Genomic DNA, 113,617 nt, shown 5'->3' on the forward strand with positions numbered 1-113,617 from the left:
GGCGACCGCTGGAGCGGTAACGTCGGCCTGCGCTACGTCAACATCAAGCAGGACATCGATACCTACGCCACCGCCACCGGCTCGACCGTGCCGGACGTGAAGAGCCTGTTCGGTGCGTGGACCCGCGAAGCCTTCGAGAACAAGCACAACCGCGTGCTGCCGAGCGCGAACTTCAAGTACGACCTGCGCGACGACCTGGTGCTGCGCCTCGCCGCCTCGCAGACCCAGACCCTGCCCGACTACTCCGCACTGGGTGCGTCTTCGTACGGCTCGGATCTGAACCGAAAGGGCGGCGGCGGCAATCCGAAACTGAAGCCGGTGATCTCGACCAACTTCGACGCCAACCTGGAGTGGTACTTCATGCCGCGCGGCATGCTGTCGGTCGGTGCCTACTCGATGCGCCTGAAGGACTACGTGGCCTTCAGCACCGAGAAGCAGATGCTGTTCAGCGAGCTGACCAACCAGCTCGAGGAGTACGACATCTCGCGTCCGAAGAACGCCGACGGCAAGGTGCGCGGTATCGAAGTGGCCTACGAGCAGCCGATCGGCGAGTACTTCGGCGTCAACGCCAACTACACCTACGCTGATGGCAGCACCGACCACACCTGGGCCGATGGCAGCGACAACCTGCTGGGTACTTCGAAGAACACCTACAACGTCGGTGCATACTTCGAGAACGATACCTTCGGTGCACGCGTCAGCTACACCCGCCGTTCGTCGTTCCTGATCGGCCTGTCCGGCGCCAACCCGTACTACCAGGATGACTTCGGCACCCTGTCGGCGTCGCTGAGCTACAAGGCCACCGACTGGCTGAGCATCAGCTTCGATGCGCTCAACCTCAACAACCCGACCTACAAGTACTACCAGACCGCGGCCATCCCGACCTCGTTCTACAGCAACGGTCGCCAGTACTACCTCAACTTCCGCTTCAAGTACTGATCCAGCGGCGGCAACATCGCCGAGTCGTGCACGCACGCCGGGCCTGGGTCATTCCGGGCCCGGCGTTTTTCATGTATAGCGTTCATCGCACCGTTCCAAGGAGTCGTACCGATGGTCAAGCCTTCCCGCGCCCGGATGCGCAGCGCAGTGCTGCTGGGCGGCCTGCTCGCCCTGTTGCCGGCACTGCCGGCACTTGCCGCCGACCCCACACCCGCCACTGAAGCACCCGGCCCCCTGCTGCGCGCCGACAGCCTGATGCTGATTCCCGCCCCGGCCACCGTGCAGCGCGGCCAGGGCAGCGGCATCACCGTCCGCGCCGACACCGTGCTGCAGGCCGAAGGCGAAGCCGCGCAGCGCGTCGCCAGCCAGTTCGCCGATCTGCTGGCCCGCAGCGGTGGTCCGCGCCTTGCACCAGCCAGGGGCAAGGCGGCAGGCACGTCGGGCAGCATCCGCTTCCAGATCGTGCCCACCTTCCGCGACAGCGGCGAAAGCTACACGCTGGAAAGCACCGCAGAAGGCGTGCTGGTGCAGGCCGGCAACGAGACCGGCCTGTTCTACGGCGCGACCACCCTCGCCCAGCTCGCCACCGGCGGCAGCAACGGGGTGCTGCCGGCGGTGCAGATCCAGGACGCGCCGCGCTTCAGCTGGCGCGGTTTCATGCTCGATTCCGCACGTCACTTCCAGAGCCTGGACGAGATCAAGCGCGTGCTCGATGCGATGGCCGCGCACAAGCTCAACACCTTCCACTGGCACCTGACCGACGACCAGGGCTGGCGCATGGAGATCAAGCGCTACCCGAAGCTGACTGAAGTGGGCAGCTGCCGCCTGCCGGCCGGCGACGGTGGCATCGATCCGGTCACTGGCAAGGAGCATCCGTATTGCGGCTTCTACACGCAGGATCAGATCCGCGAAGTGATTGCCTATGCGGCGAAGCTGCATATCCAGGTGATTCCGGAAATCGATGTGCCGGGCCACGCGACTGCCGCGATTGCTGCGTATCCGGAGCTGGGCACCATCGATACGCCGTTGAAGCCGATCAGCGAATGGGGCGTGTTCCCCAACCTGTTCAACGTGGAAGACAGCACCGTCACCTTCCTCGAGAACGTGCTGGAAGAAGTGATCGACCTGTTCCCGGCCAAGTACGTGCACGTCGGTGGCGACGAGGCGGTGAAGGACCAGTGGGAAGCGTCGAAGCAGGTGCAGCAGCGCATGCGTGCGCTGGGCATCAAGAATGAGATGGCCATGCAGAGCCACATCATCAAGCGCCTGGAGACCTTCCTGGAGGAACACGACCGGCGCCTGATCGGCTGGGACGAGATCCTCGAAGGCGGGCTGCCGCCCCAGGCCACGGTGATGTCGTGGCAGGGCACCGAAGGTGGCCTCGCTGCGGCCAGTGCCGGGCATGACGTGATCATGTCGCCGGTCGGCTACCTGTACCTGGATTACCTGCAGACTGCCTCGCCGAACGAACCGCCGGGCCGTCCGACCCAGGTCAATCTCGGCAAGCTCTACAACTTCGAGCCGGTGCCGGCCGAACTGGCCGCCGACAAGCGCGGGCACATTCTCGGCCTGCAGGCCAACATGTTCACCGAGCACACACGCAGCTATGCGCGCCTGCAGCACAACCTGTTCCCGCGCCTGGCCGCTGTGGCCGAGACCGGTTGGAGCACGCCGGAACATCGCGACTTCCGCGATTTCCTCGCACGCCTGCCGGCGCAGCTGCAGCGCTACCGTGCCTGGGGCCTGTCCTATGCGCAGACCCCGTTCGAAGTAGGCGTGGACTACACCGACAATCGCGCGGACAACACGGTGACGGTGTCGCTGGCCAATCCGCTGGGCTATGAAGTGCGCTACAGCACCGATGGCCAGCCGGTGACCGCGCAGTCACCGCTGTACCAGCAGCCGCTGACCGGAAAACTGCCAACCACCGTGCAGGCTGCCGCGTTCTACCAGGGCCAGATGCTGGCGGCGAAACCGACCATTGCCACCTTCACCGCACAGTCGCTGCTCAGCCGCCGCAGCGATGAGCTGCTCAGCTGCGTGGGCAAGAAGGGCCTGGTGCTGCGCCTGGAAGACGATGGCCCACGCGAAGGCAACCGTGCGGTGTTCAACGTGGACATCTTCCAGCCGTGCTGGCGCTGGCCGCAGGCGCAGCTGGACGGCATCGGCAGCGTGGAAGTGCGTGCAGGTCGCATCCCGTATTACTTCCAACTGGCCCACGACGAACCCAAGCGCCGTTTCGAAAAGGCCAAGCGTGCCCACGGCGAGATGCAGGTGCGTCGCGGCGACTGCAGCGGCAAGGTGCTGGCTGAGGTACCGCTGCCAGCCAAGCCCGGTGCCGATGGCTTCGTGACACTGCGTGCAGCGCTGCCGAAGGGTACTCAGGGCACCGGTGACCTGTGCATCAACTTCACTGGCGACACGCGCCCGGCGATGTGGGTGCTGGATGAGGTGAGCCTGGGGAAATGACGGCAGGCCTGTCCGGGTGGGTGCCGGCCTTGGCCGGCACCTCGGGCAGATCATCCACGCATGGCGTGGATCTACGGGTAGGTGCCAACCTGGGTTGGCACGCCTTTACCCGCGCCAGCGCAGCAGCAGGTCGCGCAGCGGGGTCAGTGCGGTGGCCATGCCGGCGAGCACACCGACCGTGTTGGCGATGGCATCCATCGGGTCGGCCATGCGGTTGCTGGTCAGCGCACCCTGGGCAAATTCGATGCCGATGCCCATCAACACCAGGCCCACGCCCACCCACAGCAGCGGGCGGCCCCGACGGAACAGCTGCACCGCGCTGCCGGCCAGGATGAAGTAGGCGAGGAAGTGCTCGCCCTTGTCGCTGTTTTCCGGCAACGGAATCGGCGGCGGTGGAATCAGGCAGACCACGATCACCAACAGCACCGCCAGCGCCCACAGCACGCCCCACAGCCGCGGCCGCTGCAGCGGCTTGATCACCGGCAACGCGTGGTTCACAGGCGCCAGCTCAGGTCACCCAGCTCGAACGCCGGCTCGAAATCGACGCCGCGCTGCAGGCCGATGGCCTGGAAGCGTTCGCCCATTTCGGTCGGCAGGGTCAACTTCTTCACCTGGTCGCGCAGCTGGATGCGCCCCACTTCATCGGTGCGTTCCTCGGCCAGCAGCAGCACCTGGTCCAGGCCGTTGCCAAGCAGGAAACTGGCCTGGCTGCAGTAACCGGCCAGCTCGAAACCGCCGTGCATGCCGGCCTCGGCCATCGCCGTGAAATCCACCGACGCCGTGATGTCCTGCAGGCCCGGCCAGCGATGCACGTCGTTGTGCACGTGGTGGCGGTAGAACGCACGCACGGTGCCATCGTCGCGGTCGTGCTGGTAGAACTCGCCGCGGTTGTAACCGTAGTCGACGAACAGCATCGCGCCACGCTGCAGGCCACCGGCGACCGCCTGCAGCCAGTACGGCAGCTGCGGCAGCACTTCGGAGCGGTAGCCCTCAGCGAAGGGCTTTTCCAGGTAGCGCTCGATGTGGCGTACCGCGCCATTGAGCAGGATGTCGGCCGGCTGCGCGCCGCGGATGAAGTTGCCTTCGGCATCCAGCTCGACGGTTTCCTCGTAGACCTCGCCATCCCGGATCAGGAAGCGCGGCGTCGGCAATGCGTCGATCACCTCATTGGCAAACACCACGCCCTCCCAGTCCTCCTCGAACGGCCGATCGACCCAGTCCACGCGCGCCGCCAGCGCGGCCGGCAGGTTCTGCTGCAGGCGCTGCTGCTGGCGCTCGCGCAGGTCGGCGCTGGGTTCAAGGATGGCGTACCGCGAGGGCAGTGCGTCCAGCTCGGCCAAGCGCAGCAGCACCGCCTCGGCGAAGGCGCCGGTACCACCGCCGAGCTCCAGCATGCGCGCCTGCGTACCCAGCTGGGCGAACACCGGCGCCAGCGCATTGGCCACGCTGCCCGCGAACAGGCTGCCGAGCTCGGGCGCGGTGGTGAAGTCGCCACTGCCGCCGAATTTGCTGGCGCCGGCGCTGTAATAGCCCCAGCCGGGGGTGTACAGGCACAGCTCCATGAAGCGGGAGAACGGCATCGCCCCGCCCTGCGCAAGGATTTCGGCGCGCAGGGCGGCCGCCAGCTGGTCGCTGTGGGCCAGGGCATCGGCTTCGGGCAGGGGGAAGGTGGGCTGCATGGCGTCTTCGAATGCGGTGACAATGGTGCACAGGATAGCCGAGCCTTGGAGGACCCTCGATGAGCGACACCCACCCCGTGGTCCTGATCACCGGCAGCGCGCGCCGGATCGGTGCGGCCATCGCCCGCCAGTTCCACGCCTGTGGCTGGTCGGTGGTGCTGCATGCCAACACCTCCAGCGCCGAGCTGCAGCAGGCCGCGTTCGATTTCGACAACGTGCGCCCGGGCAGCGTGCTGGCCCTGCAGGCCGACCTGCGCGACGCCGACGCCCTGGCCGACCTGGTGGAACAGGCGGTCACCCACTTCGGGCGACTGGATGCACTGGTCAACAACGCCTCCAACTTCTTTCCCACCCCGCTCGGCCAGGTCACCGCCGAGGCAATGGACGAGCTGTATGCGGTCAACGCGCGCGCGCCACTGCTGCTGTCACAGGCGGCGGCGCCCTACCTGCGCCGCCAGCAGGGCTGCATCGTCAACCTGACCGACCTGCACGGCACCGACCCGATGCGCGACCACATCGCCTACACCATGGCCAAGGCCGCGCTGGAGATGGCCACCCGCTCGCTGGCGCTGGAGCTGGCGCCGAAAGTGCGGGTCAATGCGGTAGCGCCGGGGGCGATCCTATGGCCGGAACAGGGCAAGGACGATTTCGCCCGCGAAGCGCTGCTGGCACGCACGCCGCTGGCACGGATCGGCACGGTCGAGGAGATCGCCGAGGCGGTCTACTGGCTGGTGGCCGAAGCCAGCTTCGTCACCGGCCACACCCTGCGCGTGGATGGTGGGCGAACGGTCAGTTGAGGTAGTGCCGGCCGCTGGCCGGCAACCTCCGTCATCCGAGGTCCACCACCTCGAACGCCTCGCCAAACTGTCTGTGCGCACGCCACAGCGTGGCCAGGTCCAACCCGCTGACCGGGTCGATGAAGCCCGGCGCGATGTCGGCCAGCGGCTTCAGCACGAAGGCATGCTTCAGCTCCGGGCGCGGAATGCGCAGGTGGCCGGGACCTTCCACCACCAGGTCGCCGTAGAACACTACGTCGATGTCCAGGGTCCGATCGGAGAAGCGCGGCCCGCTGCGGTCGCGCCCGTGCGCGTCTTCCAGCGCATGCAGCCACTCGTCCAGTTCCTGCAGCGGCAGGTCGGTTTCGATCGCCACCGCATTGTTGAGGAAGGCCGGGCCATCGAAGCCGACCGCGGCGGTACGGTAGGCGGGCGACACCTGCAGCGCGCCGAAGCGCTCGCGCAGGGCCGCCACCGCGGCGTGGAGGTAGCGACGGGGCTGGACGTTGCTGCCCAGGCTCAGGAGCACGGTGGTCATGCGGTTCAGGTGACGGCACTTGGGGGGCGTGGACATGCCGTCGTCACGGCGGCCTGCCTACAATCCGGGACGCACATGATAGGGCACCGACATGACCTATTGCGTTGGAATCGAGGTGGACGAGGGCCTGGTCTTCGCCGCCGACACCCGGACCAATGCCTCGCTGGACGATGTGCGCGTGCACCGCAAGCTGCACGTGTTCGAGTACCCCGGCCAGGCAGCCTACGTGCTGATGGCGGCTGGCAACCTGGCCACCACCCAGCTGCTGGTGTCGCGCCTGGGGCGCGATGCCGGCGAACGGCGCACGCCCAACCTGCGCGACATGGCCCATCTGTTCGAAGCCGCCGAGTACGTCGGCCAGCTGCTGGTGGACAGCCAGGTGCACAGCAGCCACAGCGAACACGGCCATGACGGGGTCAACACCCAGGCCACGCTGATCTTCGGCGGCCAGATCGCCGGCGAGCGTCCCGGGCTGTACATGATCTACCCGCTCGGCAACGCCATCGCTGCTTCGCCGGAAACGCCCTACCTGCAGATCGGTGAGTCCAAGTACGGCAAACCTATACTCGATCGCATCCTCAGTCCGGCCACACACCTGGAGGATGCCGCGCGCACGGCGATCGTCTCGCTGGACTCCACCATCCGTTCCAACCTGTCGGTGGGCCTGCCGATCGATCTGGCGCTGCTGCGCGACGGCGAGCTGCGCATCGGCCAGCAGCTGCGGCTGGGCGCGGATTCCGCGTTGTATGCCGATATTCACCAGAACTGGTCGCGGCGGCTGGAACAGGCGGTGGACGCGCTGCCGCGGTTCCCCTGGGAAACCCTGGACCGGTAGTGCCGGCCGCTGGCCGGCAACCGCAGTGATCCCACCGCACGGGGATACCGGCCAGCGGCCGGCACTACCGGGGCATCAACCCAGTGCTTCGGCCACGGCGCGGAAGACCTGCTGCATCTGCAGCGGCTGGAACAGGCGGTGGACGCCCTGCCATGCTTCCCCTGGAAAACTGCCGAGCGGTAGTGCCGGCCGCTGGCCGGCAACCGCAGTGATCCCACCGCACGGCGATGCCGGCCAGCGGCCGGCACTACCGCGGCATCAGCCCAGCGCTTCGGCCACCGCGCGGAAGACCTGCTGCATCTGCAGCGGCTTGTGCAGCACATGCACCTCCACACCGGCCGGGAACGCGTCCGCCGCGACTGGCACCGACGGGTCCTCCAGCACCAGCGCCGGACCGCGGTAGCCAAGCGTGGCCATCTCGCCCAGCAGCTGGCTGGCCGGCAGCAGTTTGGAGCCGGCATCGGCAATCACCAGCGCCGGCATCGCCTCCTGCTGCATCCAGCGCAACGCCGCCGGGCCATCGGAGGCCAGCTGCAACTGGTAACCCTGGCTGGACAGCGCGTTGCCGAGCAGCGACAGGCGCGTGGCTTCGCCGTCAACCACCAGGATCGACTGGCCACTGCCCAGCGCCACCAGCTGCTCGATCGGCTCGCTGCCATCGATGGCCTCATGCATCGGCAGCCGCAGTTCGAAGCAGGTGCCCTGCCCCGGCTGGCTGTTGACGTGGATGCTGCCACCGGCGCCTTCAACGATGCGCTTGCAGGAAATCAGCCCCAGGCCGGTGCCATCGGCCTTGGTGGTGAAGAACGGATTGAACAGGTGTGACAGCGTGTCCGCATCCATGCCGATGCCTTCATCGGCCACGCAGATCTGCATCCAGTCCACGCCATCGCGCTGGCCGGCATGGCTGGCAGTCAGGCTCAGGCGACCGCCGTTGGGCATCGCCTGGATCGCGTTGAGCGCCAGGTTCAGCATCACCTGCTGCAGTTCGGTGTAGTTGGCGTCGACCACCAGACCTTCGTCCTGCACCTGCAACTCCAGGCGCACCGCATCGGGCACGTTGCTGCGCAACAGCAGCGCCACCGCATCGAACAGGCCATCGATCTCGATGCGCTCGCTGGGCTTGCGCGAGCCGCGCACGAACGACAGCATCGACTCGGCCATCTCGTGGCCACGGCGGCCGCACTCGGCGATGACATCGGCCAGATGGTGCAGCTGCGGATCCTCGGTGCGCGCCTTCAGCAGGTCCGGCATGATCAGCAGCGGCTGCAGGATGTTGCGCAGGTCGTGGCTGAGGCCGGCGGCAAGCAGCGACAGGCTTTCCAGGCGCTGCGCGCGCATCAGTTCGGTTTCCACCCGTGCGCGCTCTATGGCGCTACGTGCATCGCGGATCGCACGCGCCACCGCCGACGGCAGGCGCGCCGGCAGGTGCTTGATGATGTAATCGTTGGCGCCCTTCTGCAGCGCCGCCACTGCATTCTCCTCACCCATGGTGCCGGAGACGAAGATGAAGGGCACTTCCGGTGATGTCTCGCGCACGATGCGCAGCGCGTCATCACCGGAGAACCCCGGCATGCTCAGGTCGGACAGCACGATGTCCGGCTGGAACGCGACCAGTGCCTGGCGCAGTTCGCCCTCGCTCTCGACACGTTCGAAGCGGGCTTCCAGGCCCGCGTCGAGCATCTGTTCGGACATCAGCTCGGCATCTTCCGGTGAGTCCTCCACCAGCAGGATGCGCAGCGCCCCAAGGGCGGGACCGGTCAGGGGCATGGGCTCACTCGAGTTCCGGTGCCTGGTTGATCAACGCCCAGAACTTGCCCAGGGTCTGCACCGCGCCGAAGAACTGGTCCACGTCCACCGGCTTGACCACATAGGCGTTCACGCCCATGTCCCAGCTGCGGGCCAGGTCGCTTTCCTCGCGCGAGGACGACAGGATCACCACCGGCAGGCGCTTGAGCTCTTCGTGCTCGCGGATCTGCCGCAGCACCTCCAGGCCATCCATGCGCGGCATCTTGATGTCCAGCAGCAGCACCGCCGGCAGGCCTTCCTCGCGGTTGGCGAAGGCACCACGGCGCAACAGGTAGTCCATCACTTCCACGCCATCCTCGACGTGCACGATGGGGTTGGCCAGACGCGCCTCTTCCAGGGCGTCGATCGCCATTTCGGCATCAGCCGGGCTGTCTTCGGCGAGAAGAATGGTGCGCAGAGTGGTCATGCAGAAGGCCCTTGTTTGTCCGCGTCGATCGCGGGAGGCAGGTAGAAGTGGAAGGTGGCGCCGACGTCCGGTTCGGCCTCGGCCCAGATACGGCCGCCATGGCGGGTCAGCACGCGGCGCACGCTGGCCAGGCCGATGCCGGTACCCGGGTAGTCGCTGGCCTTGTGCAGGCGCTGGAAGACACCAAACAGCTTGCCGGCGTAGGCCATGTCAAAGCCTGCACCATTGTCGCTGACCGTGAACTGATGACCGCCGTCAGGCTGCGGCTGGTAGTCCACGCGGATCTTCGCTGGTTCGCGGTTGCCCGAGTACTTCACCGCGTTGCCGAGCAGGTTCAGCCAGACCTGGCGGATCATGTTCTCATCGCCCACCACGATCGGCAGCGGCGCGATGCTCCACTCCACGTGGTGCGCATGGCCGCTGTTCTCGGCCTCGGCCTGCAGGTTGGAATCGAGCATGGCGCGGGTATCGGCCACCAGCGACTGCATGTCCACCGCCTGCTGGCGCATTGCCGCGCGGCCCAGCCGCGAGTAGACCAGCAGGTCGTCGATCAGTGCCGCCATGCGCCGCGCCGAACTGGAGATCACCTCCAGGTAATGGCGGCTCTTGTCATCGGCGGCGTCGCCCAGATGGCGCGACAGCTTGTCGGAGAAACCGGCCACGTGGCGCAGTGGTGCACGCAGGTCGTGCGACACCGAGTAGCTGAAGGCTTCCAGTTCCCTGTTGACCTCGGACACCTGCGCAACCTTGCCTTCCAGCTGGCGGTTCAGTTCCTCCACCCGCAGCTGCACGGCACGCTGCACGGTGACGTCGCTGACCGTGAGCAACACCACTTCGTCGTCGGTGTCCGGCAGCGGCATGCGCCGCGCGTTGAGCAGCATGTAGCGCACCATGCCATCGGCGGCGCGCTGTTCATGCTCGAAGTCCCACAGTTCGCGGCCGCGCAACAGCACATCGGACAGTCGCTGGCGCATCACGGGGTCTTTCCATGCACCGTCGCCGACAGTGTCCAGCAACAGGCCATCGGCGCGTTCATCCTGCAGCCCGTACAGCTCGGCGAAGGCAGGGTTGTGCAGCTGCACACGCAGGTCGCGGTCGAGCAGCACGATCGGCTCACGCACGGTCTGCAGCACCGAGGCTGCACGCGCGGCCGAACGCAGCGACTGCCGTTCGGCATGCAGGCGGCGACCGATCTGCCGCTGCAGCAGCCACAGCACCAGGCCAAGCAGCGCCAGCTGGATCACCAGCGAACTCCACGACACCAGCTCGGTCTGCTTGCGCTGGCGTGCGGCCTGCTCGGCGCGCTGTGTCAGCAGCTTCTGCTCGCTCGCCTGCAGTTCCTCCACCAGGCCACGGATCGGATAGCGCGTGCTCAGGTCCTGCACCAGCTCGCGCTGATCACTGTTGGGTTCGGACTTCGCCAGTTCGCGGGCAAGCGCCATGCGCCCTTCCAGCATCGACTCGATACGGCCGATGCGGATCAGCTGCTCAGGATTGTCGCGGGTCATCCGGCCCAGTTCAGCCAGGCGGCCGGGAAGGTCATTGGCTTTGGCCATGCGCTCGCGCAGGCCAGGCGCATCCACACCCTTGGACAGGGTCAGCGCAGCCGATTCGACATCGCGTACATCGGCCTGCAGCTGCTGCAGGGCCACACCCACGGCCTGGGTATGATTGACCCAGGCCATCGCATCTTCGCTGTCCTGCTGCAGTTGGCGCAGGGTCAACCACGGCACCACGATGATCGCGGCAGCAGCCAGCGCCAAGGCCGGCAACCGCCAACGGTCCCAGATGTCATCACTGAAAACCAGCGCCATAGTTCCTCGTCAGCACAGCCGCGGAGCGTAGGCCGATACCGGCCCGGCTGCGGCGGAACGGGCAATATAGCGCAGGCGGTCACAACTCTGGAGTTTCCCGCCTGGTTGGCTGAACGGGTTGCGGAAACCCACGGTAGAGCCGAGACGTGCTCGGCTGCAACCCAAAGGGCAGTCGAGCAAGCTCGACTCTACCCAGGCAGCGGGCGCCCCATGCGGGGCGCCCTCCGGGGTCAGCGCTTGGCAGCAGCGCTGACCTTCAATGCAGCGGCATCGACGCGGGTCACGCCCTTGATGCCCTTGGCGGTGGTGACCGCCTTGTCCTTCTCGGCCTGGGTGGCCACGGCACCACTCAGGCTGACCACGCCGTTCACGGTTTCCACCTTGATTTCAGTGCCCGGAACGTTGCTGCTGGCCAGCAGATCGGCCTTCACCTTGGTGGTGATCCAGGTATCGGTCACCGGCTCGTTGGAGTCATGGCGATCAGCATGGGTTGCCGGATGGGTGCTGGTCGGCGGGCTCTTCGCGGCCGGGTCCTTGGCGAATGCAGCCGAGGAGGACAGCGCCAGGCCCAGGGTCAGGGCGGAAGCAATCAGCGTGCGGGTGGTATTGCTCATCGTGTCGTACTCCTTCGGGATGTGCTGCCAGTCTGGACAAGCCGCCGTAGAGCAGGCGTGGCGTTGCGGTCATGCCGCTGTGAATCGAGGCGATTCCAACGGCAACGGTTCAGTTTTGGCCTGTACGCAGGTGTCGTTTACCCTGCCCTTCCCCATTGCCGGAGCCGTCTCATGCGCCCCGACCTGCAACTGGCCCTGATCGGCTACGGCCTCGCCGGCCGCGTCTTCCACGCGCCGCTGATCCAGCACACGCCCGGGCTGGTGCTGCACAGCATCGTCAGTTCGCAGCGCGACACGTTGCTGCGCGCGTTCAGCGACGTGCACGTGCGCGCCACGCCGCAGGAGGTGTTCGACGACCCGGCGGTGGACGCGGTGGTGATCGCCACTCCGAACGCACAACACGCACCGCTGGCGATCGCGGCGTTGGCCGCGGGCAAGCATGTGCTGGTCGACAAGCCGTTCGCGCTGGATGTCGCTGAAGCCGAAGCGGTGCTGGCTGCGGCACGTGATGCCGGACGCATCGCGACCGTGTTCCAGAACCGGCGCTTCGATGCCGACTTCCTCACCCTGCAGGCGCTGCTGGCCGAAGGCGCGCTCGGTGACGTGGCCGAGTGCCATGCGCACTTCGACCGCTACCGGCCGCAGGTGCGCGACCGCTGGCGCGAGCAGGACGGACCGGGCAGCGGCCTGTGGTACGACCTCGGACCGCACCTGCTGGACCAGATGCTGGTGCTGTTCGGCTGGCCCGAGGCCATCGATGCCGATCTGGCCGTGCAACGCGAAGGTGGCAGCGGCATCGATTACTTCCACGCGGTACTGCACTACCCGAGGCATCGCGCGATCGTGCATGCCGGTTCGCTGGTGGCGGCCCCCACGCCGCACTTCAGTGTGCATGGCAGTCGTGGCAGCTGGATCAAGCATGGGCTGGACGTGCAGGAGGCACAGCTGCGGCGCAGTGTTGCGCCAGGAGCGCCAGGCTGGGGCATCGACCCACGGCACGGCGAGCTGGTGCGCTGCGATACTGAGGACAATGTGCAGCGCAGTACCGTGGACAACCTGCCGGGCGACTACCGGCGGCTGTATTCGCAGTTCTCGGCGGCGATGCACGGCGATGGCGAGCCGACGGTCAGCCCGGTGCAGGCACTGCAGCTGATGCGGTTGCTGCAGGCCGGCATGGACAGCGCGCGCGAAGGGCGGCGGGTTCAGTTGGGGTGACCGGCAGGGCTGCGCCCTGCACCTGCCGAATCAACGGCAACGTCAACGTCAACGTCAAAGGCAAGCTATCCGTGTGATGGCGGGGTGGGTCCGGTTGCGGGGGACGCCGTAAATACGTCCCTGTAGGCTCGGTCGCGCCATCCATGGCGCTCACGCCCCCGCAACCGGACCCACCCCGCCTTCGACAGATTCCCGCGCCCGACGGTAGGTGTCGACCTTGGTCGACACATCCACGCCATGCGTGGATGACGTGGAAACGATCGGAGAACGCTTTTGTAGAGTCGAGCCATGCTCGACTGGCTGCAAGGGGTCAGAGCCCTTTCCTGCGGAAAGGGCTCCGACCCCACCGCGGTGCTTACGATTTCTTGATGGCGTGGCCGCCGAACTCGTTGCGCATCGCCGACAGCAGGCGGTCGGTGAACGAATTCGATTCGCGCGAGCGCAGGCGTTCCAGCAGCGACAGGGTGATCACCGGTGCCGGCACATCGAGCGCGATCGCTTCGGCCACGGTCCAGCGGCCTTCGCCGGAATCCTCCACGTACGGGGCGATGCCATCCAGCGACGGATTGCGCTTGAGGGCTTCAGTGCTCAGGTCCAGCAGCCACGAACGCACCACGCTGCCGTGGCGCCAGACTTCGGCGACCTGGGCCAGGTCCAGCTCCATTTCCTGCTTGCGCTCCATCAGCGCGAAGCCTTCGGCGTAGGCCTGCATCATTCCGTACTCGATGCCGTTGTGGACCATCTTGGTGAAGTGGCCAGCGCCGGACGGGCCGACACGACCCCAGCCACGATCTTCGGCCGGTGCCAGCGTGCGCAGCAGCGGTGCGATCTGCTCCACCACCGACGCTTCGCCACCGACCATCAGGCTGTAGCCCTCCTGCAGGCCCCACACGCCACCACTGGTGCCGCAGTCGACGTAGCCCAGATCGTCTTCGGCCAGTGCCTTGGCGCGACGGATCGAGTCCTGGTAGTTGGAGTTGCCGCCATCGATGACGATGTCACCCTCGGCCAGGTGCGGGGTCAACTGGCCCAGGGTCTGGTCGACGGTTTCGCCGGCCGGCACCATCAGCCACACCACGCGCGGTACCGGCAGCGCGGCAACCGCGGCGGCCAGCGAATCAACCACTTCCAGGCCGGCCTCGGCAGCGCGCTGGCGGGCACCCTCGCCCGGGTCGTAGCCGACCACGCGGTGGCCGCCGCGATGCAGGCGCTGGGCCATGTTGGCGCCCATGCGGCCGAGGCCGATCATTGCAATATCCATTGTTTCACCTTCAGTTGGGGTCTAGGGTCAGGCTGCCTGGCCTGCCGGTAGCCGCGCAGTGGCGCAGCTGCGCCTCGCGCCAACGCCGGTAGAGCGTGGTATGCAGATTGTGCACCGCCAGGTCGATCGAAAACGGCGTTCGCGGGTTGCGATCGAGCAGGCGGGCGATGTGGTAGCCGATGGGACGTATACCGCGTGGATGCACATAGATCACGAACTGCTGGTAGAACGGATCGTCCAGCAGCTGGTCCATGCGTGCCAGCGTGTCGTGGTAGCGCGGTTCCAGCCGTGCACGAAGGTTGGGATCACGCTCGAACAACAGGCGCTCGAAGTAGCGCTGGCCGATGCGCGGGATGTCCTGCGCGAGTTTCCAGAGTTCGGCATTGCGCTGGTCGTACCAGGCCAGTCCGCCATGCGCAGCCAGTGCCTGCGCGGCGCCCTTGCCCACCTCGACCACGACGAAGTTCTCGGCCTGGTTGCTCAGATCGTCCAGCGTGCTCTTGTCTTGAACGTGTTCGATGAAACCGGGCACGCCGACGAAGGCCTGCCGTCCCATCGCCGAGGTGCGCACCGCCTTGCCATCGGCGAAGAAATCGCCCGCGTGGGCTCCGAGCAGGATGCTGTCGGTATCGTGCAGGGCGAGGAAAGTGCCGATCGACAGTTCATCCGCTGCGAACTCCGTATCGAACGCGGCATCACCATAAAGCTCTCGTTGCGTGGCCAGCTGCGCGACCTGGCGGCCGACCCCGCATTCGGCACGCACGACACCGCTGTAGAACGCCTCCAGTGCATGACTGTTACCCGCGCTCGGCACGAAGCCACGACCGAAACTGCGTGTGCGCTGCCAGCCTTGCGCGCGTGGGCCCTGCAGGCCGAAGCCGATCCAGCCCAGCTGCGGGCCGGAGAAGCGGAAGGTGGGGTTGTCCTGCAGTGCCGAAGCCGCACGTTGCGTGGCCGCGCCCAGTTCGAAGGCATAGGCGCAGACCGTGGCTGGCTCGTCCAGCAACTGTTGCAGCAACGCCTGGCGTGCTGCAGCGGACATTCCGGCCGGCCACCCCACGCGCAGATCGCCTGCCGCCTGTGCTTCAGCCAGCGAGGCACGTGTACACACCGGGCCGCCGTGCACCTGTGGTGCACCGGCCGTGACCTCGTCAAAGCGCCATCCCAGCCGCTGCAGCAGGCCCTGCGTGCAGTCCGGCGTTGCGGACGCAATGCCCAGCGCGGGCATCAGCAGGAGTGCCACACCCATCAACCTGCCGCGCACGATCACCCTTGATCCGTGCTGCGGGCCGGTGCGGGCTCGGACGATGCAGGCTCGGGCGGTGCGAGCGCAGGCGGTGCGGGTTTGCCAGCATCCGCCGGCAGGTACTGTTGCAGGCGCTGGAAGAAGCGCTGATAGAACCCGGCATCGGTGACGGTGCTGCTGGCCACTTTCACCAGCGAATCGTCATTGCTGCCGAACGGCAGCGACACCGAGCCCAATGCACCCACGCCCACGCTGGCCGACGTCGGGCTCTTCTTCAGCGCATAGCGGTCCTGCACCGCGCTGACGAATACCAGCGTCTGGCTGCCACGCGGGGCACACGAGATGCGCAGCACCAGCTGCTCGTGATCATCCTCGCGTGGCTGGAAGTTCTTGTTGCCTTCCACCTGCGCTTCGTCGGAGCGGGCGATGGCGTAGCCCTGGCTGAGCAGGGTGCGCCGCGCGGCCTCGCAGGCGTCACCGGGGCGGCCATCGACGGTACGCGAGAAGGTGTCGCCGGAATCAAAGGATTCGCGCAGCAACGTACTGTCGGCGGCGCGGCCACCACAGGCCGACAGGATCAGGGCGCTGGCGAGCGCCACGGCAGCACTGGAAAGACGGGAGGCCCGCATGGGTACTCCTGCGAGGACGGTACCGCCAAGGGTAGCCCTGCGGCCGTGTGCGGCAGGTTGAAACCGGCGTGACCGAGCCCCCCCGTTGCTGCCGGTTCATGCACAGAAAAGGGGACGGAGGGGATTAAGTCGTTTGTGGCACTTCGCTCGCCGGGCATGGCCCGGCGCTACCGTGAACGAGGTCCCCAGACAGAAAGGGGCCGGCAATACCGGCCCCTCGGGTATCACATGCCGTCGCCGGCTCAGTCCGCCCAGCGGCCAGCGCCGGTCGACTGCGGCAGCACCTGCGCCGACAGCGGGCGGTCATTGGCCAGCAGGTTCACCGCATCGGCCAGGATCGAGGCCGACTCGCGCAGCAGCGGGTCCGGACGCTTCTCGGCAGCCTTCTCGCGGGCGGCATCCTTGACGATGTCGCGCTCGTTGCCAGTCAGGCCGTCGTCGTTGCTGTCATCGGCCAGCGGGTCCAAGGCCAGGCCCAGCTCCTTGCGCATCGCCTGGCGCTCCTTGCGCTGGGTGTCCTGGCGCTCACGCTCGGCGCGGCGGGTGGCCTCGTTGAGCGAGATGTACTTCTTCGCGGCCTCGGTGCGGAACTGCTGCACGTCCTCGTTCCACCACTGGAATTCCTTGTCGGCGGCGATGCGCGCGTCATGGCGGGTTTCCAGCTTCGGCAGCAGCGGCGCGAAGTTGCCGTACTGGGTGTGCGGCACGGCAGCGATGCGGGTCCACGGCAGCGCGTTGTCGTAGGTGCTCTCGCCGAACTCGGTGGCATCGACGCTGGCCGGGAAGGCCAGGTCCGGCACCACACCCTTGTGCTGGGTGCTGCTGCCGCTGATGCGGAAGAACTGGGCGATGGTCAGCTTCACCTGGCCGAAGCGCTGGGTCTCGCCACTCGGCCAACGGTCCAGGTCGACGATGTTCTGCACGGTGCCCTTGCCGAAGCTGGTCTCACCGATCACCAGGCCACGGCCGTAATCCTGGATGGCACCGGCAAAGATTTCCGAAGCCGAGGCCGAACCGCGGTTGATCAGCACTGCCAGCGGGCCGTCCCATGCCACGCCCTGGTTGCGGTCGCTGTTGACGGTGACGCGGCCACCGGACTCGCGCACCTGCACCACCGGGCCCTGCTCGATGAACAGACCGGTCAGTTCAATGGCTTCATCCAGCGAACCACCACCGTTGTTGCGCAGGTCCAGCACCACGCCGTCCAGCTTGTCGTTCTTGAAGCCGGCCAGCAGCTTGGCCACGTCGCGGGTGGCCGAGGCGTAGTCGGCCGCGTTGCGGCGACGGCCTTCGAAGTCCTGGTAGAAGGTCGGCAGCTTGATCACGCCGACCTTGCGCGCCGGCTCGCCATTGGCGGCCGGAATGGTCATGGTCTCGCCCTTGGCGGCCTGTTCGGCCAGGCGCACCTTCTGGCGGGTCAGCACCAGGGTGTGGTGCTTGCCGTCGGCGCCCTCAGCAGCCGGGATGAACTCCAGCTTGACCTGGGTATCCTTGGCGCCGCGGATCTTGGCCACGACGTCGTCGATGCGCCAGCCGATCACGTCCTCGACCAGGCCGGACTTGCCCTGGCCGACGCCGACGATACGGTCACCCGGCTTCAGCGTGCCATCCACTGCGGCCGGGCCGCCGGCGATGATCTCGCGGATCACCACCACGTCGTCCTGGCGCTGCAGCTGCGCACCAATGCCTTCCAGCGACAGCGACATCGCCTGGTTGAAGTTCTCGGCGGTGCGCGGCGTGAAGTAATCCGTGTGCGGGTCAACGGCGCTGGTGTACGAGTTCATGAAGAACTGGAAGACGTCTTCGCCCTTCAGTTCATTGACCGACTTCTCCAGCGTCGCGTAGCGCTTGTCCAGCGTCTTGCGGATGTCGTCCGGCTTCTTGCCGGCCAGCTTCAGGCGCAACCAGTCGTTCTTGACCGACTTGCGCCACAGCTCATCCAGTTCAGCGCTGCTGGCCGCCCACGGCACCTTCTTGCGGTCGTATTCGAAACGCTCGTCGGTGGTGAAGTCCGGCTCCTGCTTGAGCAGCTTGCGCGCATAGGCCACGCGTTCGCCGACGCGCTGCTTGTAGACCGCGAACACCTGGAACGCCGGCTCCAGCTCGCCGCCACGGATGGCCGAGGAAATGTTGGCTTCGAACGGCGCGAAGCGCGCCACGTCGGCCTGGGTGAAGTACTGCTTGCCGCCGTCCAGCGTCTCCAGGTAGCGCTTGAACACGTCCTTGGAGGTGGCCTCGTCCAGCGCACGCGGGCGGTACGCGTAGCGGCTGTCGGACAGCAGGCCGTACACCAGCTTGGAGGTGGTCACCTGATCGGCGGTTGCCGCAGCGGGCAATGCCGGCGAATCGGCCTTGGCCGCCAGCGCCAGCGGCGCGACCAGCGCCAGGGCCATCAGGAATGCGGGGGCTTTGAATTTCATTGACGTGCTCGAAGGCGCCTTGCCAAGGGGGAGACTGCGGGGTGTTAAGACACCACGACAGTGCCGAAAGTTGCCGGGTTTGTCACCCGGCCGCGCTCGGTGGAAAACCAGCCTAGCCGGGCCGGTGTAGCAAATTGTGAATGGCTGAAGAGCGGCGCACCCAGCGGCGCCGTCTGTCCGGTTGCAGAGGGCATGGGGTTGCAAGCCCCCTGAGTCAGGGGGCGGCCGCGAAGCGGCGGGGGTGTGGGTGGTGGTAAGCCGGGGCCCACGGTGTGCGCAGCGTGGGAAGCGGTAGCGCGCATCGCGCAACCGCTTACCGGACGCCGGCGCCCTTGGCCTGCACGTCGGCGTGGTACGACGAGCGCACCATCGGGCCGGAGGCCACGTGGCTGAAGCCCAGCTCGTAGCCGTAGTCTTCCAGCGCCTTGTAGTCCTCGGGGGTCCAGTACTTCAGCACCGGGTGGTGATGCGCGGTCGGCTGCAGGTACTGGCCGATGGTGATCATGTCCACGTCGTGCGCGCGCAGGTCACGCATGGTGGCCTTGATCTGTTCGAACTCTTCGCCCAGGCCCAGCATGATGCCGCTCTTGGTCGGCACGTCCGGGTGCTGCGCCTTGAAGTTCTTCAGCAGGTTCAGCGACCACTGGTAGTCCGCACCCGGGCGCACGTTGCGGTACAGGTCCGGCACGGTTTCGATGTTGTGGTTGAACACGTCCGGCGGGTTCTGCGCCAGGATCTCCAGCGCGCGCTCCATGCGGCCCTTGCCGCGGAAGTCCGGGGTCAGCACTTCGATGCGGGTGCCCGGCGACTTCTCACGGATGGCGCTGATGCAGTCGACGAAGTGCTGGGCACCGCCGTCGCGCAGGTCATCTCGGTCGACGCTGGTCACCACCACGTACTTCAGCCCCATGTCGGCCACGGTCTGGCCGAGGCTGGCCGGTTCGTTGGCATCCGGCGGCTTCGGGCGGCCGTGGGCAACGTCGCAGAACGAGCAGCGGCGGGTGCAGACCTCGCCGAGGATCATGAACGTTGCCGTGCCGTGGCCGAAGCACTCGTGGATGTTCGGGCAGCTGGCTTCCTCGCACACCGTCACCAGGCGGTTCTCGCGCAGCTTGGCCTTCAGGTTCTGCACGGCATTGCCCGAAGGAATGCGCACGCGGATCCAGGACGGCTTGCGCAGCACCGGCGCATCGGCGAACTGCACCGGCGAGCGGTTGATCTTGTCACCGCCCAGCTGCTTGACCCCGGCCTGCAACGGCGCGGCGGACGGAGAATCACCCTGCACGATCTGCAGGGGAATGGAACGGGCGGTGGTTTCAGTCATGGCAGTTCCGGGGGGCGGTCAGGCGGCCGCAGAAAGATCGGGCAGTTCCGGCGTGTGCTGCAGCAGCAGGCCGAACTGGCGGGCCAGGTGGTCCAGCAGCACCGGCTTGACGGCCTCCATCCCGGAGGGCCCGCCCAAGTCTACTACCGAGGTCACCTGCAACCCCTGATAGCCACAGGGGTTGATGCGGTGGAAAGGTTCCAGGTCCATGGCCACGTTGAAGGCCAGGCCATGGAAGGTACAGCCGCGGCGCACGCGGATGCCGAGCGCGGCGATCTTGGCGCCACCGACGTAGACGCCCGGGGCGCCCTCGCGGCGTTCGGCGCCGATGTTCCACTCGGCCAGGGTATCGATGAGGGCCTGCTCGATGCGGCACACGTAGTCGCGCACGCCGATGCCCAGCCGCGGCAGGCGCAGCAATGGATAGACCACGATCTGGCCGGGGCCGTGATAGGTCACCTGGCCGCCACGGTCCACGTGCAGCACGGGGATATCGCCCGGCGCCAGCACGTGCTCGTCCTTGCCGGCCTGGCCCAGGGTGAACACCGGGTCGTGCTCCACCACCCACAGCTCGTCGGCATCGGCGTCGCTGCGCTGGTCGGTGAAGCGCTGCATGGCGCGCCACACCGGTTCATAGGCCTGGCGGCCGAGGTCGCGGACCAGCGCCGGGCGCGGCGCGCGGTCTTCCGGGGCGGCTTCGGCCGGGCAGCTGTCGGCTACAGCGTCCACTTCACTTCCGGGTGGTCGCGCAGTGCCTGGTGCGCCAGGTCGTACTGTTCGCGGCTCTCGGCCTTGAACACGATGCGCACGGACACGTACTTGCCGTTGGAGGAATGCTTCCAGCTGATGCGTTCATTCACCACATCGATGCCGGCAGCCAGCAGCAGGCGGGGAAGCTCATGTTCCAGGCCGCGGTTGGCCGGGCCCATGGCACTGAGCTCGAACTGGCCGGGGAACTGGAAGCCGTGGTCGGGGTTGTCGGACTTGATTTCCATGCCCCCATTATCGGGCCGCAGGCCAACAAACCCAAGAGTATTCATCAACGTCAAACAGTGCACCGGTGAGTCGCTGCGTTGCAGCTGAACGGCCGTTCAGCATTGGCCGTTGCCCCTTGGGGCGCCGCAGGACAGTGCAGGATTGTCTTCACGAGACAATGTCGTTTTCGGAACAGACAAGTGATTCGAACGCGCTCGTTCCATCACGCCCGCACGAGTACCGTGTCGCGGCATATAACGACAGACAGAAAAAACCTCCACATGAGCCCCCCTTCCCAACGCCGCCTTGCAGCCCTCGGGCTGTCCGGCCTGCTGGCTGCTGCCCTCCCCCTCGCCGCCCAGGCGGCCGAACAATGTGGCCCGGACGCGATGCGCGACCACCCTCCGCAGGTCAATTTCCGCGTTGACAACGACCTGTTCGGCGGCCGCCACCAGGACCAGGGCTATACCAATGGTGCACTGTTGACCCTGGTGTCGCCCAATCTGGTCGATTACACCGACGACCCCTGCCTGCCACGCATGGCCCGCTGGGTGAACCAGTACCTGGAAGGGCTGCATCCGGGCAAGTTCGAACAGCAGAACATGATCTTCAGCATCGGCCAGGGCATCTTCACCCCGACCGATTTCAGCCGCAGGGACCTGATTGAGGACGACCGCCCTTACGCCGGCGTACTGATCGCAAACTTCGGTTTCAATGCGCGCAGCGGCGACCGCCTGCAGACCACCCAGCTGACGCTGGGCGTGGTTGGCCCGTGGGCACAGGGCAAGCAGGTGCAGAATGCCGTGCACGAAGTGCTGGGCGACGAGAAATTCAAGGGCTGGGACAACCAGCTGCACAACGAGCCGCTGTTCATGCTGACCCATGAGCGCATGCGCCGCTGGCCGGGCGATGCCAGCGTCAATGCCGACGGCTGGGGTTGGGACGCGATCAGCCACTACGGCGGATCGATCGGCAACCTGGAAACCAAGGCCAATCTCGGCGGTGAAGTGCGCTTTGGCTGGAAGCTGCCGGACGACTTCGGCAGCACGCCGTTGCGCCCGGCCGGTGAGAACACTGCGCCGACCCGCGGCGGCCGTCCCAATGGCTGGTCCTGGCACCTGTTCGCGACCTCGGACGCCGCCTGGGTGATCCGTGACATCACGCTGGATGGCAACACGTTCCGCAACAGCCACAGTGTGGACAAGCGCCATGTGGTGGCCTACGGCGGCTATGGCGTGGCGGTGATGTACGGACGCTGGAAGTTCGCCGCGGCGCGTTACCACAGCACGCGCGAGTTCAACGGCCAGCGCGAAGCGCCGGTGTTCGGCAGCTTCACCATCAGCCGGTCGCTGTAGGTAGGTGCCGACCGTTGGTCGGCACACCGGGGCCGGCATATCCGGATGGGTTCATGAGGAGCCGGCCAGCGGCCGGCACTACCCACATCCGGCAGGATTCATGCGCAAGCGGCATCCCGAAACAGAAAAGGCCGGCATTTGCCGGCCTTTTCCTTCACCACGCCGGGGCGTGGATCATTCCGTTTCCCACCACATCCAGAAGCTGTCCCACAGGCGCTTGAAGAAGCCGGCCTGTTCGACGGCAGCCACCGCCACCAGCGGCGCTTCGGCCACCAGCTTGCCATCCAGCATCACCTTCACGGTGCCGATCTGCTGGCCGGCGGTGAACGGTGCTTCCAGGGTCTTGGGCACGTCAATGCTCGGCTTCAGGTCGTTGTAGCGGCCGCGCGGCACGCTCACCAGCATCGGCTGGGCCACGCCCAGCTGCACCTTGTCGGTGGTGCCCTTCCAGACCTTGTGCTCGGCCACGGCCTTGCCCGGCTCGTACAGGCGGTGGGTCTCGAAGAAGCGGAAACCCCAGTTCAGCAGGGCCAGGCTGTCATCGGCACGCTGCTTTTCCGACTGGCCGCCCAGCACCACGGCGATCAGGCGCTGGTCGCCGCGCTGGGCCGAGCTCATCAGGCAGTAACCGGCTTCGGAAGTGTGGCCGGTCTTGATGCCGTCCACGCTGCCATCGCGCCACAGCAGCAGGTTGCGGTTCGGCTGCTTGATGTTGCCGACCTGGAATTCCTTGATCTTGTTGTACGCGTAGGTTTCCGGGTAATCGCGCACCATCGCACGGCCCAGCAGCGCCAGGTCGTAGGCGGTGCTGTGGTGGCCCTGCGCAGTCAGGCCATGGGCGTTGACGAAGTGCGAATTCTTCATGCCGATCTTGGCGGCATAGCTGTTCATCAGCGACGCAAAGGCTTCCTCGCTGCCAGCCACATGCTCGGCCAGGGCAATCGCGGCGTCGTTGCCGGACTGGATCGCCATGCCCTTTTCCATGTCTTCCAGGCGCGCGGTCTGGTTGACCGGGAAGCCGCTGTAGCTGCCATCGGTACCCGCGCCACCTTCGCGCCAGGCGCGCTCGCTCATCATCACCTGGTCATCCGCACGGACCTTGCCGTTCTTGACCTCGGCGGCGATCACGTAGGACGTCATCACCTTGGTGATGCTGGCCGGAGCCAGCTGTTCGTTGATGTTTTCACCGGCCAGCACCTGGCCGGTGGCGTAATCCATCAGCACCCAGGCCTTGGACACGCTCGGCGCCGGCGCCGGCGGAGTGGCGACGGTGGCCGGGGCGGCAGCGGCGGCGGCAGGCGCCGGCGTGGCCGGAGTCGGCAGCGGCGTCTGGGCGGAAGCCAGGCCCACCACCAGGGTGGCGGCCAGGGCGGTGGCGGCGGAACGGAAATTCATTGGACAGCAGGCTCCAGGGGACGGCCGGGAATGGAGGGTGGAACGTAGCGGCCATTGTAAGGCCGGGGCAGCATGGGCCGGCAGCACCGGCCCGGGTGGATCAATCCTTGACGATCTGCGGCGAACCCAGCCCCAGACCGGCGATGCGGCCGACAAGTTCCGCGGCACTGGCATGGTCGCTGGCGGGAACGCGCAGGCGGAACAGGGTACGGCCACCGGCGGCGATGTCACTGATGGTGGCACCGACGATGCCGGCGGCGTTGAGCTGGCCCATCGCGCGGTTGGCGTTGTCACGGTTGGAGAAGCTGGCAACCTGCACCATGACTGCGCCCACCACCTGCTGCGACAGGCTGGGGGTAGCGGCGGCGGTGCGGACCGGTGCCTGCGCAGCGGCGCGCGGCGTGGTGCTGGCAACGACCGCCGGAGCTGGCGCGTATGCGGTGCTGCGCACCGGCGGAGCACTCGGCGGCAGGCTGCTGACCGCCACATCCGGCACGGTGCTGGCCACGCCCTGGGTGGTGGCCGGCTGGCCACGCGCCGGCATGCCATCGGCCGGCAGCCCCTTGACCAGGCGATCGATGTCGCTGTCGGCGGCAGCACGCGCGGTCGGTGCCGGGCGCGCACTGGCTACAGCGCTGGCGGCGGCCGCTTCCGCAGCACGACGTTCGCGGCGCGACGGCTTCTGCGCCAGCAGGTTGCCCTCACCCGGCTGCAGCGCGCGCACTTCCACGTTGCCGGTGCCGCGCTGGGTGATGCCCAGGCGCACAGCGGCGGCATAGCTGAGATCGACCACGCGGCCATCATGGAACGGACCGCGATCGTTGACGCGCACGATCACCGACTCACCGTTGTCGAGGTTGGTCACGCGGGCGAAGCTGGGCAGCGGCAGCGTCTTGTGCGCAGCGGTGAACTGGTACATGTCGTAGACCTCACGGTTGGAGGTCAGGCGGCCATGGAACTTGGCACCGTAGTACGACGCAGTGCCACGCTCGACATAATTGCGGGTGTCGTCGAGCACTTTGTACGACTTGCCCAGCACCACGTACGGCGTCTTGTTGCCGATCGCCGAGCGTTCTTCCGCGGTCACTTCCGGCTCAGGGATGCAGGCCACGTTGGGAATGTAGTCCGGCGTGCTGTCACGCACGCCCGGCTTGTACAGGCCACCGGCGGTGTAGTTGCCGCGGGTGCTCAGGTCTTCCTTGGCCGCCGCGTAGGGCGATCCTTCCGGGCAGTGTGCCGGGCGCGAGCCGCGCCCCTGCACCAGGGTGCCGCCGGACTTGCCACCATGGCCGGCCGTGGCCGGCTTCTTCGGCGCGCTGCTGCAGGCAGCCAGCGCGAGGACGATCAAGCCTGGGACCAGCCATCTGATGTTCATGCCGGGGGCAGCTCCTGTCCGGCAATGGCCTGGGACAACTGGAACACGGCCATCGCGTACATCTTCGAGAGGTTGTAGCGGGTGATCGCGTAGTAGTTCTGGAAGCCCAGCCAGTACTGCTTGCCGGTGCTGCCTTCAAGCGTGATCGGCGTGGCGGTGGCGCCCGGCTGCACCGCAGCGCTGGGCTGGTAGCCACGCTTCGCCAGGTCGGCCAGCGACCAGGTCGGCATCCATTCGGTCGGATTGAACTCCTCGCGTCCCGGCGCCAGCGTGGCCGGCACGGCCACCTGCCCGCCACGCACCCAGCCGCCCTTCTTCACGAAGTAGTTGGCGATGGACGAGAACACGTCGTCGTAGCTGGTGAACAGGTCGCGACGGCCGTCGCCATTACCGTCCACCGCGTAATCGAGGTAGCTGGACGGCATGAACTGGCCCATGCCCATCGCGCCGGCATAGCTGCCCTTGAGCGTGGTGATGTCCAGGTTCTCTTCGCGGCCCAGCTCGAACAACTTGGCCAGCTCATCGCGGAAGAACAGCTCGCGGCGCACTTCGCGTTCCAGCTTGGCCGGGTCGCCGCTGCGCGGGTAGTAGAACGCCAGCGTGTACAGCGCATCGAGCACGCGATGGCTGCCGGCATTCTTCCCGTAGCTGGTTTCCACGCCGATGATCGCCACGATCACTTCGGCCGGCACACCGGTGCGCTGCTGGACGCGATCCAGTTCGGCGCGATGCTGGGCCAGGAACGCGCGGCCGCCATCGATGCGCGCCTTGCTGATGAACATCGGCCGGTACTCGTTCCACGGCTTGACCCGTTCGGCCGGGCGCGACATCGCGGCGATGATCGGCTGGCGCACCTGCGCCTGGTCGAGCACGCTGCTGATCTGCTCCGGCTTCAGGCCATAGCGCTTGGCGGTATCGGCAATGAAGCGGGCCCGTGCGACCTCGAACGGCACCGGGGTGAGATCGACCGGCGGCGCGGTGGCAGCAGCGGCTTCGGGCGCGGCCTCGGCCGGGCCATGGGCCTTGGCGGCGGGCTGGCGCGGCGTACTGCTGGCCTGGGGCGAAGACGGTGGGGACTTCGGCTGGGTCGCGCAGGCGACCAGGCCGAGGGTGAGCATGCAGGCCAGAGTGCGTCGAATCATCGTCGCAGGTTAGCAGGTCATGGATGAATTAAAACCCCTAACACCATGAATCACAACGATTTGCCTGCGAGCAGCGGGAAATGTGAAGACGTCGTGATCACACTTCCCCATTCAGATAGAGGTTGCCGGTTGCGTCCCCATCCCCGCAGACGCAACCGGCGACCGGATCCGGTCGGTACCCGCGCGGCTGCCGCTCCCCAGTGGCAGTGCTCCGCGCTCCCTGTACCCGTTGGATCAGTACTGCTTCCCGCCCGACGCCCCCTCGCGCTGCAACGATTGACGGCGCGCCGTGCCGAACGGGCCGCCATTGTGCAGGCCGATTACGACAAGTCCATTGATCAGGATCAACGCGCTGTAAAAGTGTGAACCAGCTAACGCTTTTTCCGGACTTTGATCAGTGGACGTGCTGCCGTGCATCGTTGTGAGAACGCTTCCACAACGGGCGTTGCGCAGAGTCAGGAAGTTTCCAGCCAACGGCGCAGCCCCTCGTGGGTGGGGTGTGTTGCGGAAAGCAGAAGCCGCCGCTGGGCCGGTCGGGTTGGGTACGCGGGGGACGCCGTGAATCCGTCCCTGGAGGCTTGGCAGCCGCATCCATGCGGCTGACACCCCCGCATACCCAACCCGACCGCCCTCTGACAGATTTCGGTGGTCTGCCACCCACGGAGAAGAAAGAGAAGATCACAAGCGGGTCGCGCGCTGCGCTTGCTCGAGAGCCGAGCATGGCTATGCCGGTCGTCCGGCCGTCGCCGTGGGCGACGTTGGCAGCGGCTCCTGCCGCTGCCTTCGGCTCTACACAAAGCAAGGAAGCGACCCGCCAGGCCGCTTTTGCTTTTGATCTTCTTTTTCTTCTCCGTGGGTGGACGCGCACGGAACCTGTCCGTGGCCGGGTAGATGGGCTGCGCAGGGGCGTGAGCCGCATGGATGCGGCGACCGAGCTTACATGGACGTACTTGCAGCGTCCCCTGCGCAGCCCATCTACCCGGCCCCACCCATGAACTGCTTTGCGCGACCACCCACGAGGGGCTGCGCCGTTGGCTGGAAACCCTATCCCCCGTGCACCGGCCGGTGCCCGCGTACCGCCATCACCAACCCGATACCGGCCAGCAACGAGACCGCCGATGTCCCGCCATAGCTGATCAACGGCATCGGAATGCCCACCACCGGCAACAGGCCGGAAATCATTCCACCGTTCACCAATACGTAGACGAAGAACGCCAGCCCCAGGCTGCCGGCCAGCAACCGCGCATGGGTGTCGCGCGCGTGCACTGCGATCCACAGGCAACGCCCGACCACGAACAGGTACAGCGCGAACAGCGTCGCCACACCGATCCAGCCGAATTCCTCGGCCAGCACCGAAAACGCGAAGTCGGTGGTGTACTCGGGCAGGAAATCCAGCGTGGCCTGGGTGCCCTGCCCCCAGCCACGTCCCTGCCAACCACCGGAACCGATCGCGATGCGCGACTGCAGGATGTTCCAGCCGGTGCCGAGCGGGTCTGCTGCCGGGTCGAGGAAGGTCAGTACACGATCCTTCTGGTACTGCCGCAACAGGCCGAACCACGCCAGTGGTGCGGCCACCGCCAGCCCTGCCGCCCCCGTCGCCACCCAGCCCCAGTGCAGGCCGGCCAGCAACAACGCAAACACGCCGCTGGCGGTGACCAGCGTGGCGGTGCCGAGGTTGGGCTGCATCAGGATCAGCACGGCGGGAACGCCGATCAGCACTGCGGCCGTCAGTACCGTGCGTGGTGACGGTGGCAGCGGTTGCCGGTGCAGGTACCAGGCCATCATCAACGGCAGGCTGAGCTTGAGCAGCTCGGAGGGCTGCAGGTAGAAGACGCCGAGGTTGAGCCAGCGCTGCCCGTACTTGCCGGTGCCGATCACATACACCGCCATCAGCGGCAGCATCGACAGCGCGTACAGCGCCGGTGTCCACGCGCGCAGGCGCAGCAGCGAAACACGCGACAGCAGCCACATCGCCAGCAGGCCACCGGCGAAGCGCGCCGCCTGCCCGGTGACCGGACCGGAAACGCTGTGCAGCACCGCCAGCCCCGCGCCCATCAGGATCAACAACGCGACCAGCAACGGCAGGTCGATCGTGCGCACCGCCTCACGGCAGCCGCCAAGCATTCGTTTCCAGTCCACGCTGGCCACGGTAGCAACGCGCGCTTGCGTGAAGCTGTCAGGGTGCTTCTGCGTTTGTAGAGTCGAGCCGTGCTCGACTGCCTTTCATGCAGCAGAAGCAGTCGAGCACGGCTCGACTCTACAGAACAGCGAGAAGCAATCGAGCATACGGAAACGCGGTGAAAGGCGCGGCCGTTGTTACCCGTAGCCGCCGTGCACTGGATTGTGGCTACGCACGGCCATCACCAATCCGAAGCCGGCCAGCAGCGAGACCGCCGAGGTACCGCCATAGCTGATCAGCGGCATCGGCACGCCCACCACCGGCAGCAGGCCGGAGATCATCCCGCCGTTCACCAGCACGTAGACGAAGAACGCCAGGCCGGTGGCGCCGGCCAGCAGGCGCGAATAGGAATCGCGCGACTGGCTGGCGATCCACAGGCAGCGCCCGATCACCACCAGGTACAGCGCCAGCACGGTGGCCACGCCGATCCAGCCGAACTCCTCGCTCAGCACCGAGAACGCGAAGTCGGTGGTCTGCTCGGGAATGAAGTTCAGGTGCGACTGCGAGCCCTCGCCCCAGCCCTTGCCATCGAAGCCGCCGGAACCGATCGCGATCTTCGACTGGATGATGTTCCAGCCAGCACCCAGCGCATCCATCTCCGGGTCCAGGAACATCATGATGCGGTCCTTCTGGTACGGCCGCAGCAGCCAGAACCAGGCCACCGGCGCGACCGCAGCCACGCCACCCACGCCCAGCCCGACCCACCACCACGGCAGGCCTGCCAACAGCAGCACGAACACGCCGCTGGCGGCGATCAGCACACCGGTACCGAAGTCCGGCTGCAGCATCACCAGGCCGGTCGGTACGCCGATGATGACCAGGGACACGAGCACGGTATTGAAGCGCGGTGGCAACGGCATCTTGTGCAGGTACCAGGCCACCATCATCGGCAGGCTGACCTTGAGCAGCTCGGCCGGCTGCAGGTAGAAGAATTTCAGGTCCAGCCACTGCCGGCCGTATTTGCCGGTGCCCAGCACGAACACCGCCAGCAACGGGATCATCGAGATCGCGTAGATCATCGGTGTGGCCGAGCGGATGCGCAGGATCGGTACCCGTGAGATGCCCCACAGCGCGGCCATGCCCACTGCAAAGCGCGCGCCCTGGGCCATCACCAGGCCGTCGCCACCGGCACTCTTCAAGGTGGCCAGGCCGATCACCATCAGCGCGCCCAGGGCCAGGCACAGTACCCAGTCCAGCGTGCTGAAGAAGCGGCGCAGCATGTCGCCGGCCCAACGCAGGAACACTCTCATCGTGCGGGCTCCGCGGTGGTCGGGCGTGGCGTGGTCGGCAGCGCCGCGGCGGCCGGCGTCCCCGGCTGCGGTGCGGGTGCCGGTTCCGGCGCAGGCACGCCAATGAGCACGGGGTGTTCCCCCAGTTGTGCCGCAGCAAGGTCACCGGCCTGGCGCGCGCCCACATCTTCGTTGTCGAATGCGGTTGCACCGATGGCGGTGGTGCCGCGCTCGCTGTCCAGCGGCTGCATGCCTTCGGGCATCTTGCCCAGCAGGTAGGCGTCGAACACCTTGCGTGCGATCGGCGCGGCCGCCGCACCGCCGTAACCACCACCTTCCACCGCGATCGCCAGCGCGATCACCGGCTGGTCGACCGGCGCGAAACCGACGAACAGCGCGCGGTGGCGCAGGTGCATCGGCAGGCTCTTCGGATTCACTGCAGCGGTGCCCTTGCGGCTGACGACCTGCGCGGTACCGGTCTTGCCTGCCATCGTGTACGGCGCGCCGGCCGCCATTCGAGCAGCGCTGCCGCCAGGCAGCATGGTGGCCATCATGCCTTCGCGCACCGCCTGCAGGTTGTTCGGGTTCGGGCTGACCGGTTTGCTCTCGCCCGGGTCGGTCGCCATCCAGTCATGGTCGAACCCCGCACGCTGCTGGATCACCAGATGGGGCGTGCGCAGCTGCCCGTTGGCCAGCCCACTGACGCCCCGCGCCAGCTGCAGCGGAGTGACCTTCCAGTCACCCTGGCCGATGCTGATGTTGACTGTATCGCCCGGATACCAGGCTTCCTTGCGGCTCTTCCGCTTGTAGGCCGGCGACGGCAGGATGCCGCCGATCTCGCCGGTCAGGTCGATGCCGGTCGGCTGGCCGAAGCCGTAGTACTCCATGTAATGGTCGAAGCGCTCGATGCCCAGATCCAGCGCCAGCTTGTAGTAATACGTGTTGACCGATTGCGCGATCGACTTGCGCAGGTCGGTCCAGCCGTGGCCGCCGCGGTGCGAGTCACCCCAGCCACGCGAGGTGCCGGGCAGGTAGAACATGCCGGTGGACAGCACCTTGTCTTCCGGGCGGCGCACGCCCGAATCGAGGCCAGCCAGGCCGATCAGCGGCTTCAGCGTGGAACCGGGCGCGACGCCACCCAGCACCAGGCGATTGAACTGCGGCCGCGACGGGTTGTCGTTCAGCGCCTTGAAGTCGGCATGGGAAATACCGTTGACGAACAGGTTGGGGTCGTAGGACGGCAGGCTGACCATCGCCAGCACTTCGCCGGTGCGCGGGTCCATCGCCACCGCCGACCCTTCCTGGTCGCCGAAGGCGGCCACCATGGCGCGCTGCAGGTCGGCGTCGATCGACAGCCGCAGGTCGGCGCCGGACTGCGCGGCGACGCGGCCGATGGTGCGGATCGCACGGCCCTGCACGTTGGTCTCCACCTGCTCGTAGCCGACCTTGCCGCGCAGCTGCTGCTCGTAATAACGCTCCAGGCCGGACTTGCCGATGTGGGTCAGCGCGGCATTGCCCTCGCCGAGGATTTCCAGGTCCTTGTCATCGACGCGGCCGACGTAACCGATGATGTGCGCGAACAGATCGCCATAGGGATAGCGACGGGTCAGGTAGGGTTCCAGCTCGACGCCGGGGAAGCGCCAGCGGTCGACGGCAAAGCGCGCCATCTCCTCGTCGCTCATGCGCAGCTTCAACGTGACCGGCAGGAACTTGCGGCGCGCCTTGCGCGACTTGTTGAACGCTTCCAGTTCTTCCGGGCTGATGCTGATGATCTTCGCCAGCCCTTCCAGGGTGGCGTCCATGTCCTTGACCTTGTCCGGGGTCACGTCCAGGCGGAAGGCCGGCACGTTCTCGGCCAGCAGGCGGCCGTTGCGGTCGTAGATCATGCCGCGCCCGGGCACCACCGGCCGCGGCTTGATGCGGTTGGCTTCCGAGCGCGTGGCGTAGACGTCGTGGTCCAGCACCTGCAGCTTGAAGTACCAGCCGCCCAGGCCCAGCAGGCAGACCAGCACCCCCAGGAAGCCCAGCGCCGCGCGGCGGCGGAACTGTTCGGCTTCGGCGTGCGGATTCTTGACCTGGCGGCGCGGGATCATGGCTCAGCGCCCGCGCTTGCCGAAGCGCACCGCGTCCAGCAGCACGAATACCAGCGGCCACAGGCCCATGCCCAGCAGCGGCGCCCACCAGTACGACCACGGCAGGGTCGGCTCATCCACCACGATGTGGACCAGCGCGCTGACGATGCGGTCGTTGAACAGCAGGCCGCCGATGGCCAGCATCTGCTGGGACATCGGGAAGAAGCGGATGCGGGCGCGGAAGCGCTGCAGGATGAAGGCCAGCATCACCAGCCGCAGCGACTGTTCGCCGAGTACACCGCCGTACAGCAGATCGGCGATCACGCCACTGGCGAAAGCGACGCCCAGGCCGACACGCTCAGGCGCTTCAATCACCCAATAGGCCAGCACCAGCGCCAGCCAGTATGGGCGCAGCGGCTGCAGCAGCGCCGGCAACGGCAGCAGGCCCAGCAGCAGCGCCACCACCAGGCTGGCCGGCAGCACCCACGGGTTGTCGCGCAGGCGGCTCATCGCTGGGCCTCCGGCGTGGTCGGTTGCCGGCCAGCGGCCGGCACTACCGTCGCCGACCCAGCATCGGGTGGAGAGCCCCCCTCTTGTTGAGGGGGGCGCGCCGAAGGCGCGGGGGTAAGGTGGGATGCCCCCCCGGCAGCCTGGTTTGCCGAAGGCAAACTTGGCTGAAGCAATTCGCTGGCCGCAGGCAAGCGAATTGCTGCACCCGGGCGCAGCAGCAGCACGTCGCGGCCGCGGTCCAGCTGCGCCGCCGGCTTCAGTTCGCCGACCAGGAAGGCGTGCGTGTCGTCCGGGCGCAGGCCGGTGATGGTGCCGACCGGGAAGCCGGCCGGGAAGCGGCCACCGAGGCCGGAGGTGACGATCTCATCGCCCACCTCCACGCCGGCGCTGAGCGGGATGTCGCGCAGTTCCAGCTTGTCGCCGCGGCCGTAGACGATCAGGCGAACGCCGTTGCGGGCCACCGTCACCGGCACGGCATGGTCGGGGTCGGTCAGCAGCAGCACGGTGGAGGTACCGCCAGTGACGCTGATCACCTGGCCCATCAGACCGCCGGCATCGATCACCGCCTGGCCGACGTGCACGCCTTCGCGGCTGCCGGCGTCGAGCACCAGGCGCTGCTTCACCGGATCCAGGTCGATGTCCAGGATCGGCGCCAGCTGCACGTCCAGGCCACTGCGCTCGGCCACGTTCAGCAGTTCACGCAGCTGGGCGTTGTCCAACGCGGCGGTCTGCAGGCGGGTCAGGCGGGCGTTGGCCAGCAGCAGCTGGTTGCGCAGTTCACGGTTCTCGTTGACCAGCTGGCCGTGGCTGGCCGCCGAGTCCTTGACCTGGTTGCCGAGCTTGCCCGGCAGTCCCGCCAGTGCCCATACCGGCTGCACCAGGCTGTTGGCCTGCCCGCGCAGCTGCGCAAGCCAGCCGGCCTGGTCGTCAAGCACGATCAGGGTGATGGCCAGTGCGAGATAAGCCAGCAGACGCAGCGGGCTGGCGGCATCACCGGATCGGGAAGCAACGGGAGGTCCGGCGTAGGGCGGCACGGCAACGATTCAACTGGCAGAAGGCGGAAGGGAAACACGCGGACGCCCCGCCGGTGCCGGCCTACCCTCATGGTGGGCCGCACCCCGGAGGGGCGCTGCGGGCGCAGGCAGCCGGGACGGCTTATTCCGGCGCAAAGAACTCGTTGCCGTGCATGTCGACCAGCTCCAGCGCACGGCCACCGCCGCGGGCCACGCAGGTCAGCGGATCGTCCGCCACCTGCACGTGCAGGCCGGTTTCCTCGGAAATCAGGCGGTCCAGGTCACGCAGCAGGGCGCCACCACCGGTCAGCACGATGCCGCGCTCGGCGACGTCGGCGCACAGTTCCGGCGGGGTCTGCTCCAGCGCCAGCTTGACCGCGCTGACGATGCCCGACAGCGGCTCGTGCAGGGCCTCAAGCACCTCGTTGGAGCTGATCTTGATCATCTTCGGCACGCCCTCGGCGAGGTTGCGGCCGGAGATTTCCATCTCGATCACTTCCGCCTGCGGGTAGGCGCAGCCCAGCTCGACCTTGATGCGCTCGGCGGTGGCTTCACCGATCAGCATGCCGTGGTTGCGGCGCACGTAGTTGGTGATCGACTCGTCGAAGCGGTCGCCGCCGATGCGGACCGAGGCCGAATAGACGATGCCGTTGAGCGAGATCACCGCCACCTCGGTGGTGCCGCCGCCGATATCGATGACCATCGAGCCACGGGCTTCGGTGACCGGCATGCCGGCGCCGATCGCGGCGGCCATCGGCTCTTCGATCAGGAACACGTCACGGGCACCGGCTTCCTCGGCCGATTCCTTGATCGCGCGGCGCTCGACCTGGGTCGAGCCGGCCGGCACGCAGACCAGCACGCGCGGGCTCGGGCGCAGCACGCGCGACTTGTGCACCTTCTTGATGAAGTGCTTGAGCATCGCCTCGGTGTAGGTGAAATCGGCGATGACGCCGTCCTTCATCGGGCGGATGGTGGTGATGTGGCCCGGGGTACGGCCAAGCATCTGCTTGGCTTCGGCGCCTACGGCTGCCACCGAGCGGGTGCCACCAATGGCACGGTCCTGGCGCACGGCCACGACCGACGGCTCGTTCAGCACGATCCCCTGCCCGCGCACGTAGATGAGGGTGTTGGCCGTGCCCAGGTCGATGGACAGGTCGTTGGAGAACATGCCACGGAGTTTCTTGAACATCTGAGGAAGGAGTCCTGAGGGGTGTCGTGCCCGCCGCGGGATGGCGAAAAAATGGGCAGAAATCGAGGCCGACAAGCCTAGCAACCCGCCTGCCGCCGAGCAAGGAAAAAACTAGCTGAACCCGCGTCTTCACAGGCTTTCGGCCTGATCGGGTCTCACCCGGTTCTGGCCCTGAGCGGCACCAGCGGGTAACCTTTGCGCCGTCGGGCGCCCAAGGGCGCCGTTTGCTTGCCCGCCGAACCGGGCCGGCCCACCCCAAAATTCACCGCATAGGCTTACATCGATGTCCGCTCTGATCTGTGGTTCTCTTGCCTTCGACACCATCATGGTGTTCCCGGACCAGTTCAAGAATCACATCCTGCCGGACAAGGTGCACATCCTGAACGTGTCCTTCCTGGTGCCGCGCATGCGCCGCGAGTTCGGCGGCTGCGCCGGCAACATCGCCTACAACCTGCACCTGCTGGGCGGCCAGCCGATCCCGATGGGGACCGTGGGTTCGGACTTCGGCCCGTACCGCGAATACTTCGACGGCCTGGGCATCGACCTGTCGCGCGTGCGCGTGATCGATGAGCTGTTCACCCCGCAGGCGTTCATCACCACCGACCACGACAACAACCAGATCACCGCCTTCCACCCGGGCGCGATGATGCGCTCCTACGAAAACCACGTGCGTGGCGTGCCGGGCGTGACCCTGGGCCTGGTCGGCCCGGACGGCCGCGAAGGCATGATCCAGAACGCGCAGGAATTCCACGAAGACGGCATTCCGTTCATCTTCGACCCGGGCCAGGCCATGCCGCTGTTCAACGGCCCGGAGCTGCGCGCGTTCATCGAGCAGGCCGACTACGTGGTAGTCAACGACTACGAGTCGAACCTGCTGCAGGAACGCACCGGCTGGGACGAGAAGGAGATCGTCAGCCGGGTCAAGGCCTACATCACCACCCGCGGCCCGAAGGGCGCGGTCATCCACACCCCGGAAAAGAGCTACGACATCCCGCCGGCGCACGAGCGCCGCGTGGTCGACCCGACCGGCTGTGGCGACGCCTTCCGCGCCGGCCTGATCTACGGCATCCAGAAGGGCTACGACTGGCTGACCATCGGCCGCATGGGCAACCTGATGGGCGCGCTGAAGGTGGAGCACCCGGGCACCCAGAACCAGCGTTTCACCTTCGATGAGTTCAACGAGCAGTTCAAGCAGCAGTTCGGTTACGCGCTGGGCGCGTAAACCGAACTGCCCGCGCATCTGCTCGGTAGGTGTCGACCTTGGTCGACACGCTTTGCTCTGGTAGGTGTCGACCCTGGTCGACACTGCCGGCCAGCGGCCGGCACTACCCTCTCCGCTGCCAGGCCGCCAACAGGTCGCGGCAATCGGCGAAATGCCAGTCGGCACTGCCCGGCCACGGGTTCTCCGGCAGATTAACCAGCACGGTATGGGCGCCCGCGGCGCGCCCGCACTCCAGGTCATAGGCGTGGTCTCCGACCATCACCGCCTCCGCAGCCCCGATTCCCCAGCGTCGAAGATGCTGCTGCAGGCCATCCGGCGACGGCTTGGGCACCGCTTCATCGCGGCCGATGATGTCGGCATCGTCGAACAGTTCCCCGACCCCGATCGCGTCCAGGGTCAGCTTCGCCAGCGCATGATCGTTGCGGGTCAGGATGCCCAGCCGGCAGCCCGCCGCCGCCAGCGCGCGCAGCAGCTTCACCGCGCCCGCGCCGGCAGCGCGTCCTCGGCCAGCGTGCGCTCGTGATCCAGCAGCCACTCACGCTTGGCCTGCGCCGGTGCATCCGGCAGCGCTGCGATATGGTCGAGGATGTCTTCCTCCGCGGCGATCTGCAGCGCGCGGCGGATCGCGGCGAAGTCATGCACGGCTACCGTCAGCGTGCCGTCCATGTCGAACACCCAGTGCCGGATCGCGGACAACGCGTGCACTGCGCTGCCCGCCGCAACCATCACTGCCACCACTGCGGCATGCGGCTGGCGTCGACACCACCGGTTTCGAACACGGCGGTACGCGTGCCGCCGGCCTTGACCGGGAACTCGATGCTGATCGACTTGCCCTTGCGCGCCAGCTTCCACAGCGCCTTCTGGTCGGTGATGAACAGCGCGATGGCTTCATCGGTCTTCGGGCGCCAGGCCGCCATGGAAATCGGCTTGCCGTCGTCCACGGTCACCTTCACCGTGCACTGCGGGCAACGGAAATCGCCGGCCTGCAGCACCAGGTAGGCATGCCGCTTCCACTCCGGATGATCGCGGAACACCAGCTGCACCGGCTTGGCACCGCTGCCATCCACGTCCACCCGTTCCTTGCTGTAGATCTGCGCCGAGACCTGGTTGCCCTTGTTGCCCACCGGGATCTGGTTGTACTGCCACAGCGCCTGCATGCGGCGCAGGTCGCGCGCGGCATCACCCTTGGCCTTGACCTCGTCGAAGCCGGCGGCGATGCGCTCGGCGGCGGCGGTGTCCTTGTACTGGTCCAGCAGCGAGGCGCCATGCAGGCGCGCACGCTCCCAGTCCTGTGCGGCCACGGCCATGTCGTACTGCTTGGCCACGTCTTCGGCCTTGGCTTCCTTCTGCGCCTGGGCGGCGGCAGCGGCGGCTTCCTGCGCCTTGCGCTCTTCCTCGGGGTTGCTGCAGGCAGCCAGGGCCAGCGTACAGGCGGTGAGCAGGATCAGTCGTTTCATGGCGGAGGTCCTTCGTGTTTTCGCATATCTGTAGAGTCGAGCTTGCTCGACTGCTGTTGAAGAGCCAGTCGAGCAAGCTCGACTCTACAAAAAAAGCGCCGGGGGATACCCGGCGCGTTCTCTTACTTGGCTTCGGCCTTGGCCAGCATGTCCTGGACCGAGGCGGTGGTGATCGGGTGGTAGCCCGGCTTGGCCTTTTCGAAGGCCTGCTTGGCCAGCTCCAGACCCTTCGGGGTCTTCACCAGTTCGGCGTAGATCGGCAGGATCAGCTTGCGACGGCCGACGCGCTCGATGAACGCAGCGGCCCCTTCGTTGGCCTGCTCATAACCGCTGCGGATCGCCAGCGGGTACCAGCGCATGGCGATCTCGCCATTCGGGGTACCGGTGAAGTGGAACGCCTTGTCCAGCGTGGCCAGCTTGTCCAGCGGCTGGGTCGCGCCCAGGCCGTCGATGAAGCGCACCCATTCCTGCGTGCTCCAGTCGGCGATGACCTGGCTGCTCGGCACGGTGCCGGCGCTGGCAAAGGCGATGCGCGCGGTATCGACGCTGCTGAAGTTGCGCGACTGCGCCTTGGCCGCGAACGCCGGGATGCCCGGCTCGTCCAGCCACGCCGTCAGTTCGGCCTCGGTCACGGCCGACGGATTCTTCGGCAGCAGGTTCTTCTTCATGTACGCGACGAACTGGTCGGTGTTCGCGCTCTGGAAGGCGTGGTCATCGAACCAGCCACGCAGGAACGGATCGAAGGTTTCCCGGCCGAAGCGCTGCTCCAGGAATTCCAGGAACCACGAACCCTTGACGTAGGCGACCTGGCTGAGGGCTTCGTCGGGGTCACGCTCGTTCAGCGGCGGCAGCGCCAGCGCCTGGTCGGCCGGGCTCATGTCCTTCACTTCGGCCAGCAGGTCGGTCTGGTCGATCTGCTTCTCCATCTCGGCCATTTCCTTGCCGTACAGAGCTTCGGTGATGCGGCCCTGGACGTAGGTGGTGAAGCCTTCATTGAGCCAGATGTCCTTCCAGCTGGCGTTGGTCACCAGGTTGCCCGACCAGCTGTGCGCCAGTTCGTGGGCGACCAGCGAGACCAGCGACTTGTCACCGACGATCACGGTCGGGGTGGCGAAGGTCAGGCGCGGGTTCTCCATGCCGCCGAACGGGAACGACGGCGGCAGCACCAGCATGTCGTAGCGGCCCCAGCGGTATTCGCCGTACAGCTTCTCGGCGGCACCGATCATCTTCTCGGTGTCTTCGAATTCCTTGGCGGCCTTGTTGACCATGGTCGGCTCCGCCCAGACGCCGGAGCGGCCGGAGATCGGCTCGAACACCAGGTCGCCGGCCGCGATGGCCAGCAGGTAGGACGGAATCGGCTGCGGCATCTTGAAGGTGTAGTCACCGTCACGCGCGGCCTTCGGATCGTTGTCGGCGCTCATCAGCACCATCACGTCCGGGCGCGAGACCACGTGCGCGCTGTAGGTGAAACGCACGCTCGGGGTGTCCTGCAGCGGCACCCACGAACGGGCGTGGATGGCCTGCGACTGGCTGAACATGAAGGGCAGCTTCTTGCCCTCGGTCATCGACGGTGCCAGCCACTGCAGGCCCGAGGCGGTCGGTGCGGTGTGGTAGGTCACTTCCACCTTGGCCGGCTGTTCCGGGGCTTCGATGGTCAGCTTGCTGCCGAACACCTTGTCAGCGGCGGCCAGCTCGAACTTCAACGGGCTGCGCGCGCCATCGGCAGCGACGGCCTCGACCTTGGACACGGTCAGCTCGCGGGTGTCGAGCACCAGCTGCTTGGCATCCTTCTGCTTCCATTCCAGGGTGTAGGTGGCGGTGCCGCCGATCTGCTTCTGGTCGAAATCCAGCTTCAGATCCAGCGCGATGTCCTTGATGACGACCTTGTCCGGCTCGGCGTACGAGCTTTCGTCGTGGCTGCGGTTCTCGGCGTTCACGGGGGCGGCGGGGGCCTTTTCGGCAGTCGGGACGGCGGCGGGCGCGGCCGCCTCCTGGGAGCAGCCGGCGGCCAGGGCCACGGCCAGCGGAAGGAGCATCAGCGGATTACGCATGAATCGGGACCGTTACGGGGATCAGACCCCCAATGGTAACTCCCTCCGGCCCCGCAGGCGTTGCGCGGTGCGGGGTAATGGCGGCCGGGGCCGATCCTGCACCTCCGGCGCATGCCAACCAAGGTTGGCTTCTACAGGTAGGTGCCAACCTTGGTTGGCACGGATCTTTCATCGCTCGCGGCCTGCGCTGTGCCAACCAAGGTTGGCACCTACCAGAGCAGATACCGGGGTTTCCCCGTCCAGCGCTTACAGCTTGTAGCCGGAGTGAATCGAGACGATGCCGCCGGTCAGGTTCTTGTAGTGGCAGCGCTCGAAGCCGGCCTGCCCCATCATCGCCTTCAGCTCATCCTGCGGCGGGTGCTTGCGGATGCTCTCGGCCAGGTACTGGTAGCTGTCCGAATCGTTGGCGAACAGCTTGCCCAGCTTGGGCAGGATCTTGAACGAGTGGAAGTCGTAGATCGGCTTGAACCAGTCGGCGGTGACTTCGGAGAACTCCAGCACGCGGGCCTGGCCGCCCACCTTCAGCACGCGGTACATCTCGCGCAGGCCAGCGTCCTTGTCGGTCACGTTGCGCAGGCCGAAGGCGATGGTGACCAGGTCGAAGCTGTTGTCCGGGAACGGCAGGGCTTCGGCATTGCACTGCACGTAGTCCAGGCCGAGCACCAGGCCGCGGTTGGTCAGGCGGTCACGGCCGACCGACAACATGCCGGCGTTGATGTCGCCCAGCACCACCGAGCCCTCGGCGCCAACGCGCTCCTTCAGCAGCGCGGCGATATCGCCGGTGCCGCCGGCCAGGTCGAGCACACGGTCGCCCGGCTTCACCTGCGCGGTCGCCACGTAGTAGCGCTTCCACGCCCGGTGCACGCCCAGGCTCATCAGGTCGTTCATCAGGTCGTAGTTGCGCGCGACCGAGGTGAACACCTGGCCGACCAGCTTCTGCTTGTCCTTGGCGGCGACGTCGCGGAACCCGAAATGGGTGGTACCGGCTTTGTAGGGGGATTCGCTCATGGCCCCGATTATCGCACCGCCGGGGGCCAGCGGCACCCCCTGCCCGTATCATGGCGGGCCACGACTTACCGGAGCCCCGCATGATCACCACGCCCGACTACCAGGCCCTGCTGCAGACCGCCATCGCCGAAGCCCGCCAGGGCCTGGCCGAGGGCGGCGTGCCGATCGGCGCGGCGCTGTACCACAACGACGGCCGCCTGCTCGGCTGCGGCCACAACCGCCGCGTGCAGGAAGGCGACCCGTCGGTGCACGGCGAAACCGATGCGTTCCGCAAGGCCGGCCGCCAGCGCCGCTACCAGGACACCATCATGGTCACCACGCTGGCGCCTTGCTGGTACTGCTCGGGCCTGGTGCGCCAGTTCAACATCGGCACCGTGGTGGTGGGCGAATCGCGCACATTCCAGGGCGGCATCGACTGGTTGCGCGAAAACGGCGTCAACGTGATCGACCTCGACAACCAGGAATGCGTCGATCTGCTCGGCGGCTTCATTGCGCAGCATCCCGAGATCTGGAACGAAGACATCGGTGAATGAGCACCACGCAGTGTGCTGTTGAACCCGCTTAATGAACGCTTCAGTGCCGGCACGCCCTAGTGCCGGCAGCGTTTGCGGCGCCAGCCGTGAACCCGTGCACAGTCAGCCGTGCCCCGTGCACACGCTGCGGTAACACCCCGCCCCAGCGTCGCGCCTAGGGTGGGGCTACCGGGACCTTCCTTCCCCGGCGGAGCCAGCCATGTGCGCGCACGCCGTACGCCCCACGCCCGACCCGATCCTTGACGCCATCCGCAAGCGCCTGCAGCAGCAGTTCGCGCTGCATCAGCGTGGCGCCCGGTTCTGGACCGCTTACCAGGGCCTGCAGCTGGAACTGGTGCGCGGCCATCCGCTCGAACACGAACGCCTCTGCAATGCCATGGCCGACATGGCCGAAGAGATGGGCGCGGTCGAGCATGCGCAACTGATAGGCAATCGCAACGCCGGCTGCACATCTCCCTGACGCGGTATCCACCGGGGTCCGGGCCACACTGCGATGAACCCCCACTCCCATCCACTTCAACCGATTGGATCGACATGCACGCCGAAGTCCCCACCATTCCCCCGGTCATCAATGTTGACGCTGAGCTTGACCACTGGCGCCGCCAGCATGCCGACGGTGCATTGGCGCACAACTCGTTCGGCTCGTACGTACCGTGGATCAAGTTCGCCTGTGATTCGCTGATCACCCAGCCGCGCGCCAGCAATGCGCAGCGCGACGAGATGTTCCAGACCCAGTACGCCCTGCAGATCATGCCGCGCCTGAGCGAAGCCCAGGCCCGCGAATTCGTCGACCGTTGCTGGCAGCACGTCTACCAGACCAGCCCGGTGCGCCTGCAGGACGCCCCGCGCCTGCGCGCCTGAGCTGCCTCGCGACGGCTGCACGGCCCCTGCACGAGCTACTGCCGATCATCCTCGTCACCTGAGTGGGACGACGACGATGAAAGCACGCAACCTGTTCAATACGATCGCCAAGAAGGCCGCGGCCGCCACCGGCTCGCCGTGGACCTTCCTGGCCGCGGTAGCGATCGTGGTGATCTGGGGCATCAGTGGCCCGGTATTCGGTTTCAACGACACCTGGCAGCTGGTGATCAACACCGGTACCACCATCATCACCTTCCTGATGGTGTTCCTGATCCAGCACACGCAGAACGCAGATACCGCCGCGATGCAGATCAAGCTGGACGAGCTGATCCGCGCGACGGCCGAAGCCAACAACGAACTGTTGGATCTGGAAGAACTGGACGAGGAGCGGCTGGAAGAGATCCGGCGCGAGTACGAGCAGATGGCGCGCGAAGCCGGCGACGCGCTGGCGCGGGTGCGCGCCTGCCACGCAGCGCGGCGCGACGATGAAGCGGTGTAGCAGTTCCTGAAATGACAATGCCGGCCCGCGGCCGGCATTACCCTCGATCGCCAGGTAGGTGCCAACCTTGGTTGGCACAGGGCCAGCCGCCTGCGCTGACGCATCCGTGCCAACCAAGGTTGGCACCTACCAGAAGCACTGCTTACCCGCGCTCGTGCCAGCCGCCGCCCAGCACCTTGTACAGGGTGATGCGGTTGGCCTGCTGCGCCAGCTGCGCCTGCAGCTGGGTCTGCTGCGCGTTGTAGGCGGTACGGCGCGCATCAAGCAGGGTCACGAAGCTGTCCAGGCCAGCGTCGTAGCGTGCCTGCGACAGGCGGTTGGCCTGTTCGGCCGCTTCCACCAGGCGCTGCTGTGAACTCACCTGCTCATCCAGGCTGACGTTCAACGCCAGCGCATCGGCGGTTTCGCGGAAGCCCACCTGGATCGACTTCTCGTACTGCGCCAGCGCAATGTCACGGTCCGCATTGGCGATGGCCAGATTGGCGCGCAGCTTGCCCCCCTGGAAGATCGGCAGCGTGATCTTCGGCAGGAAGCTCCACACGCGGGTCCCGCTGTCGAACAGGTTGGACAATTCGCTCGAACCACTACCGATGCTGCCGGTCAGCGAGATGCTCGGGAAGAACGCCGCGCGTGCCGCACCGATGTTGGCGTTGGCCGCCAGCAGCTGGTGTTCGGCGGCCATGATGTCCGGGCGCTGCAGCAACACGTCGCTGGGCAGGCCGGCCGGCGGCGGTGCCAGTGCCAGCAGCTGCGGTTCGATGCTGTCCGGCAGCAGTGCCGGATCCAACTGGCCACCGGCCAGCAGCGCCAGCGCATTGCGGTCCTGGGCCAGCTGGCCACGCAGACGTGCAGCATCCGTACGTGCGGTTTCGACCAGGGTACGGGTCTGGGTCAGCTCCAGCGCCGAACTGCCACCACGTTCGTGGCGGGCCTCGGCCAGGCGCAGCGAATCCTCGTAGGTCTTCAGCGTGGCATCGGCGATCTTCAGCCGCTGCGCGTCGGCACCGTAGGTCAGCCATGCGGTAGCCGTCTCGGCCACCAGGCTCAACTGCGCGTTGCGGCGGTTGGCGGCCACCGCGAAGTACTGCTGCAGCGCCGCTTCACTGAGATTGCGCACGCGGCCGAACAGATCCAGCTCGAACTCGGCTACGCCAACACCGGCGGTGAACTGCTCGGTGACACCGGCGTCGGTACCACGGCGGTCCATCTGGCCGGTGACTGCCACGCCGGGCACACGGTCGGCGCGCTGTACGCGGTACTGGCCGCGCGCGCGTTCAACGTTGAGTACGGCCACGCGCAGGTCGCGGTTGTTCTGCAGCGACTGGTCGATCACCTGCTGCAGGCGCGCATCGGTGAAGAAGTCGCGCCAGCCGACGGCGGCGACGTCGGCTACCTCGCCCTGCGCGGCCTCGGCCGGCCACTGCGCCGGAATGGCCGGAGCAACGGCGGTGTTCTTCGGCACCAGGGTGGAGCAGCCGGCGAGCGCGAGCGCGGCGGCAATGGAAAGAAACAGGGATGCACTTTTCATGGGAATGACTTCCATCGGTACTGCCGGATGGCAGGAGGTAGTGCCGGCCGCTGGCCGGCAACCTCGTTGGATTCACATCACGCGGGCAGTAGGTGCCGGCCAGCGGCCGGCACTACCGTTTCAGGTCACGTCGTGGACTTGCGCTTGAACACGCGCTGCACCACCACGAAGAACAGCGGCACGAAGAACACGCCGAGCACGGTGCCGACGATCATGCCGCCGAGCACACCGGTGCCGATCGCCTGCTTGGCACCGGAGCCGGCACCGGTGGAGATTGCCAGCGGCACCACGCCCATGCCGAAGGCCAGCGAGGTCATCACGATCGGGCGCAAGCGGTCGCGCACGGCGTGCATGATCGACTCGATCAGGCTGGCCCCCTTCTCCAGGTTTTCCTTGGCGAACTCGACGATCAGGATCGCGTTCTTGCTGGTCAGGCCCACCGTGGTCAGCATCGCCACCTGGAAGTAGATGTCGCGCTCCAGGCCCTTGAAGGTGTTGGCCAGCACCGCGCCGAGGATACCCAGCGGGGCCGCCAGCAGCACCGCGGTCGGCACGCTCCAGCTTTCATACATCGCGGCCAGACACAGGAACACGATCATCAGCGACAGCGTGTACAGCAGCGGCGTCTGCGAGCCGGCCTGGCGTTCCTGGTAGGACATCGCCGTCCACTCGATGCCGAAGCCCGCCGGCAGCTGCTTGGCCAGCTGTTCGATCTCGGCCATGGCATCACCGGACGCGACACCCGGGGCCGGTTCGCCCTGGATTTCCATCGCCGACACACCGTTGTAGCGCTCAAGACGCGGCGAACCATAGTCCCAGTGCTTGGTGGCGAACGCGCTGAACGGCACCATCTCGCCCTTGTCGTTCTTCACGGACCACAGATCGAAGTCCTCCGGCACCATGCGGAACGGCTGGTCGGCCTGCACGAACACACGCTTGACGCGGCCACGATCGACGAAGTCGTCGATGTACGAGCTGCCCCATGCGGCGGCCAAGGTACCGTTGATCTGGTCGATCGACAGCCCCAGCGAGGTCGCCTTGGCTGCATCGATGTCGATGCGGAACTGCGGCGTGTCTTCCTGGCCGTTCGGGCGCACGTTGGCCAGCTTCTTGCTGCCGGCGGCGAGGCCCAGCAGCTGGTTGCGCGCGGCCACCAGTGCCTCGTGGCCCTGGCCGCTGTTGTCCTTCAGGAAGAAGGTGTAGCCCGACGCGGTACCCAGTTCCGGAATGGCCGGCGGCGGGAAGGCGAAGATGAAGGCATCCTTGATCTGGCCCAGTGCCGCCATCGCGCGACCGGTGATCGGCATCACGCCATTGTCGGCGTCACGCTCGCTCCAGTCCTTCAGCTTGACGAATGCCATGCCCGCGTTCTGGCCCATACCGGCGAAGCTGAAGCCCTGCACCGAGAACACCGAGTCCACCGCATCCTTCTCGTTCTGCAGGAAGTGGTTTTCCAGTGCCGCGATCGATTCCAGCGTACGTTCCTGGGTGGCACCGACCGGCGCCTGCACCAGCGCCATCAGCACGCCCTGGTCTTCATTGGGCAGGAACGAGCTGGGCAGGCGCACGAACAGCACGCCCATCAGCACGAACAGTGCCGCCACGATGCCCATGAAGCGCCACGGACGGTGGATGATGCCGCGCACACCGCGCTGGTAGCTTTCGCTGGTGCGGTCGAAGCCGCGGTTGAAACCATTGAAGAAACGACCGGACCAGCCCTTGTGTGCGACGTGGTGCTCACCCTTCTTCAGCGGCTTGAGCATCGTCGCGCACAGCGCCGGGGTCAGCACGATCGCGACCAGCACCGACAGCGCCATCGCCGAAACGATCGTGGCCGAGAACTGGCGGTAGATCACGCCGGTGGAGCCGCTCATGAAGGCCATCGGCACGAACACCGCCGACAGCACCAGGCCGATACCCACCAGCGCGCCGGTGATCTGGCCCATCGACTTGCGGGTGGCCTCAAGCGGCGACAGTCCTTCCTCGGACATGATGCGCTCGACGTTCTCCACCACCACGATGGCATCGTCCACCAGCAGGCCGATCGCCAGCACCATCGCGAACATGGTCAGCATGTTCACCGAGAAGCCCAGCATCGCCAGCACGCCGAAAGTACCCAGCAGCACCACCGGCACGGCGATGGTCGGGATCAGGGTGGCGCGGAAGTTCTGCAGGAACAGGTACATCACCACGAACACCAGCACGATCGCTTCGATCAGGGTCTGCACCACGCCCTTGATCGACACGCGCACGAACGGGGTGGTGTCGTACGGGATCTCGGCCTTCAGGCCGGCCGGGAAGAAGCTCTTCATGTCCTGCAGCGCGGCATCCACGCCGGCCGCGGTATCCAGCGCGTTGGCGCCGGTGGCCAGGGTGACCGCCAGGCCGCTGGCCGGCTGGCCGTTGTAGCGGGTGACGAAGTCGTAGGACTCTGCACCCAGTTCGACACGGGCGACATCGCCCAGGCGCAGCTCGGCACCGTCCTGCGCACCGCGCACGATGATGTTGCGGAACTGTTCCGGGGTCTGCAGGCGCGACTGCGCATTGATGGTGGCGTTGAGCTGCTGGCCCTTGATCGACGGCGCGCCGCCGAGCTGGCCGATGGCCACCTGGGCGTTCTGTGCCTTGACTGCTGCGGTCACTTCCGCAACCGACAGGCCATAGGTATGCAGCTTGTTCGGGTCCAGCCAGATACGCATGGCGTACTTGCCACCGAACACCTGGATGTTGCCCACGCCCGGCACGCGGCTCAGGCGATCGACGACATTGGAACCGACGTAGTCGGCGATGTCGTTGGCGTCCATGCTGCCGTTCTCGGACACGAACGCGATGACGTTCAGGAAGCCCGAGCTGGACTTGGCCACGTTGATGCCCTGCCGCTGCACTTCCTGCGGCAGCAGCGGCATGGCCAGCTGCAGCTTGTTCTGCACCTGCACCTGGGCGATGTCCGGGTTGGTGCCGCTCTCGAAGGTCAGGGTGATGGTGGCCTGGCCGTTGGACGAGCTGTTGGAGGAGAAATAGATCAGGCCATCAAGGCCCTTCATGTTCTGCTCGATGATCTGCGTCACCGAGTCCTCGACCACCTTGGCCGATGCACCCGGGTAGGTGGCGCTGATTTCCACCGCCGGCGGTGCGACGTTGGGGTACATCGAGACCGGCAGCTTGAACAGGGCCAGGCCGCCGGCGAGCATGATGATGATGGCGATCACCCACGCGAAGATGGGTCGATCGATGAAAAAGCGTGCCATGGGGTTCTCCGCTTACTTCGCGTCGCCGGCCGGGGAGGCAGGCTGGGCGGCCGCTGCCGGCTTGGCCGGAGCAGCGCCCTTCTCGGTGGCCTTGACCGGCATGCCGGGGCCGATCTTCTGCAGGCCTTCGACAATGACCTTGTCGCCGGCCTTCAGACCGTCCTCGACCAGCCACTTGTCGCCGACCGTGCGGCTGACCTTGACCGGGCGCACTTCGACCTTGTTGTCCTTGCCGACCACCATGGCGGTGGTGTCGCCCTTCGGATCGCGGGCGATGCCCTGCATCGGTACCAGCACCGCATCGCTGCGCACGCCGCCACCGATCACCGCGCGCACGTACGTGCCCGGCATCAGCAGGCCGTCCGGATTGTCCACCTTCACGCGCAGGCCGAAGCTGCCGGTGGCCGGGTCGACGCTGACTTCGGAGAACTCCAGCGTGCCCTTGTGCTCGAAGGTGCTGCCGTCTTCCATCAGGATGCTGACCGGCAGCGTCTGGTTGTCCTGCAGGCGGCCCGCGGCCAGCTCGCGGCGCAGCTGCAGCAGCTCGGCCGAGGACTGGGTCAGGTCGACATAGATCGGGTCCAGCTGCTGCACGGTGGCCAGCGCATTGGCCTGGCCGGCGCTGACCAGCGCACCCTGGGTGACGCTGGACTTGCCGATGCGGCCGCTGATCGGCGCGGTGATGCGGGCGTAGCCCAGAGTGACGTTGGCCGCATCCAGCGAGGCCTTGGCGGCGCCGACGTCGGCCTCGGCCTGCTTCTGCGCGGCCACCGCGTTTTCCAGGTCCTGCTGGCTGACCGCATCAACCTTGGCCAGCTCGGTGATGCGCTTGGCGCTCAGGCGCGCGGCGTTGGCGGTGGCCTCGGCACGCGCCAGCTGGGCACGGGCACTGTTGGCCTGTGCGCGGTAGCTGGCGTCCTCGATCTGGTACAGCGGCTCGCCGGCCTTGACCATGCCGCCCTCGGTGAACAGGCGCTTGGCGACGATGCCGTTGACCTGCGGACGCACTTCGGCGACCAGGAAGGCGTTGGTACGGCCCGGCAGCTCGCGGGTGAGGCCCACGGTCTCGGACTTCAGCGTGACCACGGTGACGTCACCCGGGCCCTGTTCGGGGGCCTGGGGTTGGCCGCCGCAGGCAGCCACGGTCGCGGCGATTGCCAGCGACAGTGCAAAGGGTCGGATTCGGCTCAGCAACATGACGGAAAGGCTCTTGAAGGAAAGGGTCTCAGCCAGCGCTGATACGGCGGACCCTCCACCAGCGAAGGTGAAGACCGTGCGAACAGCGCCCACCCGGGTGGAGTGGGAGCCGGACGGGCCTGCCACGCACACGACGGGAATGATGGGTGCGAAATATACATACATGCTTGTTTGTTTGTAAACCGGTACAATTCAGCCACGTTTCACCCGCACTCGTACCCACACCCATGGCCCGCAAGACCAAAGAGGACACCCAGGCAACCCGGGAAGGCATCCTTGACGCCGCCGAAGCCTGCTTCCATGAACACGGCGTGGCACGTACCACGCTGGAGATGATCGGTGCCCGCGCCGGCTATACCCGTGGCGCGGTGTACTGGCACTTCAAGAACAAGAGCGAGGTGCTGGCCGCGATCGTCGAACGGGTGCACCTGCCCTTCATGCAGGAACTGGAGCGCACCTCCACCGACCAGCGCGACACACCGGTGCACGACCTGCGCGCAGTGATGATCCACTCGTTCATCGAGCTGTCCGAGGACGAACGCCTGCGCAAGACCATGGAGATCATGCTGCGCAGCGACGCCTCGGCCGATACCAAGGTGCTGACCGAAATGCAGCAGGCCGGTTTCCGCGATGCGCTGGACCGGATGGAGCGCGCCCTGCGCCGGGCCCAGGACCTGGGCCAGCTGCGCGAAGGCGCGGACCCGAAGATCGCCGCGCGCATGCTGCACGCCACTGTGCTGGGCGTACTGCATGGCGCGATGGTCGAACCGGAACTGATGGACCTCAAGCGCGACGGCATGCTTGCGCTGGACATGACCCTGGCCGCCTACGTGAAAGAAGGGGTGTTCGTGCCCGGGACGGTGCCCGAGCCGCTGCCCGAAGCGTGAGTAGAGCTGCTGCCGCCACCGCGACACTCATCTGAGGACGGACCCATGATCCTGGACAACGTGGTGTGGGGCTTCATCGGCTGCGGCAGCGTCACCGAGAAGAAGAGCGGGCCGGCTCTGGCCAACACGCCGGGCTCACGGGTGGCGGCGGTCATGCGCCGCAATGCGGCGTTGGCCGAGGATTATGCGCGGCGCCATGCGATTCCCCGCTGGTACGCGGACGCCGATGCACTCATCGCCGACCCGGAAGTGAACGCGATCTATGTTGCGACGCCGCCCTCCACGCACATGCACTACGCATTGCAGGCGATTGCCGCGGGCAAGCCGGTCTACATCGAAAAGCCGATGGCCATGGACCACGGCGAGTGCCAGCGCATCATTGAAGCCAGCGCTCGCAGCGGCGTGCCGGTGTTCGTGGCCTACTACCGTCGCGCCCTGCCCCGCTTCGCGCAGGTGAAGCAGCTGCTGGACAGCGGCGCGATCGGCACGCCGCGCAGCGTGCGCGCCACCTTGCACCGGCCGCATTCGGCGAACGCTGCATCGCCGGACTTCTGGCGAACCAATCCGGCGATCGCCGGCGGCGGGCTGTTCGTCGATCTGGGCTCGCATACCCTGGACCTGCTGGACCATTTGCTGGGGCCGCTGAGCGATGTGCGTGGCCTGGCCAGCTCGTTGACCGGCGCCTACGTCGCCGAGGACAGCGTCTCGATGTGCTTCCGCACCGGCACGGGGGCGCACGGCATCGCGCAATGGAGCTTCTGCGCGTTCCGCCGCCAGGATGAAATCGAAATCACCGGCGATCGCGGACAGCTGCGCTTTGCCACCTTCGAGGATGTTCCAGTGGTTCTGGAGACCGAGGCCGGCGTGCAGGCGTTCGATATCCCGAACCCGCCGTCGATCCAGCAGCCGTTGATCGCCACTCTGGTGGATGAGCTGCGCGGCAACGGCCACTCGCCATCCAACGGCATCAGCGCCGCTCGCACCAGCGCGGTGATCGACCAGGTGCTGCAGGCCTACCGCACGCGGCACTCGCGCTGACCGCCAACGCAGAAGGCCGCCTTTCGGCGGCCTCATGCTTTGCAGCGTCGGGCATTACAGGATGTAGCGGCTCAGGTCCGGGTCCTGCACCAGCTCGCCCAAGTGTGCATCGACGTAGGCGCTGTCGATGGCGAGGGTTTCACCGTCGCGGTCCGGTGCCTCGTAGCTGAGCGAATCCAACAGGCGCTCCAGTACGGTGTGCAGGCGACGGGCACCGATGTTCTCCTGGCGCTCGTTCACCTGGAAGGCGATCTCGGCCAGACGATCAATAGCATCGGCAGTGAAGCTGACCTTGACGCCTTCGGTGGCCAGCAGCGCTTCGTACTGCTTGGTCAGCGCGGCCTTCGGCTCGGTCAGGATACGCACGAAATCACCCTTGCTCAGCGCACCCAGCTCCACGCGGATCGGGAAGCGGCCCTGCAGCTCCGGAATCAGATCGCTGGGCTTGGCCAGGTGGAACGCACCCGAAGCAATGAACAGGATGTGGTCGGTCTTGATCGTGCCGTACTTGGTGGACACGTTGGAGCCTTCCACCAGCGGCAGCAGGTCGCGCTGCACGCCTTCGCGCGAGACGTCGCCACCACCGACGTTGTCACCACGCTTGGCGACCTTGTCGATCTCGTCGATGAAGACGATGCCGTGCTGCTCGCAGGCCTCGATCGCGGCAGTGCGGATGTCGTCCTCGTTGACCAGCTTGCCGGCCTCTTCCTCGATCAGCAGCGGACGCGCGGCCTTGATGGTCAGCGTGCGCTTGTGCGCCTTGGCGCCGCCGCCGAGGTTGGCGAACATCGACTTCAGCTGCTGGCCCATTTCCTCCATGCCCGGCGGGGTCATGATGTCCATGCTGACGTTGGCAGCCAGGTCGAGCTCGATCTCGCGTTCGTCCAGCTCACCGTTGCGCAGCATCTTGCGGAACTTGATGCGGGTCTCGTTGTCCTGCGCCGACGGCTCGTTGCGGGCGACTTCCGGATCGAAACCGATGCCACCGCTGCGGCGCGGCAGCAGCGCATCGAGGATGCGGTCTTCGGCGCGTTCTTCGGCCTGGGTACGCACGCGCACCTTGGCCTGTTCGCGGTACAGCTTGACCGCGGTATCGGCCAGGTCGCGGATGATCTGCTCGACGTCCTTGCCGACGTAGCCGACTTCGGTGAAGCGGGTGGCTTCAACCTTGACGAACGGCGCGTTGGCCAGGGTGGCCAGTCGACGCGCGATCTCGGTCTTGCCGACGCCGGTCGGGCCGATCATCAGGATGTTCTTCGGCATCACTTCATTGCGCAGCTCGGGCACCAGCTGCATGCGGCGCCAGCGGTTGCGCAGGGCAATGGCCACGGCGCGCTTGGCGTCGTGCTGGCCCACGATATGCCGGTCCAGTTCCTGCACGATCTCGCGCGGGGTCATGGTGGCGGAGGAAACTTCGATCTTCGACATGGATGTGCTCACGGATTCATTGTCGGTAGTGCCGGCCACTGGCCGGCAACCAGGCACGCGTGCGGGGGATCATGAGGTTGCCGGCCAGCGGCCGGCACGCCCCTCACAGCTCCTCGACCACCACGTTGCGGTTGGTGTAGATGCAGATGTCGCCGGCAATGCCGATCGCTTCGCTGGCAATGGTGCGCGCATCCAGTTCGGTGTGCGCCATCAGTGCGCGCGCGGCCGACAGTGCATAGGAACCACCGGAACCGATGGCGATGATGCCGTCCTCCGGCTCGATCACATCACCGGTGCCGCTGATGATCAGCGAGGTTTCCTTGTCGGCCACTGCCAGCAGGGCCTCGAGCTTGCCGAGGCGGCGCTCGGTGCGCCAATCCTTGGCCAGTTCGACCGCAGCGCGCTGCAGCTGGCCGTGCTTTTCCAGCTTGGCCTCGAACAGCTCGAACAGGGTGAAGGCATCGGCGGCGGCACCGGCGAAGCCGGCCAGCACCTGGCCGTCACGGCCAAGGCGGCGCACCTTGCGCGCATTGCCCTTCATCACGGTGTGGCCCAGCGTGACCTGGCCGTCGCCGGCAATGGCCACGTGCTCGCCGCGACGGACGCAGACGATGGTGGTGGCGTGGAAAACGTTGGGATTCTGACTGGGGTCCATGCGGCCTCCGATAGCTGTTCCCGGGACATGGGGACAGCGCCGGGTGCGATCAAGCCTGTGCGGATGGCTGCCGTTCAGCGCTTGGCCGCGCCCCATCGACAGGAGGGCGCCTTTCTGACGAGCGCATCGCAATGCGCGCGGATCCCACCGCCCGAACGTGGAACACCTGCCGTTCAGCGTTTTGCCTGCGACGGCCGATCCGGATTCGGCTCGATGCCCCAGGCGAGGTACCAGTCTTCACCCTGCGTCTCGATCGGATGCTGGGTGCGGCCGGAGCCATTGCCGCAGGCCAGGGCGTCAGCCGCGCAGTAGCGGTCGCAGCCCCAACAGATGCGCTCGGGGTGTTTGGGATGCAACGGTATGGGCTTCGCCATGGTGGCGGTGTCCTCGTGGCCTGCGGCCACGATGCGCCGATAGCGCCCGCCCTGCCCTGATCCAGATCAAGGGCGGTCTATTCAGCCTTGTCGTCCTTGCTGCGACGCTTCGCACGTGGATGCGCGGCGTCGTAGACCTTGGCCAGGTGCTGGAAATCAAGGTGGGTGTAGATCTGGGTGGTTGCGATGTCGGCATGGCCAAGCAGTTCCTGCACACCGCGCAGGTCGCCGGACGATTCCAGGATATGGCTGGCAAAACTGTGCCGCAGCATGTGCGGATGCACGTGCTTGAACAGGCCCTGGCGCTGCGCCAGCTGGCGGATGCGGATCTGCACCGCACGCTGGCTGATCGGCCCGTTGCGACCGGGAAACACCGGCGAGGCCGGGCCGCCGCCACTTTCCGCACGCCACGCCTGCAGCGCTTCGCGTGCCGGCCGGCCGAACGGCACGCGGCGCTGGCGATTGCCCTTGCCCATCACGTTGACCAGGCCGCTGTCGAAATCCAGGTCGCGCCAGGTCAGCGCGCAGACTTCGCTCAGGCGCAGGCCAGAGGAATAGAACAGTTCCAGCAGCGCGCGGTCACGGCGGCCGAGCTCACCTTCCGGTTCCAGCTCGACCAGCTGCACGGCTTCGTCGGCGTCAAGCACCTGCGGCAACCGGCGCGGCGCACGCGGCGCCTTCAGCGTCGCCGCCGGACTGACCTCGATGCGCCCGTGCTTGAGCAGCCAGGCGTAGAAGCTGCGGCAGGCCGACAAGCGGCGCTGCAGGCTTTTGGGTGACAGGCCTCTGCGGTGCTCATCGGCAACGAACTGGCGCAGCGCCTCGGCATCGAGTGCGTCCACCGCAACACCGCGCGGCTCGGCCCAGACCGACAACGCGTCCAGGTCACGGCGGTAGGCATCGAGCGTATGCGCCGACATCCGCCGCTCTACCTGCAAATGCTGCAGGAAGGCCTGTACCGCGCTCATCGTCGTATCCTGCTCAGCCCGGGAAGCGCTTCAGGCCGGTGGCCAACGCATCGCCCATCATGCGCAGGAACAGCGTGCCCATGCCCGGGTAGAAGCGGTTCGGGTCGTGGCTGCCCACAGCAATCAGGCCCACGCCCGGCAACGGCAACAGCGCGGTGGTCTGCACTTCTTCGCTGCGCACGCCATACAGCACGGCGTTCTTTTCCGGCTGCAGGCGGCCGCAGATCGGCTCGCCGTCGTTCAGACAATCGCGGAACGGGCCCAGCTGCGCATCATCGGCAGCAATCACCTGCAGCCAGTCGGCCTGCTCCAGCCCGGCCACCGGCGCGTGCACCACCAATCGCACCAGGTCGCCGGCGAAATCTTCCTGCAGCGAGGCTGCCATCGCACGCAGGGTGTCGGCGGCGTTGTCCTGCTTCATCAGCGCCAGGGTCAGCTGATGCGTGCGCACTGCCAGGCGTTCATTGACCTGGGCGGTGGCACCCAGATCGGCCAACCGTCGTGCCAGCTCGCGGTTCTTCTCGCGCAGCACTTCCAGCTGGTAGCTGGCCAGCGACGCGGTCGGGCCGTCGTCGCGTGGCACCACCAGGGTCAGGGCCAGGTCCGGGAACTGCTTGAGGAAGCCGGGATGTCGCCGCAACCAGGCAGCGACTTCATGGGCCCCGAGCTTGTCGACGGTTTCGGTCATGCGATCCACTCCCCTTCGAAGACGAATGCAGTCGGGCCGGCCATCACCACCGGCTGGCCATCGCCCGGCCACTGGATGCGCAGGTCACCCCCGGGCAGGCTGATGCGCGCGTCGCGCTGCAGGCGGCCACGCTGCATCAGGGTCACCGCCGCGGCACAGGCACCACTGCCACAGGCCAGGGTTTCACCGACGCCGCGCTCGAACACGCGCAGGCGTGCATGCGCCGGGCTCATCACCTGGGCAAAACCCACATTCACCGAGCGCGGGAACGAGGCATGCTGCTGCAGCAGCGAACCGACGCGCTCGACGGGTGCTGCATCGATCAGGCCCACTTCGATCACCGCATGCGGATTGCCCATCGACACCGCGGCGAAGCGTACGCTCTCGCCCTGCAGCGGCAGCAGGTACTCCTCGCGTGCGTGGGCGAAGCCCACCAGCGGCACGTTGACCGGCTCAAACGCAGGCACGCCCATCGTCACCGCAAACTGCCCCTCGCCCAGTACCTTCACTTCGTGGCTGGCCAGCGGGCTGTCGATGACGAATGCATCGCCCTGCGCGCTGCCCTCGCGCACCAGCCAGGCCGCGATGCAGCGCGCGCCATTGCCGCACTGCTCGGAATTGGAACCGTCGGCATTCCAGATGCGGTACGAGGCCACCGAGCCTTCCGCACGTGGCGCCTCGATGGTCAGTATCTGATCGCAGCCGACGCCGGTGTGGCGGTCGGCCAGGCGCGCGGCCAGTTCAGGCGTGGGCGGCGCGCTGCCGTCACGCAGGTCGATCACTACGAAATCATTGCCCGCGCCATGCATCTTGCTGAAGCGCAGCGCCTTGGAACCGGCCTTACTCATTCCCGCCGCCCACCTTCTTCGCAGGCGCAGGCGCCGGTTGCGTGGTCGGTGCAGCCGGCTCCACGGTCGTGGCCGGGGTGCCGCTGCCTTCGGTCTGCGCCGGGGTCGCTTCGGTAGCGGGCTCGGCAACAGGTTCGACGGTTTCTTCCACCGGCACCGGCTTCTGCGGCAGTACCAGCGGGCCCTTGTTGCCGCAGGCGGCGAGGAACAGCAGCGAAGCCGCTGCCAGCGGAATCAGGATGGCGTTTCGATGGGGGATCTTCATGCCCCGAGTATAGCCATTGGCGGCTGAGCGGTTGGTGCAGGGAACCGGGGTGCCGGCCAGCGGCCGGCACTACCGCTCCGGTGGCGGCAGCGGCCGGGTCCACAGCCAGATCGCCACCACGGTCATGCTGCCGATCGAGAACCACTTCACCCAGGCGATCGGCACGCACCACAGCATGATGCCGGCGCACACTGCCATGGTGATCGTGGCCATCCACTTGCCGTAGCGGCTGACCGCCCCGTGTGCCTGCCAGTTGGCAATGGCCGGGCCGAAGCGCGGGTGCTGCAGCAGCCAGTTGTGCAGGCGCTCGGAACCACGCGAGGCAGCCCAGGCCGAGATCAGGATGAATACGGTGGTGGGAAGGCCCGGCACGAAGATGCCGACGATACCGGTGCCCAGGCTGACGTAGGCCAGCAGCCACCACGCCCAGCGGAAACGCACCACGCGCGGTGGCGTGGCAGCATCGCGGGATGCGGAGGGGTCGGGCTGGCTCATGGCCGCAAGGATACCGGTTCGGGATGCCAGGCAACGCCCGGCACCCCTGCACCATTACGGCTGGGCGATGCCCAGCTGCTGCAGCACGAACGCGTACGACTCGGACAGTTCACGGTAGCGCTGGAAGCGCCCCGACTTGCCGCCGTGGCCGGCTTCCATGTTGGTGCGGAACAGGATCGGGTAATGGCCGGTGTTGTCGTCACGCAGCTTGGCCACCCACTTGGCCGGCTCCCAGTACTGCACCTGCGAATCCCACAGACCGGTGCCCACGAACAGCGCCGGGTACGCCTGCTGCTTCACGTTGTCGTAGGGCGAGTAGGACAGCATGTAGTCGTAATACTGCTTCTGCTCGGGGTTGCCCCACTCGTCGTATTCGTTGGTGGTCAGCGGAATGGTCGGGTCGAGCATGGTGGTGACCACGTCGACAAACGGTACCTGCGCCACCATCACCCGGTAGTCCTGCGGCGCCTGGTTGGCCACGGCGCCCATCAGCAGGCCACCGGCGCTGCCGCCGGACGCGGCGACGCGATCCTTCGCCGCCCAGCCCTGTGCGACCAGGCCGCGGGTGACGTCGATGAAGTCGTTGAAGGTGTTCTGCTTGTGCAGCAGTTTGCCGTTCTCGTACCAGTCGCGGCCCATCTCCTGGCCGCCACGGATATGGGCGATGGCATACACCACGCCACGATCGAGCAGGCTCACCGCGGTCTGGTTGAAGTACGGATCCATCGACATGCCGTAGCTGCCATAGGCGTACTGGAACAGCGCGCCCTTGCCGTCCTTCTGGTAGCCCTTGCGGTAGACCAGCGACACCGGCACCTTCACGCCATCGCGTGCGGTGATCCAGACACGATCGGTTTCGTACTTCGACGCGTCATAGCCGATCACCGGCTGCACCTTCAGCTGGCGACGCTCGCCGGTGGCGGTGTTCAGCTCGAACACGGTGGTGGGGGTGGTCATCGAGGTGTAGACGTAGCGCAGCCACGGCGTATCGGCCTCGGTGTTGTCGCCCAAGCCCATCGAGTACGCCGGCTCATCGGCCTTCACGTAGTCGCTGCGGCCATCCTTGAACAGCAGGCGGATGCGTTCCAGGCCCTCGGAACGTTCGGCGATGGCGGTGTACGCATCGAACAGCTCGAAGCCTTCGATGAACACCGCATCGTCATGCGCGATCCAGTCCTTCCACTGTGCGCGCGAGGTCGCATCGGTCGGTGCGGTGACCAGCTTGAAGTTCTTCGCACCGTCGTTGGTGCGGATCACCCAGCGGCCGTCGTAGTGGTCAGCGTCGTACTCCACATCGCGCTGGCGCGGCGCCAGTACGGTGAACGTGGTCGGGTCGCTGGCCGGCGCATAGCGCTCTTCCGAGGACACAGTGCTGTGCACGCCGATGGTGATGAAGCGATCGTCGCGGGTGCGGCCGATGCCCATGTAGAAGCTGTCGTCCTTCTCTTCGTAGACGACGGTGTCGGCACTGGCCGGGGTGCCCAGCACGTGCTTCTTCACGCGTACGGTCAGCAGCGTTTCCGGATCGTTCTCGACATACAGCACGGTGCGGTTGTCGTCGGCCCAGACCAGGTCGCCGGAGCTGCCGGTGATCACATCGGGCAGCACCTTGCCGGTAGCCAGGTCCTTGAAGCGGATGGTGTACTGGCGGCGACCGACATCGTCATCGGCCCAGGCCAGCAGCTGGTTGTCCTGGCTGACTTCCATCGAGCCGACGCTGAAGTAGCCCTTGCCGGCGGCCATCGTGTTGACGTCCAGCAGGATTTCCTCGGCGGCATCCATGCCGCCCTTGCGGCGTGCGTGGATCGGGTAGTCCTGGCCGGTCTCGAAGCGGCTGTAGTACCAGTAGCCGCGCTCGCGCGCCGGCACACTGGAATCGTCCTGCTTGATGCGGCCGACGATGTCCTTGTACAGGGTGTCTTCCAGCGGCTTCAGCGGCGCCAGCAACTGGTCGGCGTAGGCATTCTCGGCCTGCAGGTAGGCCAGCATGTCCTTGTTCTCGCGCTTGTCGTCGCGCAGCCAGTAATAGTCGTCGTTGCGGGTCGCGCCGAACGGCGCCTTGACCACATGCGGATGCTTGGCGGCATCCGGCGGAACGGGCGGCGTGGCGGCGGTGGCAGTGGTGGTCATCAGGCTCGCAAGCAACAGGCAGAGGGTGGATTTCATGAGATAAGGCTCCTTGAGCCGCAATGCAATGGCGTCCTTGTGCTCGAGTCTGGGTTGCAGGAGGGTTGCGGGCAACCCTGCGGATCGTCATGGGTCGTGCTGGCCGCTGGCCGGCAACCTCGGGATAAACAGAGGCGGGGGGTTGCCGGCCAGCGGCCGGCACGACCAGGACGCGCGGCGTACCATGGGCACATGAGTACCCTGCCCCACACGCCGGGCTACAGCCGGCGCAGCCATGAAATCGCTCCGTTCCACGTGATGTCCCTGCTGGCCCGCGCGCAGGCGCTGGAACAGGCGGGCCACGATGTGATCCACCTGGAAATCGGCGAACCGGACTTCACCACGGCCGAACCGGTCGTGCGTGCCGGCCAGGCCGCATTGGCCGCCGGCCATACCCGCTACACCGCCGCACGTGGCCTGCCGGCCCTGCGCCAGGCGATCAGTGGCTTCTATCGCAGCCACTACGGGCTGGATATCGATCCCGAACGCATCCTGGTCACTCCCGGCGGCTCCGGTGCGCTGCTGCTGGCCAGCAGCCTGCTGGTCGATCCGGGCCGCCACTGGCTGCTGGCCGACCCCGGATATCCCTGCAACCGTCATTTCCTGCGCCTGGTGGAAGGCGGTGCGCAACTGGTGCCGGTCGGCCCGGACACCGCCTACCAGCTCACGCCGTCGCTGGTGGAACAGCACTGGAATGCCGACAGCGTCGGCGCACTGGTGGCCTCCCCCGCCAATCCGACCGGCACCGTGCTGTCCTCCGACGAACTGGCGGCACTGTCGCAGGTCCTGCACGCGCGTGGCGGCCATCTGGTGGTGGACGAGATCTACCACGGCCTGACCTACGGCCTGGATGCACCCAGCGTGCTGCAGGTGGACGACAGCGCGTTCGTGCTGAACAGCTTCTCCAAGTATTTCGGCATGACCGGCTGGCGGCTGGGTTGGCTGGTGGCGCCGCCGGCGGCGGTGCCGGACCTGGAGAAGCTGGCACAGAACCTGTACATCAGCGCGTCGAGCATCGCCCAGCATGCCGCACTCGCCTGCTTCAGCGAGGAATCGATGGCGATCTTCGAACAGCGCCGCGAGGCGTTCCGCCAGCGTCGCGACTATCTGCTGCCGGCGCTGCGCGAGCTGGGTTTCCGCATCGAAGTGGAACCGCAGGGTGCGTTCTACCTGTACGCCGACGTCAGCGCGTTCACCGATGACGCGCAGGCGTTCTGCGCGCACTTCCTGGAAACCGAACACGTGGCGTTCACCCCGGGCCTGGATTTCGGTTTCCATCGCGCCAATCAGCATGTGCGCCTGGCCTATACCCAGGAAGTGCCGCGGCTGCAGGAGGCGGTGGCGCGGATTGCACGCGGGTTGAAGAGCTGGGGCGCCTGATCGATCTGCGCGAACGGCATCCACGCATGGCGTGGATCTACTGACCCAGCGCACGATACGTAGGTAGATCCACGCCATGCGTGGATACGTGAACCCAACGAAAAACGCCGCCCTGGGGCGGCGTTTTCCGTTCTGCTTACTTGCCGCCCAACCGCTCCCACAGGAAGCTGTAGGCCAGTGCGGACATGTGTGCGGCCTGCGCGTTGTTGGCTGCGCCGCCGTGGCCACCTTCGATGTTCTCGTAGTAGGTCACGTCCTTGCCGGCGTCGATCATCTTCGCCGCCATCTTGCGGGCATGGCCCGGGTGCACGCGGTCATCGCGGGTGGAGGTAGTGAACAGCACCGGCGGGTAGTTCTTCTTCTCGTTGAACAGATGGTACGGCGAGAAGGTCTTGATGAACTCCCAGTCGCTGGTGTCCGGGTTGCCGTATTCGGCCATCCACGAGGCACCGGCCAACAGGTGGCTGTAGCGCTTCATGTCCAGCAGCGGCACCTGCACCACCACTGCACCGAACAGTTCCGGGTACTGGGTCAGCATGTTGCCGGTCAGCAGGCCACCGTTGCTGCCACCCTGCACGCCCAGGTGCTTGGCGCTGGTGATCTTGCGCTTGACCAGATCGCGCGCCACCGCAGCCATGTCTTCATAGGCCTTGTGACGGTTCTGCTTCAGCGCTGCCTGGTGCCAGCGCGGGCCGTACTCGCCACCACCACGGATGTTGGCGACCACGTACACACCGCCCTTCTCCAGCCAGGCGCGGCCCATGCCACCGGAGTAATTCGGGGTCAGCGAGATCTCGAAGCCACCATAGCCGTACAGCAGGGTCGGGTTGGAGCCGTCCAGCTTCATCGCCTTGTCGTGCACCACGAAGTACGGCACGCGGGTGCCGTCCTTGCTGGTGGCGAAGTGCTGCTCGATCACCTTGCCCTTGGCATCGAAGAAGGCCGGCATGGTCTTCAACGTTTCCGGCGCCTGGCCGATCTCGGCCAGAGCCAGCGTGGTCGGGGTCAGGTAGTCGGTGGCGGTCAGCCACACCGCATCGCTGTCGTTGCTGTCCACTGCGCCCACGGCCAGCGTGCCAAAGGCCGGCGCGCCGACGAAGCGGCTGGTCTGCCAGCCATCGGCGCCCGGGGTCAGCACCGACAGGCGGTTCTTGACGTCATCCAGCACGTTCAGCACCAGGTGGCTCTTGGTCCAGGTGGCGCCGGCCAGCGAGGTGGTCGCGGTCGGGGTGAACAGCACCTCGAAGTCGCGCTTACCGGCCAGGAAGTCGTCCAGCTTCGTCGCCAGCAGCGAACCGGACGCGTAGGTCTTGCCGCCCACGGTCCACGGATCGCGCAGTTCCAGGGTCAGCCACTGCTTGTGCAGGCCCTTCTCGGCCGAGTTCGGCGCGTCGATCTTGGTCAGCGTGCCGTCGTCGCCACGCAGGTAGAGCTCGTTGTTGTAGAACGCCAGCGTGCGGCTGACCAGGTTGCGCTCGAAGCCCGGGGTGTCATCGTGCATCGCCGCGATGTACATGTCTTCCGGCTTGCCTTCGTACACCACGGTGGCCGAGGTCATCGGCGTGCCGCGCTTCCACAGCTTGGCCACGCGCGGGTAGCCGGAGGTGGTCATCGAGCCCGCACCGAAGTCGGTGTAGACGAACACGGTGTCGCGGTCGACCCAGTTAAGGCCGCCCTTGGACTCGGGACGGAAGAAGCCGTCCTTGATCCAGGTCTTGTTGGCCAGGTCGAACTCACGGGTGACGTCGGCGTCGGCGCCACCGCGCGACAGCGCGATCAGGCAGCGGCTGTAATCCGGGCGCAGGCAATCGGCGCCGTGCCAGACCCAGTTCTCACCCTCGGCCTTGTTCAGCGCATCCAGGTCGAGCACGGTTTCCCACTGCGGCGAGGCCTTGCGGTACTCGGCGAGGGTGGTGCGCCGCCACAGGCCGCGCTCGTGCTGCTGGTCCTTCCAGAAGTTGTAGTAGTAGTCGCCGATCTTCTGCACGCCGGGGATCTTGGCATCGGAGTCGAGCACCTCGCGGATGCTGGTCTCCATCTGCTTGAAGGCCGGGGTCTGCGCCAGGCGCGCCTCGGACTTGGCGTTCTGTTCCTTGACCCAGGTCAGCGGCTTGTCGCCGGTGACGTCTTCGAGCCAGGCGTAGCGATCGGTGTCTTCAGCGGCCACGGCGGTCCCCACCGAGGCAGCGGTCATCATGCCGGCCAGCAGGCAGGCGGAAGCGAGTCGAGACATTGCAGCTCCAGGCAGTCATAAGCCGTGGAACGCTAGCATGGATCGCCGCGGCCGCCCCCGTGTCGAAGGTCAGGCCGCGGCGGTGGAGCCGCGACGGCCTCGCGCCGCCCCGCCGCTACGGCGACGTGCCTGTCCACCGGTACGACGCGCCAGCCGCAGCCACGACAGGCGCGGCAACGGAAAGCGCAGCAACGCCCACCAGGCCACCAGCGGCATGCCCACCAGCCACATGGGTAGCCAGCCCAGCCAGGCACTGCTGCCGCGCGCGGCCGGCCAGACCAGTACCAGCGCCATACCGGCCAGGGCCAGCTGCTGCACGCTGCGCAGCAGGCGCGGGTCGGCACGCTCGAGAATGACGCGTTCAGTTGCAGAGCGGCGGACGGAACGTGCGTTCATGGGGCTTCTCCGGTGGACAATGCAACACAGCATGGGCAACCCCCTTCTCACAGGTTGCGACACCATTGACGGATCGCGTGCACACAGTCGACCATGCGCGTGCAAGCCCACTGGAGCCCGCTCCCGCATGACTTCGATCCGCCCGCTCTGCGCCGCGCTGCTGGCCCTTTCCCTGGCCGGCCCCGCCGTGGCCGCCAGTGAGCCGCCGTCGCCCCGTACCAGCGCCTCTGGTGCGGCTGCCCTGGACGCACCGATCGACCTGAAGCGCTTCATGGGTACCTGGTACGTGATCGGCCGCGTACCGAACTTCATCGAACGTGGCCATGTCGCCAGCGTCAACGAGTACGAGTTGCGCGATGCGCACAAGGTCGGCATCACCTACCGCTACCGTGATGGCTTCGGCGAACCGCTGCAGGAAGTGCGTGCCCGCGCCAGCGTCGACCCGGACAGTGGCAACCACGGCTGGCGCACCTGGTTCTACCGCGTCGTGCCTACCCATTCGCGGGTGCTGGAAGTGGCACCGGATTACTCGTGGGCACTGATCGGTTACCCGGGCCGCGAGATGGCCTGGATCTTCTCGCGTACGCCGGACATGGACAAAGCCCTGTACAAGGAGCTGGCCGAGCGCCTGCGTGACGAGTACGGCGTGAACACCGACAAGCTCAAGCGCGTGCCGCAGCACCCGGAGCAGGTCGGCAAGCTGGGCTACGAAGTACCGAACGTGCGTTGATTGCAGGTGGGATTGCCGGCCAGCGGCCGGCACTACCGTTTCCAGGCAATGGGGTAGAGCCGGCCGCTGGCCGGCTGCCGCGATGCACCGGGCGACGCCGGGGCAGCGCCCCGGCGCCTCGTCATTTGCGGCTGTAATGCGCGACCAGGCGGTCGCCGAGCATCTGCAGCAGCTGCACCAGAACCAACAGCAGGACCACGGTAACCAGGGCCACGTCGGTGTGCGAACGCTGGTAGCCATCGCGGAACGCCAGATCACCAAGGCCGCCGGAACCAATCGCACCGCCCATCGCGGTGAAGCCGATCAGCGCCACGGTGGTGACCGTCGCACCGGCGATCAGGCCGGGGCGCGCCTCGGGCAGCAGCACGCGGGTGACCAGCTGCCAGGTGGTGGCACCCATCGACTGGGTCGCTTCGATCACGCCACGGTCCACTTCGCGCAGTGCGGTTTCGACCAGGCGCGCGTAGAACGGCGCGGCACCGATCACCAGCGGCACGATCGCACCGCGTACCCCCAGCGACGTCCCCATCAGGAACAGGGTGACCGGGATCAGCACGATCATCAGGATGATGAAAGGCACCGAGCGCAACAGGTTCACCACCAGCGCCAGCACGCCGTAGGCGAACGGACGGCGCTTCATCTGCGGCGCGCCGAACAGGTACAGCAGCACGCCCAGCGGCAGGCCGATGGCCAGGGTCAGCGGCAGCGAACCGAGCAGCATCAGCAGAGTGTCGATGGTGGCCTGGCCGATGTCGGCCCACTTGCCCGCATCCAGGTGGCGGAAGAATCCGCCGGCAGTGGCGATGATCATCGACGCAGCTCCTCAACGTGCACGCCGGCGGCCACGAACGCGGCCTGCGCGGCGGACTGGTCACCGCCCACCAGGGCGACCACCAGCTGGCCATACGGGGTGTCCTTGATCCGGTCGATACGGCCGGACAGGATGTTGTAGTCGACCCCGGTCTCCCGCGCGACACTGCCGAGCAGGGGTTCGTAGGTGTCTCCGCCGAGGAAGGTCAGCCGCACGATGCGGCCACCGACGGCATCGAAATCACGATGCAGCGCGCCTTCATCCACGTGCTCCGATTCGCTGACGAAACGGCGCGTGGTCGGGTGCTGCGGATGCAGGAACACCCGGGTGACCGGCCCGGTCTCGACCATCTGGCCGGCGTCGAGCACGGCGACACGGTCGCAGACACGGCGGATCACATCCATCTCGTGGGTGATCAGCACGATGGTCAGGCCCAGCTCGCGGTTGATCTTCGACAGCAGCGACAACACCGAGGCGGTGGTCTGCGGGTCCAGCGCACTGGTGGCCTCGTCGCACAGCAGGATCTGCGGGCGGGTCGCCAGCGCACGGGCGATGCCGACGCGCTGCTTCTGCCCACCGGACAGCTGTGCCGGGTACTTCTGCGCGTGCGCCTCCAGGCCCACGGTCTGCAGCAGCTCGGCCACGCGTGCATCGATCTCCGCCTTCGGCGTGCCCGCCAGCTCCAGCGGGAAGGCAACGTTGCCGGCCACCGTGCGCGACGACAGCAGGTTGAAGTGCTGGAAGATCATGCCGATGCGCCTGCGCAGCGCGCGCAGGCCATCCGCGTCCAGTGCGGTGACATCCTCGCCACCGATCAGCAAACGGCCACCGCTGGGCTCTTCCAGGCGGTTGATCATGCGGATCAGGGTCGACTTGCCGGCGCCGGAATGGCCGATGATGCCGAATACCTCACCGGCCTCGATGGTCAGGTCCAGCGGCTGCAGCGCGCTGACTGCGCGGCCGGCAACGGCATAGGATTTGTGCAGGCGCTGGAACTCGATCACGGGCGTGGCTCACCGGCTGGGTGACGGAAGGGGGCGTGCAGCCTACCAGCGCAGGCGGTCGCGCGCCCGCGCCATGGGCCAGAATGTTATTCCTTTTGGTTCTAAGTCGCCCGCACCCGGTAGTGTCGGCCGCTGGCCGGCACCTGCAGCGATCCCTCCGGGGCAAGGAGTTGCCGGCCAGCGGCCGGCACTACCCCGGCTCAGGGATGATCCAGCGGCTTCGGCGGTTCCTGCCGGTTCACCCGCTCACGGTGCAGCAGGTACAGCCCCGAGGCGACGATGATCGCCGCGCCCACCCAGGTATAGCTGTCCGGCAGCTGGCCCCAGAAGGCCAGGTCCCAGCCGATCACCCAGACCAGGCCGCTGTACTCCAACGGCGCGATCATCGAGGCCTCGCCCAGCTGGAACGCCTTGGTCAGGGCAATCTGGCCCAGCGCCCCAGCCAGTCCCATGCCGGCGATCAGCGGCGCATGCGCCAGCTGCAGTGGCACCCAGCCGGGAAGGGCCAACAGACCGGCACCGATGGCCATGATCACCAGGAACCAGACCACCATCGACTGCGAGGTATCGGTGCGGGTGAGCAGGCTGACCGTGATCGCGGCGATGGCATAGGCGGTGGCCGCCGCCAGCACCATCAACCCCGGCACCGAGATGAAGCCGTCCACGCCCGGCCGCAGCACCACCAGCACGCCGACCAGGCCGATGCCGATGGCCACCCAGCGCCGCGGGCCAACCCGCTCACCCAGCAACGGCACCGACAGCGCGGCGATCAGCAGTGGGGCAACGAAATAGATGGTGTAGGCGGTGGACAGCGGCAGGTCACGCAGGGCGAACACGAAGCAGCCGATCATCGCCATGCCCAGCCCACCACGCAGCAGGTGCAGGCCCCAGCGGCGCGGGATCAGCGAGCGCGGGCCGGCGCTGACCAGCACCCAGACCAGCACGAACGGCAACGAAGCCGCCCCACGCAGGAAGGTCACTTCCAGAGTGGGATAGCTGGCCGACAGCTGCTTCATGCCAGCATCCATCAGCGAGAAACAGGCGACCGCAGCGACCATCCAGGCCACCGCGCGCGAGGGAGAGCGTTGCACGTTCATGGCCCATTATCGCCGACCAGACCGGATTGTAGAGTCGAGCTTGCTCGACTCTACAGAAAGCGGGCATGCGGGCCGGCGCGATAGAATGGCCGCCACTGAATCCTGCGGAGCATCGCCCATGCCCTCCTTCGACGTCGTGTCCGAAGTCGACACCCACGAGCTGACCAACGCCATCGACCAGGCCAACCGTGAACTGGCCACCCGCTTCGACTTCAAGGGCGTGGACGCCAAGTTCGAACGCGATGGCGATGTCATCAACCAGACTGCGCCGACCGAGTTCCAGCTCAAGCAGATGAACGACATCCTGCGCGCACGCCTGGCCGCGCGCGGCATCGACGTGCTCAGCCTGGAGTTCGGCGACATCGAAACCAACCTGGCCCAGGCCCGGCAGAAGATCACCGTCAAGCAGGGCATCGAGCAGAAGATCGCCAAGAAGATCGCGGCGGCACTGAAGGACGCCAAGCTGAAGGTGGAAAGCCAGATCAACGGCGACAAGCTGCGCGTGCAGGGCAAGAAGCGCGACGATCTGCAGGACGCCATCGCCGTGCTCAAGGCCGGCAAGTTCGAACTGCCGCTGCAGTTCAACAACTTCCGCGACTGATGCCCCCGCCGGGCCCTGCCCGGTGGACTACGCGGTCAATCGCGCAGCAGCTTGTACAGCGTGGTACGCGAGATTCCCAACTGGCGTGCGGCCAGGCTGAGGTTGCCGTCAGCGGCCTGGGCCGCGCGACGCGCGGCCTCACGCTGCTGGTCACGCAGCAGCGGCGCGCCTGGATCTGCCGGGGTGCTCCGCACAGTAGACCGGTGCGCCGCGCCCCGCGGCCCCTGCAGACGCTGCAGGTAGACCGCACTGCCCTCGCCCAGCCGGACCCGATGCGCTGCGCCCGGTTGCAGCAGCCGACGCCGTTGCGCCGCACTGGCACCGGAAAACAGCGCTTCCAGACCCAGCAGCGGCAACGGCCCGCGCCGTGGCAGGCCCAGCAGGCGCCGTGCAACGCGGTTGGCTGCACGCAGCTGGCCATCCTCCTGCACCGCCAGCAGTCCCTGCAGCGGTGACGCCAGCCAGCGCGGATCATGTTGCACGGCCAGCAGGTGTACGTCAGTGAGGCTGTGGAACAAGCGATTTTCGCTGGCCAGCGCAGCCTGCCGGAAATAGCCCTGCAGCAGCGCGGGATCGCGCTCGCCAAGACCGGTGATATCGATCACTCCGCAGACCCGACCGTCGAGATCGTGCAGTGGCTCGCTCAGGCAGAACACCGGCGCGAACCGCTGCAGGTAGTGTTCGTTGCCGCGCACCAGTGCCGGCACATCGTCGGCCAGGCTGACCGCTGGCGCGGTGGTGCCGATCTCGGTCTCGCCCAGCTGTCGCCCGACCTGGATCGGCCGCAGCAAGGGAGCATCTTCCAGCCCGTGGGCCTGCTGCGCGATCACCATGCCGTCGCGGTTGGCGCAGAACATCGTCCAGCCACGCCCACCGAAGGCCGCCCAGAGCTGTTCCAGCTCCGGCTGCACGCAACGCGCCAGGCGCCGGTCATCGGGATGGGACAGATGGCGGCCATCGCCCAGCAGCGGCCGATAGTCCGGCTCCTGCCCCGGCTGCAGGCCCGCCGCGCGCGAACGCAGCCATGACTGCTGCAGCGGCAGCGGCAACACGCCCAATGAGCGCGCATCGCCGTCGGCGAAAGCGGCACGTGCCGCCACCAGTTGTTGCTGCCCGACTGTCGTGGCCATCATGGACGCAGCGTACACCCGCCAGCGGCAACGCCATGTTACGTCTCGGCAACGGAGCGTTTCCGTTTCAAGACGCGTTCAAACAAAGGGGCAGAGCCGTTATGGAAAACGGATCTGCCCCATGCAGGCCAGCGGCCGGCACTACCAACAAGGGAAACTACGCCGCGATGCGCAGCACCGGCTTCAGGGTAATGCCACGGGTACTGTCTTCGGCGGCCTGGTTGATCTGTTCCAGCGGATAGAACTTCACCAGTTTGTCGAACGGGAAGCGTCCCTGCTGGAACAGGGTCACCAGCTGCGGAATGAACACCTGCGGCACACTGTCGCCCTCGACGATGCCGCGGATGCTGCGACCGCCGAGCAGCAGGTTGTTCACATCGAAACTGGCGGTGGTGCCCAGCTTCGGCGCACCGACCACGCCCATCATGCCCAGCCCACCCAGCGCCTCGACGCCAGCGGACAGCACGTCCGGACGACCGGTCGATTCCAGCGCGAAGTCAGCACCCCCACCCGTGATCGCACGCACCGCCTCGACCACATCGGTCTCCCGGCTGTTGACCACGTGGGTGGCCCCCAGCTCCAGAGCAAGCTCCAGGCGCGAAGGCACCACGTCGATGGCAATGATGGTGGTGGCCCCGGCCACCTTGGCCGCCATCACCGCGCTCAGGCCCACCGCACCGGCACCATAGCTTGCAAAGCTGCTGCCCGACCGCACCTGCAGCGAGTTGAGCACCGCACCGGCACCGGTCTGGATGCCGCACCCCAGCGGGCCCAGCAGTTCCAGTGGTGCGTCATCAGGCACCTTGATCGCATTGATCTCGCGGGCCAGCGCGTAGGTGGCAAACGAGGACTGGGCGAAGAAGTGATCGTGCAGCGGCTGGCCCTGCGCATCGGTGATCGCGGTATGGCCGTGACCATCATCGCCACCGAAGTTCAGGGCGAAGAAATCCCTGCAGTAAGCACCGTGTCCACCCCGGCAGGGATTGCAGTGACCACAGGCGCCGTAGGTCAGCACCACGTGATCCCCCGCCTTGAGGTCGCGCACGTTCGGGCCAACCGCTTCGACGATGCCCGCCCCCTCATGGCCCAGCACCGCCGGCAGCGGCACCGGATAGTACTGATCGCGCACGATCAGGTCGGTATGGCACAGGCCGGTGGCCACCACCTTCACCAGCACCTCGTCGTCCTGGGGACCGCGCAGCGTCGCCTGCTCGATGACGAAGGGCTGCTCCTTGCCGCGTACCACGGCGGCGGTGATCTCACGCGTTGCGTTGTTGTCGTTCATCGTGATGGCTCCTTCGATCAGATCGGGTAAGCGGGCGCTTCGCCCTTGACGGTCAACCACTGCCACTGGGTGAACTCCTCGCCGTTGGCCGGGCCACCGATGCTGGTGCCGTTGCCGGACGCGCCGACGCCGCCGAAGGGGTTGATCACCTCGTCATTCACGGTCTGGTCGTTGATGTGCAGCAGACCGGTACGCAGGCGCTCGCCGATCTTCAGCGCGCGGCCGACGTTGCTGGACACGATCGCCATCGACAGCCCGTACTCGCTGTCGTTGGCCAGGCGCACGGCTTCGTCGTCATCGTCGAACGGCACCACCACCGCTACCGGCGCGAAGATTTCCTCGCTGAAGGCCGGATTGTCGGCCGCAACGTTGCCGAGCACGGTGGGTGCGAAGAACAGCTCCCGGTGCGTGCCGCCCGCTTCCAGCGTGGCACCGGCCTGCACCGCCTGCTCGACCACGCGTGCAGCATGGTCGCGCTGGCCGGCATTGATCAGCGGGCCGATCGCCACGTCCTCACGTGCCGGGTCGCCTACCTTCAGCGCGTTGGCCTTGGCCACCAGTTTCTGCAGGAACGTGTCATGGATCTTCCGGTGCACCAGCACGCGGCCGGTCGCCATGCAGATCTGGCCCTGGTGCAGGTAGACGCCCCACGCGGTGTTGGCCACCGCCAGGTCCAGGTCCGCATCGTCCAGGATGATCAACGAATTCTTGCCACCCAACTCCAGCGAAACCTTTTTCAGGTGCTTGCCCGCCGCTTCGCCGACCTTGCGCCCGGCGGCGGTGGAACCGGTGAACTGGATCATCGCCACGTGCGGGTCACTGGTCAGCGCGGCCCCGGCCGCGCCATCGCCGGGCAGCATGTGCAGCACGCCTGCCGGCAGGCCCGCCTGCTCGAACAGGCGTGCGATCACCGCGCCACCACACACTGCCGTACGCGGGTCCGGCTTGAGAACCACAGCGTTGCCCAGCGCGATCGCCGGGGCCACCGCGCGCATCGCAAGGTAGAGCGGGAAGTTGAACGGCGAGATGACCCCGACCACGCCCAGCGGGCGGCGCCGCGCCAGGTTCAGCTTGCCCGGCTCGGAGGGCAGGATCTCACCCGTGCTGCGCGACGGCAGTGCGGCGGCCTCGTGCAGCGCCTTGATCGTCACCTTGGCCTCGAAGCCGGCCTTCAGGCGGGTCGAGCCGCTTTCGCGCACCAGCCACTCGACCAGGGTGTCGATGTTTTCTTCGGCCAGACGCGCGGCTTTGCGCAGCACGTCGGCACGCTGTTCGTAGGGCGCCGCCGCCCACGCCTGCTGCGCCTGTGCCGCGGCAGCCGCCGAACGCGCGATCTGCGCCGGGTCGGCCAGGCCGATCTCGCCCAACTCCTGGCCGGTGGCCGGTTCAATCACCGGGTGCCGTTGCGGGGCAGCCTGCCAGTGGCCATCAAAGAAGGCGCCGGCCCAGAGGGCGTCCGGCAGCCACGGGGAAGATGCAGTCATGGGTGTCCTCCTGTGTCGTGCATCCATTCCACGCCCGTCGCCCCGGACTGGCAATCGGCCATCCATCGGTAGCGCGCAACGGTTTGAATCTTCAGGAATTTCCAGCTTCGCCACTGTCCAGTTCCTGCACAGTGGACAGCGCAGCACCGGCACACTGCCTACAATGACGGCCCCGCCAGCCCACGTGCCCGCCATGACCGATTCCCACCTGCCCACCGATGACCCGATCGCCGCCACCCGCCTGTGGCTGGAGCGCATCGTCATCGGCCTGAACCTGTGCCCGTTCGCCAAGGCGGTGTACGTGAAGGACCAGGTCCGCATCGTGCTCAGCGATGCGACCACGCCGGAAGCCCTGGTTGAACAGCTGGCCGAGGAGCTGGTGCTGCTGCGCGATACCCCGGCCGAGCAGATCGACACGACGCTGATCGTGCATCCGCAGGTGCTGACCGATTTCCTCGACTACAACGATTTCCTCGACAACGCCGATGCGGCGATCGAGGCACTGGACCTGCAGGGCATCCTGCAGGTGGCCAGCTTCCACCCGGACTACCAGTTCGATGGCGTGGCCGCGGACGACGCCAGCAACTACACCAACCGCGCGCCCTTCCCCACCCTGCACCTGCTGCGCGAAGACAGCGTGGCACGCGCGGTGGATGTTTATCCGGACCCGGACGTGATCGTCGAGCGCAACATCCAGACCCTGGACCGCATCGGTGTGGACGGCTGGCATCGCCGCCTGCGCGGCGAAGACCTGACGTGAGCACGGTGCCGCCGATTGCCGCATGGCCGGCCGCGCCACTGTCGGGCAAGGTTGTGCTGGTCACCGGCGGTGCCAACGGCATCGGCCGTGGTATTGCCCAGGCCGTACTTGGTGCCGGAGGACGCGTGCTGATCGGCGACCTGGACGTGGAGGCCGGAGAAGCGTGTCTGGCGGAATGGCAGCGCGGCGAGGATGCCGCGTTCCAGCGCCTGGACATCACCGACGAAGCGAGCGTGCGCGACTTCATCGCCGTGGCCCTGCAGCGTTTCGGCCGTATCGACGGACTGGTGAACAACGCGGGCATCGCCGGTCCACACGGCACAGGGTTGCAGGATATGGACTGGGACGAGTGGCAGCGCCGGCTGTCGTCACTGCACGGTGCATTCCTGTGCAGCAAGCACACGTTGCCAGCACTGACCGCCAGCGCCGCCGGTGCGATCATCAACATCGCCTCCACCCGGGCCTGGCAATCCGAAGCACACAGCGAAGCCTACGCGACAGCCAAGGGTGGGCTGGTGGCCTTCACCCATGCACTTGCGATCAGCGCCGGCCCGGCGGTGCGGGTGAACAGCATCAGCCCCGGCTGGATCGGCACCACTGCGTGGCAGGCACCCTCACAGCGCCACGCGCCGGAATACTCAGCCATCGACCATGCGCAACACCCGGTCGGCCGGGTCGGCCGCCCCGAAGACATCGGTGCACTGGCGGTGTACCTGCTGTCGTCGCTGTCCGGTTTCACCACCGGCCAGGACTTCATCGTGGACGGCGGCATGACCCGGAAGATGATCTACGCCGAATGACCCCAAGGCGCGACGCCCGGTAGAGGCCAACCTTGGTTGGCCTGGGCTTTTCGCCAACCAAGGTTGGCACCTACCAAGGCGTTACGCCATGTCCGAACATTCCGGTAGATCCACGCCATGCGTGGATAGCGGTAACGTGCCAACCAAGGTTGGCACCTACCAAACACCTTACGCCATGCCCGAGTGGCGCAGCAGCGCGTCGATCTGAGGCGCGCGGCCGCGGAAGGCCTTGAAGTTCTCCGCCGCCGGGCGGCTGCCACCGCGCGACAGGATCTCTTCGCGGAAGCGCGCGCCGGTTTCAGCCAGCGCCTGCGGCGCCTCCTCGAACGCCGCATAGGCATCGGCGCTCAGCACCTCGGCCCACTTGTAGCTGTAGTAACCCGCGGCGTAGCCGCCGGCGAAGATGTGGCTGAACTGATGCGGGAAGCGGTTCCAGACCGGCGGGTGGTTCACCGCCACTTCCGCGCGCACACGATCGAGCAGTGCCAGAACGCTGTCCTGCGCCGGCTCGAACTGGCTGTGCAGCAGCATGTCGAACAGACCGAACTCCAGCTGGCGAACGGTGGCCATGCCGCTGTGGAAGTTGCGTGCAGCCAGCATGCGCTCGTACAGCGCGCGCGGCAGCGGCTCACCCGTTTCAACATGCGCGGTCATGCCCTGCAGGTGGTCCCATTCCCAGCAGAAGTTCTCCATGAACTGGCTGGGCAGCTCCACCGCGTCCCATTCCACGCCGTTGATGCCGGCCACACCCAGTTCGCCGATGCGGGTCAGCAGCTGGTGCAGGCCGTGGCCCATCTCATGGAACAACGTGGTTACTTCGTTGTGGCTGAAGGTCGCCGGCTTGCCGTTGGCACCACGGCCGAAGTTGCACACCAGGTAGACCAGCGGCGTCTGCACGCTGCCATCCCCACGCGCGCGACGGTTGCGGCAATCGTCCATCCACGCGCCACCGCGCTTGCCTTCGCGCGCGTACAGGTCCAGGTAGAACTGGCCCACCAGCGCACCCTGCGCATCGACCAGGCGGAAGAAGCGCACATCCTCGTGCCACACCGGCGCGCTGTCCTCCTGCACGCGCAGGCCGTACAGCTGCTCGATCACCGAGAACAGGCCGCCCAGCACCTTCGGTTCGGTGAAGTACTGCTTCACTTCCTGTTCGGAATAGCTGTAACGCGCCTGCTTCAGGCGATCGGCAGCGAATGCCAGGTCCCAGGCCTGCAGGCTGTCGATACCGAGTTGCTCGCGTGCGAACTGTTCCAGTTCAGCACGGTCCTTGGCCGCGAACGGCTTGGCGCGCGAGGCCAGGTCACGCAGGAAACCGAGCACCTCGGCCGGGTCCTGCGCCATCTTGGTCGCCACCGAATAATCACCATACGAACCGAAGCCGAGCAGTGCGGCCAGCTCCGCGCGCAGGGCGAGGATGCGGTCGATGTTGCCGCTGTTGTCCAGCGTGTCATCGCCGAATTCGGACGCACGCTGTGCGCTGGCACGGTACAGGATCTCGCGCAGGTCGCGGTCCTCACCCCAGGTCTGCACCGGCAGGTAGCACGGCATCTGCAGGGTCAGTTTCCAGCCAGACTTGCCGTCCTTCTGTGCTGCGGCATGCGCGGCGGCCTTCACGTCTTCCGGCAGGCCCTTCAATCGCGCTTCGTCCTCGACGATCAGCGACCAGGCATCGGTAGCGTCAAGAACGTTCTGCGAGAACTTCGCCGACAGCGCCGACAGTTCTTCCTTGATCGCCGCGAAGCGCTGCTGCGCCTCCGGCGCCAGCTCGGCGCCGCCGAGGCGGAAGTCACGCAGCGTGTTGTCCAGCACCTTGCGCTGGGCCTCGTCGAAGCGCGCCGCCTCGGTGCTGGCGGCCAGCGTCTGGTACTGCCGGTACAACGCCAGGTTCTGGCCCAGCGCACTGGCGAAACGGGTCACCCGTGGCAGGTTGCTGTTGTAGGCCTCACGCAGTTCCGGGGTGTTGACCACGCCCTGCAGGTGGCCGACCAGGCCCCAGGCGCGCCACAGCCGCTCGGTGGCATCGTCCAGCGGGGCAACGAAGGTCTCCCAGCGCACCGGCTGCACCTGCTCGGCCGTGCCGACGGCGGCTTCGGCCTCGGCCAGCAGCACGTCCAGCGCCGGCGCCACGTGCTCGGGGCGGATGGCCTCGAAGCGCGGCAGGCCGGAAAAATCGAGCAGGGGGTTGGCAACGGTCACGGTAGATCTCCAGGGTACGGGCCCAGCGAGCGGGCAGCATGCAGGATATGGCGCTGGCAGGCGGGGCTGACAAGGGGGCACGGCCTGGCATTCACGTCGGCCTTACGGTCCCGCGCTGAAGCTCTGGCTGCGGGGGAGTCCGCAGCGGTACGCACCGAACGAGGCCCTACATGGAAGGTCTGGCTGCAGTTGCATCCGCCTCACCGGCCCGGTCACTGGCATTGTCCGCCAGCCCGGCCGAACTGACCTGGATCGCCGCATTGTGCGATGCCGGCGACGACGCCCCGCGTCACCTGCAGCAACTGCAGGCAGTGCTGCAGCAGGGCGGCACGTTCAACGATGCCCAGGAGTGGTACCCGTTCGAGGTGATCGAACGTGGCGCCAGCCAGCTGCGGCTGGGCCATGAGCGCGAGTTCGTGATCTGCGTGCTGCTGTGGCTGCAGGCGCTGGCCCAGGGCCGAGCGAGCATCCTGGACCCGAGCCTGCATCTGGATGATCGCGCGATGGACATCGAGGCCTTGCCCGATGCACTGCGCGACGCGGTGCTGGACGCGTTCACTGCAGCGGGATATTGAGACGCCCCGGCGACCGGGTAGAGTCGACTGTTAGTCGACTTTCGCGCGCAGCGCGGGATTTTCGCGACCTGAACCTGGAGCAGTCGACTAACAGTCGACTCTACCCAGCCGACACACAGCCGGCCGTGCGTTGCCGCGTTACAACGCTTCCAGGCTGCACCACGGCAATTCGGGCAGTCCCTGCCCGGCCACCGCCGCCGCCAGTTGCGCATCGGCGCCGTCGACATCGATGCCCTGGCGCGCATACCACGACGGGTCGTAGTAGCTCTGTGCGTAGCGCTCGCCGCTGTCGCACAGGATGCTGACGATGCTGCCCTGGTGGCCCGCCTCGCGCATCCACTGCGCCGCCTGCAGCACACCGATGAAGTTGGTGCCGGTGGAGCCACCGACACGGCGGCCGAGCTGGCGGCTGACATGGCGCATCGCGGCCAGGCTCAGCGCGTCGGGCACCTTCACCATCGCATCGACGCTGGTCGGGATGAAGCTCGGCTCCACCCGCGGCCGGCCGATGCCTTCCACGCGCGAACCGCCGCTGCAGGTCAGGCCGCGCCAGTCCTGCTGGCCGGCCACGGCAGCCTGATAGCCATCGAAGAACACCGACACTTCCGGGTCCGCGCAAAGGATGCGGGTGTCATGCCGGCGGTAGCTGACATAGCGGCCCAGCGTCGCTGCGGTACCGCCGGTACCGGGGCTGCACACGATCCATTCCGGAACCGGGCTGGGCTCCTCGGCCATCTGCTTGAAGATGGACTCGGCAATGTTGTTGTTGGCCCGCCAGTCGGTAGCGCGCTCGGCATAGGTGAACTGGTCCATGAAGTGGCCACCGGTTTCACGGGCCAGCTTTTCCGAATCACAGTTGAGGTCGCAGGCACGTTCGACCAGGTGGCAACGGCCGCCGTGGAACTCGATCGCGGCGATCTTTTCAGGCGAGGTGGAGGCCGGGATCACCGCAATGAACGGCAGGCCGAGCAGCCGCGCGAAATAGGCTTCGGACACGGCGGTCGAGCCGCTGGAGGCCTCGATCACCGGCCGCCCTTCGCGCAGCCAGCCGTTGGTCAACGCATACAGGAACAGCGAGCGCGCCAACCGGTGTTTCAGGCTGCCGGTGGGATGGCTCGATTCATCCTTCAGGTACACATCGATGCCCGCGAACCCGGGCAGCGCCAGCGGGATCAGGTGGGTATCGGCGGAACGGTTGAAATCGGCTTCGATCTTGCGGATGGCGGCAGCCACCCATTCACGCTGCGACATGGCGGGCAATGCTCAGAACGGAACGGTGCGATCCGCCCATTGTACGTCGCGGTGCCGTCAGGTGACGGCCGGTAGAATGGCCCCATCCGGCCAGCAACGGCCCTGTCTGAAGGACCTCCCCCATGACCATTCCCGCCCTGCGCGATGTCCCCGGCGTCGCCGCCCAGGCCCCGGCCGAGACCACCGGCTTCGTGTTCAACCACACCATGCTGCGGGTGAAGGACATCACCGCCTCGCTGGACTTCTACACCCGCGTGCTCGGCTACCAGCTGATCGACAAGCGCGACTTCGCCGAAGCCCAGTTCAGCCTGTATTTCCTGGCCTACGTACCGGCCGGCGCGGTGGTGCCGGAAGACGACAGCCAGCGCCGCGTGTGGATGGCCGGCCTGCCGGGTGTGCTGGAACTGACCCATAACCACGGCACCGAAACCCAGGACGGCGCGGTCTACCACGACGGCAACAGCGACCCGCGCGGCTTCGGCCACATCTGCGTGTCCGTGCCGGACATCGAAGCCGCCTGCCAGCGCTTCGAGGACCTGGGCGTGACCTTCCAGAAGCGCCTGACCGACGGCCGCATGAAGAACCTGGCCTTCATCAAGGACCCGGACGGCTACTGGGTCGAGATCATCTCCAACGTCTGACCCAAAAAGGGGACGGAGGGGATTAAGTCGTTTCTGGCACTATTGGCTGGAAGCGACTTAATCCCCTCCGTCCCCTTTTTTGCGAGGTTCGTATGGAAACGATGGAACTGCACCGTGGCCGCCTGATCGACCACATCCAGCTGGTGGTGCGCGACCTGGCCGCCAGCCGGCGCTTCTACCAGGCGGTGTTCGATACGATCGGCATCCCGATCGCCGGCGAAGGCGAGGATTACTTCTGGGCCGATGAGCTGTTCATTTCCAGCGCCAGCAGCACGGCCGCCGCCGGTCAGCTGACCGGGCGCCACCATCTGGCGTTCCAGGCACGCGACAGCGCCACCGTCGATGCCTTCCATACCGCCGCGATCGCCGCCGGCGGCACCGACAACGGCGCGCCGGGTGAACGCCCTTACCACCCGGGCTACTACGGCGCGTTCGTGCTCGATCCGGATGGCAACAACATCGAAGTGGTCTACCACGGTCCGGCGAACTACAGCGCCGATTCGGTGAAGGTCACTTTCTGATATCACCGAAGCCGTGAACGAAGAAGCCGGGCAATGCCCGGCTTCTCTGCATCCAAGGGTCCAGCCCTCAGTGGGCGGCCATGTAGATGTCCTGCAGCACGGCCTTTTCCAGCTCCAGCTCGCCCAGCAGGTTCTTCACGATGTCACCCAGGCTGAGGATGCCAACCAGTCGGGTGCCTTCGGTGACCATCAGATGACGGCGCCGCGAGTATGTCATCAGCGACATGGCCTGCTTCAGGGTCGCTTCCGGCGCAATGCCTTCCAGGCCGGTGGACGGCAGGCTGGAAATCACCCGGCGGCCGGCCTGCGGGCCGTCGTCGGCCAGGGTGCGCACGATGTCCTTCTCGGAAATGATGCCGACCGGGGCATCGTCCTTCATCACCACCAGCGCAGCGATCTTGTTCGCGCTCATCTTGTGGGCGGCGGCACCGATGGTGTCTTCGGCGTCGATGGTGATGACAGCTTCTTTCTTGGATTGCAGGAGTTCGCGGACGTTCATTCTTGTTTCCTGGTGCAGGTCACTGAAGTCAAAAAAGTGTGCTCTTCCGATACGCCCCCTCCCCGGGAACAGACCTTTCAGCGCACGTCTGGCGCACCCGGCTGCCGGTGGAAATGGATCGGCAGACGACGTGCTGCAACGCGAACGAGGTGGGTTCAACCGCTCAACCCGGCCCTCGGTCAAATCGATTCTACGACTGCGACCATCGGTCACTACCGGCATCGATAGGACAGTTCGTCGTGGGAACCAACTGACGATCCAGAGAATGGCACCGCGGCTGAAACCGCCGCTGAATACAGGCGATGTCGCGCATTAAAGATTGATTGCCTGCTGCCGACAGCGGACAGAACACCCGGCGGCTGTCCCACTTGGCACGACCACCGGCGCAAACGAAAGGGGCCCACGTGGGGCCCCTTTCGCATGCAGCTTCCAGCGGTTCCGGCGGAGTTACTCCACCGTCACGCTCTTGGCCAGGTTGCGTGGCTTGTCCACGTCGGTGCCACGTGCCAGTGCGGTGTGGTACGCCAGCAGCTGCACCGGGATGGTGTGCACGATGGGGCTGAGCACGCCGGCATGGCGCGGCGTGCGGATCACATGCACGCCTTCGGACTCGTTGAAGTTGCTGTCCTGGTCGGCGAACACGAACAGCTCGCCGCCGCGCGCGCGCACTTCCTGCATGTTCGACTTCACCTTCTCCAGCAGGCTGTCGTTGGGCGCGATCACCACTACCGGCATGTCCTCGTCCACCAGCGCCAGCGGGCCATGCTTCAGCTCGCCCGCCGGGTAGGCCTCGGCGTGGATGTAGGAGATTTCCTTGAGCTTGAGCGCGCCTTCCAGCGCGATCGGGTAATGCAGGCCACGACCCAGGAACAGCGCACTGCTCTTGCGGGCGAAACGCTCGGCCCAGGCGGCGATCTGCGGCTCCATGTTCAGCGCGTGCTGCACGCTGCCCGGCAGGAAGCGCAGCTGCTCCAGGTAGTCCGCTTCCTGCGCCGCGTCGATGCGGCCATGCAGCTTGCCCAGCACCACGGTCAGCTGGAACAGTGCGGCCAGCTGGGTGGTGAAGGCCTTGGTCGAGGCCACGCCGATCTCGGCGCCGGCGCGGGTGTAGCAGACCAGCTCGCTGGCGCGCGGAATCGCGCTTTCCGGCACGTTGCAGATCGACAGCGTGTGCTTGTGGCCAAGCGACTTGGCGTACTTCAACGCCTCCATCGTATCCAGCGTTTCGCCGGACTGGGAGATGGTGACGATCAGGTGCTTCGGGTTGGCATACGCGGCGCGGTAGCGGTACTCGCTGGCAATCTCCACGCTGCACGGCAGCCCGGCGATGGCTTCGATCCAGTAGCGCGCGGTCAGGCCGGCGTAATAGCTGGTGCCGCAGGCGATGATCTGCACGCCTTCGATGCCGGACAGCACGGCCTCGGCATTCTTGCCGAACAGTTCGGCCGGGAAACCACCGGCGTCGATCGCTGCCTCGATGGTGTCGCCCAGCGCGCGCGGCTGCTCGTGGATTTCCTTCTGCATGAAGTGGCGGTACGGGCCCAGCTCCAGCGATGCCAGCGATACGTCGGACAGGTGCACCTCGCGCTCGATCGGCTGGTCGTGCTCGTCGAAGATACGCACACCGTCGCGGCGGATCTCCGCGGTGTCGCCCTCTTCCAGGAAGATCACCTTGCGGGTGGCCGAGATCACCGCCGAGACGTCGGACGCCACGAAGTTCTCGCCCTCGCCCAGGCCGATCAGCAGCGGGCAGCCCATGCGCGCGCAGACGAAGCGTTCCGGCTCGGCGCGGCTGACCACGGCCAGTGCGTAGGCACCGGTCAGCTCCTTCACCGTATGCTGCAGCGCCACCAGCAGGTCGTCGCCGTCCTTCAGGTGGTGATGGATCAGGTGCGCGATGACTTCGGTGTCGGTCTGCGACTCGAAGGTGTAACCCAGGGCACGCAGCTTCTCGCGCTGCTCCTCGTGATTTTCGATGATGCCGTTGTGCACCAGCGCCACGCCGTGGCTGATGTGCGGATGCGCGTTGGCCTCGGTGACACCACCGTGGGTGGCCCAGCGGGTGTGGCCGATGCCCAGCACTGCATTGAAGCCCTCGGCCTCGGCCGCAGTGGCCATTTCCGACACACGGCCGGTACGACGCACGCGGCGCACATCCGGCCGTTCGGCATGGTCGATCACCGCGATGCCCGAGGAATCGTAACCACGGTACTCAAGGCGCTTCAGGCCTTCGATCAGCACCGGCACTACGTCGCGATCAGCGATCGCACCCACGATTCCACACATGTCACGCGTTTCCTTGAAGACGATCGCCGCATTCTAGCCTGCGGGCCCGCGCTCCCCCTCCTGTCCGCTTAATGAAAGTGTCCGGAAAGGTGTCCGCGGACACCCGGACACTTCAGGGCGCCTCCCAACCCATTGACCCACAAGGAAATAAAGTTGGCACGCTACGTGCTTGGTACCCACTACCACCGTCAGGCACGCACCCGATGATCCGCGACACCTCCGCACAGGACCAGATCGTTTCCTCCGCCCCGGCCGGCACCACCCGCGCCAACTGGCAGCGTTACCGCTGGCCGGCACTGGGCGCCATCGCGCTGCTGGCCGGCATCGGCTGGGCCGTGTACGCCTGGTCCAACGCCAGCCGCTCCTACGACAGCAGCCGCGTGCGCATCGCCGAAGTGAAGCGCGGCGACCTGGTCCGCGACATCGCCGCCGACGGTCGGGTGATTGCCGCCAACAGCCCGATCCTGTACGCCATCTCGGCCGGTACCGTGGACCTGAAAGTCGTTGCCGGTGACGTGGTCAAGAAGGACCAGGAGCTGGCGGTCATCGACAGCCCGGAACTGCGCAGCAAGCTGGCCCAGGAGCAGGCCACCCTGGCCGGCCTGGAAGCCGAGGCCAGCCGCGCCGCGCTGGACGCCACCCTGGCCCGCGCCAAGTCGCGCAAGGAAACCGACCAGGCCACCATCGAGCGGCAGGCCGCCGACCGCGACCTGCAGCGCTACCAGCGCGGTTACGACGGCGGTGCAGTACCGCAGATCGATCTGGCCAAGGCCAAGGACTCGCTGAAGAAGGCCGACATCACCCTGGCCAACGCCACCACCGATGCACGCCTGCAGAGCCAGGGCGCTGACCTGGACGCCCGCAACAAGCGCCTGCTGGCCGACCGCCAGAAGGCGGTGGTGGCCGAGGTGCAGCGCCAGGTGGACGCGCTGACCCTGCGCGCGCCGTTCGACGGCCAGGTCGGCCAGGTGCAGGCCGTCCAGTCCACCAACCTGGCCGCCAATGCGCCCGTGCTGGGCGTGGTCGACCTGTCCAAGTTCGAGGTCGAGATCAAGGTGCCGGAGAGCTTCGCCCGCGACCTGGCGATCGGCATGCCGGCGCAGCTGACCGGCGGCAACGGCAAGCCGTTCCCGGGCGAGATCAGTGCGGTGTCGCCGGAAGTGGTCAACGGCGAGGTCAACGCCCGCGTGCGCTTCGCCAGCGCGCAGCCGGAAGGCCTGCGCCAGAGCCAGCGGATGTCGGTGCGCGTGCTGCTCGACACCCGCAAGGACGTGCTGAAGGTCGAGCGCGGCCCGTTCGTCGAACAGGGCAACGGCATCGCCTACGTGATGGATGGCCGCACCGCAGTGCGGCGTCCGGTGGAACTGGGCGTCAGCAGCCTGGGCGAAGTGGAAATCAAGTCGGGTGTGCAGCCGGGCGACCGCATCGTGGTCTCTGGCAGCGACCTGTTCAAGGACGCCGAACGCGTCTCCGTCAACTGATACCTGATACCTGAATCCTGGAGAGAGGACACCCCATGTACATGCTCGAAATGCGTTCGGTCGCCAAGGTCTTCCGCACCGAACAGGTGGAAACCCACGCACTGCGCTCGCTGGAACTGCAGGTCAAGGAAGGTGAGTTCGTCGCCGTCACCGGCCCGTCAGGCTCCGGCAAGACCACCTTCCTCAACATCGCCGGCCTGCTGGAAACCTTCACCAGCGGCACCTACATGCTTGACGGCCAGGACGTGAGCACGCTGGGCGACGACGCCCGCAGCCGCCTGCGCAACCAGAAGATCGGCTTCATCTTCCAGGGCTTCAACCTGATCCCCGACCTGAACCTGTTCGACAACGTCGACGTGCCGCTGCGCTATCGGAAGATGAGCGCCAACGAGCGCCGCGAACGTATCGAGAAGGCGCTGAGCCAGGTCGGCCTCGGCTCGCGCATGAAGCATTATCCGAATGAACTGTCGGGTGGCCAGCAGCAGCGCGCGGCCATCGCGCGTGCGCTGGCCGGCAGCCCGCGCCTGCTGCTGGCCGACGAACCGACCGGCAACCTGGACACACAGATGGCCCGCGGCGTGATGGAACTGCTGGAGGAGATCAACGCTGCCGGCACCACCATCGTGATGGTCACCCACGATCCGGAACTGGCCGCGCGCGCGCAGCGCAACGTGCACATCGTCGATGGCCAGGTGACCGACCTGGTGCGCGAGCCGGTGCTGGCCACCCCGCCGCGCCACATTGTCGCCGTCAACGAGTGAGGGCCCGACCATGTTCGCCTACTACGCCCGATTGGCGGTGCGCAGCTTCCGCCGCAACAAGGTACTGACCGCGTTGATGGTGATCGCTATCGCGCTAGGCATCGGCGCCTCGATGACCACGTTGACCGTGTTCCACGTGCTGTCCGGTGACCCGATTCCCGGCAAGAGTGACCGCCTGTTCTATGTGCAGCTTGATGCCGCGACCGGCGCCTATGTCGCTGGCGAGGAACCGGAAACCCAGCTGACCCGCTTCGACGGTGAAGCCCTGCTGCGCGAGGCCAAGGGCGAGCGCCAGGCACTGATGAGCGGCGGCGGCGGTACCATCGAACCGGACAACAGCACTCTCAAGCCCTTCAGCATCGACACCCGCTGGACCTCGGCCGACTTCTTCCCGATGTTCGAGGTGCCCATGCAGTACGGCCGCCCCTGGACGCGCGAGGACGATGAAGGCCGTGCACGCGTGGTGGTCATCTCCAAGGCGCTCAATGACAAGCTGTACCAAGGCGCCAACAGCGTGGGCCGCGACCTGCGCATGGAAGGGCAGAGCTACCGCATTGTCGGCGTGATGAAGGAATGGAGCCCGGAGCCGCACTTCTACGACCTGACCACGGGCAGCTACGGCAAGAACGAGGACCTGCTGCTGCCGATCTCCACCTCCTTCGACCTGAAGCTGGGCAACAACGGCAACATGAACTGCTTCGGCGAGAATCCCGACGGCAACAGCTACTCGCTCAACGCACCGTGCGCGTGGCTGCAGTACTGGGTGGAGATGGACCCGGCCAAGGCCGCCGACTACCGCCGCTACCTGGAGAACTATTCGACCCAGCAGCGCGAGGCCGGCCGCTTCAAGCATCCGCCGAACGTGCGCCTGCGCACCGTGATGGAATGGCTGGACTTCAATGGCGCGGTCCCCAGCGATGTGCGCCTGCAGCTGTGGCTGGCGCTGGGCTTCCTGGGTGTCTGCCTGATCAACACGGTGGGCCTGCTGCTGGCCAAGTTCCTGCGCCGCAGTGGTGAGATCGGCGTGCGCCGCGCCCTCGGTGCCAGCCGTGGCCAGATCTTCCTGCAGTGCCTGGTGGAAGCCGGTGCGGTCGGCGTTGTCGGTGGCGTGCTGGGTATCGGTCTGGCCCTGCTTGGCCTGTTCGCGGTGCGCCAGCAACCGGTGGAATACGCAAAGCTGGCCCACCTGGACGGCAACATGCTGCTGCTCGCGCTGGGCCTGACCCTGCTCGCCAGTCTTGCCGCCGGGTTCCTGCCCGCCTGGCGCGCCATGCAGGTCACCCCGGCCATCCAGCTCAAGTCGCAGTAAGCACCCGAACGAGGACTCCCATGGACATCCGCCCCATCCTCAGCACGCTGCGCCGGCACAAGACCGCCGCTGCCCTGATCGTGCTGGAAGTCGCACTGACCTGCGCCATCGTCTGCAACGCGCTGTTCCTGGTCAGCCAGCGCGTGGAGAAGATCAGCATGCCCAGCGGCATCGCCGAGAGCGAACTGGTCATGCTGCGCGTCAGCGGCATCGGCAAGCAGACCGACGCCATGGCCCGCACCCGCGAGGACCTGGCATCGCTGCGCGCGATTCCCGGCGTCAGCAACGTCACCATCATCAACCAGGTCCCCTTCCGCAACGGCTCCTCCAGCAGCAGCATTTCGCGTGTGATCGACCAGGAACGGCCGACCACCAACGCCTCGATGTACACCCTGTCCGAGAACGGGCTGGCCACGATGGGCATCAACCTGATCGCAGGCCGCGATTTCCTGCCCGACGAGTACCAGAACTTCGAAGACGCCAGCAAGGGCGGCGCAAAGGAGAACGCGATCCCGGTCATCCTCACCCAGGCCACCGCCGCCAAGATGGAACCCAATGGCAGTGCGCTGGGCAAGACCTACTACATGGGCAAGCAGCCGCTGCATGTGGTCGGCATCGTCGACACGCTCAGCACGCCCAACGGCTGGAATGACAACTGGACCAACTCGATGCTGCTGCCCATGCGGCGCACCTTCGACGAAGGTGGCACGTATGTGCTGCGCACTTCGCCGGAACGCCGCAAGGAAGTACTCGATGCCGGTGCCGCCGCGCTGGAACGCAACGACCCCAACCGGCTGATGCGCGACAAGCTGACCTATGAAGACCAGCGCAAGGACTTCTTCAAGAACGACCGCGCGATGGTCGGCCTGCTGATCACCGTCAGCATCTCGCTGCTGGTGGTCACCGCGCTGGGCATCATCGGCCTGGCCAGCTTCTGGGTGCAGCAGCGCAGCAAGCAGATCGGCATCCGCCGTGCGCTGGGCGCGACCCGCGGGCAGATCCTGCGCTACTTCCAGACCGAGAACTTCCTGCTGGCCACGCTGGGCATCGTGCTGGGCATGCTGGCGGCCTACGCCATCAACCTGGCGCTGATGAACCTGTACGAGCTGCCGCGCATGCCGCTGTACTACCTGCCGCTGGGTGCACTGCTGCTGTGGGTGCTGGGCCAGATCGCCGTGTTCGGGCCGGCGCGGCGTGCGGCAGCGGTGCCGCCTGCGGTCGCCACGCGGGGCGCGTGAGATGCGTGCCCGCGCGATGTGCCTGATGCTGCTCCTGCCATTGCCGGCGCTGGCCGGCGGTGGCAGTGCGCAGACACTGGAGTGGCGCCAGGATGCCGCGCGGTTGTCCTTGCGCTCAACGGAGGGCCAGGTGCACGTGGAGGCCGCCAGCCCGGAAATGCGCTTCGGCGTGCGCAGTGGCGATCGCATCCTGCGCGTGGACGACACGGCGGTGCGCCGGGTCGAACACCTTGCCGAGGCCCTGCGTCATGCCAACGCAGCCACCGCCTATCTGTTGCTGCGCCGCGACAAGCGCGAACTGACGGTGGCGGTCGACGCCGCAGCCTGGCGCCAGGCGCTGGAGGTGCCGCCGCCACCTGCGCCGCCACGGCCCCCGGCGCCTCCCCGGCGCTGAGCGAGGGCCGCTCCTGCACAGCCACGGGTTTGGCTATGCTTGATGGGTGGCGCCGGGCTCTCCCGGCGTATGGATACGAACACGGCTCCATCGGCGCCGCCCATCCCTTTCTGCAGAACTGCTTGATGCCTTCGATCCTGATCATCGACGACAACGCCAGCGTGGGTACCGCGCTGGACGTGCTGTTCTCCCTGCACGACATCGACACCCTGCAGGCGCAGAGCCCGTCCGAAGGGCTGGCCCTGCTGGAGTCGCAGCCGGTCGACCTGGTGATCCAGGACATGAACTTCAGCGAGGACACCACCTCCGGCGAAGAAGGCGAGGCCCTGTTCGCGCAGATCCGCGCGCGCCATCCCGATCTGCCGGTGATCCTGCTGACCGCCTGGACCCACCTCAGCAGCGCGGTGGATCTGGTCAAGGCCGGTGCGGCCGACTACCTGGCCAAGCCCTGGGACGACCGCAAGCTGATGACCACGGTCAACAACCTGCTGGAACTGTCCGAGGCGCGCCGCGAACTGGACCGGCGCCGCAGCCGTGAACTGCGCCAGCGCAATGCGCTGGAAGAGAAGTATGACCTGTGCGGCGCGGTCTTCGCCGACCCCGCCAGCGAGCGCGTCATCGCCCTCGCCTGCCAGGTCGCACGCTCGGAACTGCCGGTACTGATCACCGGCGCGAACGGTGCCGGCAAGGAGAAGATCGCGCAGATCATCCAGGCCAATTCCCTGGTGGCCAAGGGTCCATTCGTGGCGGTCAACTGTGGCGCGCTGCCTTCGGAACTGATCGAGGCCGAACTGTTCGGTGCCGAGGCCGGTGCGTATACCGGCGCCAACAAGGCGCGCGAAGGCAAGTTCGAGGCCGCCGATGGTGGCACCCTGTTCCTGGATGAGATCGGCAACCTGTCGCTGGGCGGGCAGATGAAGCTGCTGCGTGTGCTGGAAACCGGCCGCTTCGAGCGCCTGGGCTCCAACCGCGAACGCCAGGTCAAGGTCCGCGTGGTCAGCGCGACCAATGCCGACCTGCCGGCGATGATCCGCGACGGCACCTTCCGCGAAGACCTCTATTACCGCCTCAACACGGTGGAACTGGTGCTGCCGCCGCTGGCCGATCGCCCGGGCGACATCGTGCCGCTGGCCGAGCGCTTCCTGACCGCTGGCAAACCCCTGTCCAGCGCCGCCACCGCCGCCCTGCTGCGGCACCCGTGGCCAGGCAACGTGCGCGAACTGCGCAACGTGATCCAGCGCGCCGAACTGCTGGCCATCGGCAACCGCATTGAAGTGGCCGACCTGAACCTGCCGCGCGCAGCCGCAGCACCGCGCCCGGCCCCCAGTGCGGGCAATGACCCCGACCGCGCGCGCATCGAAGAGGTACTGGCGCGCAACCATGGCGTCATCGCCCAGGCCGCCGCCGAACTCGGCCTGAGCCGCCAGGCGCTGTACCGGCGCATGGACCGCCACGGTATCCCGCGAGAATGAAACGGCGCTCGTTCACTTTCCGCCTGTTCCTGCGCCTGCTGCCGGTGCTGGCGCTGGCCGCCGCGTTGCCGTGGCTGCTGGCCTACTGGATGGACCATGGCTGGGTGGTGACCACGGTGTCGGCGTTGATCCTGCTGTCGCTGATGTGGTGGACCCTGCGTCGCGCTACCGCCCCGGTGCGGTCACTGATGCGGGCCCTGGCGGGCACCACCAGCAGCTATCGCGACGGCGAATACAACTTCGGCGTGCACTGGCCCGGCAATGACGAGCTCGGCGACCTGGTGCAGGCACACCGCGAACTGGGCGATGTGCTGCGTGCACAGCGGCAGGGCCTGGTGCAACGCGAACTTCTGCTGGACACGATGGTGCAGAACACGCCGGTGGCGATGCTGCTGATCGCCTCGGGCGGTGATGGCATCGCCCGCGTGGTGTTCTCCAATCTGGCTGCGCGCAAGCTGCTGCATGGCGGCTGGAAGCTGGAAGGCCAGCGCCTGGAGGACGTGCTGGAACAGGTGCCGGTGGAGCTGCGCGATGCCATCGCCCGCGGTGGCGACAGCCTGTTCGCGGTGCATGCCGAGGGCGAGGACGGCGATGAGGACGACGAGCAGGTGTACCACCTCTCGCGCCGCGCCTTCCAGCTCAATGGTCGTCCGCACGACCTGCTGCTGGTACGCCTGCTGACCGCCGAGCTGCGCCGCCAGGAAGTACAGACCTGGAAGAAGGTGATCCGGGTGATCAGCCACGAGCTCAACAACTCGCTGGCACCGATTGCCTCGCTGGCCCACTCCGGCGGTGTACTGGTGCAGCGTGAGCGCTTTGACCGGCTGCCGGAGATCTTCACCACCATCGAGGATCGTGCACGCCACCTGGAAGGCTTCATCCGCGGCTATGCGCGCTTTGCCAAGCTGCCGCAACCGCAGTTGCAGACCGTGCACTGGGCCCCCTTCCTGTCCAGCCTGCGCCAGCAGATCCCATTCGGCATGGAACGTGAGCCGGACGAGGAACTGAGCAGCCGCATCGACATCGCCCAGTTCGGGCAGGCACTGCTGAACCTGTTGAAGAACGCGCACGAAGCCTGCGCCGAAGCAGAACCGCCCAACGACGACGTACAGGTGCAACTCACGCGGCTGCCGCAGTGGCTGCGCCTGGACGTACTGGATCGCGGCAAGGGCATGAACGAGCAGGTGCTGCAGAATGCGCTGATGCCGTTCTATTCGACCAAGCGCAATGGCACCGGGCTGGGCTTGGCCTTGACCCGCGAGATCGTGGAAGCGCATGGCGGCCGGGTATCACTGCAGAATCGCGGCGATGGCGGGTTGTGCGTGTCGATCCTGTTGCCGGTGGGTTGATCGGGCCAACGGGGTTCCCGGTAGTGTGTATATGCCGACCAAGGTCGGCACCTGCCAAAGCTGCGGCATCGGCATCCTGCGCTCCAGGGGAACGGGAGCATCAAGAGCAAACGCAACGAGATCAACGCGTAGTTTGAATCGACTGGGTGCAGCTGCGGCTCTGGATGTTGGTTCCGCCTTGAGCGAGCCAAGCATCGCCGGGGAATCTGGGGCGCAGAGGCGCCGATGTTTGAGCGCAGCGAGTTCGGCGCCGTCCCCTGATTCACCGAGAAGCGCAGGGCACCGATGCGCAGCATCGGCTCGCGACCGGCGGAGCGTTTCTTTTGGTTACTTTTCTTTGCGCACAAAGAAAAGTAACGCCCATGACCGGTGGCCGACCTTCAGCCATCCAGCGAAGAGATGGATCGCCGCATCGCCACCCGCAGGTGCATCGGGAACCCGAGCGCAGCCTCTTCGGCCATCACCGCGCGCAGGCCATCGTTCCACTGCGCCTCGGGCACTACGTCGAATCCTTCGCTGGCATAGAAGGCCGCATTCCACGGCACATCGGACAGCGTGGTCAGCACCGCGGCCGCGTAGCCTCCCACCCTCGCCTGCGCCAAGGCATGGCGCAGCAAAGCGCGGCCGTGGCCACGCCGCGCGTGTGCGGGATCCACGTCCATCTGCAGCACATGGAATTCACCGCAGAGTTCGCCGGCCAGCAGGTAACCCGCGATACCACCGTCAGCCGCATCCACCACCCACAACTGGCCACGTTGAAGGCCATCCTGCAGCGTCGGCAGGTCCAGACCATGCCCGGCAAACACCGGGTAGGCCTGGTGACCCTTCAGCAGTTCACCGGCACGTTGTTCAATTGCCGGCAGCATGCCGAGTTCGTCGGCATGCGGGATGCGTGGCTCAGGACTTCTTGAGCGGGCGCTTCCAGCCATCGATGGTTTCCTGTCGTGCACGTGCCAGTGTCAGCTTGCCATCCGGGGCGTCGCGGGTGATGACCGAACCGGCGGCAATCGTCGCACTGTCGCCAATGGTCACCGGCGCTACCAGCGAACTATTGGAACCAATGAAGGCGTTGTCGCCGATGGTGGTGGTCGACTTGTTCACGCCGTCGTAGTTGCAGGTGATGGTGCCGGCACCGATGTTTACCTTGCTGCCGATCACCGCATCGCCCAGGTAGGTCAGATGGTTGGCCTTGCTGCCAACACCGAGGGTGACCTTCTTGGTCTCGACGAAGTTGCCCACGTGCACGCCGTCGGCGAGCACGGTCCCCGGACGCAGCCGCGCGAACGGTCCTACCAGCGCAGCACCTTCGGTTACCACGCCTTCAAGATCACAATGCGCGCGCACTTCGGTGCCCGGGCCAAGATTGACGTCCTTCAGCCGGTTGAACGGGCCCACGGTGACGCCGTCGCCGAGCACGATGTGGCCTTCCAGAACGACGTCGACATCGATCAGCACATCGCTGCCCACGGTGACAGTGCCACGGATATCCAGTCGTGCCGGGTCACGCACGCGCGCGCCCTGCGCGCACAGGGCCCGTACCGCGCGGCGCTGCCAGGCACGCTCCAGCTGCGCAAGCTGCCAGGGATCGTTTGCCCCTTCGGCTTCCTGCGCGTCGGCCACCAGTGCCATTTCGGCCGGGGTGTACTCGTGCGCGGCAAAGGCGAACACGTCGGTCAGGTAGTACTCGCCCTGCGCGTTGCTGTTGGACAACTGCGACAGCCAGCGCCGCAGCGCGGTCGACTCGGCGGCAATGATGCCGGTATTGATCGTGCGCACACGCAGCTGGTCGTCGGTAGCGTCCTTCTGCTCGACAATGGAGCCCACCTTGCCTTCGGCATCGCGCAGCACGCGGCCGTAGCCGGTCGGGTCATCGACATCGGCGACCAGCACCGCCAGGCGACCCGGCTGCGCCAGCAGGTCGCGCAGGGTCTGCGCGCGGATCAGTGGCACGTCGCCGTACAGCACCAGCACCTGCGCGGCGTCAGGCACCTGCGGCATCGCCTGGGCCACCGCATGGCCGGTGCCCAGCTGCCGTGCCTGTTCAGCCCATTGCAGGTCGGGCTGGTCGGCGAAGTACTGGCGCACCGCTTCACCACCATGGCCGTAGACCACGTGGATCGCCGAGGGCTGCAGTTCGCGGGCCGCATCGATCACATGCGCCAGCATCGGCTGGCCGGCGATCGGCTGCAGCACCTTCGGCAGCACCGACTTCATTCGCTTGCCCGCGCCAGCGGCGAGGATGATGACGTGCAGGGGTTGGGTCATGGAAACGGCAGTCCGTGGTTCGTTGCCGATGATTCTAGAGCGTGGGCCGTTAACATGTGCATCCCACCTCCTTCACCGCACCGATGGGCCTCGTCCGCCAGGGAAGCACCTATCTCATCATCGGGCTCGTGCAGCTGCTGCTCGACTGGCTGGTGTTCGTCACCGCGACCGCGCTGGGCCTGCCGGTGGTGCCTGCCAACATTGCCGGTCGCCTGGCCGGGATGCTGCTGGGCTTCTGGCTCAACGGCCGTTACACCTTTGCCAACGCAGGTGATGCGCGCCTTGGCTGGCGTCGATTTTCACGCTTTCTGGGAATCTGGGCCGCACTTACCGCCGCCAGCACGGTGCTGGTCGCTTTGACCAGCCGCCACCTTGGATTGGATTGGGCCTGGCTGGCCAAGCCGCTGATCGAAGGTGGGATCGCCATGATCTCCTTCCTGCTGCTGCGCCATGTGGTCTTCCGCTGAGACCTTCAGCCTGCTCCACCCGCGGCGAATCGCTTCGGCAGCCCATCCCGCCACAGCTGCAGCGGGCTGTACCCAAGTTCCACACGATGCCGCCCCGCGGGCACACAGACCGCGTGGAAGAGCCCGTTGGCACGCATCAGCGGCAACGACGCTCCGCCATCCAGCCGGGCCTGCCAGCCCTGGGCGGTCACCTCATTGATCACCAGCCACGCCGGATGCTCGGCGTCCACGTCAAGGGCGATCCTTCCGGGCTGATAGGCCTGCGAGAGCACCTTCAGCCGGCCCGCCTCACGTTCAGGGCAGTCCGTCTGCTGCCCGGTGGGCAGCCAAACCACCTGACTGAAGTCCGTCTGGTTGAACTCAGCGGCCGGTGGCAGGCGTTCACTGTGCCGCTGCACCCGTTGCGGGTTGAGCGTGCGCGGCAGCACACTTCCGCGTAGCGCCAGCTGCACGTCGCTGCCTTGGTCATCGGACCCTGCAAACGGCTCCGGTGACAGCAGCCAGCGGACACCCAGCAGGTCGTACACGGGGGCGTCCATGTCGGGAGCCCAAGGGGTCGTCGCCTTCTGCTGGAAAGCAGCCACGGGCTCCGTCGGCATGCCGACCATGTCCTGGTAATCACTGGACAGCAGCGGGTTGTAGCCATTGGCCAGTGGAATCGCATGCACAGCCGCGCCATTGGTCAGCACGCCGATGCCGAAGACGATGGCGCGCTCGGGCAGGCCAGTGCGCCGTTCGGCGGCGAGCAGCGTATAGGCGCGCTGCGTGGCGCCATTGCGCTCGGCCGTCATTACCGGCGGACGGGCGCCCGATGTATTGAAGCGTGTTCCCACGTTGAACAGCAGCATGTCGAACACGACCAGTGCGATCAGCCAGCGCACCGGAGCCGGATGCCGGCGCAGCAGCTGCACCGCGGCAGTGCCGATGCCGGCACTGACTGCCAGCCACGCAAAGGCTTCCAGATGCCCGTGGCTCGCGGCCAGCCAGGAGGCAACGCACACCAGGACAACGACTACCACCAACGACACCCGGTGCGGGCGCAGTGCGCGCTTTTCCAACGCAACCTGCAACGCCTGTGCACCCAGCCAGGCCGCTGCCGGTACCGCAAGGAACAGCGCGTCAGAGGGCCGTCGGAACAGATCAAGACCCGGCAATCCGCTGAAGAGCCATGCGAACAGCGGAGTGACGTCACCCAGCGCGACCAGTGTCGTCAACAGCAGTACACCGAGCGCCAGACAGGTGGCCCGTCGCTGCCTGTGCACAACGCTGCCGCCCCAGGCCAGCCAGAGCGCCAGTGGCACCGCGCCGAAATAGAGGTAGTCCGTGGTGATATCGCCGAAGGACCAGCTGACCCCACGTACCTGCGAGAACACATTTCCCGATAGCAGTGTTACCAGCCCCTGCGAGTGCATCGCACCGGCCAGCGCCATCTCCAGGGTCATGCCATCACGATTGGTGTCACCCAGCCAGGCCAACGTGGAAAGCCACTGGGGGGCGCTCACGGCGGCGGCGATCAGGGCGACCGCGGACAGCTGCAATGCGAGGCGGAAGCGCTTGCCTGTTGCCGACAGCACTGCGCCTGCGGCGTACACGGCACACGCCAGGATGATGAAGTAGGTCACCTGGGTCAGCTGCAGCGCGCACAGGCCGCCTGCAAGTCCCGCCAGCAGCACGTCACGCGCGCGGCCCCGGTTCCGAACAGTCGACAGGCCCAACCAGATCCAGGGAAGCAGGCTGTAGCTGACGATCATCGGCGTGTGCTGCAGGCGGGAGGCTGCCACCGCACCGAACATCAGCACCATCGCAAAGAACCACTGTGCGGGTGCAGAAAGTCCGAATGAACGCGCCAGGCGCAGCGCGCCGAAGCCACCCGCCAGCACATGCAGCAGCACCACCACGGTGAACAGATGCAACGACGCCGGCGCCAGCAGCATCGGCAGGACCATGGTCGGTTGCAGCGTCATCATCTGCGGATCGGCGATCTGCGGATAGCCACCGAACAGGTAGGGATTCCACCAAGGGGCCTGCAGGTTCCGAAGCTGCTCGGCACTGAAACTGACCGCCGGGAAGAACTGCTGCACGGCGTCGTACGGAATGACCTTGGTACCGATCAGCCACGGCATGCACAGCAGCAGCCAGCTTGCCACCCACAGCGTTTCAGGCCGAGCCCATCGGGAACGGGCTGCATCCGTGGCGCCGATGCTCGGGGCCGATGCGTACTGCATTCCGTGCATGCCTCCCTTCTCCTCAACGAAAATCGCCGGCACTGAGCCGGCGATCTTCCATCACTACCGGCATGGCTGCCGATGGTTCCCTAGCACGTGTCAGTGCTTGAGGTTCTTGCGCAGGCGCTCCAGCGCCTGCAGCTGGACGACGGCTTCGGCCAGCTTCTGCTGGGCTTCAGCCACTTCCATCGCCTCGCCGCGGTTGGCCAGGATGCGCTCGGCTTCTTCCTTGGCCTTGCGGACCGAGGCTTCGTCGATGTCCTGCGCGCGGATCGCGGTGTCGGCCAGCACGGTCACCACCTGCGGCTGCACTTCCAGGATGCCGCCGGAAATGGCGAAATCCAGCTGCTCGCCGTTCGGCGTGGTCACCACCACCTTGCCCGGCTTCAGGCGGGTGATCAGCGGCGCGTGCTTGGGCGCGATGCCCAGTTCGCCCAGCTCACCGGTGGCCACGACCAGGGTCGCTTCGCCACGGAAGATTTCCTGCTCGGCGCTGACGATGTCGCAACGGATCGTGCTCATGCAAATCTCTTCGCTGTTCGCGGCGGCGCAATGCCACCGTGGGAGTCCACCGGCGCGGGCGGTTGCCCGGCGCCGGCGTCAGGTCGGGCAGGATCGCTCCCGCCCGCCCCGGATCAGGCCTTCTCGGCCATCTTCTTGGCCTTCTCGACCGCTTCTTCGATGCCGCCGACCATGTAGAACGCCTGCTCCGGCAGGTGGTCGTACTCGCCATCGACGATGGCCTTGAAGCCACGGATGGTGTCCTTCAGCGGCACGTACTTGCCCGGCGAACCGGTGAACACTTCGGCCACGTGGAACGGCTGGCTGAAGAAGCGCTCGATCTTACGGGCGCGCGACACGGCCTGCTTGTCCTCTTCGGACAGTTCGTCCATGCCCAGGATCGCGATGATGTCCTTCAGTTCCTTGTACTTCTGCAGGGTCTGCTGGACGCGCTGGGCGGTGTCGTAGTGCTCGTGGCCGATGACCAGCGGGTCCATCTGGCGGCTGGTGGAGTCCAGCGGATCGACGGCCGGGTAGATACCCAGCGAGGCGATCGAACGCGACAGGGTCACGGTCGAGTCCAGGTGGGCGAAGGTGGTTGCCGGCGACGGGTCGGTCAGGTCGTCCGCGGGAACGTAGACGGCCTGGATCGAGGTGATCGAACCGTTCTTGGTCGAGGTGATGCGCTCCTGCAGGACGCCCATTTCCTCGGCCAGGGTCGGCTGGTAACCCACGGCGGACGGCATGCGGCCCAGCAGTGCCGACACTTCGGTACCGGCCAGGGTGTAGCGGTAGATGTTGTCGACGAACAGCAGGACGTCCTTGCCCTTGCCGTTTTCGTCCTTCTCGTCGCGGAAGTACTCGGCCATGGTCAGGCCGGTCAGGGCGACGCGCAGACGGTTGCCCGGCGGCTCGTTCATCTGGCCGTACACCATCGCCACCTTGTCGAGGACGTTGGAGTCCTTCATTTCGTGGTAGAAGTCGTTGCCCTCACGGGTACGCTCACCCACGCCGGCGAACACGGACAGACCGCTGTGCGCCTTGGCGATGTTGTTGATCAGCTCCATCATGTTGACGGTCTTGCCGACGCCGGCGCCGCCGAACAGGCCGACCTTGCCGCCCTTGGCGAACGGGCACATCAGGTCGATGACCTTGATGCCGGTTTCCAGCAGTTCGGTGGCCGGGGACTGGTCTTCGTACGACGGGGCCGCACGGTGGATTTCCCAGCTGTCGCTGGCGGCCACCGGGCCGGCTTCGTCGATCGGACGGCCGAGCACGTCCATGATGCGGCCCAGGGTGCCAGCGCCGACCGGCACCGAGATGCCACGGCCGGTGTTGACGGCAACCAGGTTGCGCTTCAGGCCGTCGGTGGAACCGAGGGCGATGGTACGCACCACGCCGTCGCCCAGCTGCTGCTGGACTTCGAGGGTGATCTCGGTGTTTTCCACCTTCAGTGCGTCGTACACCTTCGGCACCGATTCACGCGGGAATTCGACGTCGACGACCGCGCCGATGATCTGAACGATCTTGCCCTGACTCATTGCTGCATCCTCTAATGTGTGCTTTGAACGAACGCGGTCAGACTGCTGCCGCGCCGCCGACGATTTCGGAGATTTCCTGGGTGATCGCTGCCTGGCGCGCCTTGTTGTAGACGAGCTGCAGGGTGCCGATCAGCTTGTTGGCGTTGTCGCTCGCCGCCTTCATCGCAACCATGCGTGCCGCATGCTCGGAGGCGACGTTTTCCAGCAGTGCCTGGTACACCAGCGACTCGATGTAACGCGTCATCACGTGCTCGAGCACGGTCGCGGCATCGGGTTCGTACAGGTAGTCCCAGTCGTGGTGAGCGACCTGCTTCTCAGCCGGCGGCAGCGGCAGCAGCTGATCGAAGCTGGCCTTCTGCACCATGGTGTTCACGAAGCGGTTGTAGACCAGGTACACGCGGTCGATCTTGCCTTCGGTGAAGGCGTCGAGCATGACCTTGATCACACCGATCAGCGATTCCAGCTTCGGCACGTCGCCGATGTGGGTCACGCTGCCGACCATGTTGACCTTCACGCGGCGGAAGAAGGTCGAAGCCTTCTGGCCGATGGTCACCAGGTCCACTTCCGCACCCTTGTCCTGCCATGCCTTGGCTTCGCCCAGCATCTTGCGGAACAGGTTGTTGTTCAGGCCGCCGGCCAGGCCGCGATCGGAGGAGATCACGATGAAGCCGACCCGCTTGACCTGCTCACGCTCGACCAGGAACGGATGCTGGTAGTCGGTGCTGGCCTGGGCCAGGTGACCGATCACCTGCTTCATCGCCTGCGCGTACGGACGCGAGGTCTTCATCCGATCCTGCGCCTTGCGGATCTTGGAGGCCGAGACCATTTCCAGGGCGCGCGTCACCTTGCGGGTGTTCTGCACGCTCTTGATCTTGGTTTTGATTTCGCGTCCGCTTGCCATCTCTTGTTTCCCGTGGCGCGGGGCTGCTGCCCCGCGTTGTTCAACCGTTTGTCATCTGGTCCAGCGGAGCCAGAGGCTCCGCTCTACAGGACCGCGATTACCAGCTGCCGGTGGTCTTGAACTCGGCGATGCCCTTCTTGAAGGCACCTTCGATGTCGTTGTCCCAACCGCCGGTGGCGTTGACCTTGCTGACCAGTTCGCCCTGGGTGTTGGCGAAGTGGGCGTGCAGGCCTTCTTCGAACGCCAGCAGCTTGTTGACCGGCACGTCGTCGAGGTAACCCTCGTTGACGGCGTAGATCGACAGCGCCTGGTTGGCGATCGACATCGGCGCGTACTGCTTCTGCTTCATCAGCTCGGTGACGCGCTGGCCACGCTCCAGCTGCTTGCGGGTGGCTTCGTCCAGGTCCGAGGCGAACTGCGCGAACGCAGCCAGCTCGCGGTACTGGGCCAGCGAGATACGGATGCCGCCCGACAGCTTCTTGATGATCTTGGTCTGGGCCGAGCCACCGACGCGCGACACCGAGATACCGGCGTTCACGGCCGGGCGGATGCCGGCGTTGAACAGGTCGGTTTCCAGGAAGATCTGGCCGTCGGTGATCGAGATCACGTTGGTCGGAACGAAGGCGGACACGTCGCCGGCCTGGGTTTCGATGATCGGCAGCGCGGTCAGCGAACCGGTCTTGCCGGTGACCTTGCCTTCGGTGAACTTCTCGACGTATTCCTCGGACACGCGGGCAGCGCGCTCGAGCAGACGGGAGTGCAGGTAGAACACGTCACCCGGGTAGGCTTCACGGCCCGGCGGGCGCTTCAGCAGCAGCGAGATCTGGCGGTAGGCGACGGCCTGCTTGGACAGATCGTCGTACACGATCAGCGCGTCTTCGCCGCGGTCCATGAAGTACTCACCCATGGTGCAGCCCGAGTAGGCGCTGATGTACTGCATGGCAGCCGATTCGGAAGCGGTCGCGGCCACCACGATGGTGTGGGCCAGCGCGCCGTTCTCTTCCAGCTTGCGCACGATGTTGGCGATGGTCGAAGCCTTCTGGCCGATCGCAACGTACACGCACTTGATGCCGGTGCCCTTCTGGTTGATCACGGCATCGATCGCCATCGCGGTCTTGCCGGTCTGGCGGTCACCGATGATCAGCTCGCGCTGGCCACGGCCGATCGGGATCATCGAGTCGACCGACTTGTAGCCGGTCTGCACCGGCTGGTCGACCGACTTGCGCCAGATCACGCCCGGCGCAACACGCTCCACCGGAGCGGTCAGGTCGGTGCCCAGCGGGCCCTTGCCGTCGATCGGCTCGCCCAGCGCGTTCACCACGCGGCCCAGCAGTTCCGGACCGACCGGCACTTCCAGGATGCGGCCGGTGGTCTTGGCGACGTCGCCTTCGCGCAGGTGCTCGTAGTCACCCAGCACCACGGCGCCGACCGAGTCGCGCTCCAGGTTCAGGGCGAGGGCGAAGGTGTTGTTCGGCAGTTCGATCATTTCGCCCTGCATCACGTCGGCCAGACCGAAGATGCGCACGATGCCGTCGGACACGCTGGTCACGGTGCCTTCGTTGCGCGATTCCGCGGCCAGCTTGACCTTCTCGATGCGGTTCTTGATCAGTTCGCTGATTTCGGAGGGGTTGAGCGTGGTTGCCATCGTCAAGTCCTAGTGCCGGCAGCGGGGCCGGACGTTAAATGAATTCAGTTAGCGAGCGCGGTCTGCAGACGGGCCAGCTTGCCCTTCAGCGAACCATCGATGACCACGTCGCCGGCGTCGATCACGGCGCCGCCGATCAGCGAGGCATCGACCGCGGTGGTCACGTCGACCTCGCGGTTGAAGCGCTTGCGCAGCGCGACCTTGATCGCGTCCAGCTCACCGGCCGACAGTTCGGCGGCCGAGGTGACGGTGGCCTTGACCACGTGCTCGGCTTCGGCGCGCAGGGCGTCGAACATGCCGGAAATCTCCGGCAGCAGCGGCAGACGATGCGATTCGGCCAGGATGGCCAGGAAGCGCGAGTAGGTCTCGCCGTGGGACACCGGCGCCAGCAGGGCGACGGCGTCGTCACGACCCAGCTCCGGGTTGGCGAGCAGGGCCGCCACGCGCGGGTCGGCGGCGACGTGGGCGGAGAACGCCAGGGCATCCGACCACGGCGCGAACGCGCCTTCGTCGCGCGCGGTCGCGAACGCGGCGCGGGCGTACGGGCGGGCAAGCGTGAGGGCCTGGCTCATCCTTAGATCTCCGAGGCCAGCTCGTCGAGCAGCGCCTTGTGGGCGTTGGCGTCGATTTCGCGCTTGAGCAGCTTTTCGGCACCGGTCACGGCCAGCGCGGACACCTGCTTGCGCAGATCTTCACGGGCACGGTTGGCGGCGGCGTCGATTTCAGCCTGGGCCAGTTCCTTCTGACGGGTGGCTTCGGTGATCGCTTCGTTACGGGCAGCATCAACGATCTGGTTGGCACGTGCGTGGGCCTGATCGATGATCTCGTTGGCCTTGGTACGTGCTTCCTTCAGCGCTTCGTTGACCTTCTCCTGCGCCTGGGCCAGATCTTTCTGGCTGCGGTCGGCAGCAGCGAGGCCTTCAGCAATCTTCTGCTGGCGCTCTTCGATCGCGTTCATCAGCGGCGGCCAGATCTTGGTCGCGATGATCCAGATCAGACCAGCGAAGGCCAGCGCCTGCGCAAGAAGGGTGAAATTGATATTCATGGTTAGCTCGATCGCTGGTTTCGGGGTGGACGCGCCGCCGTAGCGGCGCATCCGGCCTTCATCCGAAACCGGGTGCATCAGCACCCGGTCGTCTCAAACCGCTGTATCAGCCGGCCAGAGCCTTGGTGACGGCGCCAGCGAAGGCAGCCGACAGCGGGTTGGCGAAGGCCAGCAGCAGGCCGACGGCGACCGAGATGATGAACGCGGCGTCGATCAGGCCGGCGGTGATGAACATGCGGACCTGCAGGACCGGGATCAGTTCCGGCTGGCGGGCGGCCGACTCCAGGAACTTACCAGCCATGATGGCCAGACCCAGACCGGCGCCCAGCGCGGCCAGGCCGATCATGATGCCGACGGCAAGGGCGGTGGAGCTCTGAATCTGCGCGAAGTTGGTCAGGACGGCGAAGTACATGGTTATCTCCAGGAACTTAAGTTGCTAAGGGTGATGAAACGGATGAAGGTTGAAACGCGTTGAAGCTTGAAACTCAGTGAGCGTCTTCCGACAGGCTCAGGTACACGATCGACAGCATCATGAAGATGAAGGCCTGCAGCGGGATCACCAGCAGGTGGAACAGCATCCAGCCGAGGCCGAACACACCACCGGCAATGGCACCGAAGAAACCGGCACCACCCAGCACCCAGATCAGCAGGAACACGATTTCGCCGCCGAACATGTTGCCGAACAGTCGCATCGCCAGCGAGATCGGCTTGCTCAGCCACTCGACGATGTTGAGGATCAGGTTGAACGGCATCATCCACTTGCCGAACGGCGCCGTCAGGAATTCCTTGATGAAGCCGCCCAGGCCCTTGGACTTGAGCGCGAAGAACAGCATCAGGAAGAACACGCTGATGGCCATGCCCAGGGTGGCATTGACGTCAGCGGTCGGCACCGGCTTCCAGTAGTGCACGCCCACCCATTCCAGCGGCTTGGCGATGAAATCGGCCGGGATCATCTTCAGCAGATTCATCAGCAGAATCCAGAAGAAGATGGTGATGGCGATCGGCGTGACCAGCTTGCTCTTGCCGTGGTAGGTGTCCTTGGCCTGGCGGTCGACGAACTCCAGGCAGATCTCGACGAAGGCCTGCCACTTGCCCGGCACGCCGGCGGTGGCCTTGCGGGTGCCCAGCCAGAACGCGACAACGATCACCAGGCCCATCAGGACCGCGGTGAGGAAGGTATCGACGTGGATATGCCAGAACATACCCTCACCCTTGCCGACCGGCGCGGTCAGGTTGTGCAGGTGATGCTGGATGTAGCTGGTAGGGGTTAGAGCCTCGCCCGCCATGTGTCCGGAACCTTCAGTTAATTGAATTCTGTCAACGCCTGGCCATCGCCAGGACCTGGAACATCAAGCCGACGGCGATACCGGCCAACAGCGCCAATGCAGGCAGCTTGAAGACCAGGAACCCCACCAGCAGGACGCCGAAAACCACCACCCACTTGGCCACGATCGCAATGATCAGGCGAGCCATCGCCGATCCTGCGGCCAGTGCCCCACCGCCCAGTGCCATCCGTGCCGCCACCCAGCCACCGGCCGAAATGGCCACACCGGACGCCAGCGCGCCGAGGGCATATTTCGGACCTACCAGCAGGAAGGCCAGGGCCAGGACAGCCACTGCGGCCAGCGGGTAGACCGCGGCGCGCAGCATCAGTCGCCGACCCGCATCAACGGAGTTCAGCACAGGACGTCCCGCGTGGTTGCAAGTGGAGGGCTGAGGCGACTACAGCAGGGGGGCCTCATCGAGCCGCCAAATTATAGCAATGGGACAATTTGCGAGACAACCGCTCCCTGTTCATCCCGGGAGGCCGCAAGTTGCGGTAACGGTTACATTTTTGCGTGCCACCCAGGGGACAATGACGTCCGTATGATGTTGCAGCGCAGTATTGAACTTTGGTCGCAGGCCGCGGAACTTTCACCGAATGCGCCGGTCCGATCTTTCGACCTGCCTGCAGCAACCTCGTCGACGCTCCGCCCCGCAGGTCCCACGATGGCCCCGAAGCCCGGCTCCGGGGCCATCTTTTTGCATCGTCGCGACAGCGCTGAACCGTGCACACTTCGTGGACCATACGTTCACGGATGGTGGACGGGCCTGTCCGGCACAGTGGTCTTCATTCTAATGAACCACTGCAAGGACTCTTCGATGCGCCCCGTACCCACCCTGCTCGCCCTCTCCCTGCTCGCCGTCGGCGCTTCGTTCGCCACTGCCGCCCACGCCGCTGAAGGCGACGACCGCTTCGCCCTGCGCCTGGGTGCGATGAACATCGACTCGGACAACACCCTTCGCGGCAAGACCAACGTCGCCGGCCAGGACATCGGCTTCTCCGAGGACTTCAAGCTGGGTGGCAAGGAGTGGGAACCGCGCATCGACGGCATGTTCCGCATCAGCAACCGCCAGCGCCTGCTGTTCAACTACTTCAAGTACGACAAGGACCGCCGCGAGACCCTTGGCCAGGACATCTCCTTCGGTGACGTCAACGTGCCGTCCGGCAGCTTCGTCAAGGGCGAACTGAAATACCAGGTCGCCAGCCTGGTCTATGACTACTCGGTGGTGGACACCGATACCTTCGACCTCGGCCTGCAGCTGGGTGCCGAGTACGCCAAGGTCAGCACCAAGGCCTACGCCGATCTGGGCACCGTCTACGAAGGCCAGTTCCTCAATGAGAAGACGGACGGCGTGGCGCCGGTGGTCGGTGCGCGCCTGAGCTTCACCCCGTCGGAAAAGTGGATGATCACGCTGCAGGGCCAGTATCTCAACACGCGCTGGGGCAGCTTCGATGACTACAAGGGCGACCTGAGCCGCGCCAACGCCATCGTCGATTACCGCTTCACGAAGAACTTCGGTGTGTTCGCTGGCTACGACTGGTTCAAGCTCGACGCGGACAAGAAGGGCAGCGACGGCACCATCGGCCTGAAGCAGGAATTCAAGGGCCCGGTGGCCGGCGTCAGCTTCGTGTTCTGATCCCCCGCCCCTTCCACGGCACACTCTCTCCTGGCGCGGCCTCCGGAACATCGGGGCCGCGCTTTTTCTTTGCATCGTCGAGCAGAGAAGCAGGTTGGTCGAGCGCTGGGGGAAGAGGGGCTTGCGTGCGAATGTCCCCCGGCACCGGCCTGCGGCCGTCACCTCCTCCTTTACTTCGCACGCAAGCCCCTCTTCCCCCGCGTGTCAGGCATCCAGGCGGGCCAAGCTGTGGCTCTCGACTATCCGCAAGCCGAGCCGCTGCGCGGGTGGCAGGCGTTTGGACAAAGTAAAGGAGGAGGCGACCGCCGCAGGCGGACGACGGGGGACATTTGTCCAAACGCCTGCCACCCGCGCAGCGGCCCCACCGCTCGCAAAAATCCGGAGCGGAGAAACAAAAAACCCCAGCAAATGCCGGGGCTTCTCGTTCGCGAAGGCGCGGGCGCCTTACTTCTTCTTCGGCATGTACAGATCGGTGATCGTGCCGTCGTAGATTTCCGAGGCCATCGCCACCGACTCGCTCAGCGTCGGGTGGGCATGGATGGTGTGGCCGATGTCTTCCGCCTCCGCACCCATCTCGATGGCCAGGCCGATCTCGGCCAGCAGGTCGCCGGCATGCACACCAACGATGGCACCACCGATGATGCGATGGGTCTCTTCGTCGAAGATCAGCTTGGTGAAGCCCTCGGTGCGGCCGATGCCGATCGCGCGGCCACTGGCGGCCCACGGGAACTTGGCCACGCCGACCTTCAGGCCCTTGGCCTTGGCTTCGGTTTCGGTCACGCCGACCCAGGCGATTTCCGGGTTGGTGTAAGCCACCGACGGAATCACGCGGGCCACCCACTCCTTCTTGTGGCCGGCAGCCACTTCGGCAGCCAGCTTGCCCTCGTGCGTGGCCTTATGGGCCAGCATCGGGTTGCCGACGATGTCGCCGATGGCAAAGATGTGCGGCACGTTGGTGCGCATCTGGCGGTCGACCGGAATGAAGCCGCGGTCGGTGACCTGCACGCCGGCCTTCTCGGCATCGATCTTCTTGCCGTTCGGCGAGCGACCCACGGCCACCAGCACGCGATCGAAGGTGCCCTGCGCCAGGGCAGGCGCCTGGCCTTCCTCGGCCGCTTCGAAGGTGACGGTGATGCCCTTGGCATCGGCGGTGACGCCGGAGGCCTTGGTCTTCAGGTGGACTTCGATGCCCTGCTTCTTCAGGCGGTCGGCCAGCGGCTTGACCAGGTCCTTGTCGGCGCCCGGCATCAGCTGGTCCATGAACTCGACCACGGTCACCTTGCTGCCCAGCGCGCTGTACACGGTGGCCATTTCCAGGCCGATGATGCCGCCGCCGACGACCAGCAGCGAGCCCGGCACTTCGGCCAGCTCCAGCGCGTCGGTGGAGTCCATCACGCGCTTGTCGTCCCACGGGAAGTTCGGCAGCTTCACTGCCTGCGAACCGGCGGCGATGATGCACTTCTGGAAGCGCAGCAGCTGGGTGCTGCCGTCAGCCGCGGTGATTTCCAGTTCGTTGGCCGAGACAAACTTGCCGACGCCCTGCACGCTGCGGACCTTGCGCTGCTTGGCCATGCCGGCCAGGCCCTTGGTCAGCTGGTTGACGACCTTTTCCTTGTACTCGCGCAGCTTGTCCAGGGTGATGGTCGGCTTGCCGAACTCGACGCCGAAATCACCGGCGTGGGCCACTTCGTCGATGACCGCTGCAGCGTGCAGCAGCGCCTTGGACGGAATGCAGCCCACGTTGAGGCAGACGCCACCGAGGCTGGCGTAACGCTCGACCAGCACCGTATCCAGGCCGACGTCGGCGGCGCGGAAGGCGGCGGTATAGCCTCCCGGGCCCGAGCCCAGCACGACCATTTCGCATTCGATGTCGGCCGGCTTGCCGCTGGACAGCGCCGGCTTCGGCGCCGCCGGCTCAGCCGGGGCGCGGTGCGACGGGGTCACCGGCGGCTTGCTGGCCGGGGCGGCCGCAGCTGCGGCCGGCTCGGCGGCCTTGGCCGGGGCTTCGGCGGCGCCTTCGGCGTCCAGCACCACGACCACAGCGCCTTCGGACAGGGTGTCGCCGAGCTTGACCTTGATTTCCTTGACCACACCGGCGGCCGAGGACGGCACTTCCAGGGTGGCCTTGTCCGACTCCAGGGTCACCAGACCCTGATCCTTCTTCACCGTGTCGCCGACGGCGACCAACACTTCGATCACCGGCACATCGCTGTAATCGCCGATGTCGGGAACCTTGACTTCAATCGTGGCCATGGTGGGTTTTCCTCGTGCCCGCGCGACGGTGCCGGCGGGCTGTCACTGCATCTGTTCACACGGCCGCGCCAGGGGCGGCGGCCGCACGGTGGGGGCGAAGCGGTGCCTTACAGCAGCACGCGGCGCATGTCGGCCAGTACCTGCGACAGGTACGTGGTGAAGCGTGCGGCCAGTGCGCCGTCGATGACGCGGTGGTCGTAGCTCAGCGACAGCGGCAGCATCAGCTTCGGTGCGAACTCCTTGCCGTTCCAGACCGGCTGGATGGACGACTTGGAGACGCCGAGGATGGCCACTTCCGGTGCATTGACGATCGGGGTGAACGCGGTGCCGCCGATGCCGCCCAGCGAGCTGATCGAGAAGCAGCCGCCACTCATGTCGGCCGGGCCGAGCTTGCCGTCGCGCGCCTTCTTGGCCAGTTCGCCGGTTTCCTGCGCGATCTGCACCACGCCCTTCTTGTCCACGTCGCGGATGACCGGCACGACCAGGCCGTTCGGCGTGTCGGCGGCAAAGCCGATGTGGAAGTACTTCTTCAGGGTCAGGTTTTCACCGCTGGCATCGAGCGAGGCGTTGAATTCCGGGAACTTCTTCAGCGCCGCGGCGCTGGCCTTGATCAGGAAGGCGAGCATGGTCAGCTTGATGCCGGCCTTCTCGTTTTCCTTGTTCAGCGCCACGCGCAGGCCTTCCAGATCGGTAATGTCGGCCTGTTCGAACTGGGTGACGTGCGGGATCATGGCCCAGTTGCGGGCCAGGTTCGCACCCGAGATCTTCTTGATGCGCGACAGCGGCTGGACTTCGGTCTCGCCGAACTTGCTGAAGTCGACCTTCGGCCACGGCAGCAGGTTCAGGCCACCACCGGCAGCGACAGCAGCACCGCCGGCAGCCGGCACGCCACCGCTGAGTGCGGCCTTGACGAACTTCTGCACGTCACCCTTGGTGATGCGGCCCCCCTTCTCGGTGCCGTTGATCTGCAGCAGGTCCACGCCCAGTTCGCGGGCGAACACACGCACCGCCGGGGTGGCATACGGCACCTTGGCCGGCAGCACGCCATCGGCGTTGAACTGCACCGGCGGGCTGGACGGGGTACCGGCCGAGGCGACCTCGCGGGCCGCCAGCTTGTCCGGCTGCGCCGGCACAGCGACCGGCTCGACCTTGGTGGCGGTCTCGGCGGCAGCCGGAGCGGCAGCAGCGGCTGCCTTGGTCGGCGCCGGCGCGGCAGCGCCCTCGGCCTCGATGATGGCGACCACATTGCCCTGCGACAGAGTGTCGCCGACCTTGACCTTCAGCTCCTTGACCACGCCAGCCACCGACGACGGCACTTCCATGGTGGCCTTGTCGCTTTCCAGCGTGACCAGGCCCTGGTCCTTCTTGACCGTGTCGCCGACGGCGACCAGCACTTCGATGACCGGAATGCCGGAATAGTCGCCGATATCCGGCACCAGCGCTTCAACCGCACCACCGCTGGCAGCCGGAGCGGCCGGCGCAGCTGCGGCCGGGGCCGGCGCGCTCTGGGTGGCGGCAGCCGGGGCAGCGGCCTTGGCCGGTGCCGGGGCGGCAGCGGCCGGCTTGGCCGCCTCGCCTTCAGCCACTTCGATCAGCGCCACGACCTTGCCCTCGGACAGGGTGTCACCGACCTTGACCTTGATCTCCTTGACCACGCCGGCGACGGCCGACGGCACTTCCATGGTCGCCTTGTCGCTTTCCAGCGTCACCAGGCCCTGGTCCTTCTTGACCGTGTCGCCGACGGCGACAAGCACCTCGATTACCGGGATATCGCTGTAGTCACCGATATCGGGGACAAGTGCTTCCTTGATTTCGGCCATGGGGATAACTCCGGCAATCTGGTGTAGGGAAACGTCTATTGTGCGGCCAGCGGGGGCCAGCGCCAACCGTTACAGGTGTTTTCAGTACTCACGCAGCCGGGACACGCTGTTGCTCATGGGTTGCGGCCGCGACCAGTCGGTAGCGTATTGTCCGGACGATGTCCGCTTCATGTCGCCAGTGCGTCGGCTACCGGCTGCCAGGCCTGGCGCAGCCGCGGCAGTGACCAGGCCGCGTTGGCCGGGCTGGTGGACGGCAGCGCCAGCAGCCTTGGCGGCGCCTCCAGGCCGGGCAGCACCCAACGCTGGAATGCCTTCAGCGATGCCGCACCGTTGCAGCCGATCAGCTCCAGCTCAGGAAGCGAAGCGATCAATGCCGGCAGCGCATTGGGTACTTCCGTGCCACGCACGATGTCGGCATCCAGGCTGCCACGCCGCTCGCACTGACCGATCACATCCCACAGACCCACACCGGCTGCCTGCAGTGCGCGCAGCCGTTGCGGGTACGCCAGGGCCACATTGAAGCCACAGATATCGGCCAGCACAGGCCAGAAGCGATTGCGCGGATGCGCGTAGTAGCGCTGCTCCTGCAATGACGCAACGCCGGGCATCGAGCCCAGCAGCAGCACCCTGCAATCCGCCTTCACCTGCGCTTGCAGGCCGATGCACACCGTTGCTTCGCTCACATCGTCTCCAACTGCATGAATGTCGCCGAAGGCCGAAAAGCCCATGAAAACAGGCTTTTCGCTCCAGTCGCTGAACAAGGGAAACTATTTTTTAACGTGCGTCGGATTCGATTCATGTTGGGGCGACTACGGTGTGCTCGCCCCGCAACCGGGGGCCCAAAACAAGAAACATTAGGAGATACCCCCATGCGCTCCATCCGTATCCTGAGTCTCGCCCTGCTGACCTCCGCCGCCTTCGCGCCGGCCGCTTTCGCCCAGGACAGCAGCAGCACCGACACCGCTTCGGGCAAGCATTTTGCCGTTGTTGGCGGCATCTCGCTGCTGGAACCGAAGAACGACCCGATCACCGGCGTCAAGAAGACCGATGGTGGCCCGGCGCCGACCGTCAGCTTCAGCTACTACATCAACGACAACTGGGCCGTTGAACTGTGGGGCGCTGCCGACAAGTTCGACAACAAGTTCAAGGGCCCGACCAACGCCCGCCTGGGCTCGGTCGAGCAGCAGCCGATCGCGCTGAGCGGCCAGTACCACTTCGGCCAGGCTGACAACGTGTTCCGTCCGTTCGTGGGCGTGGGCTACTACCAGTCGAGCTTCAGCAACGAGAAGCTGGGCAACGGCGCTGACACCGACATCCGCTTCAAGGATGCCAAGGGCGTGATCGGCACCGTCGGCGTGGACATGAACATCAACTCCACCTGGTTCGCCCGTGCTGACGCCCGCTACATGCGCGCCCGCCCGGACGTGAAGGTTGGCGGCGAGAAGATCGGCGAAGCCAAGATGGATCCGTGGACCGTCGGCTTCGGCATCGGCGCCCGCTTCTGATCCAGGCTGCACCTGCTTCACTGATGTAACGCGACGGGCCCTTCGGGGCCCGTCGTCGTTTCCGTCACCCGCGTTCTGTAGAGTCGAGCTTGCTCGACTGCCTTTCGTAGAGTCGAGCTTGCTCGACTTTTGCAAGAGCAGTCGACTGACAGTCGACTCTACACACACAGGATGCGGAGGCGCGATGCACGACGTCGACCTGCTGGTGATCGGTGGCGGTATCAACGGTGCCGGCATCGCCCGTGATGCCAGCGGCCGCGGCCTGCGCGTGCTGCTGTGCGAGCAGCACGACCTCGCTGCGCATACCTCCAGCGCCAGCAGCAAGCTGATCCACGGTGGCCTGCGCTACCTGGAACAGCGCGAGTTCGGCCTGGTACGCAAGGCACTGGGTGAACGCGAAGTGGTACGCCGGCAGGCACCCTATCTGGTCCGCCCGCTGCGTTTCGTGCTGCCGTGGGAACCGCACCTGCGCCCACGCTGGATGCTGCGCGTGGGACTGTGGCTGTACGACCACCTGGGCCCACGCAGCCCGGCATTTCCCGCCTCGCGCGCCCTGGACCTTCAGCGTGATCCGCTCGGCCCCTGGCTCTCCCCGGATCTGCGGCAGGCCTTCAGCTACGCCGACGCGCAGGTCGATGACGCGCGTCTGGTACTGCTCAATGCCCTGGATGCTGCCTGGCGTGGCGCACAGGTACATGTGCGCAGCCGCTGCATCGAACTGCGCCCTGTGCAGGGCCGTTGGCAGGCCGTACTGGAATCCGCCGATGGCCAGCAGCATGTGACCGCGCGCGCCGTCGCCAATGCGGCTGGCCCATGGGCCGGTGGCCTGCTGGAGCAGATGGAGGCCCGCAGCGGCGGCCCCGCGCTGCGGCTGGTACAGGGCAGCCACATCGTGCTGCGCCGCCCCTGGCCCGATGACAGTGCCTGCCTGCTGCAGCAGCCCGATGGCCGCGTGGTGTTCCTGCTGCCGTTCGCCCACGAGCATCTGCTAGTCGGCACCACCGACACCGACTACCGCGGTGACCCGGCGCGCTGCAGCGTGCTGCCTTCCGAGGTGAGCTACCTGTGCGCGGCCGCCAGCCGCTATCTGCGCGAGCCGATCACTCCGGAAGACGTGGTCTGGCAGTTCGCCGGTGTGCGGCCACTGCTGGCCGACCCGGACCCGCGTGCGGCAACGCTGAGCCGCGACTACCGCCTTCAGCTGCAATCCAGCCCGGCGCCGGCGCTGCATGTGCTGGGCGGCAAGCTGACCACCTACCGCGTGCTGGCCGAGGAAGCGCTGAACCTGCTGCGCCCTGCCCTGCCACAGATGGGACCGGCCTGGACGGCAGGCGGAGACCCGCTGCCGGGCAGCGACTGGGGTGACGCCACACAGGCGCGCTCCCGCCTGCAGGCGCTGGCACCGTGGTTGCCCGTGGAGATCGCACGGCGTTGGGCCGAAGCCTACGGCAGCCGCAGCGCCGCCCTTCTGCAGGGTGCACGGGGCATGGACGATCTTGGAGAGGACTTCGGCGGCGGCCTGCATGCGCGGGAAGTGGCTTTCCTGCGCGACCACGAATGGGCCTGGGACGCCGAGGACGTGCTGTGGCGGCGGAGCAAGCTGGGGTTGCGGCTGGATGCTGCGCAGGTGGCGCGGCTGCAGGCCTGGATCGATAGACGGTAGAGTCGAGCTTGCTCGACTGACATGAAAAGCAGTCGAGCAGGCTCGACTCTACCAACACCATCGCTACCGGAGACGCTGCATGACGCCCCGCTACGTGCTGGCCATCGACCAGGGCACCACCAGTTCGCGCGCGATCCTGTTCGACCGCGCCGGCGACATCGTCGGCAGCGCGCAGCGCGAATTCGCGCAGATCTTCCCGCAGCCGGGTTGGGTCGAGCATGACCCGCGCGAGATTCTCACCAGCGTCTATGCCACGCTGACCGAACTGCTCAGCCGCGGGCAGATCGACCCGCGCCACATCGCCGCACTGGGCATCACCAACCAGCGCGAAACCACCGTGGTCTGGGACCGTGCCACCGGACAGCCGATCCACAACGCCATCGTCTGGCAGTCGCGGCAGAGCCACGCCATCTGCGAGCGGCTGAAGTCCGAAGGGCATGAGGCGCTGATCCGCGAGCGCACCGGCCTGCTGATCGATGCCTATTTCTCCGCCACCAAGGTGCGCTGGATCCTCGACCACGTCGAGGGCGCGCAGCAGCGTGCCGAGCGCGGCGAGCTGCTGTTCGGCACCATCGACAGCTGGCTGGTCTGGAACCTCAGTGGTGGCCAGGCGCATGTGACCGACTACAGCAACGCGGCGCGCACGCTGCTGTTCAACATCCACACGCTGGACTGGGATGACGACCTGCTGGCGCTGCTGGACATCCCGCGCGCGATGCTGCCGCAGGTGCGCGATTCCAGCGCGGTGTACGCACACACCCGGCCGCAGTTCTTCTTCGATCACCCGATCCCGATCGCCGGCATCGCCGGTGACCAGCAGGCGGCGCTGTTCGGCCAGGCCTGCTTCCAGCCGGGCATGGTCAAGAACACCTATGGCACCGGCTGCTTCATGCTGATGCACACCGGCGCGCAGGCGGTGCGTTCGCGCAATGGACTGCTGACCACCATCGCCTGGGGCCTGGACGGGCGCGTGGAATATGCGCTGGAAGGCTCGATCTTCATTGCCGGCTCGGTGGTGCAGTGGCTGCGCGATGGGTTGCGCATGATCGAACGCGCCAGCGACAGCCAGGCGCTGGCCGCGCAGGTGCCCGACAGCGGCGGTGCTTACCTGGTACCAGCATTTGTCGGCCTCGGTGCGCCCTATTGGCGAAGTGATGTGCGCGGCGCGATGTTCGGCCTGACCCGTGGCACCCGCAAAGCGCACTTCGTGCGTGCCGCGCTGGAGGCGATGGCCTACCAGACCCGCGACGTGCTCGATGCGATGCAGTCCGATGCCGGTATCGCGCTGACCGAGCTGCGCGCCGATGGCGGTGCGATCGGCAACGACTTCCTGGCCGGATTCCAGGCCGACATCCTTGGGGTACCACTGCTGCGGCCGCGGCTGACCGAGACCACCGCACTGGGCGCGGCCTACCTGGCCGGGCTGGCGGTGGGGTTCTGGTCCAGCCGCGAACAGATCGCCGCGCAATGGGGCCTGGACCGGCGCTTCGAGCCACAGATGGAGGTGGCGCGGCGCGAGAAACTGTATGCGGGATGGCAGCAGGCCGTGGCGGCCACCCTCGCCTTCCACGTCGACTGACGGTAGTGCCGGCCGCTGGCCGGCAACCCCATGATCCTTGGCGGCGTCTGCAGATTGCCGGCCAGCGGCCGGCACTACCACATGGCCAGCGGCCGTCAGAACGCCGGCAGCACCGCGCCCTTGTACTTGGTCTCGATGAAGGCCTTTACCTGCGGGCTGGTCAGGGCCTTGGCCAGCTTCTGCACGCGGGCGTCGTCCTTGTTGTCCGGGCGCGCGACCAGGAAGTTCACGTACGGCGAGTCCTTGCTCTCGATCGCCAGTGCATCCTTGGTCGGGTTGAGGCCCGCGTCCAGTGCGTAGTTGGTGTTGATCAGGGCCAGGTCGACCTGGTCCAGCACGCGCGGCAGCATCGCCGAGTCCAGCTCGCGGAACTTCAGGTTCTTCGGATTGGCGCTGATGTCACGCTGGGTCGACAGCGCGTTGGTCGGATCCTTCAGTTCGATCACACCGGCCTTGTGCAGCAGGATCAGCGCGCGGCTGTTGTTGCTCGGGTCGTTCGGGATCACCACGTCGGCACCTTCGCGCAGCTCGGCCAGCGACTTGATCTTGCGCGAATACGCACCGAACGGCTCGATGTGCACGCCGATCACCTTCACCAGATCGGTCTTGCGATCGCGGTTGTAGGCATCCAGATACGGCTCGGTCTGGAAGTAGTTGGCGTCCACCTGCTTCTGCACCAGCTGGTCGTTGGGCTGCACGTAGTCGTTGAACACGCGCACGTCCAGGTCCACGCCTTCCTGCTTGAGGATGGGCTTGACCACTTCAAGGATCTCGGCATGCGGCACGGCCGTGGCGGCCACCACCAGCTTCTGCGAGGGCTCGCCGGACTTGCCGCAGGCGGTCAGGGCCAGCGCAGCGGCGAGCAGGGGCAGCAACAGGGTCTTCTTCATGGGCGGAAGGGTTCTCGGGGGGAGTGTCAGGAGTTGTCGTAGTTGCTCAGGGCGAGCTCAAGCAGCGCCTTGGCCTGCTCGCGCAGCATCACCGGTTCGACGATCTCGGCATCCGAGCCGTAGTGCAGCACGTCCATCAGCAGCTCGCGCGAGACGCTGTACGGCACCTTCAGTTCATAGCGGCCATCGGCCAGGAAGCGGCCCTGCTGCTTGGAATGCCAGTGCTCGTCGGCCACCCAGCGCGCGGCCTTGGCGCTGAACAGGATGGTCGCCCAGCCCTTCGGCGCACCGGAGAAGATGCCGTAGCTGGCCCCGAGCTGCTCGTCCAGCTCGCTGTCGGCCACGTCGCGGGCGGTGCTGTCGATCACCCGCGCCTTGTGGATGCGGTCCACGGCAAAGCTGCGCAGCGCCTCGCGGTCATGGTCCCAGGCATCCAGGTACCAGTTGTCACGATAGTGGGTCAGGCGCTGCGGCGAAACGGTGCGCTTGGTCGGCTCGTCGGTGGAACGGGCGCGGTACTCGAACGCCAGCTGGCGGCGCTCCAGCACCGCCGAAGCCACGCTGCGGAAGCTGCCTTCATCGAACTTGCGGCCACGGTGCGGAATCACCCGCACCCGGTCCACCGGCCAGCTGGAAACGCCAGCCTGGGCCGCCAGCAGGCTCTCGATGCGCTGCTGCAGCGGTGCCAGCACCGAGGACAGCACGCCGCCTCCGGTCCGCGCCAGCAGGTGCTGCGAGGCCAGCAGGGCATGCAGCTCCTCCGAGCTCAGCCACAGGCCGGGCAGCTCGAAGCGGTCGCTCTCGTCGGCCTGGTAACGGAAGCCGGCTTCGCCGTCGCCCTCGATCGGTGCCATCAGCGCATCGCGCAGGAAGGCCAGATCGCGGTAGACGGTGGCACGGGAGCAACCGAGCTTGTCCTGCAGGGTCGCCACCGTCACCGGATAGCGTGCGGACTTGAGCAGACGATGCAGGGCGGTGATGCGTTCGTATCGGTCCATACCCCCGATTATGTCCGAGTCGCGGGTCTTGTGTGGGACGTTTGGGCTATCGTGGTCGCCCCCACCCCTCTGGAACACCTGATGCGCCGGTTGCCTGCCCTGTCCCTGCTGGCCTGCCTGCTGCTGGCCGCCTGTTATCGCGCGCCCGCCCCGGCCAGCACCGAAGCGCCCGTGCCTGCGGCGGATCCGGCGCAGGCGGTGCTGGGCGCCAGCCAGCGCTTCTCGGCCCTGCGCAGCTTCCACGCCGAACTGGAGGTGCTGGGCGCGCCGCAGCCGGTGCGCAGCGCCATGGACTTCGTCGCCCCCGACCGCTTCCGGGTGCAGACCCCGGCCGGTCCGCAGACGATCATCGGCGACACCATGTTCCTGCAGGCCGACGACGCGATCCGGCAGGTGCCGACCCCGCCGGGCCTGCTCGAGCAATGGCGCAACCCGCTGCCGGCCGATGCCCTGCCCGCCGATCTGCAGGCCGAAGACCTGGGCAGCCAGTCGCTGGACGGGGTCGAGACGCGTCACTACCGCCTGCGCGGTGCGCAGCCCGGCGAACGCCTGGAGTACTGGGTGGACGCGCAGGGCCTGCCGCGGCAGATCGTACGCAGCGGCAGCAGCAATGGCCGCAGCTTCCAGCTGCGCCTGCGCTATTCGCGCTTCAACGACCCGGCATTGCGCGTCGATCTGCCCTGAATAGGCGATCGCGGCAACGTCTGCTGAAGAAACCGTTTGGATCGATTCGGACCGCCATCACGCTTCCAGTATCATCACCGGCTGTCAACCGCTTCGGAGAAGCCCCGATGTCCCTGCGCGTGTCCCTGCTGATCCCCCTGCTGCTGTGCGCACCGCTCGCGTATGCGCAGGATGCCTCCGAACTGGCGGCGATGTCCTCGCCGTGGAGCGGCAGTGGCGGCGAGCTCGGTTTCGCTTCGGCACGCGGCAACAGCAGCACCGAGAGCTTCAACGGCCGCCTGCGCCTGCGCTACACCGATGGTGACTGGGTGCACAGCATGGATCTGGCTGGCCTGCGTTCCAGCTCCAAGGTGATCGAGACCCGCGACGACGGCTCCACCAGCCGCCGCAACAACACCACCGCCAACCGTTACACCGGCAGTGCCGGCAGCGCGCTGCAGCTGGGCGAGCACCGCCAGCTGACGGCCACGGTGCGTACCGAGCGCGATGACTTCGCCACCTACGACCGCCAGAGCTCGTTCGGTCTGGGTTACGGCACCCGCCTGTGGAACACCGAGCGCTTCTCGTTCGACGCGCAGATCGGCCCCGGTGTGCGCCGCACCCACAGCACCGAGGACGACCGCACCCGCACCGGCATGATCGGCCGCGGCCTGTTCGACATGAAGTACTCGCTGACCGACAACACCGACCTGGTCAACACCCTGCTGGTCGAATCCGGTTCGTACAACACCTTCGGCCAGAACGACTTCGGCGTGTCGGTGAGCATGAACGAGCACCTGGCGCTGAAGGCCGGCTGGCAGGCGCGTTACAACAGTGACGTGGCCGAGGACAAGCGCAAGACCGATACGCTGACCACGATGAACGTGGTCTACAAGTTCAAGTAAGAAACGGGCGCCAAGGGCGCCCGTTCTTCTTCCGGTGGTGCCGGCCGCTGGGCGGCAACTGCATTCAACTGGGGCACGAGGTTGCCGGCCAGCGGCCGGCACTACCCGCGGTGGCTCAGACGTTCAGCAGTTCGCCGGCGCCATCGTCCAGCAGCAGCTTCGCCACGCGCTGGCCCAGGCCTTCCGGGTCATTGGCTGGGCCCACGGCTTCGGCGCGCACCGTACGGCCGTCGCTGGCGCTGCCAACCAGCCCCTGCAGGTGCAGGTCATCGCCCTGCC

Annotated in this window: 103 protein-coding genes and 1 pseudogene (2 of these 104 cut by a window edge); 35 read left to right on the top strand and 69 right to left on the bottom strand. The window is 66.5% G+C overall.

Annotated elements, in window-relative coordinates; all coding sequences use genetic code 11:
- Together MG068_RS17785 and MG068_RS17790 are read left to right on the top strand one after the other, a co-directional pair.
- On the top strand, positions 1 to 939 hold the end of the coding sequence (locus MG068_RS17785) for a TonB-dependent receptor (protein ID WP_132810792.1). The gene continues 1,722 nt to the left of window position 1, outside the view; 939 of the gene's 2,661 nt are visible here — the last part of the coding sequence; its start codon lies beyond the left edge, outside the window; its stop codon occupies positions 937 to 939.
- A gap of 111 nt (positions 940 to 1,050) precedes the next feature.
- Positions 1,051 to 3,408 carry a beta-N-acetylhexosaminidase gene (locus MG068_RS17790; RefSeq protein WP_132810793.1) on the top strand — a complete coding sequence of 786 codons (2,358 nt, stop codon included), beginning with the start codon at positions 1,051 to 1,053 and terminating at the stop codon, positions 3,406 to 3,408.
- A gap of 105 nt (positions 3,409 to 3,513) precedes the next feature.
- On the opposite strand, the gene MG068_RS17795 is transcribed toward MG068_RS17790, so the two are convergent.
- Positions 3,514 to 3,906 carry a VanZ family protein gene (locus MG068_RS17795; protein ID WP_132810794.1) on the bottom strand — a complete coding sequence of 131 codons (393 nt, stop codon included), beginning with the start codon at positions 3,904 to 3,906 and terminating at the stop codon, positions 3,514 to 3,516.
- A complete protein-coding gene (locus MG068_RS17800; protein ID WP_132810795.1) occupies positions 3,903 to 5,087 on the bottom strand; it encodes a class I SAM-dependent methyltransferase in 1,185 nt (394 codons plus the stop codon). Before MG068_RS17800 ends, MG068_RS17795 begins: the two co-directional genes overlap by 4 nt.
- A gap of 59 nt (positions 5,088 to 5,146) precedes the next feature.
- Between MG068_RS17800 and MG068_RS17805 the strand changes: the two genes are divergently transcribed.
- On the top strand, positions 5,147 to 5,884 hold the full coding sequence (locus MG068_RS17805; protein WP_024957037.1) for a pteridine reductase: 738 nt from the start codon (positions 5,147 to 5,149) through the stop codon (positions 5,882 to 5,884).
- Between the two features lie 31 nt (positions 5,885 to 5,915).
- Here the strand turns inward: MG068_RS17805 and folK are convergent, their stop codons facing one another.
- Positions 5,916 to 6,401: a 2-amino-4-hydroxy-6-hydroxymethyldihydropteridine diphosphokinase gene (folK, locus tag MG068_RS17810; protein WP_049421374.1), complete on the bottom strand. Its 486-nt coding sequence runs from the start codon at positions 6,399 to 6,401 to the stop codon at positions 5,916 to 5,918.
- 91 nt (positions 6,402 to 6,492) lie between these two features.
- On the opposite strand from folK, the gene MG068_RS17815 reads away from it, so the two are divergent.
- A complete protein-coding gene (locus MG068_RS17815; protein ID WP_049421375.1) occupies positions 6,493 to 7,236 on the top strand; it encodes a proteasome-type protease in 744 nt (247 codons plus the stop codon).
- Between the two features lie 258 nt (positions 7,237 to 7,494).
- Here MG068_RS17815 and MG068_RS17820 read toward each other — a convergent pair whose 3' ends face one another.
- The 4 genes from MG068_RS17820 to MG068_RS17835 all read right to left on the bottom strand — a co-directional run bounded on the left by MG068_RS17820 (position 7,495) and on the right by MG068_RS17835 (position 11,879).
- On the bottom strand, positions 7,495 to 9,006 hold the full coding sequence (locus MG068_RS17820; RefSeq protein ID WP_132810796.1) for an ATP-binding protein: 1,512 nt from the start codon (positions 9,004 to 9,006) through the stop codon (positions 7,495 to 7,497).
- A 4-nt stretch (positions 9,007 to 9,010) separates the two neighbouring features.
- Positions 9,011 to 9,451, bottom strand: a complete 441-nt coding sequence (locus MG068_RS17825; RefSeq protein ID WP_005411057.1) for a response regulator — start codon at positions 9,449 to 9,451, stop codon at positions 9,011 to 9,013.
- On the bottom strand, positions 9,448 to 11,265 hold the full coding sequence (locus MG068_RS17830; RefSeq protein WP_032130516.1) for a sensor histidine kinase: 1,818 nt from the start codon (positions 11,263 to 11,265) through the stop codon (positions 9,448 to 9,450). Before MG068_RS17830 ends, MG068_RS17825 begins: the two co-directional genes overlap by 4 nt.
- A 230-nt stretch (positions 11,266 to 11,495) precedes the next feature.
- The gene (locus MG068_RS17835; RefSeq protein WP_006470382.1) at positions 11,496 to 11,879 is read right to left on the bottom strand and encodes a BON domain-containing protein; all 384 of its coding nucleotides are present in this window, start codon (positions 11,877 to 11,879) and stop codon (positions 11,496 to 11,498) included.
- 171 nt (positions 11,880 to 12,050) lie between these two features.
- Here MG068_RS17835 and MG068_RS17840 point away from each other — a divergent pair, with 171 nt between their 5' ends.
- Positions 12,051 to 13,094: an oxidoreductase gene (locus tag MG068_RS17840; protein WP_132810797.1), complete on the top strand. Its 1,044-nt coding sequence runs from the start codon at positions 12,051 to 12,053 to the stop codon at positions 13,092 to 13,094.
- A gap of 355 nt (positions 13,095 to 13,449) precedes the next feature.
- On the opposite strand, the gene gnd is transcribed toward MG068_RS17840, so the two are convergent.
- From gnd to MG068_RS17875, 7 genes are all read right to left on the bottom strand, one after another.
- Positions 13,450 to 14,355 (bottom strand): phosphogluconate dehydrogenase (NAD(+)-dependent, decarboxylating), encoded by a 906-nt coding sequence (gene gnd, locus MG068_RS17845; protein ID WP_014648435.1) that lies wholly within the window; start codon positions 14,353 to 14,355, stop codon positions 13,450 to 13,452.
- A 10-nt stretch (positions 14,356 to 14,365) separates the two neighbouring features.
- Positions 14,366 to 15,604: a hypothetical protein gene (locus MG068_RS17850; protein ID WP_132810798.1), complete on the bottom strand. Its 1,239-nt coding sequence runs from the start codon at positions 15,602 to 15,604 to the stop codon at positions 14,366 to 14,368.
- Between the two features lie 17 nt (positions 15,605 to 15,621).
- Complete coding sequence (locus tag MG068_RS17855; protein ID WP_032130308.1) at positions 15,622 to 16,230, bottom strand: DUF2242 domain-containing protein; 609 nt, start codon at positions 16,228 to 16,230, stop codon at positions 15,622 to 15,624.
- 242 nt (positions 16,231 to 16,472) lie between these two features.
- Positions 16,473 to 18,650: a carboxy terminal-processing peptidase gene (locus MG068_RS17860; protein WP_032130309.1), complete on the bottom strand. Its 2,178-nt coding sequence runs from the start codon at positions 18,648 to 18,650 to the stop codon at positions 16,473 to 16,475.
- A 313-nt stretch (positions 18,651 to 18,963) separates the two neighbouring features.
- Positions 18,964 to 19,974, bottom strand: a complete 1,011-nt coding sequence (lipA, locus tag MG068_RS17865) for a lipoyl synthase (RefSeq protein WP_132810799.1) — start codon at positions 19,972 to 19,974, stop codon at positions 18,964 to 18,966.
- A gap of 18 nt (positions 19,975 to 19,992) precedes the next feature.
- A complete protein-coding gene (lipB, locus tag MG068_RS17870) occupies positions 19,993 to 20,703 on the bottom strand; it encodes a lipoyl(octanoyl) transferase LipB (RefSeq protein WP_132810800.1) in 711 nt (236 codons plus the stop codon).
- Positions 20,691 to 20,969, bottom strand: a complete 279-nt coding sequence (locus tag MG068_RS17875) for a YbeD family protein (protein WP_005411067.1) — start codon at positions 20,967 to 20,969, stop codon at positions 20,691 to 20,693. The genes lipB and MG068_RS17875 overlap by 13 nt, the downstream gene beginning before the upstream one ends.
- Before the next feature lie 261 nt (positions 20,970 to 21,230).
- Between MG068_RS17875 and MG068_RS17880 the strand changes: the two genes are divergently transcribed.
- Positions 21,231 to 22,304 carry a lipid A deacylase LpxR family protein gene (locus MG068_RS17880; protein WP_032130312.1) on the top strand — a complete coding sequence of 358 codons (1,074 nt, stop codon included), beginning with the start codon at positions 21,231 to 21,233 and terminating at the stop codon, positions 22,302 to 22,304.
- Between the two features lie 174 nt (positions 22,305 to 22,478).
- Here MG068_RS17880 and MG068_RS17885 read toward each other — a convergent pair whose 3' ends face one another.
- The 9 genes from MG068_RS17885 to MG068_RS17925 form a co-directional block, all read right to left on the bottom strand.
- The gene (locus tag MG068_RS17885; RefSeq protein ID WP_132810801.1) at positions 22,479 to 23,699 is read right to left on the bottom strand and encodes a D-alanyl-D-alanine carboxypeptidase family protein; all 1,221 of its coding nucleotides are present in this window, start codon (positions 23,697 to 23,699) and stop codon (positions 22,479 to 22,481) included.
- A gap of 100 nt (positions 23,700 to 23,799) precedes the next feature.
- Positions 23,800 to 25,074: a septal ring lytic transglycosylase RlpA family protein gene (locus tag MG068_RS17890; RefSeq protein ID WP_049421381.1), complete on the bottom strand. Its 1,275-nt coding sequence runs from the start codon at positions 25,072 to 25,074 to the stop codon at positions 23,800 to 23,802.
- Positions 25,071 to 26,216, bottom strand: a complete 1,146-nt coding sequence (gene mltB / locus MG068_RS17895) for a lytic murein transglycosylase B (RefSeq protein ID WP_049400491.1) — start codon at positions 26,214 to 26,216, stop codon at positions 25,071 to 25,073. The genes MG068_RS17890 and mltB overlap by 4 nt, the downstream gene beginning before the upstream one ends.
- Before the next feature lie 1,044 nt (positions 26,217 to 27,260).
- Positions 27,261 to 28,340 (bottom strand): rod shape-determining protein RodA, encoded by a 1,080-nt coding sequence (rodA, locus tag MG068_RS17900; RefSeq protein ID WP_204305887.1) that lies wholly within the window; start codon positions 28,338 to 28,340, stop codon positions 27,261 to 27,263.
- Between the two features lie 192 nt (positions 28,341 to 28,532).
- A complete protein-coding gene (rodA, locus tag MG068_RS17905; RefSeq protein ID WP_032130317.1) occupies positions 28,533 to 29,645 on the bottom strand; it encodes a rod shape-determining protein RodA in 1,113 nt (370 codons plus the stop codon).
- Complete coding sequence (gene mrdA, locus MG068_RS17910) at positions 29,642 to 31,717, bottom strand: penicillin-binding protein 2 (RefSeq protein ID WP_071229568.1); 2,076 nt, start codon at positions 31,715 to 31,717, stop codon at positions 29,642 to 29,644. Before mrdA ends, rodA (MG068_RS17905) begins: the two co-directional genes overlap by 4 nt.
- A gap of 3 nt (positions 31,718 to 31,720) precedes the next feature.
- Positions 31,721 to 32,206: a rod shape-determining protein MreD gene (gene mreD, locus MG068_RS17915; RefSeq protein ID WP_032130319.1), complete on the bottom strand. Its 486-nt coding sequence runs from the start codon at positions 32,204 to 32,206 to the stop codon at positions 31,721 to 31,723.
- Positions 32,203 to 33,240, bottom strand: coding sequence for a rod shape-determining protein MreC (mreC, locus tag MG068_RS17920; RefSeq protein WP_107433307.1), 1,038 nt, complete (start codon positions 33,238 to 33,240; stop codon positions 32,203 to 32,205). The genes mreD and mreC overlap by 4 nt, the downstream gene beginning before the upstream one ends.
- 121 nt (positions 33,241 to 33,361) lie before the next feature.
- On the bottom strand, positions 33,362 to 34,408 hold the full coding sequence (locus MG068_RS17925; RefSeq protein WP_005419402.1) for a rod shape-determining protein: 1,047 nt from the start codon (positions 34,406 to 34,408) through the stop codon (positions 33,362 to 33,364).
- 283 nt (positions 34,409 to 34,691) lie between these two features.
- Between MG068_RS17925 and MG068_RS17930 the strand changes: the two genes are divergently transcribed.
- Positions 34,692 to 35,630: a carbohydrate kinase family protein gene (locus MG068_RS17930; protein ID WP_014038522.1), complete on the top strand. Its 939-nt coding sequence runs from the start codon at positions 34,692 to 34,694 to the stop codon at positions 35,628 to 35,630.
- A gap of 103 nt (positions 35,631 to 35,733) precedes the next feature.
- On the opposite strand, the pseudogene MG068_RS17935 reads toward MG068_RS17930, so the two are convergent.
- The 4 genes and pseudogenes from MG068_RS17935 to ubiE form a co-directional block, all read right to left on the bottom strand.
- Positions 35,734 to 36,356, bottom strand: a pseudogene (locus tag MG068_RS17935) (HAD family hydrolase).
- Positions 36,356 to 37,087, bottom strand: coding sequence for a hypothetical protein (locus MG068_RS17940; protein WP_132810803.1), 732 nt, complete (start codon positions 37,085 to 37,087; stop codon positions 36,356 to 36,358). The pseudogene MG068_RS17935 and the gene MG068_RS17940 overlap by 1 nt, the downstream one beginning before the upstream one ends.
- Positions 37,088 to 37,209: 122 nt before the next feature.
- A complete protein-coding gene (locus tag MG068_RS17945) occupies positions 37,210 to 39,138 on the bottom strand; it encodes a M1 family metallopeptidase (protein ID WP_132810804.1) in 1,929 nt (642 codons plus the stop codon).
- A 246-nt stretch (positions 39,139 to 39,384) separates the two neighbouring features.
- Positions 39,385 to 40,146, bottom strand: coding sequence for a bifunctional demethylmenaquinone methyltransferase/2-methoxy-6-polyprenyl-1,4-benzoquinol methylase UbiE (ubiE, locus tag MG068_RS17950; protein WP_005411082.1), 762 nt, complete (start codon positions 40,144 to 40,146; stop codon positions 39,385 to 39,387).
- A gap of 80 nt (positions 40,147 to 40,226) precedes the next feature.
- Here ubiE and MG068_RS17955 point away from each other — a divergent pair, with 80 nt between their 5' ends.
- From MG068_RS17955 to MG068_RS17970, 4 genes are all read left to right on the top strand, one after another.
- Positions 40,227 to 40,679 (top strand): nucleoside deaminase, encoded by a 453-nt coding sequence (locus MG068_RS17955; RefSeq protein ID WP_049399252.1) that lies wholly within the window; start codon positions 40,227 to 40,229, stop codon positions 40,677 to 40,679.
- Positions 40,680 to 40,878: 199 nt separating this feature from the next.
- On the top strand, positions 40,879 to 41,139 hold the full coding sequence (locus MG068_RS17960; protein WP_049399251.1) for a hypothetical protein: 261 nt from the start codon (positions 40,879 to 40,881) through the stop codon (positions 41,137 to 41,139).
- Between the two features lie 74 nt (positions 41,140 to 41,213).
- The gene (locus MG068_RS17965) at positions 41,214 to 41,540 is read left to right on the top strand and encodes a hypothetical protein (protein WP_049463228.1); all 327 of its coding nucleotides are present in this window, start codon (positions 41,214 to 41,216) and stop codon (positions 41,538 to 41,540) included.
- A 76-nt stretch (positions 41,541 to 41,616) separates the two neighbouring features.
- Positions 41,617 to 42,039, top strand: a complete 423-nt coding sequence (locus tag MG068_RS17970) for a low affinity iron permease family protein (RefSeq protein ID WP_032129005.1) — start codon at positions 41,617 to 41,619, stop codon at positions 42,037 to 42,039.
- Positions 42,040 to 42,181: 142 nt separating this feature from the next.
- On the opposite strand, the gene smeF is transcribed toward MG068_RS17970, so the two are convergent.
- The 3 genes from smeF to smeD all read right to left on the bottom strand — a co-directional run bounded on the left by smeF (position 42,182) and on the right by smeD (position 48,012).
- Positions 42,182 to 43,582 carry a multidrug efflux RND transporter outer membrane subunit SmeF gene (gene smeF, locus MG068_RS17975; protein WP_125893439.1) on the bottom strand — a complete coding sequence of 467 codons (1,401 nt, stop codon included), beginning with the start codon at positions 43,580 to 43,582 and terminating at the stop codon, positions 42,182 to 42,184.
- A 110-nt stretch (positions 43,583 to 43,692) separates the two neighbouring features.
- Entirely contained in the window at positions 43,693 to 46,815 is a 3,123-nt protein-coding gene (smeE, locus tag MG068_RS17980; RefSeq protein ID WP_049399247.1) for a multidrug efflux RND transporter permease subunit SmeE, read from the bottom strand.
- A 12-nt stretch (positions 46,816 to 46,827) separates the two neighbouring features.
- A complete protein-coding gene (gene smeD, locus MG068_RS17985; protein ID WP_132810805.1) occupies positions 46,828 to 48,012 on the bottom strand; it encodes a multidrug efflux RND transporter periplasmic adaptor subunit SmeD in 1,185 nt (394 codons plus the stop codon).
- Between the two features lie 227 nt (positions 48,013 to 48,239).
- On the opposite strand from smeD, the gene smeT reads away from it, so the two are divergent.
- Together smeT and MG068_RS17995 are read left to right on the top strand one after the other, a co-directional pair.
- Complete coding sequence (gene smeT / locus MG068_RS17990; protein WP_032129009.1) at positions 48,240 to 48,899, top strand: efflux transporter SmeDEF transcriptional repressor SmeT; 660 nt, start codon at positions 48,240 to 48,242, stop codon at positions 48,897 to 48,899.
- Between the two features lie 45 nt (positions 48,900 to 48,944).
- Entirely contained in the window at positions 48,945 to 49,937 is a 993-nt protein-coding gene (locus tag MG068_RS17995; protein WP_132810806.1) for a Gfo/Idh/MocA family protein, read from the top strand.
- A gap of 54 nt (positions 49,938 to 49,991) precedes the next feature.
- Here the strand turns inward: MG068_RS17995 and hslU are convergent, their stop codons facing one another.
- From hslU to MG068_RS18040, 9 genes are all read right to left on the bottom strand, one after another.
- Positions 49,992 to 51,365, bottom strand: coding sequence for an ATP-dependent protease ATPase subunit HslU (gene hslU / locus MG068_RS18000; RefSeq protein WP_014038532.1), 1,374 nt, complete (start codon positions 51,363 to 51,365; stop codon positions 49,992 to 49,994).
- Between the two features lie 103 nt (positions 51,366 to 51,468).
- Positions 51,469 to 52,020 (bottom strand): ATP-dependent protease subunit HslV, encoded by a 552-nt coding sequence (gene hslV / locus MG068_RS18005; RefSeq protein ID WP_005411093.1) that lies wholly within the window; start codon positions 52,018 to 52,020, stop codon positions 51,469 to 51,471.
- Between the two features lie 173 nt (positions 52,021 to 52,193).
- A complete protein-coding gene (locus tag MG068_RS18010) occupies positions 52,194 to 52,394 on the bottom strand; it encodes a DUF3079 domain-containing protein (protein WP_032129030.1) in 201 nt (66 codons plus the stop codon).
- A gap of 77 nt (positions 52,395 to 52,471) precedes the next feature.
- On the bottom strand, positions 52,472 to 53,362 hold the full coding sequence (gene xerC / locus MG068_RS18015; RefSeq protein WP_049463226.1) for a tyrosine recombinase XerC: 891 nt from the start codon (positions 53,360 to 53,362) through the stop codon (positions 52,472 to 52,474).
- Between the two features lie 13 nt (positions 53,363 to 53,375).
- On the bottom strand, positions 53,376 to 54,050 hold the full coding sequence (locus MG068_RS18020) for a DUF484 family protein (protein ID WP_049463225.1): 675 nt from the start codon (positions 54,048 to 54,050) through the stop codon (positions 53,376 to 53,378).
- Positions 54,047 to 54,898, bottom strand: coding sequence for a diaminopimelate epimerase (gene dapF, locus MG068_RS18025; protein WP_071229053.1), 852 nt, complete (start codon positions 54,896 to 54,898; stop codon positions 54,047 to 54,049). Before dapF ends, MG068_RS18020 begins: the two co-directional genes overlap by 4 nt.
- Complete coding sequence (lptM, locus tag MG068_RS18030) at positions 54,891 to 55,163, bottom strand: LPS translocon maturation chaperone LptM (protein WP_005411097.1); 273 nt, start codon at positions 55,161 to 55,163, stop codon at positions 54,891 to 54,893. The genes dapF and lptM overlap by 8 nt, the downstream gene beginning before the upstream one ends.
- 69 nt (positions 55,164 to 55,232) lie before the next feature.
- Positions 55,233 to 55,658, bottom strand: a complete 426-nt coding sequence (locus tag MG068_RS18035; RefSeq protein ID WP_049463222.1) for a YbaN family protein — start codon at positions 55,656 to 55,658, stop codon at positions 55,233 to 55,235.
- A gap of 54 nt (positions 55,659 to 55,712) precedes the next feature.
- Entirely contained in the window at positions 55,713 to 57,824 is a 2,112-nt protein-coding gene (locus MG068_RS18040; RefSeq protein WP_132810807.1) for a S9 family peptidase, read from the bottom strand.
- Between the two features lie 192 nt (positions 57,825 to 58,016).
- Here MG068_RS18040 and MG068_RS18045 point away from each other — a divergent pair, with 192 nt between their 5' ends.
- Complete coding sequence (locus MG068_RS18045) at positions 58,017 to 59,204, top strand: pyridoxal phosphate-dependent aminotransferase (RefSeq protein WP_132810808.1); 1,188 nt, start codon at positions 58,017 to 58,019, stop codon at positions 59,202 to 59,204.
- Between the two features lie 136 nt (positions 59,205 to 59,340).
- Here the strand turns inward: MG068_RS18045 and MG068_RS18050 are convergent, their stop codons facing one another.
- Together MG068_RS18050 and MG068_RS18055 are read right to left on the bottom strand one after the other, a co-directional pair.
- Positions 59,341 to 61,437, bottom strand: coding sequence for a prolyl oligopeptidase family serine peptidase (locus tag MG068_RS18050; protein ID WP_049463220.1), 2,097 nt, complete (start codon positions 61,435 to 61,437; stop codon positions 59,341 to 59,343).
- Between the two features lie 69 nt (positions 61,438 to 61,506).
- On the bottom strand, positions 61,507 to 61,833 hold the full coding sequence (locus MG068_RS18055; protein WP_049399225.1) for a hypothetical protein: 327 nt from the start codon (positions 61,831 to 61,833) through the stop codon (positions 61,507 to 61,509).
- 127 nt (positions 61,834 to 61,960) lie between these two features.
- On the opposite strand from MG068_RS18055, the gene MG068_RS18060 reads away from it, so the two are divergent.
- Complete coding sequence (locus MG068_RS18060; RefSeq protein WP_010481371.1) at positions 61,961 to 62,563, top strand: lipocalin family protein; 603 nt, start codon at positions 61,961 to 61,963, stop codon at positions 62,561 to 62,563.
- A gap of 121 nt (positions 62,564 to 62,684) precedes the next feature.
- Here the strand turns inward: MG068_RS18060 and MG068_RS18065 are convergent, their stop codons facing one another.
- From MG068_RS18065 to MG068_RS18075, 3 genes are all read right to left on the bottom strand, one after another.
- On the bottom strand, positions 62,685 to 63,374 hold the full coding sequence (locus MG068_RS18065; protein WP_032129021.1) for a methionine ABC transporter permease: 690 nt from the start codon (positions 63,372 to 63,374) through the stop codon (positions 62,685 to 62,687).
- Positions 63,371 to 64,378, bottom strand: a complete 1,008-nt coding sequence (locus tag MG068_RS18070; protein ID WP_032129022.1) for a methionine ABC transporter ATP-binding protein — start codon at positions 64,376 to 64,378, stop codon at positions 63,371 to 63,373. The genes MG068_RS18065 and MG068_RS18070 overlap by 4 nt, the downstream gene beginning before the upstream one ends.
- Before the next feature lie 200 nt (positions 64,379 to 64,578).
- Positions 64,579 to 65,475 (bottom strand): DMT family transporter, encoded by an 897-nt coding sequence (locus MG068_RS18075; RefSeq protein WP_107433295.1) that lies wholly within the window; start codon positions 65,473 to 65,475, stop codon positions 64,579 to 64,581.
- Positions 65,476 to 65,593: 118 nt separating this feature from the next.
- Between MG068_RS18075 and MG068_RS18080 the strand changes: the two genes are divergently transcribed.
- Complete coding sequence (locus MG068_RS18080; RefSeq protein ID WP_006471121.1) at positions 65,594 to 66,076, top strand: YajQ family cyclic di-GMP-binding protein; 483 nt, start codon at positions 65,594 to 65,596, stop codon at positions 66,074 to 66,076.
- A gap of 35 nt (positions 66,077 to 66,111) precedes the next feature.
- Here MG068_RS18080 and MG068_RS18085 read toward each other — a convergent pair whose 3' ends face one another.
- The 3 genes from MG068_RS18085 to MG068_RS18095 form a co-directional block, all read right to left on the bottom strand.
- The gene (locus tag MG068_RS18085) at positions 66,112 to 67,206 is read right to left on the bottom strand and encodes a helix-turn-helix domain-containing protein (RefSeq protein WP_240792089.1); all 1,095 of its coding nucleotides are present in this window, start codon (positions 67,204 to 67,206) and stop codon (positions 66,112 to 66,114) included.
- Between the two features lie 157 nt (positions 67,207 to 67,363).
- Complete coding sequence (locus MG068_RS18090; protein ID WP_049399218.1) at positions 67,364 to 68,491, bottom strand: NAD(P)-dependent alcohol dehydrogenase; 1,128 nt, start codon at positions 68,489 to 68,491, stop codon at positions 67,364 to 67,366.
- Between the two features lie 17 nt (positions 68,492 to 68,508).
- Positions 68,509 to 69,975 (bottom strand): benzaldehyde dehydrogenase, encoded by a 1,467-nt coding sequence (locus MG068_RS18095; RefSeq protein WP_071228883.1) that lies wholly within the window; start codon positions 69,973 to 69,975, stop codon positions 68,509 to 68,511.
- Positions 69,976 to 70,168: 193 nt separating this feature from the next.
- Here MG068_RS18095 and MG068_RS18100 point away from each other — a divergent pair, with 193 nt between their 5' ends.
- Positions 70,169 to 70,735 (top strand): DUF1415 domain-containing protein, encoded by a 567-nt coding sequence (locus MG068_RS18100; RefSeq protein WP_032129027.1) that lies wholly within the window; start codon positions 70,169 to 70,171, stop codon positions 70,733 to 70,735.
- The gene (locus MG068_RS18105) at positions 70,732 to 71,535 is read left to right on the top strand and encodes an SDR family oxidoreductase (protein ID WP_132810809.1); all 804 of its coding nucleotides are present in this window, start codon (positions 70,732 to 70,734) and stop codon (positions 71,533 to 71,535) included. Before MG068_RS18100 ends, MG068_RS18105 begins: the two co-directional genes overlap by 4 nt.
- Positions 71,536 to 71,703: 168 nt before the next feature.
- Here MG068_RS18105 and MG068_RS18110 read toward each other — a convergent pair whose 3' ends face one another.
- Positions 71,704 to 73,734: a M3 family metallopeptidase gene (locus MG068_RS18110; protein WP_132810810.1), complete on the bottom strand. Its 2,031-nt coding sequence runs from the start codon at positions 73,732 to 73,734 to the stop codon at positions 71,704 to 71,706.
- 170 nt (positions 73,735 to 73,904) lie between these two features.
- Between MG068_RS18110 and MG068_RS18115 the strand changes: the two genes are divergently transcribed.
- Positions 73,905 to 74,309, top strand: coding sequence for a hypothetical protein (locus MG068_RS18115; protein ID WP_005411111.1), 405 nt, complete (start codon positions 73,905 to 73,907; stop codon positions 74,307 to 74,309).
- Positions 74,310 to 74,447: 138 nt separating this feature from the next.
- Here MG068_RS18115 and MG068_RS18120 read toward each other — a convergent pair whose 3' ends face one another.
- Entirely contained in the window at positions 74,448 to 75,560 is a 1,113-nt protein-coding gene (locus MG068_RS18120) for a PLP-dependent cysteine synthase family protein (RefSeq protein ID WP_132810811.1), read from the bottom strand.
- Between the two features lie 122 nt (positions 75,561 to 75,682).
- On the opposite strand from MG068_RS18120, the gene gloA reads away from it, so the two are divergent.
- Entirely contained in the window at positions 75,683 to 76,201 is a 519-nt protein-coding gene (gene gloA / locus MG068_RS18125) for a lactoylglutathione lyase (RefSeq protein WP_049399209.1), read from the top strand.
- A 92-nt stretch (positions 76,202 to 76,293) separates the two neighbouring features.
- A complete protein-coding gene (locus MG068_RS18130; protein WP_132810812.1) occupies positions 76,294 to 76,722 on the top strand; it encodes a VOC family protein in 429 nt (142 codons plus the stop codon).
- A gap of 67 nt (positions 76,723 to 76,789) precedes the next feature.
- On the opposite strand, the gene MG068_RS18135 is transcribed toward MG068_RS18130, so the two are convergent.
- The gene (locus MG068_RS18135) at positions 76,790 to 77,221 is read right to left on the bottom strand and encodes a CBS domain-containing protein (protein WP_010481344.1); all 432 of its coding nucleotides are present in this window, start codon (positions 77,219 to 77,221) and stop codon (positions 76,790 to 76,792) included.
- 447 nt (positions 77,222 to 77,668) lie between these two features.
- Positions 77,669 to 79,507 carry a glutamine--fructose-6-phosphate transaminase (isomerizing) gene (gene glmS / locus MG068_RS18140; protein WP_049399202.1) on the bottom strand — a complete coding sequence of 613 codons (1,839 nt, stop codon included), beginning with the start codon at positions 79,505 to 79,507 and terminating at the stop codon, positions 77,669 to 77,671.
- A gap of 203 nt (positions 79,508 to 79,710) precedes the next feature.
- Here glmS and MG068_RS18145 point away from each other — a divergent pair, with 203 nt between their 5' ends.
- The 7 genes from MG068_RS18145 (at position 79,711) to MG068_RS18175 (ending at position 87,511) form a co-directional block, all read left to right on the top strand.
- Complete coding sequence (locus MG068_RS18145) at positions 79,711 to 80,988, top strand: efflux RND transporter periplasmic adaptor subunit (protein WP_049399200.1); 1,278 nt, start codon at positions 79,711 to 79,713, stop codon at positions 80,986 to 80,988.
- Between the two features lie 35 nt (positions 80,989 to 81,023).
- Positions 81,024 to 81,749, top strand: a complete 726-nt coding sequence (locus MG068_RS18150) for an ABC transporter ATP-binding protein (protein WP_032129038.1) — start codon at positions 81,024 to 81,026, stop codon at positions 81,747 to 81,749.
- Between the two features lie 10 nt (positions 81,750 to 81,759).
- Entirely contained in the window at positions 81,760 to 83,058 is a 1,299-nt protein-coding gene (locus tag MG068_RS18155) for an ABC transporter permease (protein WP_071228877.1), read from the top strand.
- 20 nt (positions 83,059 to 83,078) lie between these two features.
- Complete coding sequence (locus MG068_RS18160) at positions 83,079 to 84,296, top strand: ABC transporter permease (RefSeq protein WP_049399196.1); 1,218 nt, start codon at positions 83,079 to 83,081, stop codon at positions 84,294 to 84,296.
- A gap of 16 nt (positions 84,297 to 84,312) precedes the next feature.
- The gene (locus tag MG068_RS18165) at positions 84,313 to 84,690 is read left to right on the top strand and encodes a PDZ domain-containing protein (protein ID WP_206138725.1); all 378 of its coding nucleotides are present in this window, start codon (positions 84,313 to 84,315) and stop codon (positions 84,688 to 84,690) included.
- Between the two features lie 125 nt (positions 84,691 to 84,815).
- Positions 84,816 to 86,162 carry a sigma-54-dependent transcriptional regulator gene (locus MG068_RS18170; RefSeq protein WP_132810814.1) on the top strand — a complete coding sequence of 449 codons (1,347 nt, stop codon included), beginning with the start codon at positions 84,816 to 84,818 and terminating at the stop codon, positions 86,160 to 86,162.
- Positions 86,159 to 87,511, top strand: coding sequence for a sensor histidine kinase (locus MG068_RS18175; protein ID WP_049399192.1), 1,353 nt, complete (start codon positions 86,159 to 86,161; stop codon positions 87,509 to 87,511). Before MG068_RS18170 ends, MG068_RS18175 begins: the two co-directional genes overlap by 4 nt.
- A 380-nt stretch (positions 87,512 to 87,891) precedes the next feature.
- On the opposite strand, the gene MG068_RS18180 is transcribed toward MG068_RS18175, so the two are convergent.
- Together MG068_RS18180 and glmU are read right to left on the bottom strand one after the other, a co-directional pair.
- Positions 87,892 to 88,440 carry a GNAT family N-acetyltransferase gene (locus MG068_RS18180; protein WP_132810815.1) on the bottom strand — a complete coding sequence of 183 codons (549 nt, stop codon included), beginning with the start codon at positions 88,438 to 88,440 and terminating at the stop codon, positions 87,892 to 87,894.
- Positions 88,409 to 89,776 (bottom strand): bifunctional UDP-N-acetylglucosamine diphosphorylase/glucosamine-1-phosphate N-acetyltransferase GlmU, encoded by a 1,368-nt coding sequence (glmU, locus tag MG068_RS18185; protein WP_132810816.1) that lies wholly within the window; start codon positions 89,774 to 89,776, stop codon positions 88,409 to 88,411. Before glmU ends, MG068_RS18180 begins: the two co-directional genes overlap by 32 nt.
- An 83-nt stretch (positions 89,777 to 89,859) precedes the next feature.
- Here glmU and MG068_RS18190 point away from each other — a divergent pair, with 83 nt between their 5' ends.
- Positions 89,860 to 90,243, top strand: a complete 384-nt coding sequence (locus MG068_RS18190; protein ID WP_032129059.1) for a GtrA family protein — start codon at positions 89,860 to 89,862, stop codon at positions 90,241 to 90,243.
- 5 nt (positions 90,244 to 90,248) lie between these two features.
- Here the strand turns inward: MG068_RS18190 and MG068_RS18195 are convergent, their stop codons facing one another.
- The 10 genes from MG068_RS18195 to MG068_RS18240 all read right to left on the bottom strand — a co-directional run bounded on the left by MG068_RS18195 (position 90,249) and on the right by MG068_RS18240 (position 99,784).
- Positions 90,249 to 92,390 (bottom strand): glycosyltransferase family protein, encoded by a 2,142-nt coding sequence (locus MG068_RS18195; RefSeq protein WP_132810817.1) that lies wholly within the window; start codon positions 92,388 to 92,390, stop codon positions 90,249 to 90,251.
- A gap of 177 nt (positions 92,391 to 92,567) precedes the next feature.
- Complete coding sequence (locus MG068_RS18200; protein ID WP_005419509.1) at positions 92,568 to 92,990, bottom strand: F0F1 ATP synthase subunit epsilon; 423 nt, start codon at positions 92,988 to 92,990, stop codon at positions 92,568 to 92,570.
- A gap of 113 nt (positions 92,991 to 93,103) precedes the next feature.
- Complete coding sequence (atpD, locus tag MG068_RS18205; RefSeq protein ID WP_005411128.1) at positions 93,104 to 94,510, bottom strand: F0F1 ATP synthase subunit beta; 1,407 nt, start codon at positions 94,508 to 94,510, stop codon at positions 93,104 to 93,106.
- A 37-nt stretch (positions 94,511 to 94,547) separates the two neighbouring features.
- Complete coding sequence (gene atpG / locus MG068_RS18210) at positions 94,548 to 95,411, bottom strand: F0F1 ATP synthase subunit gamma (RefSeq protein WP_005411129.1); 864 nt, start codon at positions 95,409 to 95,411, stop codon at positions 94,548 to 94,550.
- A gap of 97 nt (positions 95,412 to 95,508) precedes the next feature.
- On the bottom strand, positions 95,509 to 97,056 hold the full coding sequence (atpA, locus tag MG068_RS18215) for a F0F1 ATP synthase subunit alpha (protein WP_005411130.1): 1,548 nt from the start codon (positions 97,054 to 97,056) through the stop codon (positions 95,509 to 95,511).
- Between the two features lie 44 nt (positions 97,057 to 97,100).
- Positions 97,101 to 97,628: a F0F1 ATP synthase subunit delta gene (locus MG068_RS18220; protein ID WP_005411131.1), complete on the bottom strand. Its 528-nt coding sequence runs from the start codon at positions 97,626 to 97,628 to the stop codon at positions 97,101 to 97,103.
- A gap of 2 nt (positions 97,629 to 97,630) precedes the next feature.
- Positions 97,631 to 98,101: a F0F1 ATP synthase subunit B gene (locus MG068_RS18225; protein WP_005419512.1), complete on the bottom strand. Its 471-nt coding sequence runs from the start codon at positions 98,099 to 98,101 to the stop codon at positions 97,631 to 97,633.
- Positions 98,102 to 98,207: 106 nt separating this feature from the next.
- Positions 98,208 to 98,513 (bottom strand): F0F1 ATP synthase subunit C, encoded by a 306-nt coding sequence (atpE, locus tag MG068_RS18230; protein ID WP_005411133.1) that lies wholly within the window; start codon positions 98,511 to 98,513, stop codon positions 98,208 to 98,210.
- Between the two features lie 73 nt (positions 98,514 to 98,586).
- Positions 98,587 to 99,387 carry a F0F1 ATP synthase subunit A gene (gene atpB, locus MG068_RS18235; RefSeq protein ID WP_010481316.1) on the bottom strand — a complete coding sequence of 267 codons (801 nt, stop codon included), beginning with the start codon at positions 99,385 to 99,387 and terminating at the stop codon, positions 98,587 to 98,589.
- Between the two features lie 31 nt (positions 99,388 to 99,418).
- A complete protein-coding gene (locus MG068_RS18240) occupies positions 99,419 to 99,784 on the bottom strand; it encodes a hypothetical protein (RefSeq protein WP_006394654.1) in 366 nt (121 codons plus the stop codon).
- A 459-nt stretch (positions 99,785 to 100,243) separates the two neighbouring features.
- Between MG068_RS18240 and MG068_RS18245 the strand changes: the two genes are divergently transcribed.
- Positions 100,244 to 101,062, top strand: a complete 819-nt coding sequence (locus tag MG068_RS18245) for a hypothetical protein (RefSeq protein WP_049435856.1) — start codon at positions 100,244 to 100,246, stop codon at positions 101,060 to 101,062.
- A 444-nt stretch (positions 101,063 to 101,506) separates the two neighbouring features.
- Here the strand turns inward: MG068_RS18245 and lpdA are convergent, their stop codons facing one another.
- The 3 genes from lpdA to MG068_RS18260 form a co-directional block, all read right to left on the bottom strand.
- Entirely contained in the window at positions 101,507 to 103,315 is a 1,809-nt protein-coding gene (gene lpdA, locus MG068_RS18250) for a dihydrolipoyl dehydrogenase (protein WP_132810818.1), read from the bottom strand.
- A 107-nt stretch (positions 103,316 to 103,422) separates the two neighbouring features.
- Positions 103,423 to 105,135 carry a dihydrolipoyllysine-residue acetyltransferase gene (gene aceF, locus MG068_RS18255; RefSeq protein ID WP_071229582.1) on the bottom strand — a complete coding sequence of 571 codons (1,713 nt, stop codon included), beginning with the start codon at positions 105,133 to 105,135 and terminating at the stop codon, positions 103,423 to 103,425.
- Between the two features lie 167 nt (positions 105,136 to 105,302).
- Positions 105,303 to 105,818 carry a DNA-deoxyinosine glycosylase gene (locus MG068_RS18260; RefSeq protein ID WP_132810819.1) on the bottom strand — a complete coding sequence of 172 codons (516 nt, stop codon included), beginning with the start codon at positions 105,816 to 105,818 and terminating at the stop codon, positions 105,303 to 105,305.
- Between the two features lie 186 nt (positions 105,819 to 106,004).
- On the opposite strand from MG068_RS18260, the gene MG068_RS18265 reads away from it, so the two are divergent.
- The 3 genes from MG068_RS18265 to glpK all read left to right on the top strand — a co-directional run bounded on the left by MG068_RS18265 (position 106,005) and on the right by glpK (position 109,882).
- Positions 106,005 to 106,640, top strand: coding sequence for an OmpW/AlkL family protein (locus tag MG068_RS18265; RefSeq protein ID WP_132810820.1), 636 nt, complete (start codon positions 106,005 to 106,007; stop codon positions 106,638 to 106,640).
- A gap of 184 nt (positions 106,641 to 106,824) precedes the next feature.
- Entirely contained in the window at positions 106,825 to 108,303 is a 1,479-nt protein-coding gene (gene glpD, locus MG068_RS18270; RefSeq protein WP_132810821.1) for a glycerol-3-phosphate dehydrogenase, read from the top strand.
- Between the two features lie 79 nt (positions 108,304 to 108,382).
- Positions 108,383 to 109,882: a glycerol kinase GlpK gene (glpK, locus tag MG068_RS18275; RefSeq protein ID WP_132810822.1), complete on the top strand. Its 1,500-nt coding sequence runs from the start codon at positions 108,383 to 108,385 to the stop codon at positions 109,880 to 109,882.
- A gap of 95 nt (positions 109,883 to 109,977) precedes the next feature.
- Here the strand turns inward: glpK and MG068_RS18280 are convergent, their stop codons facing one another.
- Together MG068_RS18280 and MG068_RS18285 are read right to left on the bottom strand one after the other, a co-directional pair.
- Positions 109,978 to 110,772: a MetQ/NlpA family ABC transporter substrate-binding protein gene (locus MG068_RS18280; protein WP_049399178.1), complete on the bottom strand. Its 795-nt coding sequence runs from the start codon at positions 110,770 to 110,772 to the stop codon at positions 109,978 to 109,980.
- 26 nt (positions 110,773 to 110,798) lie between these two features.
- Complete coding sequence (locus tag MG068_RS18285; RefSeq protein WP_010481302.1) at positions 110,799 to 111,770, bottom strand: helix-turn-helix transcriptional regulator; 972 nt, start codon at positions 111,768 to 111,770, stop codon at positions 110,799 to 110,801.
- A gap of 81 nt (positions 111,771 to 111,851) precedes the next feature.
- Here MG068_RS18285 and MG068_RS18290 point away from each other — a divergent pair, with 81 nt between their 5' ends.
- Together MG068_RS18290 and MG068_RS18295 are read left to right on the top strand one after the other, a co-directional pair.
- Positions 111,852 to 112,454, top strand: a complete 603-nt coding sequence (locus MG068_RS18290) for a LolA-like protein (RefSeq protein ID WP_132810823.1) — start codon at positions 111,852 to 111,854, stop codon at positions 112,452 to 112,454.
- A gap of 107 nt (positions 112,455 to 112,561) precedes the next feature.
- The gene (locus tag MG068_RS18295) at positions 112,562 to 113,338 is read left to right on the top strand and encodes a DUF481 domain-containing protein (protein WP_010481298.1); all 777 of its coding nucleotides are present in this window, start codon (positions 112,562 to 112,564) and stop codon (positions 113,336 to 113,338) included.
- Between the two features lie 115 nt (positions 113,339 to 113,453).
- Here the strand turns inward: MG068_RS18295 and hemC are convergent, their stop codons facing one another.
- Positions 113,454 to 113,617, bottom strand: partial view of a hydroxymethylbilane synthase gene (gene hemC / locus MG068_RS18300; protein WP_132810824.1) — the 3' end only. Its footprint extends 748 nt past the window's final position; 164 of the gene's 912 nt are visible here — the last part of the coding sequence; its start codon lies off the right edge, out of view; its stop codon occupies positions 113,454 to 113,456.

Source organism: Stenotrophomonas sp. ASS1, from assembly GCF_004346925.1.
Classification (GTDB): Bacteria; Pseudomonadota; Gammaproteobacteria; order Xanthomonadales; family Xanthomonadaceae; genus Stenotrophomonas; species Stenotrophomonas maltophilia_A.

Bases quoted from the DNA above. Each gene is read 5' to 3' on its own strand.
- MG068_RS18200 (WP_005419509.1), bottom strand. From the start codon at position 92,990: ATGAGCACGATCCGTTGCGACATCGTCAGCGCCGAGCAGGAAATCTTC.
- atpE (WP_005411133.1), bottom strand. From the start codon at position 98,513: ATGTACTTCGCCGTCCTGACCAACTTCGCGCAGATTCAGAGCTCCACC.
- MG068_RS18040 (WP_132810807.1), bottom strand. From the start codon at position 57,824: ATGAAATCCACCCTCTGCCTGTTGCTTGCGAGCCTGATGACCACCACT.
- atpA (WP_005411130.1), bottom strand. From the start codon at position 97,056: ATGGCAACCACGCTCAACCCCTCCGAAATCAGCGAACTGATCAAGAAC.
- MG068_RS18075 (WP_107433295.1), bottom strand. From the start codon at position 65,475: ATGAACGTGCAACGCTCTCCCTCGCGCGCGGTGGCCTGGATGGTCGCT.
- MG068_RS17820 (WP_132810796.1), bottom strand. From the start codon at position 9,006: ATGCCCCTGACCGGTCCCGCCCTTGGGGCGCTGCGCATCCTGCTGGTG.
- MG068_RS18220 (WP_005411131.1), bottom strand. From the start codon at position 97,628: ATGAGCCAGGCCCTCACGCTTGCCCGCCCGTACGCCCGCGCCGCGTTC.
- MG068_RS17815 (WP_049421375.1), top strand. From the start codon at position 6,493: ATGACCTATTGCGTTGGAATCGAGGTGGACGAGGGCCTGGTCTTCGCC.
- MG068_RS17885 (WP_132810801.1), bottom strand. From the start codon at position 23,699: ATGAATTTCCGTTCCGCCGCCACCGCCCTGGCCGCCACCCTGGTGGTG.
- MG068_RS17800 (WP_132810795.1), bottom strand. From the start codon at position 5,087: ATGCAGCCCACCTTCCCCCTGCCCGAAGCCGATGCCCTGGCCCACAGC.
- smeT (WP_032129009.1), top strand. From the start codon at position 48,240: ATGGCCCGCAAGACCAAAGAGGACACCCAGGCAACCCGGGAAGGCATC.
- MG068_RS17890 (WP_049421381.1), bottom strand. From the start codon at position 25,074: ATGAACATCAGATGGCTGGTCCCAGGCTTGATCGTCCTCGCGCTGGCT.
- MG068_RS18285 (WP_010481302.1), bottom strand. From the start codon at position 111,770: ATGGACCGATACGAACGCATCACCGCCCTGCATCGTCTGCTCAAGTCC.
- MG068_RS18150 (WP_032129038.1), top strand. From the start codon at position 81,024: ATGTACATGCTCGAAATGCGTTCGGTCGCCAAGGTCTTCCGCACCGAA.
- smeD (WP_132810805.1), bottom strand. From the start codon at position 48,012: ATGTTGCTGAGCCGAATCCGACCCTTTGCACTGTCGCTGGCAATCGCC.
- glpD (WP_132810821.1), top strand. From the start codon at position 106,825: ATGCACGACGTCGACCTGCTGGTGATCGGTGGCGGTATCAACGGTGCC.
- mltB (WP_049400491.1), bottom strand. From the start codon at position 26,216: ATGATTCGACGCACTCTGGCCTGCATGCTCACCCTCGGCCTGGTCGCC.
- MG068_RS18115 (WP_005411111.1), top strand. From the start codon at position 73,905: ATGGAAGGTCTGGCTGCAGTTGCATCCGCCTCACCGGCCCGGTCACTG.
- MG068_RS17835 (WP_006470382.1), bottom strand. From the start codon at position 11,879: ATGAGCAATACCACCCGCACGCTGATTGCTTCCGCCCTGACCCTGGGC.
- MG068_RS18010 (WP_032129030.1), bottom strand. From the start codon at position 52,394: ATGGCGAAGCCCATACCGTTGCATCCCAAACACCCCGAGCGCATCTGT.
- MG068_RS18090 (WP_049399218.1), bottom strand. From the start codon at position 68,491: ATGAACGACAACAACGCAACGCGTGAGATCACCGCCGCCGTGGTACGC.
- MG068_RS18020 (WP_049463225.1), bottom strand. From the start codon at position 54,050: ATGACCGAAACCGTCGACAAGCTCGGGGCCCATGAAGTCGCTGCCTGG.
- MG068_RS17840 (WP_132810797.1), top strand. From the start codon at position 12,051: ATGCGCCCCGACCTGCAACTGGCCCTGATCGGCTACGGCCTCGCCGGC.
- smeE (WP_049399247.1), bottom strand. From the start codon at position 46,815: ATGGCACGCTTTTTCATCGATCGACCCATCTTCGCGTGGGTGATCGCC.
- MG068_RS18190 (WP_032129059.1), top strand. From the start codon at position 89,860: ATGGGCCTCGTCCGCCAGGGAAGCACCTATCTCATCATCGGGCTCGTG.
- MG068_RS17825 (WP_005411057.1), bottom strand. From the start codon at position 9,451: ATGACCACTCTGCGCACCATTCTTCTCGCCGAAGACAGCCCGGCTGAT.
- hslU (WP_014038532.1), bottom strand. From the start codon at position 51,365: ATGTCGAAGATCGAAGTTTCCTCCGCCACCATGACCCCGCGCGAGATC.
- MG068_RS18100 (WP_032129027.1), top strand. From the start codon at position 70,169: ATGACCGATTCCCACCTGCCCACCGATGACCCGATCGCCGCCACCCGC.
- MG068_RS18055 (WP_049399225.1), bottom strand. From the start codon at position 61,833: ATGAACGCACGTTCCGTCCGCCGCTCTGCAACTGAACGCGTCATTCTC.
- MG068_RS18065 (WP_032129021.1), bottom strand. From the start codon at position 63,374: ATGATCATCGCCACTGCCGGCGGATTCTTCCGCCACCTGGATGCGGGC.
- MG068_RS17940 (WP_132810803.1), bottom strand. From the start codon at position 37,087: ATGAAACGACTGATCCTGCTCACCGCCTGTACGCTGGCCCTGGCTGCC.
- xerC (WP_049463226.1), bottom strand. From the start codon at position 53,362: ATGAGCGCGGTACAGGCCTTCCTGCAGCATTTGCAGGTAGAGCGGCGG.
- MG068_RS17945 (WP_132810804.1), bottom strand. From the start codon at position 39,138: ATGCGTAATCCGCTGATGCTCCTTCCGCTGGCCGTGGCCCTGGCCGCC.
- MG068_RS17930 (WP_014038522.1), top strand. From the start codon at position 34,692: ATGTCCGCTCTGATCTGTGGTTCTCTTGCCTTCGACACCATCATGGTG.
- MG068_RS17805 (WP_024957037.1), top strand. From the start codon at position 5,147: ATGAGCGACACCCACCCCGTGGTCCTGATCACCGGCAGCGCGCGCCGG.
- MG068_RS17790 (WP_132810793.1), top strand. From the start codon at position 1,051: ATGGTCAAGCCTTCCCGCGCCCGGATGCGCAGCGCAGTGCTGCTGGGC.
- MG068_RS17955 (WP_049399252.1), top strand. From the start codon at position 40,227: ATGATCACCACGCCCGACTACCAGGCCCTGCTGCAGACCGCCATCGCC.
- MG068_RS18045 (WP_132810808.1), top strand. From the start codon at position 58,017: ATGAGTACCCTGCCCCACACGCCGGGCTACAGCCGGCGCAGCCATGAA.
- hslV (WP_005411093.1), bottom strand. From the start codon at position 52,020: ATGGACCCCAGTCAGAATCCCAACGTTTTCCACGCCACCACCATCGTC.
- atpG (WP_005411129.1), bottom strand. From the start codon at position 95,411: ATGGCAAGCGGACGCGAAATCAAAACCAAGATCAAGAGCGTGCAGAAC.
- glmS (WP_049399202.1), bottom strand. From the start codon at position 79,507: ATGTGTGGAATCGTGGGTGCGATCGCTGATCGCGACGTAGTGCCGGTG.
- MG068_RS18175 (WP_049399192.1), top strand. From the start codon at position 86,159: ATGAAACGGCGCTCGTTCACTTTCCGCCTGTTCCTGCGCCTGCTGCCG.
- MG068_RS18165 (WP_206138725.1), top strand. From the start codon at position 84,313: ATGTGCCTGATGCTGCTCCTGCCATTGCCGGCGCTGGCCGGCGGTGGC.
- gnd (WP_014648435.1), bottom strand. From the start codon at position 14,355: ATGGATATTGCAATGATCGGCCTCGGCCGCATGGGCGCCAACATGGCC.
- lpdA (WP_132810818.1), bottom strand. From the start codon at position 103,315: ATGGCCACGATTGAAGTCAAGGTTCCCGACATCGGCGATTACAGCGAT.
- MG068_RS17970 (WP_032129005.1), top strand. From the start codon at position 41,617: ATGAAAGCACGCAACCTGTTCAATACGATCGCCAAGAAGGCCGCGGCC.
- MG068_RS18035 (WP_049463222.1), bottom strand. From the start codon at position 55,658: ATGAGCCAGCCCGACCCCTCCGCATCCCGCGATGCTGCCACGCCACCG.
- MG068_RS18145 (WP_049399200.1), top strand. From the start codon at position 79,711: ATGATCCGCGACACCTCCGCACAGGACCAGATCGTTTCCTCCGCCCCG.
- MG068_RS18180 (WP_132810815.1), bottom strand. From the start codon at position 88,440: ATGGCTGGAAGCGCCCGCTCAAGAAGTCCTGAGCCACGCATCCCGCAT.
- rodA (WP_204305887.1), bottom strand. From the start codon at position 28,340: ATGCTTGGCGGCTGCCGTGAGGCGGTGCGCACGATCGACCTGCCGTTG.
- mrdA (WP_071229568.1), bottom strand. From the start codon at position 31,717: ATGATCCCGCGCCGCCAGGTCAAGAATCCGCACGCCGAAGCCGAACAG.
- MG068_RS17855 (WP_032130308.1), bottom strand. From the start codon at position 16,230: ATGCGGGCCTCCCGTCTTTCCAGTGCTGCCGTGGCGCTCGCCAGCGCC.
- MG068_RS17965 (WP_049463228.1), top strand. From the start codon at position 41,214: ATGCACGCCGAAGTCCCCACCATTCCCCCGGTCATCAATGTTGACGCT.
- MG068_RS18130 (WP_132810812.1), top strand. From the start codon at position 76,294: ATGGAAACGATGGAACTGCACCGTGGCCGCCTGATCGACCACATCCAG.
- MG068_RS18080 (WP_006471121.1), top strand. From the start codon at position 65,594: ATGCCCTCCTTCGACGTCGTGTCCGAAGTCGACACCCACGAGCTGACC.
- aceF (WP_071229582.1), bottom strand. From the start codon at position 105,135: ATGGCCGAAATCAAGGAAGCACTTGTCCCCGATATCGGTGACTACAGC.
- dapF (WP_071229053.1), bottom strand. From the start codon at position 54,898: ATGAGTAAGGCCGGTTCCAAGGCGCTGCGCTTCAGCAAGATGCATGGC.
- MG068_RS17830 (WP_032130516.1), bottom strand. From the start codon at position 11,265: ATGGCGCTGGTTTTCAGTGATGACATCTGGGACCGTTGGCGGTTGCCG.
- MG068_RS18225 (WP_005419512.1), bottom strand. From the start codon at position 98,101: ATGAATATCAATTTCACCCTTCTTGCGCAGGCGCTGGCCTTCGCTGGT.
- mreD (WP_032130319.1), bottom strand. From the start codon at position 32,206: ATGAGCCGCCTGCGCGACAACCCGTGGGTGCTGCCGGCCAGCCTGGTG.
- MG068_RS17995 (WP_132810806.1), top strand. From the start codon at position 48,945: ATGATCCTGGACAACGTGGTGTGGGGCTTCATCGGCTGCGGCAGCGTC.
- MG068_RS18095 (WP_071228883.1), bottom strand. From the start codon at position 69,975: ATGACTGCATCTTCCCCGTGGCTGCCGGACGCCCTCTGGGCCGGCGCC.
- MG068_RS18280 (WP_049399178.1), bottom strand. From the start codon at position 110,772: ATGAAGAAGACCCTGTTGCTGCCCCTGCTCGCCGCTGCGCTGGCCCTG.
- atpB (WP_010481316.1), bottom strand. From the start codon at position 99,387: ATGGCGGGCGAGGCTCTAACCCCTACCAGCTACATCCAGCATCACCTG.
- MG068_RS18050 (WP_049463220.1), bottom strand. From the start codon at position 61,437: ATGTCTCGACTCGCTTCCGCCTGCCTGCTGGCCGGCATGATGACCGCT.
- smeF (WP_125893439.1), bottom strand. From the start codon at position 43,582: ATGGAAGTCATTCCCATGAAAAGTGCATCCCTGTTTCTTTCCATTGCC.
- MG068_RS18155 (WP_071228877.1), top strand. From the start codon at position 81,760: ATGTTCGCCTACTACGCCCGATTGGCGGTGCGCAGCTTCCGCCGCAAC.
- MG068_RS18295 (WP_010481298.1), top strand. From the start codon at position 112,562: ATGTCCCTGCGCGTGTCCCTGCTGATCCCCCTGCTGCTGTGCGCACCG.
- ubiE (WP_005411082.1), bottom strand. From the start codon at position 40,146: ATGAGCGAATCCCCCTACAAAGCCGGTACCACCCATTTCGGGTTCCGC.
- MG068_RS18135 (WP_010481344.1), bottom strand. From the start codon at position 77,221: ATGAACGTCCGCGAACTCCTGCAATCCAAGAAAGAAGCTGTCATCACC.
- MG068_RS17875 (WP_005411067.1), bottom strand. From the start codon at position 20,969: ATGGAAATCAAGTCCGACAACCCCGACCACGGCTTCCAGTTCCCCGGC.
- MG068_RS18265 (WP_132810820.1), top strand. From the start codon at position 106,005: ATGCGCTCCATCCGTATCCTGAGTCTCGCCCTGCTGACCTCCGCCGCC.
- atpD (WP_005411128.1), bottom strand. From the start codon at position 94,510: ATGAGTCAGGGCAAGATCGTTCAGATCATCGGCGCGGTCGTCGACGTC.
- MG068_RS17925 (WP_005419402.1), bottom strand. From the start codon at position 34,408: ATGTTCAAGAAACTCCGTGGCATGTTCTCCAACGACCTGTCCATCGAC.
- MG068_RS18120 (WP_132810811.1), bottom strand. From the start codon at position 75,560: ATGTCGCAGCGTGAATGGGTGGCTGCCGCCATCCGCAAGATCGAAGCC.
- glpK (WP_132810822.1), top strand. From the start codon at position 108,383: ATGACGCCCCGCTACGTGCTGGCCATCGACCAGGGCACCACCAGTTCG.
- rodA (WP_032130317.1), bottom strand. From the start codon at position 29,645: ATGAGAGTGTTCCTGCGTTGGGCCGGCGACATGCTGCGCCGCTTCTTC.
- MG068_RS17860 (WP_032130309.1), bottom strand. From the start codon at position 18,650: ATGAAATTCAAAGCCCCCGCATTCCTGATGGCCCTGGCGCTGGTCGCG.
- glmU (WP_132810816.1), bottom strand. From the start codon at position 89,776: ATGACCCAACCCCTGCACGTCATCATCCTCGCCGCTGGCGCGGGCAAG.
- MG068_RS18060 (WP_010481371.1), top strand. From the start codon at position 61,961: ATGACTTCGATCCGCCCGCTCTGCGCCGCGCTGCTGGCCCTTTCCCTG.
- MG068_RS18170 (WP_132810814.1), top strand. From the start codon at position 84,816: ATGCCTTCGATCCTGATCATCGACGACAACGCCAGCGTGGGTACCGCG.
- MG068_RS18290 (WP_132810823.1), top strand. From the start codon at position 111,852: ATGCGCCGGTTGCCTGCCCTGTCCCTGCTGGCCTGCCTGCTGCTGGCC.
- MG068_RS18085 (WP_240792089.1), bottom strand. From the start codon at position 67,206: ATGGCCACGACAGTCGGGCAGCAACAACTGGTGGCGGCACGTGCCGCT.
- gloA (WP_049399209.1), top strand. From the start codon at position 75,683: ATGACCATTCCCGCCCTGCGCGATGTCCCCGGCGTCGCCGCCCAGGCC.
- lipA (WP_132810799.1), bottom strand. From the start codon at position 19,974: ATGACTGAAACCACCGCCCGTTCCATTCCCCTGCAGATCGTGCAGGGT.
- MG068_RS18245 (WP_049435856.1), top strand. From the start codon at position 100,244: ATGCGCCCCGTACCCACCCTGCTCGCCCTCTCCCTGCTCGCCGTCGGC.
- MG068_RS17850 (WP_132810798.1), bottom strand. From the start codon at position 15,604: ATGGGTGTGGCACTCCTGCTGATGCCCGCGCTGGGCATTGCGTCCGCA.
- lptM (WP_005411097.1), bottom strand. From the start codon at position 55,163: ATGAAGATCCCCCATCGAAACGCCATCCTGATTCCGCTGGCAGCGGCT.
- MG068_RS18160 (WP_049399196.1), top strand. From the start codon at position 83,079: ATGGACATCCGCCCCATCCTCAGCACGCTGCGCCGGCACAAGACCGCC.
- MG068_RS17880 (WP_032130312.1), top strand. From the start codon at position 21,231: ATGAGCCCCCCTTCCCAACGCCGCCTTGCAGCCCTCGGGCTGTCCGGC.
- folK (WP_049421374.1), bottom strand. From the start codon at position 6,401: ATGACCACCGTGCTCCTGAGCCTGGGCAGCAACGTCCAGCCCCGTCGC.
- MG068_RS17960 (WP_049399251.1), top strand. From the start codon at position 40,879: ATGTGCGCGCACGCCGTACGCCCCACGCCCGACCCGATCCTTGACGCC.